An 85,123-nucleotide genomic window follows, 5' to 3' on the forward strand; every position below is an offset into this window, starting at 1 on the left:
ACACAGGCGTTGGTAATACTGGCCCGCAAGCTTGCTCGGGTGGTGTTCGCTCTGCTGAAAGGGCAAAGCGAATATCAACCAAAAGTTGGTTGAGGGTTGCCCCTCAACCATAGAATCTCCCACAGGGGTTCTGTGTAGACCTTTAGAACGCGTCGCCGGGGATGCGCACGTAGCCTTCCATCAACACCCGCGCACTGCGGCTCATGATGGCTTTCTTTACCACCCATTCACCGTCCACCTGGCTGGCCTCGGCCCCCACACGCAAGGTGCCGGACGGGTGCCCGAAGCGCACGGCATTGCGCTCTACGCCGCCCGCCGCCAGGTTGACCAAGGTGCCGGAAATCGCCGCGGCGGTGCCAATCGCCACCGCCGCGGTGCCCATCATCGCGTGGTGCAGTTTGCCCATCGACAAGGCGCGCACCAGCAGGTCCACATCGCCGGCCTTGATCGCCTTGCCGCTGGAGGCCACGTAATCGGCAGGCTTGGCGACGAACGCCACCTTGGGCGTGTGCTGGCGCTGGGCGGCTTCGTCCAGGTGTTGGATCAGGCCCATGCGCAACGCGCCATACGCTCGCACGGTCTCGAACATCGCCAGGGCCTTGGGGTCGCTGTTGATCGCGCTTTGCAGCTCGGTACCGGTGTAGCCCAGGTCTTGGGCATTGATGAAAATCGTCGGGATACCGGCGTTGATCAAGGTGGCCTTGAAGGTACCGACGCCGGGCACCTCCAGGTTGTCGACGAGGTTGCCGGTGGGGAACATCGAACCACCACCGCCCTCTTCTTCCGCCGCCGGGTCCATGAATTCCAACTGCACTTCGGCGGCCGGGAAGGTCACGCCGTCCAGTTCAAAGTCGCCGGTTTCCTGCACCGCGCCGTCAGTGATCGGCACGTGCGCGATGATGGTCTTGCCGATATTGGCCTGCCACACCCGCACCACGGCCACGCCGTTATGGGGTACGCGGGCTGCATCGACCAGGCCGGCACTGATGGCGAACGAACCCACCGCCGCCGACAGGTTGCCGCAGTTGCCGCTCCAATCGACAAATGGCTTGTCGATGGAGACCTGGCCGAACAGGTAATCCACGTCGTGATCGGCGCGGCTGCTTTTGGCCAGGATCACGGTCTTGCTGGTGCTCGAGGTAGCCCCACCCATGCCGTCGATCTGCTTGTCATAGGGGTCGGGGCTGCCAATCACCCGCAGCAACAAGGCGTCGCGTGCCGGGCCCGGCACCTGCGCCGCTGCGGGCAGGTCCTTAAGGCTGAAGAACACGCCCTTGCTGGTGCCGCCACGCATGTAGGTGGCGGGGATCTTGATTTGCGCTACGTGTGCCATGGTTATCCTCTTCAGGCGGTCGCCTTTGATTCCAGAAAGTCCTGGGCGAAACGTTGCAACACGCCACCGGCCTCGTAGATCGACACTTCTTCGGCGGTGTCCAGGCGGCAGGTCACTGGCACCTCGACACGTTCGCCATTCTTGCGGTTGATCACCAGGGTCAGTTGCGCACGCGGGGTGCGCTCGCCGACCACGTCATAGGTTTCACTGCCGTCGATTTGCAGGGTGTGGCGGTCGGTGCCCGGCAGGAACTCCAGGGGCAACACGCCCATGCCCACCAGGTTGGTGCGGTGGATGCGCTCGAAGCCTTCGGCGGCAATCGCTTCCACACCGGCCAGGCGTACGCCCTTGGCCGCCCAGTCACGGGACGAACCTTGGCCATAGTCGGCACCGGCGATGATGATCAGCGGTTGCTTGCGCTCCATGTAAGTCTCGATGGCTTCCCACATCCGCGTGACCTTGCCTTCCGGCTCGATACGCGCAAGAGAGCCCTGCTTGACCTTGCCGTTTTCCTGCACCATTTCGTTGAACAGTTTCGGGTTGGCGAAGGTGGCGCGCTGCGCCGTCAAATGGTCGCCCCTGTGGGTCGCGTAGGAGTTGAAGTCGACTTCCGGCAAGCCCATTTTCGCCAGGTATTCACCCGCGGCACTGTCAAGCATGATCGCGTTGGACGGCGACAGGTGGTCCGTGGTGATGTTGTCTGGCAGCACCGCCAGCGGGCGCATGCCTTTGAGCGGCCGTGCACCGGCCAGCGCGCCTTCCCAGTACGGCGGGCGGCGGATATAGGTGCTTTGTGGGCGCCAGTCGTACAGCGGCGTGACCTTGGGCCCGGTGTCTTCGTGGATGGCGAACATCGGGATATACACCGCACGGAACTGCTCGGGTTTCACCGAAGCCTTGACCACCGCATCGATCTCTTCATCGCTCGGCCAGATGTCTTGCAGGCGGATTTCCTTGCCGTCGGCGTCCAGGCCGAGCACGTCCTTTTCGATGTCGAAACGGATGGTACCGGCAATCGCATAGGCCACCACCAGCGGCGGCGACGCCAGGAACGCTTGCTTGGCGTAAGGGTGAATGCGCCCGTCAAAGTTGCGGTTACCCGACAACACTGCGGTGGCGTACAGGTCGCGGTCGATGATCTCTTGCTGGATCACCGGGTCGAGCGCGCCGGACATGCCGTTGCAGGTGGTGCAGGCAAAGGCCACCACGCCAAAGCCGAGCTTTTCCAGCTCATGGCCCAGTCCGGCTTCTTCCAGGTACATGGCCACGGTTTTCGAGCCCGGCGCCAGGGACGACTTGACCCACGGTTTGCGGGTCAGACCAAGCTTGTTGGCGTTGCGTGCCAACAGGCCGGCGGCGATCACGTTGCGCGGGTTGCTGGTATTGGTGCAACTGGTGATGGCGGCGATGATCACTGCGCCGTCGGGCATTTGCCCCGGCACGTCATCCCATTGGCCGGCAATGCCTTTTGACGCCAGGTCGCGGGTGGCCAGGCGGGCATGGGGGTTGCTCGGGCCGGCCATGTTGCGCACGACGCTGGAGAGGTCGAAGCTCAGGCTGCGCTCGTACTGCGCGCCTTTCAGGTCGTCTGCCCACAGGCCAGTGTGGCGTGCATATTGCTCGACCAGGGCGACTTGTTCGTCTTCGCGCCCGGTGAGTTTGAGGTAGGCAATGGTTTGCGCGTCGATGTAGAACATCGCGGCGGTGGCGCCGTACTCCGGGGCCATGTTGGAGATGGTGGCACGGTCACCCAAGGTCAGTGCCGAAGCCCCTTCGCCGAAGAACTCCAGCCAGGCGCCGACCACCTTTTGCTGGCGCAGGAATTCGGTGAGCGCCAGCACCATATCGGTGGCGGTGATGCCCGGTTGCAGCTTGCCGGTCAATTCCACGCCAACGCTTTCCGGCAGGCGCATCCACGACGCACGGCCGAGCATCACGCTCTCGGCTTCCAGGCCACCGACGCCGATGGCGATCACACCCAGGGCGTCTACGTGAGGCGTATGGCTGTCGGTGCCGACACAGGTATCCGGGAAGGCCACACCGTCACGCACTTGAATCACCGGAGACATTTTCTCCAGATTGATCTGGTGCATGATGCCGTTGCCCGGCGGGATCACATCGACGTTCTTGAAGGCCTTTTTGGTCCACTCGATAAAGTGGAAACGGTCTTCGTTGCGACGGTCTTCAATGGCGCGGTTTTTTTCGAAGGCTTGCGGGTCAAAACCACCGGCCTCGACGGCCAGGGAGTGGTCGACGATCAGTTGGGTGGGCACCACCGGGTTGACCTGCGCCGGGTCGCCGCCTTGCTGGGCGATGGCATCGCGCAGGCCGGCGAGGTCGACCAGAGCGGTCTGGCCGAGGATGTCATGGCACACCACGCGGGCCGGGAACCACGGGAAGTCGAGGTCACGCTTGCGCTCGATCAGTTGGCTCAGGGACGCGTCGAGGGTGGCCGGGTCGCAACGGCGCACCAGGTTCTCGGCGAGCACGCGCGAGGTGTAGGGCAGCGTGGCGTAGGCGCCGGGGGTGATTGCCTCGACAGCCGCACGGGCGTCGAAGAAATCCAGGCGGCTGCCGGGGAGCGGTTTGCGAAATTCAGTGTTCATCGTCAGGACTCGGTCACGGTAAGTTCGAAAGGTGAACTGTCGACACTGGCTTTGTTTCCTGTGGGAACCGGCTTACCTGCGATGGCATCACCTCGGTGTACCTGTCACACCACAGTGATGCCATCGCAGGCAAGCCAGCTCCCACAAAAAAGCACATGAGCCAGCGGGCACAGCCCATCCCATTCAGCGGCGTTCGATTGGCACGAACTTGCGCTGCTCAACGCCGGTGTACTCGGCGCTTGGACGGATGATGCGGTTGTTGGCGCGCTGCTCGAACACATGCGCAGCCCAGCCGGTCAGGCGCGAGCATACGAAGATCGGCGTGAACAACTTGGTCGGGATGCCCATGAAGTGGTACGCCGAGGCATGGTAGAAATCGGCGTTGGGAAACAGCTTCTTCTGTTCCCACATGGTCTTGTCGATGGCTTCGGAGACCGGGAACAACACGGTGTCGCCCACTTCGTCAGCGAGTTTTTTCGACCAGCCCTTGATCACCTCATTGCGCGGATCGCTGTCTTTATAGATCGCATGGCCAAAGCCCATGATCTTGTCTTTGCGCGCCAACATACCAAGGGTGCCTTCAACCGCTTCCTGGGCCGAGGAGAAACGCTCGATCATTTCCATCGCCGCTTCGTTGGCACCGCCATGCAGCGGGCCGCGCAGGGAGCCGATGGCAGCGGTGACGCAGGAATACAGGTCGGACAATGTCGATGCACACACCCGTGCGGTGAAGGTCGAAGCGTTGAATTCGTGTTCGGCGTAGAGGATCAGTGACACGTTCATCACTTTGACGTGCAGCTCGCTCGGCTTCTTGCCATGCAGCAGGTGCAGGAAGTGGCCACCGATGCTCGGCTCGTCGGTCACGCAGTCGATGCGCTGGCCCTCGTGGCTGAAGCGATACCAGTAGCACATGATCGCCGGGAACGCGGCGAGCAGGCGGTCGGTGACATCGCGCTGCACGCTGAAGTCTTTCTCCGGCTCGATATTGCCCAGGAACGAGCACCCGGTGCGCATCACGTCCATCGGGTGGGCGTCGGCGGGGATGCGTTCGAGCACTTCTTTCAGGGCCTGGGGCAAGTCACGCAGTTTGCTCAGCTTGTTGCTGTACGCGGCCAGTTCTGCCTGGGTTGGCAACTCACCGTACAGCAGCAGGTAGGCGACTTCTTCAAACTGGGCGTCAGCGGCCAGTTCGCGTACGTCGTAGCCACGGTAGGTCAGGCCGGCGCCGGCCTGGCCCACGGTGGACAGTGCAGTCTGCCCGGCGACCTGGCCACGCAGGCCAGCACCACTCAATACTTTTGCTTCAGCCATGTTCGTTCTCCAATTTTGTAGTTGTTCAGGGAACCACAGGGTTTATTTTTTCGCGGCAAACAGCGCGTCGAGCTTCTGCTCGAAGGTGTGGTAGTCGATGCGATCGTAAAGCTCCATGCGCGTTTGCATGGTGTCGATCACGTTCTGCTGGGTACCGTCGCGACGAATCGCGGTGTAGACATTCTCGGCGGCCTTGTTCATGGCACGGAAGGCCGAGAGCGGGTACAGCACAATGGAAACATCCGCAGATTTCAACTGTTCGGTGGTGTACAGCGGTGTCGCGCCGAACTCGGTGATGTTCGCCAGGATCGGCGCCTTCACGCGGGAGGCGAACAACTTGTACATCTCCAGTTCAGTGATGGCTTCCGGGAATACCATGTCGGCACCGGCCTCGATGCACGCGGCTGCACGCTCCAGCGCGGACTCCAGGCCCTCGACTGCCAGGGCGTCGGTACGCGCCATGATCACGAAGCTGTCATCGGTGCGCGCATCCACGGCGGCCTTGATGCGGTCGACCATTTCCTGCTGGGACACGATTTCTTTGTTGGGGCGATGACCGCAGCGCTTGGCGCCCACCTGGTCTTCGATATGGATGGCGGCGGCACCGAACTTGATCATCGACTTGACGGTACGCGCCACGTTGAACGCCGAGGAGCCGAAACCGGTGTCCACGTCCACCAGCAGCGGCAGGTCGCACACGTCGGTAATGCGGCGCACGTCGGTGAGCACGTCATCCAGGCCGGTGATACCCAGGTCCGGCACGCCGAGGGAGCCGGCGGCTACACCGCCACCTGACAGATAAATCGCCTTGAAGCCGGCGCGCTTGGCCAACAGCGCATGGTTGGCGTTGATGGCGCCCACCACTTGCAAGGGCTGTTCACTGGCGACGGCGTCACGGAAACGCTGGCCGGGAGTGCTGTTGTTTTTGGAACTCATGACTCACCTCGTGATGAAGGCGCACCGTCCGGAAAGTGACGGGCAATGTTGCGTTTGGAGGCGCCGATATGCCGGCGCATCAACAGTTCGGCCAGTTCACCGTCGCGATCGGCAATCGCGTCCAGAATGCGGTGATGCTCGGCAAAGGCCTGGCGTGGACGATTGGGGGTGGCGGAAAACTGGATGCGGTACATGCGCACCAGTTGATACAGCTCGCCGCAGAGCATTTGGGTGAGGGTGCGGTTACCGGCACCTTGAATGATGCGGTAGTGAAAATCGAAGTCGCCTTCCTGCTGGTAATAGCCGACACCGGCCTGGAACGCCGCATCCCGTTCGTGAGTGTGCAACACCTGGCGCAGCTCCTCGATCTCTGCGTCAGTCATGCGCTCGGCGGCCAGGCGACAGGCCATGCCCTCCAGGGACTCGCGAATCTCATACAGTTCGACCAGCTCGGCGTGACTCAAAGACACCACGCGTGCGCCGACATGAGGCACCCGCACCAGCAGGCGCTGGCCTTCCAGTCGATGGATCGCTTCGCGCAGCGGGCCGCGACTGATGCCGTAGGTGCGCGCCAGCTCCGGCTCGGAAATCTTGCTGCCGGGGGCGATTTCGCCTTTGACGATGGCGGCCTGGATACGCCGGAAGACGTTCTCTGACATGGTCTGGGAATCGTCTGGTGCCACCGCTGGTTTTTCCAGTTGCTCCAGCATATTGTCGACACCTTTAAAATCAATGCCGCAAAAACTAGCCAATACGCCTCTAACAGTCAAAGAATAAATACACATTGTCGACAATCGTCTAATAACTCCCTCATTCGCTTGCCAAGGCATGGCCGCCTGCCAGCGCTGGCGCCAAAAAAGCATCATGTTAGAATGCCCGCCGCTTTTGCCTGACATCAAATGATGAAAGGGCGCACCCGAGATTGCGCAGCAATGCCAGTCCCCATGAAATGAACAGTGCACTGCCCTGCCTCAGGATTTATGAGACTCAAGCCTTACCTACTAGTGATGTGCCTGCTGTGCATACCGAGCCTTGGCGCTGGCGCCGAGAAGACCGTGTACGGCCTGAATGAATACGCCAAGCTTGCGGGTATCGACCTGGAAGTGGCGGCCAAACTCGACACCGGCGCCAAGACCGCCTCGTTGAGTGCCCGCGATATCAAGCGCTTCAAGCGCAATGGCGAATCCTGGGTACGCTTCTACCTGGCCATCGACACCGCCCATTCCCACCCCATCGAACTGCCCCTGGCGCGCGTCAGCAAGATCAAGCGCCGCGCCGGCGACTACGACCCCGATGAGGACAAGAACTACACCGCCCGCCCAGTGATTGCGCTGGATATCTGCATGGGCAGTGCTTTACGCAGCATCGAAGTGAACTTGACTGACCGCAGCGCATTCCAATACCCGCTGCTGATTGGCTCCGAAGCCTTGAAACGCTTTGATGCGCTGGTCGACCCCAGTCTTAAATATGCAGCAGGCAAACCCGCCTGCGCCGCCGACGCTTAATACCGCCGAGTAAACCGAATGCGCTCTCTGACCCTGCACCTGAAAATCCTGATCACCTTGCTGGTGGTGCTGGGCATTTCGGTCACCGCTTATCAGATCTTCGTGCTGGGAATTCCCGTCACCGAAGATGCCACCGACGACTTGTGGAACATCGACGCCAAAGTCGAGTTCGTCGCCAACCCGAAAGACCCGGTCAAGATCCAGATGTTCGTGCCGCCCTTGAGCCGCGACTTCGTCAGCCTCAATGAGAGCTTTATCTCGAACAACTACGGGGTGAGCGTCAACCGCATCGACGGCAACCGCAAGGTCACCTGGTCGGCGCGTCGGGCCAAGGGCAACCAGACCCTCTATTACCGCCTGGTGCTGACCAAGCGCTACAGCGGCGAAAAGGTCAAGATCAAAGGCCCGACCTTCCGCGACAGCATGCCCGTGGAAGGCCCCGAGAAGATCGCCGCCGAAGCCTTGCTGGCCCCGATCCGCCAGCACTCGGCCGACGTCGAGACCTTTATCAGTGAAGCCATCAAGCGCACCAACAACCTCAACGACGACAATGTGAAGTTACTGCTGGCCGGCGACCCCTCGACGCCGCACAAAGCCAAGATCGTCGAACTGCTGCTGTCTATCGCCCACGTGCCGGTAGAGAAAGTCCACACCATCCGCCTGGTGGCCGACCAGCCGCAAACCCCGGAACTATGGCTGCGCAGTTTCAACGGCAACGACTGGCTGTACTTCAACCCGGAGACTGGTGAACAGGGCCTGCCCGCCGACCGCCTGCTGTGGTGGACCGGCGATGAAAACCTGATCACCGTCGATGGCGGCAAGAAAGCCATGGTGACCTTCAGCCTGAACAACAGCGAGATGAACGCCATCCGCCTGGCCAAGCTGACGGACGAAAACACCGACGCCAACTTCCTCGAATACTCGCTGTACGGCCTGCCGCTGCAAACCCAGCAGACCTTCATGATCATGGTGATGATCCCGATAGGCGTGCTGGTGATCTTGATCCTGCGCAACCTGATCGGCCTGCAGACCCTGGGCACCTTCACCCCCGTACTGATCGCCCTGGCATTCCGCGAGACCCAGCTGGGCTTCGGGATTGTGCTGTTCACGATCATCACGGCACTGGGCCTGTCGCTCCGGTCGTACCTTGAACACCTTAAACTGCAGATGCTGCCGAGGCTGTCGGTGGTGCTGACCTTCGTGGTGGTGCTGATTGCCGCCATCAGCCTGTTCAGCCACAAGCTGGGGCTGGAACGCGGCTTGTCGGTGGCGCTGTTCCCGATGGTGATCCTGACCATGACCATCGAACGCCTGTCGATCACCTGGGAGGAGCGTGGCGCCAACCATGCGCTGAAAGTGGCGATTGGCACGCTGTTCGCTGCGTCCCTGGCGCACCTGATCATGAGCGTGCCGGAGTTGGTCTACTTCGTATTCACCTTCCCGGCGATCCTGTTGATTCTGGTGGGCTTCATGCTGGCCATGGGTCGCTACCGCGGCTATCGCCTCACCGAGCTGGTGCGTTTCAAGGCGTTCCTGAAGGCTGACTCTTGATGTTCGGCTTCTGGAAGACCTGGAAGGCCCTGGAAGCGCGGGGGATCATGGGCATTAACCGGCGTAATGCCGACTACGTGCTCAAGTACAACAAGCGCAGCCTGTACCCCATCGTGGATGACAAGATCATCACCAAGGAACGGGCCCTGGCGGCCGGCATCCACGTGCCGGAAATGTACGGGGTGATCTCCACCGAAAAGGAGATCGACAAGCTCGACGAGATTATCGGTGGGCGCAGCGACTTCGTGATCAAGCCCGCCCAGGGTGCCGGCGGCGACGGCATCCTGGTGGTGGCCGACCGGTTTGAAGGGCGCTATCGCACGGTGTCCGGCAAAATCATCAGCCATGAGGAGATCGAGCACCAGATTTCCAGCATCCTCACCGGCCTGTATTCCCTCGGCGGCCACCGCGACCGCGCGTTGATCGAGTACCGCGTGGTGCCCGACCAGATCTTCAAGAGCATCAGCTATGAAGGCGTGCCGGACATCCGCATCATCGTGCTGATGGGCTACCCGGTGATGGCGATGCTGCGCTTGCCCACCCGCCAGTCCGGCGGCAAGGCCAACCTGCACCAGGGCGCGATCGGCGTGGGTGTAGACCTGGCCACCGGCCTGACCCTGCGCGGCACCTGGCTGAACAACATCATCACCAAGCACCCCGACACCACCAACGCCGTCGATGGCGTGCAACTGCCCAACTGGGACGGTTTCATGAAGCTCGCCGCCGGCTGCTATGAGCTGTGCGGGCTGGGTTATATCGGCGTGGACATGGTGCTGGACCAGGAAAAAGGCCCATTGATCCTCGAGCTGAACGCTCGGCCTGGGCTGAACATCCAGATTGCCAACGATTGCGGCCTGACTTTGCGCACCCATGCGGTGGAGGCACGGCTTGAAGAGCTCAAGGCGGCCGGGGTGACAGAAACCCCCGAGGAACGGGTGAAGTTCGTGCAGGAGATGTTCGGGCATATTCCGCCGGTTGAAGGCTAAGCAGCGCATCGCAGGCAAGCCCGGGCTCGATAGGTGGGGGCTGGCTTGCCTGCGATAGCTTTCTGACAAGCCATTTGCCCCTCAGGCTATACCCTCTATCGAGCTATCACCGACATCCCCTCTAGGAGCAAGTCCTACAGAGGACTACAATCCCCTCCCCCCCGCCACTGGCTGATTCACCCTCGCATGTCGACCTGCTCCGTTTACCCCTTACCCTACCGGGCCAACCCCGCCGAGTACTTTGCGGCTATTCGCCATGCGCCTGGCGCGGTGCTGCTCGACAGCGGCCGCCCGGCTGCCGAGCGGGGGCGTTATGACCTGCTCAGCGCCTGGCCCGAAGCGACCTTGACGGTTGGGCCGGATGAACGCGGCAGCGATTTCCTGCAACGCCTGCGCGAGAACCTGGCGCAGTTGGGTGAGGCGGCCCTGCCTGCTGGCGTTGAATTGCCATTTGCCGGCGGTTTGATCGGTTACTTGAGCTATGACTTCGGCCGGCACTTGGAACAGGTCTCGCGCCTGGCCGTGGACGACCTGCATCTGCCGGATGCGCGCCTGGGGCTGTATGCCTGGGCACTGGTCAGCGATCACCTGGCGCGCACCAGCCAACTGGTGTTTCACCCAGTGCTGGCCGATAGCGAGCGGCAACGTCTGATCGCCCTGTTCAGTCATGCAACAGGTGACACCCCCACCACCTTCAAGCTCCAGGGCACCATGGCGCCGGACCTCAGCGTGGATGCGTACCAGCAGGCCATCCTGCGTATCCAGGATTACATCCAGGCCGGCGACTGCTACCAGGTCAACTTTGCCCAACGCTTTCGTGCGCCGTACATCGGCGATCCATGGGCAGCCTACTGCGCGCTGCGCGAAGCCTGCCCGACGCCGTTTTCCGGGTTCCAGAGTTTGCCCGATGACGGCGCGGTGCTGAGCCTGTCGCCGGAGCGCTTCGTGCGCATCAGCGAAGGCCAGGTCGAAACCCGCCCGATCAAGGGCACACGGCCTCGCGGTTTAACACCGGAAGAGGACGCTGCCAACGCCGCTGAGCTGCTCGCCAGCCCCAAGGACCGCGCAGAAAACCTGATGATCGTTGACCTGCTGCGCAACGACCTCGGCCGCAGTTGCCGAATCGGCTCAGTGAAAGTGCCGGAGCTGTTCAGCCTGGAAAGCTACCCCAACGTGCACCACCTGGTGAGCAGTGTCACTGGCATATTGGCCGACGACAAAGACGCCCTCGACCTGATCGCCGGCAGCTTCCCTGGCGGCTCCATTACCGGCGCGCCAAAGATTCGCGCCATGCAGATCATCGATGAGCTGGAGCCCACCCGCCGCGGGTTGTATTGCGGCTCGCTGGTGTACCTGGACGTGCGCGGCGAGATGGACAGCTCCATCGCGATTCGCAGCTTGCTGGTCAAGGATGGGCAGGTGTGTTGCTGGGGTGGCGGCGGGATTGTGGCGGATTCGCAGTGGCAGGCGGAGTATCAGGAGTCGCTGACGAAGGTGCGTGTGTTGTTACAAACGTTGGAAAATCTGTAGGGCACAGCCCCTTCCTAGCGTTCGAGTAGAACGCCATGCGATAGAAAAAGCCTGAATCAGAACCGCTGTGGACGGGATAGACGCTTGCAGATAGCGTCCGGAACGACCGTCCACCCGCCACCTGTGAAGGATCACATGAAGCGACTACCTCCTCGTCTGGAAATATTTCCGAGATTGCCTATCCACGCAATCGCACCTATGATCTCCCAAAACGGGAGGTTGAAGCGATGCGGATAATCGCTCTATCTACCCTACGAATATTCTGGGAAAGCCATTCAGCTTATAGCGACGCCAGAACACCGCTGGTCGAGTTGTATCGGCACATGGAAAAGGCCAATTATCCAACACCGCAAGCACTCAAGGCCGAACTCAGAACAGCGAGCATTCTTAAGGGTGGCAGGGTCGTGTTCAACGTTGGCGGCAACAAGTATCGAGTGATCATGACGATCGACTACCAGCGACAACTAGGGTTTATACGGTTCGTGGGGACCCACGCTCAGTACGACCAGATCAACGCGGAGACTGCGTGATGAACATCAAACCTATTCACTCCCAGGAAGACCTGACTGCGGCACTCGTACGAGTCGAGCAGATATGGGGAGCACCACCCGGCTCGCCTGAAGGTGATGAGCTGGAAATCCTGGCAGTCCTCATCGAGAAGTACGAAGCCGAGCATTACCCCATGCCCCCTTCGGATCCGGTAGAGGCTATCAAGTTTCGCATGGAGCAATTGGGCATGACCGCACGCGATCTGGAGCCGTTTATCGGCACCAGTGGGCGGGTGTCAGAGGTGCTGAACCACAAGCGCAAGCTGAGCCTGTCGATGATCAAGCGTCTGCATGAAGGCTTGCGTATTCCTTATGAGCGCTTGCTGGCCGAGGGTAAGGCGTGACGGCGCCGACGCCATCGCAGGCAAGCCCGACTCCCATAGTTGACCGCGTCGTTTGACGTTACATGGTCAAAGGTGGGAGCTGGCTTGCCTGCGATGGGGCAATCAGCCGCGCCGCATAACTTACAGGCTCAACTGCCGATTCGACGCCTTGATAAACTCTTTCTTCAGGTCTTCAAACGTATGCACCGCCGGGAACTGCGGGAATTCGCGAATCACATTGTCCGGCGCATGGAACAGAATCCCACGGTCAGCTTCACCCAGCATGCTGGTGTCGTTGTAGGAATCACCGGCAGCGATCACGCGGTAGTAGAGGGTCTTGAATGCCAGCACCGATTGGCGCTTGGGGTCTTTCTGGCGCAGTTGGTAGCTCACCACCCGATCGTTTTCATCGGTGATCAAGCGGTGGCAAAGCAAGGTCGGGAAACCCAGCTGACGCATCAGCGGCTGGGAGAACTCATAGAAGGTGTCGGACAGGATCACCACCTGGAAGCGCTCGCGCAGCCAATTGACGAACTCAATGGCGCCGTCCAGCGGCTTGAGCGTGGCGATAACGGCCTGGATATCGGCCAGCTTGAGCCCATGCTCGTCGAGGATGCGCAGGCGCTGTTGCATCAGCACGTCGTAGTCGGGGATGTCACGGGTGGTGGCCCGCAGGGACTCAATGCCGGTTTTCTCGGCAAAGGCGATCCAGATTTCCGGAACCAGTACCCCTTCCAGGTCAAGGCAGGCAATTTCCACACGACACTCCTGTTAGATGTTGTTAGTTGAGCGAGCAAAAGGACTGCCGAACTCTAGCGACTCAAGCCCGCCGCCGCAACGCGGGACAGTTTTTGATACCATCGCCCTCCTAGAGAGCGCTCAGCGCCACTGACCTGTAGGAACCGTCCTGATGAACCAAGCCTTCGACGTCGTTGAACTCGCCGCGACTTATGCCAACAAGTCTGCCCAGGACATTCTCAAGCTGGCGTTCAGCCAGTTCGGTGATGACCTGTGGATTTCCTTCAGCGGTGCCGAGGATGTGGTGCTGGTGGACATGGCCTGGAAGCTGAACAAGAACGTCAAAGTGTTCAGCCTCGACACCGGCCGCTTGCATCCGGAGACCTACCGGTTTATCGAGCAGGTGCGTGAGTTCTACAAGATCGACATCGAGCTGATCTCGCCAGACCCGAGCAAGCTGGAGCCCTTCGTCAAAGAGAAAGGCCTGTTCAGCTTCTATAAGGACGGCCATGGCGAATGCTGCGGCATCCGCAAGATCGAACCGCTGCGCCGCAAACTCGCAGGTGTCAGCGCCTGGGCCACCGGCCAGCGCCGCGACCAGAGCCCCGGCACCCGCAGCCAGGTGGCGGCGCTGGAAATCGACACGGCGTTCTCCACCCCGGAACGTACCCTGTACAAGTTCAACCCGCTGGCGCAGATGACCAGCGAAGAGGTGTGGGGTTATATCCGCATGTTGGAGTTGCCTTACAACAGCCTGCATGAGCGTGGGTTTATCAGCATCGGCTGCGAGCCCTGCACCCGCCCGGTATTGCCGAACCAGCATGAGCGCGAAGGCCGCTGGTGGTGGGAAGAAGCCACGCAGAAAGAATGCGGACTGCATGCGGGGAATATCATCAGCAAGGCTTGAGCCTCTGATGCCACCGCCACTGTAGGAGCGAGCAAGCTCGCTCCTACAGAATGCGATATCTGCTTTTGGGCGGGATAAATCTTGTACACAACCTTGTAACCATAAGTGCCATTTTTATGTGCAACTTAATGTACAACGCACCAAAACGTAACATCTCCCTGCGCCAATGGCGCTGTCTATAAATAGCCCTGCAATTAACAAACAAATAAATACCTGTTCAAACGGTCAATTTATAACGTTTGTAATTCAGTAAGTTATTCGCAACCTATATAAAAACGAAATTATCCAAGCTTTTCATATATCCAGAATTGGCACGCATATGGCTTAGGCAGAAGTACGCTTTGTATACAATCAATACAAAACCTACATACACTTTGCCGTCCGCCGCTTTGCCGCGGATGTGCTGGAGCCTGCCGAATGCGTACAAGTCTTTCGAGCAATATCGCGCTGGATCTGCCCTCCTCTACCCTCCACCCCAAGGCTGCATGCCCCGGCCCGCTGGTACTCAGCCCACGCCTGCACAACAAGGACCTGGCCCCCACCAAAATCGAGGGCAGACGCTGGGGGCGCTACAGCATTTTTGCGTTGTGGACCAATGACGTGCACAACATCGCCAACTATTCATTTGCCATCGGTTTATACGCATTGGGTTTGGGCGGCTGGCAAATATTGTTGTCTCTGGGGATCGGCGCAGCACTGGTGTACTTCTTCATGAACCTCTCGGGGTATATGGGGCAGAAGACCGGTGTGCCGTTTCCGGTTATCAGCCGCATCAGTTTCGGCATTCACGGTGCGCAGATTCCAGCCTTGATCCGAGCGGTGATTGCGATTGCCTGGTTTGGGATCCAGACCTACCTGGCCTCGGTAGTTTTCCGCGTGCTGCTGACGGCCATTCACCCAGGGTTTGCCGATTATGACCACGACTCGATTCTCGGCCTGTCGACCCTGGGTTGGGCGTGCTTTGTGGCGATTTGGCTGGTGCAGTTGGTGATCCTCGCCTACGGCATGGAAATGGTACGTCGCTATGAAGGCTTCGCCGGGCCGGTGATACTGCTGACCGTGGCCGCACTGGCCGGCTGGATGTACTTCCAGGCGAACGGGCAGATTGCCTGGTCGATCCGCGAGCCCCTGAGTGGCGGCGAGATGTGGCGCAATATCTTTGCCGGCGGCGCGCTGTGGCTGGCCATCTACGGCACCCTGATCCTCAATTTCTGCGACTTCGCCCGCTCTTCGCCGTGCCGCAAGACCATCCAGGTCGGGAACTTCTGGGGGCTGCCGGTCAATATCCTGGTGTTCGCCGCGATTACCGTGCTGCTGTGCGGCGGACAGTTCCAACTCAATGGCCGGGTGATCGAAAGCCCGACCGAAATCATCGCGGCGATCCCCAACACCTTCTTTCTCGTGCTCGGCTGCCTGGCCTTCCTGATCGTCACCGTGGCGGTGAACATCATGGCCAACTTCGTCGCCCCGGCCTTTGTACTGAGCAACCTGGCGCCCAAGTACCTGAACTTCCGGCGCGCCGGGCTGATCAGCGCCTTCGTTGCCGTGCTGATCCTGCCGTGGAACCTCTATAACAGCCCACTGGTGATCGTGTACTTCCTCTCTGGCCTCGGCGCGCTGCTGGGGCCGTTGTACGGCGTGATCATGGTCGATTACTGGCTGATCCGTAAAAGCCAGGTGGATGTACCGCAGCTGTACAGCGAAGACCCCCAAGGCATTTATTACTACAGCCGAGGCGTGAATATGCGCGCCGTGGCGGCGTTTATTCCTGCGGCGGTGATCGCCATCTTACTGGCGCTGCTGCCGGGGTTTGCCAGCGTCTCGCCGTTTTCCTGGTTGTTTGGCGCCGGCATTGCCGGGTTGCTGTACCTGCTGATTGCCAAGCGTCAGCCGCACTACGCCGATGTCAGCGGCGAAAGCATCGCCGTCGATAACGTCAGTCATTAAACAAGGACTTTCCATGCGTATCCTCGTGGTCAACGTCAACACCACCGAATCCATCACCGACACCATCGCCCAGCAAGCACGGGCCGTGGCTTCACCGGGCACCGAGATTGTCGGGCTCACCCCGTACTTCGGCGCAGAATCGGTGGAAGGCAACTTTGAAAGTTATCTGGCAGCCATCGCCGTGATGGATCGGGTAATGGCCTACGACCAGCCCTTTGATGCGGTGATCCAGGCCGGCTATGGCGAACATGGCCGTGAAGGCTTGCAGGAACTGCTCAATGTACCGGTGGTGGATATCACCGAAGCGGCGGCCAGCACCGCGATGTTCCTGGGGCACGCCTACTCGGTGGTGACCACCTTGGACCGCACGGTGCCGCTGATTGAAGACCGGCTGAAACTCGCCGGCCTCTACCAGCGTTGCGCTTCGGTGCGCGCCAGCGGCATGGCGGTGCTGGAGCTGGAAGAAGACCCGTTGGCAGCCATGGAGGCCATCGTGCACCAGGCGGAACTGGCCATCCGCGACGACAAGGCCGAAGTGATCTGCCTGGGCTGCGGCGGCATGGCCGGGCTGGACGAGCAGATTCGCCAGCGCACCGGGGTGCCGGTGGTGGACGGGGTGACGGCGGCGGTGATGGTGGCCGAGTCGTTGGTGCGGTTGGGGTTGTCGACCTCGAAGGTCAGGACTTATGCGACACCGAGGCCGAAGAAGGTCATCGGCTGGCCGGGCAAGTTCGGACGGTAGACCGATGCGCCTGCATCGCGGGCAAGCCCGGCTCCCACATTGGATTGCGATCACTGTGGGAGCCGGGCTTGCCCGCGACGGCCACGACTCGATGTAAAGCCGTGCTCAGATAGCACTGAACCGTTGAGCCAGTTTCTGCTCGGCAAACTGCTCAATAATGAAATCCACAAACGCCCGCGTCTTGCCCGGCAGCAATTTATGCTCGGCGTAGTAGATGGAAATATTGCCGTCGTCCACATACCAATCGGGTAACACTCGCACCAACGCACCGCTGTCCAGGAACGGCACCGCCATCGGCATGCTCACCAGCGCGATGCCAAGGCCCTGGGCACTGGCGCAGCAAGCGGCTTCGGAGTCGCTCATGGTCATCGCTGGTTTCAGCACTAGAGGGCTGTGCTCGCGCTCACGATGGGTCAGTTGCCATGAACGCACCCGGCCTGTCTGCGGCGAGCGAATCAAGATGCCAAGGCAGTGCGACAGGTCGTCGGGCGCCCGTACCGGCAAGCGCCGCGCCAGGTAATCCGGCGACGCCACCAGCACCCGGTGCGCCGGGGTCAACTTGCGCGCCACCACGCCTTGGGGCAGCTCAAACCCGCCGCCAATGGCCGCATCGAAGCCTTGCCCGATCAGCTCGACCTGGCGGTTATCGAAATGCCAGTCCGGGCTGATATCCGGACAACGCCGCATAAATTCGCCCAGCAACGGCACCACGTACCGGTTACCGAACACTGGCCCCATGCTGACCTTGAGCGTGCCCACCGGCCGCCCTTCGGCACTGGCCAGGTTGGCGACCGCATTTTGGATGGTGGTGAGGCTGCCGCTGACTTCCGCCAGGAACATCTTGCCGGCTTCGGTCAGCGCCAGACGCCGAGTGCTGCGCTGAAACAGCCGCACACCGAGGCGCGCCTCCAACTTGGCAACGCTTTTACCCACCGCAGCCGGGGTCAGGCTCAGGTGCCGAGCAGCCTCGGCAAAGCTGCCACCCTCGGCGCTGCGCACAAAGCATTCGATACTGCCAAAGCTTTCCATATCGCCCCACTCTAAACTTTTGGTTTACACAGACTATAGCAACCACGGGCTACCGAGCTGCGCGGGTGAGGCCGATACTCGCTCCATCAACTACCTCGGAGATCGACATGACCACACACAACCTCACCGGCAAAGTCGCCTTGATTCAAGGCGGTTCCCGCGGCATCGGCGCCGCCATCGTCAAGCGCCTCGCCGCCCAGGGGGCAGCGGTTGCCTTTACCTACGTCAGCTCGGCCGCCAAGGCTGAAACACTGCAGAACGAGGTGATCAGCGCAGGGGGTCAGGCTCTGGCGATTCACGCCGACAGCGCCGATGCCACGGCGATTCGCGCTGCGGTCAACGCCACGGTCGAGGCGTTTGGACGCCTGGATATCCTGGTAAATAACGCTGGCGTGCTGGCCATCGCGCCGCTGGAAGAATTCAAGCTGGAAGACTTCGACCAGACCTTGGCGATCAACGTACGCAGCGTGTTTATCGCCACCCAGGAAGCCGCCAAGCATATGGGCGAAGGTGGCCGCGTGATCAATATCGGCAGCACCAACGCCGAACGCATGCCCTTTGGCGGTGGCGGGCCCTACGCCATGAGCAAGGCGGCGCTGGTGGGGTTGACCAAGGGATTGGCGCGGGACCTGGGGCCACGGGGCATCACCATCAACAACGTGCAGCCTGGGCCGGTGGACACCGATATGAACCCGGCGAACAGTGATTTTGCCGAAAGTCTGATCGGGTTAATGGCGGTAGGTCGGTATGGGCATGTGGAGGAGATTGCCAGTTTTGTGGCCTATCTGGCCGGGCCGGAAGCCGGCTATATCACGGGCGCCAGCCTGACCATCGATGGTGGTTTCAGCGCCTGATTTTTGCAGAACCGCAACCCAAATGTGGGAGCTGGCTTGCTCGCGAATACGGTGAGTCAGTTGATAAATCTACTGACTGACACCCTGCATTCGCGAGCAAGCCAGCTCCCACATTTTTGACCGCGCGGGGTCAGGCCATGGGGGGCAAGCCGTAGGCGGCCAAATCAAAGTCGGCGAGCTTGCGAATAATCTGGTCAGCATGCTGGTACTTGCTGTCAGCCATCGCCTCATCGGGCACCGCAATAGCGGTCATGTGCGCAGCCTTCGCGGCCGTCACGCCGAACGGCGAATCTTCGAACACCAGACAATCCTCAGGCGCTACACCCAACCGGCGCGCAGCGGTAAGGAAGATATCCGGCGCGGGCTTGGCAGCACCGACTTCCGGGTCGTCAGCGGTGACGATGGTGTCGAACAGGCCAAACCATTCACGGTGCAGGGTGGTCTTGTGGCCAAACGAGTTACGCGATGAACTGGTGCCCACCGCAATCAGAATATTGTGCGCCTTCAAGTGCCGCACCAACGCCTCGGCCCCGGGCATGCCCAGGGCCTTGGGAAAGCGCTCGCTCATCAGCGGTTCGCGTATTTCCAGAAACTCGGCGGGCGTGATCGGCAGGTCCAGTGCCTTGACCACGTAATCGGCCAAATCCTGGGCACCCCGCCCGATGATGTGCTGCTTGATGCCCCAGTCGTAGGTACGGCCATAGCGTTCGGCAATGATCTGCGTGACTTCGGTGTAGATGCCTTCGGTATCCAGCAACAACCCGTCCATATCGAAAATCACGGCCTTGATCGGGACAGCGTTACGCGGTGCATTCATCACAACACAACCTTGGGGCGAGGACTAAAAGGATTCAGCACAATAACGGCCCTCATTGCCTGCAAGCAACCTTCGTGGACCACGACCGTTGATTCATACCACGCAACAGTTTTACCCGTCGGCGCTGACGGCGGCCGTCTAGGGTTTGAGAGGAAAACGTCATGACCCGTTGACGCGGATCTGAAAATACCGATTGCAAACCTTATAAAAGACTTATTAACCTCCCATGAATTCAATCCAATGGACGCGAAAAGCCGTCAAACAATTGCTTCGGTTGCATTCGTATCATCAGCAACAGGTACGCGATGCCGTGTCCGCTCTTGAACACATGCCCGATGCAATCAACGTCAAGGCGCTGGTTAACCATCCTCACAGCTATCGCTTGCGGGTAGGTCATTACCGGGTCCTTTTCGACTGGGACGGCAGCATCCAGGTCGTCAGTATCCAAGAGGTTAAAAAACGTGACGAGCGAACCTACTGCCGTACAGATCATCCACAATACGCAGGGCAAGCCAGCCTATGTGGTGATTCCCTATGAACACTATGTGGCGCAGCAAAACGATCCAAACCTGATCCCCCATGCGGTAGTCAGCCGCCTGGTGGATGGCGCAACACCTATTCGCGCGTGGCGCGAGCACCTGAGCTTGACCCAGGAAGAAGTCGCCAGACGCCTGGGTATTTCACAATCGGCATTTGCCCAGCAGGAAGCGGTCAGCAAACCCCGCCGCACCACGCGAGAAAAGATAGCCAAGGCGTTCGGTATCAATGCCAGTCAACTGGAGCTATAACGGCACGCTGCAAAAATTCACGTATCCCTTCACCTCACATCGAGCTCAAACATGCTCTACCGCCTAGCCGCCGACGGCCTCGTGCTGTTCCACCTGGCCTTTATCCTGTTCGTGCTGTTCGGCGGCCTGCTCACCCTGAAGTGGCCCCGGATAATGTGGCTGCACCTGCCCGCCGTTGCCTGGGGCATCGCGGTAGAGGTGCTGCACCTGCCCTGCCCGCTTACCCGTTGGGAAAACCTGTTTCGCCACTTGGCCGGGCAGGATGGTTATGGCGGTGGGTTTATCGAGCACTACATCCTGACGCTGATCTACCCCGCCGGGCTGACTGCCAATATCCAACTGCTGCTGGGAGCTGTGGTGGTGGTGATCAACCTCGCGGTGTATGGGCGGGTTGTACGCCGTTACGTACAGGCTTGAGACAGCTGCGCTGGTGAAAAATCAGCGCACCTCATTCCGTCGTGGTTGCATCTATGACACGCCGAAGAGCAAATGTGGGAGCTGTCGAGCCCCAGCGAGGCTGTGATGGGATCACCGCAGAGCACGCGCCAGACTGAGTCATCTGCATCACAGCCTCGCTGATTGATTTTAATCTGCCAACTGAGCGCTTAGAGTGTCGCCCCCCGAGAATTGAATCTCGAGATTGAACCTATGGAGTTATGAGTGAAATACGTCAGTAAAGTCGTTGCAGCAGCCGTACTTGGTTTCACCCTGGCAGGCTGCACCGGCACCGCCATGAAAACCCAGCAATACGACGCCAGCCAATACACCGTGCTGGGCCACAGCGAAGCCAGCGCCACCGGCATCATGCTGCTGGGCGTCATCCCGATAGGCCAGAACAACCGCTTCGTGCGCGCCCAGGATGCAGCCATCAAGGCCAAGGGCGGCGACGCGTTGATCAACACGCAAGTGCAAGAGAAGTGGTTCTGGGCCTGGGTATTGAACGGCTACACCACCAAAATATCCGGTGATGTGATCAAGCTGAAAACCGCGCAATAAAGTACGAAATTGCCAGGGCGCTGACCCCGGTAAGCGACGTATCATGGGCCTGACTTTCGAGGATGGCCCATGAACCTCAGCATCATTTACGCCCTCGCGGCCGCCGCCCTGTTCGGCGCCAGCACCCCACTGGCCAAAAGCCTTGGCCTGAGCCTCTCGCCCATCCTGCTCGCCGGCCTGCTCTACCTCGGCAGCGGCATCGGCCTTGCCGGTGTGCGCTTGATCCGTGATCGCGGCTGGAAACCTACCGGGCTAACCCCATCGGAATGGCCCTGGCTACTCGGCGCCATCGCCTTCGGCGGCATCCTCGGCCCCGTTGCATTGATGTTCGGTCTGACCCGCACCACCAGCGCCAGCGCCTCGCTAATGCTCAACCTTGAGTCGGTACTGACCGCCGTGATCGCCTGGGTCGTGTTCCGCGAAAACGCCGACCGACGCATCGTCCTCGGCATGCTCGCCATTGTGCTGGGCGGCGTGGTGTTGTCAGGGTCCGGTGCCGACGGCAGCCGCCAGGACTGGTCCGGACCGCTTGCCGTTGCGCTGGCGTGTTTGTGCTGGGGGATCGATAACAACCTCACGCGCAAAGTGTCCGCGTCTGACGCATTGTTTATCGCAGGTGCCAAAGGCTTGATTGCGGGGCTGGTCAATTGCAGCCTGGCACTTTACCTCGGGGCGCAGATTCCCGGCATGGCGCAATTGGCGCCGATTCTACTGGTAGGTTTCCTCGGCTATGGCATCAGCCTGGTGATGTTCGTGCTGGCCCTCCGCGGGCTGGGCAGCGCGCGCACCGGCGCTTACTTCTCCACGGCACCCTTTCTCGGTGCCGCAGTGGCGTTGCTGGTATTTGACGAGTCGGTGACCGCGGCCTTCTGGATTGCCTCGGCGCTGATGGCCGTAGGCGTGTGGCTGCACCTGACGGAGCGGCATGCCCATGAGCATGTGCATGAGGCAACGGAACATGGGCATTGGCATGTGCATGATGAGCATCATCAGCATGAGCATGGGTTTGAGTGGGACTCGAAGGTGCCTCATAGCCATGTGCATGCACATGGAGTGATGAGGCATAGCCATGCGCACTTTCCGGATGTGCATCATCGGCATAGGCATTGAGGTCGGGCTTAGGCATAGGGTGTGACGTCATAGGGCGGCAGACTGAAAGGCCAGACAACTGAGCTGATAGAAGTTGTACTTTTCAAACCCCAGAAATCACAAAACCCCTGGTTTCTTTCGAAACCAGGGGTTTTGTTTACATCGAATTTGGCGGTGAAGGAGAGATTCGAACTCTCGATACAATTTCTTGTATACACACTTTCCAGGCGTGCTCCTTAAGCCACTCGGACACTTCACCGTATCTCGTCAAACCAGTTCAGTCTGTCGAGGCGCGCTAATGTATTCGAAAGCCTTTCTGATGGCAAAGGTTTTTTTCAGAATTTTCATGCGGTTAGACCGTTATGCCATTCACCGTCCGGCAAGGGGTGGTGATTGTGCCATTCTCAGGCATCGGCGGCACGCGTCTGGAGTGCTTGCTGTGCCCTGCTCCGGGGCGTCTACGCTTGGGGATGCAGGAAAAGCCTGACTGGGTAGTCAGTCACGGCGCTTTACCCGCACGGGCGTGGTGAGTAACGTCTGCGCATCTATCTCTATAACAAGCCCTACAAGGAATCGCGTCATGAGTGAGTTGATTGCCTACCACTTCGAAGACGGTATCGCGACCCTGACCCTGAGCAACGGCAAGGTGAATGCCATTTCTCCGGCGGTGGTCAGTGAGTTTAATGCGGCGCTGGATCAGGCCGAGAAGGATCGGGCGGTGGTGATCATCACGGGCACGCCGGGGATTTTGTCGGGTGGTTATGATTTGAAGGTGATGACGGCCGGCCCTAAAGAGGCAATCAGCCTGGTGACCTCGGGTTCGACCCTGGCGCGGCGGATGTTGGCGCATCCGTTCCCAGTGATCGTGGCCTGCCCTGGCCATGCGGTGGCCAAGGGCGCGTTCCTGTTGTTGTCGGCCGATTATCGGATTGGCGTCGAAGGCCCGTTCAGCATTGGCCTGAATGAAGTGGCGATTGGCATGACCATGCACCACGCCGGTATCGAGTTGGCGCGGGATCGCCTGCGTAAGTCGGCGTTTCAGCGTTCGGTGATCAATGCCGAGATGTTTGATCCGCAAGGCGCCCTGCACGCCGGTTTCCTCGACAAGGTGGTGGCACCCGAAGAACTGCACGCTGCAGCACTGGAAGCAGCGCGGCAGCTGAAGAAGATCAATATGAACGCCCACAAGCACACCAAGCTAAAAGTGCGCCGCGCACTGCTTGAAGCCCTGGACGATGCAATCATCCAGGATCAGGGCCATAGCCTGAGCTAAGCCCTACCCCTGCTGCACCAGAGCCCGACCTTGAGTCGGGCTTTTTCTTACCTATAAATGTGAAACGTCCGTAGCCGCTCTAGCTAGCCGTTATCGGCCCATGTGGAAACATGCGCTTAAACATCGGCTATCTCCTACGTCTGTAGGGGCAATTGCCGAATACAGTGCACATCCGTACACTGCGCCACCTTTTGTCCCGATGGGCCGTGTCGATGCTTTTTCTGTTGCGTATGTTGTTGATGAGCCTGCATTTTATGATCGCTGGCGTGCTGGGTGTGCTGGTCGGTGTGTGCCGGCCGTTCAACCCGGACAACAGCCGTCTCTGCGCTCGCCTCTATGCGTTGCCGGCCATGCGGATCTTGGGCTTGAACGTGAAGACCGACGTCGACTCGCTGCGCGACAAGCCCGGTACCTGCGTGGTGATCGCCAACCATCAGTCCAATTACGATTTGTTTGTGTTCGGCAATGTAGTGCCCCACCGCACGGTCTGCATCGCCAAGAAAAGCCTGAAATGGGTACCACTGTTCGGCCAGTTGTTCTGGCTGGCGGGCAATGTGCTGATCGACCGTGGCAATGCGCACAAGGCCCGGCGTGCGATGCTGACGACCACGCATACCTTGCAGCATGAGGACACGTCAATCTGGGTGTTCCCGGAAGGTACGCGCAACCTGGGCAAGGGGTTGTTGCCGTTCAAGAAAGGCGCGTTCCATATGGCGATTGCGGCCGGTGTGCCTATCGTGCAGGTGTGTGTCAGCAATTACGTGACGCAGATGAAGCTCAATCGTTGGGACAGCGGCAGTGTGCTGATACGCTCGTTGCCGCCGATTCCTACCTGTGGGTTGACGGTGGATGACATCCCTCAGTTGCTGCTGACGTGTCAGACGCAGATGGATGAATGCATTGCACAGATGGACCGTGAGCTTGTAGGAGCGAGCTTGCTCGCGAAAAACGTATAAGCGACGACGGTCCCATCTGATGGCGCCGCCTTATCGTTGACGATTGTCGCGGGCAAGCCCGCTCCCACAGGGGAACGGGTATATCGGTGAGCAACAACGGAACGCCATTCAGGCTAAGCTGCCCAACATCTGTCCTATTGATAAGAAGTGATCAGCACCATGGGTAGAGTTGTTGCGGCTGCCGTCTACAGCGCCGGTAAGAAAGTCTCGGATATCACTCTCGATGAAGGCGCGGCCTGGGCCGCCAAACCTGGGCACTTTGTGTGGATCGGCCTGGAAGAACCCAGCGCCCAGGAACTGAACAACCTGCAACGCCAGTTCAACCTGCACGAGCTGGCGATTGAAGACGCCATGGAAAAACACAGCCGCCCGAAGCTGGAAACCTTCGGCGACGCGCTGTTTATCGTCACCTACTCACCGGTGCGCGAGAACGGCAAGCTGGAGTTTATCGAAACCCATATCTTTGCCGGCAACGGCTACATCATCACCGCACGCAACGGCCACTCGGCGTCCTACGGTTTTGTGCGCCAGCGTTGTGAGGCGCGCCCGTTGTTGCTGGAGCATGGGGAAGATTTCGTACTCTATGCGTTGCTGGATTTTGTCACCGAAAACTATCAGCCGGTGAGCGAGGCGATCCACGCCGAGATTGATGAGCTGGAGCGTAACGTGCTGTGTAGTTCGCTCAACGAGCGCGATATCCAGCACCTCCACGGCCTGCGCCGCGATGTGTTGCGGCTCAAGCGGCACGTGGCGCCGATGGTGGAGATCAGCCAGGAGTTGCAGAAGCTCAGCTTCCCGTTTATCGACAAGAACATGCGCCCGTATTTTCGTGATGTTCAAATCCACGTTACGCGACAGATGGAAGACCTCACCACCCTGCGCGACATTGCCAGCCAGACCATCGAGATCGGTGTGTTGCTGGAGGCTTCGCGCCAGAGCGTGGTGCAGCGCAAGTTCGCCGCGTGGGCGGCGATCCTGGCGTTCCCCACGGCGGTGGCGGGGATTTACGGGATGAACTTCCAGAACATGCCCGAGCTGCAATGGCACTACGGCTATTTTGGGGTGCTCGGTTTTATTACCTTGGGCTGTACCGGTTTATGGGCCAGCTTCAAGCGTTCGGGCTGGCTTTAAGCCTTGGCTTCAGGCTGGTGCGCCACAAAGCGCATCATCCACTCCGCCACGGTCACGCCGTGGTGGTCGCGCTCCAGGCTGGCCACGCCGTTGCTGTAGACCTTTTCACCCAGGGTTGTCTGAAGTATTTCCAGCAACTCACGGGAATAGTCGTGAACAAACTCCGGATGGCCCTGGAAGCACAGCACCTGGTCGCCAATGTGATACGCGGCAAACGGGCAGAATTCGCTGGAGGCGATCACGGTGGCGTTTTCCGGCAAGGTGGTGACTTGGTCCTGGTGGCTGATCAATAGCGTCAGCTCCGGCACCTCGGGGCTCATCCATGGCGTCTTGGCATCCAGTTTGTAGGCGTGGGTGCCCATCCCCCAGCCCTGGCTGGCACGTTCGGCCTTGCCGCCCAGCAGCAGCGCGAGTAACTGATGGCCGAAGCACACGCCCAGCAGCTTGTCGCCGCGCTCATAACGCGTGAGCAGGTAGGTCTTGAGCGTCTGGATCCAGGGGGCGGTACCGAAGGAATCGGCCTTGCTGCCGGTGATCAGGTACGCGTCAAACACTTCGTCATCCGGCGGGTACTCGCCTTGCACCACGTTGTAGACCACAAACTCGGCGGCTATCGGTTGCTTGGCGAACAGGCGCTTGAACATCTGCCCATAGCCTTGGTACTCATCGATCAAAGCGGGACGCAGAATATCGGTTTCCAGGATGCAGACGCGTAGCGACATAAAAAATACCTGACACGGCGATGGGAATATTGCACACCCCAGAGCCTGCCTTGAAATACACCTTCAAAGCAAGCTCCCCTCCTACATTTTGATTACCGGAACACTTCACCCTGCGCGGCCTTTTCCAGCAACAACGCCGGCGGCGAGAAGCGCTCCCCGTACTCCTCGGCGAGGTAGCGGGCGCGGGCGATGAAGTCGTTCAGCCCGTACTGGTTGATAAACTGCAACGCGCCGCCACTCCAAGCGGCAAAACCGATGCCGAAGATTGAACCAACGTTGGCATCCGCCGTGGACATCAACACGCCCTCCTCCACACAGCGCACGGTTTCGATGGCTTGGATAAACAGCAAGCGGTCACGCACATCCTGGGGGGAGATTTGCTTGCCGGGCTGTTCGAACCGGTTTTTCAGCTCAGGCCACAGGTGCTTCTGGCCGCCAGCGGGATAGTCGTAAAAACCACCGCCGGCCGCCTTGCCCGTGCGCTTGTATTCGTTCACCAACAGATCGATCACCGCCGTCGCCGGATGGTTCGGCATAGCCTTGCCTTCGGCCTGCAGGTCCTTGGCCGTTTGCTGTCGGATATGGCTCATCAGGCTGAGGGACACTTCATCGGACACCGCCAACGGCCCCACTGGCATGCCGGCCTTGCGCGCTTCGGTCTCGATCATCGGCGCAGCCACGCCTTCGCCGAGCATGGCGATGCCTTCGTTGGTAAAGGTGCCGAATACCCGCGAGGTAAAGAAACCGCGACTGTCGTTGACCACAATCGGGGTTTTCTTGATTTGCAGTACGAAGTCAAAACCTCGGGCCAGGGTTTCGTCGCTGGTGCGCGCCCCCTTGATGATTTCCACCAAGGGCATCTTGTCCACGGGGCTGAAGAAGTGCAGGCCGATAAACTTGGCTTGATCGGGCACCGCCGCGGCCAGGCCGCTGATGGGCAAGGTGGAGGTGTTGGAGGCGATCACCGCGTCGGTCCCCACCACCCTTTGCGCCGCGGCTGAAACCTTGGCCTTGAGTGCGCGGTCTTCGAATACGGCCTCGATGATCAGGTCGCAGCCGGCCAGGTCGGCGTCATCCAGCGTAGGATGAATGCGCGCCAGGGTGGTTTCGCGCTGTTCGGCGGTCAATTGCCCACGGCTGAGTTTCTTGTCCAGCAATGCGGCCGAATGGGCTTTGCCTTTTTCGGCGGCGGCCAGGGTGATGTCTTTGAGCACCACCTCGATACCCGCACAGGCACTGACATAGGCGATGCCCGCGCCCATCATCCCGGCGCCAAGCACGCCGACTTTGCGCGTTACATAAGGCGCAAAACCCTGCGGTCGCGAGCTGCCGGCATTGATTTGATTGAGCTGGAACCAGAAGGTGCCGATCATGTTCTTCGCTACTTGCCCGGTCACCAGTTCGGTGAAGTAACGGGTTTCGATCAGGTGTGCGGTGTCGAAGTCCACCTGGGCGCCCTCGACTGCAGCACAGAGGATTTTCTCCGGCGCGGGGAAGCAGCCCTGGGTCTTGCTACGCAAAATCGACGGCGCAATGGCGAGCATCTGCGCGACTTTAGGGTGGGACGGCGTGCCGCCGGGAATCGCGTAGCCCTTGGTGTCCCAGGGTTGCCTGGCCTGCGGATTAGCCAGAATCCAGGCACGGGCTTGGGCCAGCAATGCCTCGCGATCCGCCGCCAACTCATCAATCAAACCCGCTTGCAGGGCCTGGGCGGGCCGCACCTTTTTGCCTTCGAGCAAATACGGCAAGGCTTTTTCCAGGCCAAGCATGCGCACCATACGCACCACGCCGCCGCCCCCGGGCAACAGGCCGAGGGTGACTTCCGGCAAACCCAGTTGCACGGACTTGTCGTCCAGCGCGACCCGGTGATGGCAGGCCAGGCAAATTTCCCAACCACCGCCCAGGGCCGCGCCATTGATCGCGGCGACCACCGGTTTGCCGAGGGTTTCCAGGCGGCGCAATTGCGCTTTCAATACCAAGACACTGTCGTAGAACGCCTTGGCCTGGGCTTTATCGACCTTGATCAGCTCATTGAGGTCGCCCCCGGCAAAAAAGGTTTTCTTGGCCGAGGTGATCACCACTCCGGCGATCTCGTCCTTTTCCGCTTCCAGGCGCGCGAGGGTAGCCGCCATGGCTTCGCGGTAGGCGGCGTTCATGGTGTTGGCGCTCTGGCCGGGCATGTCCAGGGTCAGTACCACGATCTGGTCCTGGCCTTTTTCGTAACGAATGGCATCGGTCATGACAAATTCCTTAGGCTCAGAGGCGTTCGATAATGGTGGCGATCCCCATGCCACCGCCGACACACAAGGTGGCCAGGCCGTAGCGTTGCTGGCGCACCTCGAGCTCGTCGAGCAAGGTGCCGAGAATCGCGCAGCCGGTGGCGCCCAAGGGGTGGCCCATGGCGATGGAGCCGCCGTTGACATTGACCCGTGCGGCGTCGATGCCCATGTCCTTGATGAACTTGAGCACGACCGAAGCAAAGGCTTCGTTGACTTCGAACAGGTCGATGTCTTCAACCCGCAGGCCGGCTTTGGCCAGTGCTTTGCGAGTGGCCGGCGCGGGGCCGGTGAGCATGATGGTCGGGTCGGTACTGGTCACCGCCGTGGCGACAATACGCGCCCGCGGTTGCAGGCCCAGTTCACGGCCTTTGGCCTCGGAACCGATCAGCATCAGCGCGGCGCCATCCACAATGCCGGAACTGTTGCCCGGCGTGTGCACATGGTGGATGCGCTCCACGTGGCTATAGACCCGCAACGCGGTGGCGTCGAAGCCCATCTGCCCCATCATTTCGAAGCTCGGCTTGAGCTTGCCCAAGCCCTCGAGGGTTGAGTCGCCGCGGATAAATTCGTCATGATCCAGCAGCACGATGCCGTTCTGGTCGTGCACCGCGATTAGCGACTTATTGAAGGAACCGTCTGCCCGCGCCCTGGCGGCTTTCTGCTGGGACTGTAGGGCAAAGGTGTCAACATCCTGGCGCGTGAAGCCTTCCAGGGTGGCGATCAGGTCGGCACCAATGCCTTGGGGCGTGAAGTGGCTGTGCATATTGGTTTGCGGGTCGAGCACCCAGGCGCCGCCATCGCTGCCCATGGGCACGCGGGACATGGATTCGACGCCGCCGACAACCACCAGGTCGTCGAAGCCGGAGCGCACCTTCATCGCCCCCAGGTTCACCGCTTCCAGGCCTGAAGCGCAGAAACGATTGACCTGCACACCGGCAACACTGACATCCCAGTCGGCCACCAGCGCGGCGGTCTTGGCGATATCGGCGCCCTGGTCGCCCACGGGGGTGACGCAGCCTAGGACGATATCATCCACTTGGCGGGTGTCGAGGTCGCTGCGCTGCGCCAGCGCCGTGAGCAAGCCGGCCACCAGGTTTACCGGCTTGACGCTGTGCAGGGCACCGTCGGCCTTGCCTTTTCCCCGGGGCGTGCGTATCGCATCAAAGATCAAAGCTTGGGTCATGACATCCTCGAACCGCTATGGGTGTGTGCCCCTACCTTAGGCCCGATTGACACGGTTTCAATGACGGATGCGCTCATTGCTTTTGACCCCCTCGCTCGGACGAACGGTAGGTACCTACGGGAAATGCCTGATTAATCGTTTTAGCTGTCTAGCCCTAGGGCTGGCGCCAAGATGGCAATAAGCCTCATGCCGTTTTTAGCGCAAATACTTCTTAGCTGATATGAAATGAGTCTAAGCCAGAAAGAACGGGCGCTCTAAGGTTGAATCTGTAAGACGCTGCTGCCGGGTTTTGCTGGAGCAGCTGTAAGAAAAGTGCAACGTCACCTCGCGATACTGACTTCAACGGCACGCATTTGACGCTCAGGAATAACAACAAAAGAAAAGGCAGTCAGCCATGTTCAAACAATCGAAAGTACGTCAGGCGGGACTTATCCTGTTCGCCACCACCTTGATTCTGATCTTGCCCAATTTAACCAAGGTTATTGGGTGACACTCCCAGCTTCCGTGCACACACCGCACCAGGCCTGCAGCTTTTGGCAGCACCTGCCAGGACATTGCGCTTAGCGCTCCTGTTGCAGGGGCTGTCTTTTTACCTGCCGTTTTCCGTTATCGTGTGCGCCCTCACTCTCTCGCAACGGGCCTGTGCCTTGAAACCGATCCTCGCCCTTTTTGCCCTGCTGCTGAGCCTGCCTGCGGCGGCGGCACAGTTGACCATCGAGTTGGACCACACCCACAAAACCTGGGAGACCGCCGAGCTGCTCAAGCATCCCGACGCTCAGACGGTGCAAATCGTTGATGATGTGTCCTACAAGCGCAACATGACCTATCGTGCGGTGCCTCTCGCGGTGCTCTTGCCGGGCCTTAAATCTGCGAACCACCTGCAAGCCGTTGCCCTTGATGGTTTTGCCGCCGAACTTGCCGCCGCGCCGTTGCTGGAAAAAAACGGCGCCCGCGCCTGGCTGGCCGTGGAAGACCCGGCCCATCCATGGCCACCGCTGGCACAGGGCAAGCCCAGCGCCGGACCGTTCTATCTGGTCTGGACCAACCCTCAAGCTGGGCATATCAGCCCGGAACAGTGGCCGTTCCAGGTCTCCAGGTTCAAACAGTTGCAGACGGTTGGCGAGCGTTTCCCGGCGTTATTGCCCGACCCGAAGCTGGCGGCGAACGACCCGATCAACCAAGGCTTCGCGTTGTTCCAGAAGAACTGCCTGGCGTGCCATCGCCTCAATGGCGGCGGTGATGCCCAGATGGGGCCGGACCTGAATGTGCCCTACAACCCCACCGAGTATTTCAGCGGCGATTTTCTCAAGCGTTACATCCGCGACCCGCAAAGCCTGAGGCATTGGCCACAGGCGAAGATGCCGGCGTTTACAGCCAGTGTATTGCCAGACAATGAGTTGGATTTGCTGGTGGGGTATCTGCGGCATATGGCGGGCCGCAAATTGTAGGAGCGAGCTTGCTCGCTCCTACAGTTATCAGTTATCGATCATTGCTGCGGCGCCACAAATACCTTGGCATGCATCTGCTCATGCCCACCGCCACGGCGCATGCCGCGTACCGGGCAGGCGTCGAGGTAGTCCAGGCCGATGGCCAGCTTCAAGTGCCGCTCCGGCCGCGCCAGTTGGTTGGTCACGTCAAAGCTGTACCAGGCGTCATCCAGCCAGGCTTCGGCCCAGGCATGGCTGGCCAGGTGCGCGCTGTCTTCGGTGTACAAATACCCCGACACATACCGCGCCGGGATCCCCAGGCTGCGTGCGCAGGCCAGGAACGCATGGGTATGGTCCTGGCACACCCCAGCGCCCCCTGCGAACGCTTGGGCGGCGCAGGTATCGACGTCGGTCGCGCCGGGGGTGTAGACCATGGTGTGGTTGAGCGCCTGCATCAAGTCGATAAGCGCCGTGCGGTCGCGACGCTGATGGCAGTTTTGCTCGGCAAACCCGCGCAGGGCGTCGTCGGGCTCGGTGAGGCGCGTGGAGCGCAGGAACGGAAAGGCAGACTGGCTTTCGTGTTCGGCCTCGCGTAATTCATCGATCTCCACCACGCCCCGGGCGCCAATGATGATGGCGTCATGGGGCTCGTCCAGGGTGAGCACATGCAGGATGTTGCCGAACGGGTCCACCTGCGCCCGCACCGGGCGCGGCAGGTCGAGTTGCCAGCTCAGCACGTGCTGGCGCTCGCTGTCATGGGGGGTCAGGCGCAGGTACTGGATGCTGGCGCGCACCTGGTCTTCGTAGTGGTAGGTGGTGTCGTGGCTGATGGAGAGTCTCATGCCGCCTCCAGGTAGGAACTGTAGATGGCGTCGCCCAACTGGCGGACCAAGGGGATAAAGTCGGTCAGCCAGGCATGCAGGCCTTCCTCGAGGATTTCGTCGATGGCGGTAAAGCGCAGGCGCGCATCCATCTCGGCGGCCAGGCGCTGGGCCGGGCGACCATTGAGGCCTGGCAGGCTCGCGAGGATCTGGTCGATCTCTTCGCTGCAAGCACGCAGCGAACGCGGCACATCCGCGCGTAACAGCAGCAGCTCGGCCACTTGCCGAGCGCCTGGCGCATCGCGATAAATCTCGGTGTACGCCTCGAACGACGACAGGGCGCGCAGCAACGCACTCCATTGGTAATACGCGTGAGCCGTACCATCGCTGACCGCAGCCGCCTGTTCGCCGGCCATTTCATAGCGGGCATCCAGCAGGCGCAAGGTGTTATCGGCGCGCTCGATAAAGGTGCCCAGGCGGATAAAGCGGAAGGCATCGTTGCGCATGATGGTGCCGTACGTGGCGCCCCGAAACAGATGGGAACGCTCCTTGACCCACTCACAAAACCGGCTCATGCCGTAATGGCTGAGCCCCTGCTGGGCGATATCGCGAATGTCCAGCCAGGTGGCGTTGATGTTTTCCCACATGTCGGCGGTGATCCGCCCACGTACCGCATGGGCGCTGGCCCGCGCCGCGCCCAGACAGCTGTAGATGCTCGCCGGGTTGGCCGCGTCCAGGGCAAAAAAATGCAGCAAGCGTTCAGCGTGCAGTGGGCCATGGCGCTCGTGGTAATCGTCCAGAGTGCCGGTGATCAACAGCGGCATGGCTAATTCATGCAGGCCATCGCCGCGCCCGTCCTGGGGCATCAGCGATAGCGAATAGCTGACATCGAGCATGCGCGCGAGGTTTTCGGCACGCTCCAGGTAGCGCGACATCCAGTACAAATCCGAGGCAGTTCTACTCAACATGGCATCAGTCCTCGACCACCCAGGTGTCTTTGGTTCCGCCGCCCTGGGACGAGTTGACCACCAGCGAGCCTTCGCGCAGCGCCACACGCGTCAGGCCACCCGGCACCACGCGGGTGTCCTTGCCGGACAACACGAAGGGGCGCAGGTCGATATGGCGCGGGGCGATGCCGTTTTCGACAAAGGTCGGGCAGGTGGACAAGCACAGGGTCGGCTGCGCGATATAGGCGTGTGGCTTGGCCTTGATACGCGCCCGGAACGCTTCGATTTCTGCGGTTGTAGACGCCGGGCCAACCAGCATGCCGTAACCACCGGAGCCCTGGGTTTCCTTGACCACCAGGTCGGGCAGGTTGGCCAGCACGTGGGACAACTCGTCAGGCTTACGGCATTGAAAAGTCGGAACGTTCTGCAGGATCGGCTCTTCATCGAGGTAGAAGCGGATCATCTCGGTGACGAACGGGTAAACCGATTTGTCGTCCGCGACTCCGGTGCCAATGGCGTTGGCCAGCACCACATTGCCGCAACGGTAGGCGGCGAGCAGGCCGGGTACACCAAGCATCGAGTCGGGGTTGAATGCCAAGGGATCTAGAAATGCATCATCGAGGCGACGGTAGATCACATCGACAGCCTTGGGTCCATCGGTGGTGCGCATGAACACACGGTCATCGCGCACGAACAAATCCGCGCCTTCCACCAACTCCACACCCATTTCCCGAGCCAGGAAGGCATGTTCGAAGAACGCGCTGTTGAAACGCCCGGGCGTCAGTACCACCACACTGGGGTTATCCAGGGGGCTGGCGCTTTTGAGGGTGTCGAGCAGCAGGTTGGGGTAATGGTCGATGGGCGCGATGCGCTGGGCCGCGAACAACTCGGGGAACAGACGCATCATCATCTTGCGGTCTTCGAGCATGTAGCTGACACCGCTGGGCGTACGCAGGTTGTCTTCGAGCACGTAGTACGTGCCGTCGCCATCGCGTACGAGGTCCACCCCGGAGATGTGCGAATAGATATCGCGGTGCAAATCCAGGCCCTGCATTGCCAGTTGGTATTGCTCGTTGGCCAATACCTGCTCGGCGGGGATGATGCCGGCCTTGATGATGCGTTGGTCGTGGTACAGGTCGGTGAGAAACAGGTTCAGCGCCTTGACCCGCTGGATGCAACCGCGTTCGACAACCCGCCATTCACTCGCCGGAATGCTGCGGGGGATGGTATCGAAGGGGATCAGGCGCTCGGTGCCTTGTTCGTCCCCGTAGAGGGTGAAGGTGATGCCGGCGCGGTGGAACAGCAAATCGGCTTCACGCCGGCGCTGGGCCAGCAGTTCGGCAGGGGTGTCGGCCAACCAACGGGCGAACTCGCGATAATGGGGGCGAACCTGCCCTGCCCCATCGTACATTTCATCGTAATAAGTGCGGATCATGCCGTACTCCTTGTCACCCGGACGCAAGAACCTTCGCAAGGCCCGTGCCAGCGGCATAAACACTTGATAATCAAACAGTTGCATAATCCGAAGGGATTTGCCGCACCGTCCTGGTGCGCGCAATTGCCGGGGCCACACCGTACGCTCCGTTGCAATGCGGCGTTTGGCTATCAACAGCATAGTCAGAGTTGATTTCACTGCCCGCCTGCACATGCGGATAATCGCCCACATCGGTTGAACAGGACGTGTCCTACAGCTAAACCCTTTGCATATTCAGTAACGTAACGACTCGTGTACTGATGACTCCTCGGTCTTCCCTTTCCGCCACCCTATTCGGGTGGCTTTTTTTTGCGCCTGAAACGGCAGTTTCCGTTGCGACGGTAGCCCAAACAAAATCGGCCGACCCAAAGGTCAGCCGATACGCTGTGCTGCTCATAAATACCAACTACATGGGTAACCCACGCACCTCCTGCTTGACGCCCCATCCTTCGATGATCCCTCCCAGGGGCTCGACCACCGCTTCAAAGTCTTGCTCGAAGTCTCCTATGCCGTCGTAGGTTGCGAACATGATTTTGCTCAGTTCCAGGTACCAGGCGCCATCGTCGCGCGCGCTGACCTGGGCGTTGAGGGACTCCCCACGAAATCGACCCGCAGCCCTGCGCGCCCGTTCCTCATCCGGGAAAATGGCGTAGAACTCGATGGGGTGAAAACGCGAGAAATCAAAGCCGCCTTCTTTCATGCGGCGCAGTACGTTGGTGCTGATGTCTTCTTGATAGGCTGTGCTCATGAAACGTCCTCCTCACACCGATGGATAGACTTTCCGTGCTTCCTGAAGCCCCGCGCCCTGCTGACGCGGGCACCACGGCATAACAACACCGCAGGAAAACAAGCATGTAGCTGACAAGACCAGACCTTAGCGATTCATTCGCTGATCTCGATTGCAGAGTAGCGTGAAGCTATCACCGCCACCAGAGGTGCTCGTGTGGCGAGTGAAAAATGTTTAGACGGAGGGAGAAATATCGAGAATCTGGATACTGTTCTGGTCTTTGAGAATCTTGACCGTCGGCTCGGGTTTACGGCCTTCCAGGTCATTGAGATCGAGTTCGGCAGCAATCGGCACCAGCTTCGCACGAATCATATGCGCAGCGTCTTCGAGGCTGGGCTTTTGCTCGCAGGTGAACTGCTGCACGGACGTTTCACCGTGATCATCAACGAAGGTAATTTGCCACGTTTGCATCGGTGCCTCCTCGATAAAACCCATAGGTGGGCTTACTTCTATCTGGACCGTGAGGGCTCGCCAAACGTTCCACTCAAGGCCGGAGGCACCGGATCAACTGCACTTATTTTTCAGCGTGTTCTTTCAAGGCTTTCAAGGTGTTGAACGGCGCGTCCACCACAAACTTGTTGGCCAGCCACGACGGCACGCTGCCACCTGGCTCGGTGTGTACCTGGTAGGTGACTTCGGTCTGGTTATCGCCCTTTGGCACCAGTTTCCAGAAACCCTCCACCTGGGCGACCCGCACGTAGCCTTTTGCTTCAGGCTTGTAGGTCGGCACGCCTTCCAGCTTGCGCGTGACGGTGCCGTCAGCGGCTTTGGTGGTGGTGACGTGGATGTACGAGTCGCGGTCCGTCACAGGGAACGGGGCCTTGAACTGGGTGTAGGTCCAGGCTTCGTCGCCTTTCTTGTCGACGAGCTTCTGGGATTTGCATTCATGGATCCATGCGCAAGCACCGACCACATCTTCCTGCAGCGCCTGGACCTTGGCCAAAGGCGCTTTGATCACGGTCACGCCGCGATAGGCCTTGTACTTGGAACCGGCAATCTCGCTCAACGACACCTTGATACCGTCTTCGTCCTTGGCGACTTGCCAATCCTCAGCCTGGGCAGTGGCCGCAAACAACAGCGTAAAACCGCACAGCACAGCCACTCGTTTCAGCGAACCCATCGTTGTATTCCTTATTGTTGAAGTTCCGATAGTAAAGCCCATCAAGCCGCCGTCATCTGCTCCCACCAGCCGATCAGGCGGATGGCATCGGCCTGGTCGTTGCCGCACACCTCAATATCGGCCTTGAAATCACTGCACACGGCTGGCCGCTGCGGTTGACCGAACAACTGGCACAGTTGTTCCACCGACAGGTGTACGCAGCGAACGCCAGCGGGTTTGCCCTGAGGCATTCCCGGTAATGGCGAACTGATGGAGGGGGCAATGCAGCAGGCGCCACAGCCTTCACGGCATTTCATGACCAGCAGGTCCTCGACGACTCAATAGGGATGGCCGGGCTAGAGTACGCCCTTAAACAGCCGTTTTAAAATGGGCCAACAGGAGTTTTTCGCACAAAACAAAAATGACCAACCAGTCTGCGACAGATGGTCGGCAACCTGGGTCACCTGTAGCCCGAAGTTTATTGCTTGAATTCGAAATCCAGCGCAGCGCCTTCAACATCACGGCGCTCTTCGTTACGCAGTTGCAGCTTCATCTCATTGCTGAGCAAGCGGCCGTTGATCTGGAATGCACTATTGTCGGTTGGCTTTTCGCCAAACATCGGCGGCAACAGAGGCACGCTCTTGGGCTTGGGCATGGTGCCGATGGGTTGCAAGTGCCTGACCATGTCCGAAGGCAGGGACAGGTCCAACTGTGCCGGTGGCAGTTTGGTCTGGGCGACCTCATGGGCCGACTTGGACTTGCTCGCCACGGGTGCACGCTTTTTGGTCGAAGCGGCTTTCTTTTGCGCGGCAGGGGATTTTTTCGCAGGCGTTGGCTGCTTGGCTGAGGTCTTTTGCTCGGCACCGACAACAGGCTTGCCTTCAGCCACCGGTGCTGCAGCCAGCACGCTACCGGCATTGCACAGGCTCAGCAGACCAAGCATCAACGTAACGCGAAAAATAGAAGTCATATCGCCAACAGCATTAACGGCAGAAGGCCATATGCTCGCTTGTTGTGCGCGGCATGACAAGGGCACAGATCAGTCTTGTCCCCTTTGCTCGCCTCAAAAACCCGCTGCGGCCTCTTGGCACAGCTGGCTGGCAAGCATTCCCAGGGTCATCAACGCCCTCTCCGCCTCGCGGTTCCACGGCGTGCCGCAATTGAGGCGAATACAGTGGTTGAACTGTTCGGTATTACTGAAAATCAGCCCTGGCGCAATGCTGATGCCTTGTTGCAGGGCACGCACATGCAGTTCCTGAGTATTGACCCGCCCCGGCAAACTGACCCACAGGATAAAGCCGCCGGTCGGGCGGGTCATCTGGGTGCCCTCGGGGAAATACTGCTGCACCGCCAATTGGAAGGCGCTGAGGTTCTTGCGGTATTCCTGGCGGATGTAGCGCAAATGACGGTCGTAGCCACCGTTTTCCAGATAGGCCGCGACGCCCATCTGGGTGACGCTGCATGCCGAATGCGTGCTGAACATCTGCAGGCGCTGGATTTCCTGCTGGTATTTACCGGCAATCATCCAGCCAATGCGTACGCCCGGCGACAAGGTCTTGGAAAAACTTGAGCAATAGATCACCCGGTCGAGGCGGTCGTAGGCCTTGAGGGCTTTGGTGCGGCCGAGTTCGAACATCAACTCGCCGTAAATATCATCTTCGACGATCTGGATATCGAAGTCCGACGCCAGGCGCAGCAACTGTTTCTGCCGCTCCTCTGGCATGGTGCCGCCCAGCGGGTTACTCAAGCGCGTGGTCAGCACCAGCGCCTTGATCGACCATTGGTTGGCGGCCAGTTGCAGGGCTTCCAGGCTCATGCCCGTGGCAGGGTCACTGGGGATCTCGATCACCTTGAGGCCCAGCAGGTCAGCCAATTGCAGCAAGCCGTAATAGGTCGGCGACTCAGCCGCGATCAGGTCGCCAGGGCGCGTCAGCACGCGCAGCGACATTTGCAAGGCGTCGACACAGCCGTGGGTGATCACCACTTCGGAAGGGTCCACTACCACCCCGGCATCGCGCATGCGGATCGCCACCTGGCGCCGCAGGGGTTCAAAGCCAGGGCTGAACATGTAGCTGAAGGCCCGTGGGCTCTGGAAACGCGTGACCTTGGCCAACTGCTGATGCAGTGCCCGCACTGGCAGGTAGTCGACACTCGGCACCGCCGCGCCCAAGGGAAACACCCCTTCACGGCGCGACTCGACCAGCACCTGCTGGATGATACTGCTACGGGTGACCAACCCTGGGCGCTCGACCCGTGCGATATCAGGCGTAGGCGCCGTGAGTGCTGGCGTCTGGTGCACGTAGTAGCCCGACTGCGGCCGCGCCCGGATCAGCCCCTGGTCTTCCAGGTTGGCATAGGCCTGCAGCACCGTGGCATGGCTTACATTGAGCTGGGAACTCATCTTGCGCACCGACGGCACGCGCTCCCCCGGTTGGTAGACACCGCGGCGGATGTCCTCAGCCAGTTGCTGGGCAATACGTTGGTAAAGCAACAGATTGGTCATGACGCAGCACTCGATTTCACGGGCATTTTATTTTTGTGTGAAACATACCGGCACAGTTTAGAAGTGTACGGGGACAGTTGCCACAATAGTCGAGCGTGGGCGGGAGTGACAGTAAAAACTGCCGGGGGAGCTGGGGTGGGCATCGCCGAAACGAAATGTGGGAGCGGGCTTGCTCGCGAAGGCGGTGTGTCAGTCAGCACATCCAGTACTGAGCCACCGCATTCGCGAGCAAGCCCGCTCCCACAATTTGGATCTGCGTCAGCTATTAGCGCGCTGCGCCCAATTGGCCCTTCTCGTCAGAGAACACAATTTCCACCCGACGATTCTGTGCACGACCACGCTCGGAGGCATTGGCTTCCACCGGGTATTGGTCGCCATACCCCTCGACCTCAATGCGTTTGTCATCGATACCCAGGTCCATCAACAGGTCGGCCACCGATTGAGCCCGGTCGCGGGACAGTTTCAGGTTTTCCTGCTCGCCACCAGTGTTGTCGGTGTAGCCCTCGATGCGCACCCGACGCTTGGGGTTCAGTTGCAGGAATTGCACGATCTTGAGCACCGTGCGGTTGGCCGAGTTCTGCAGCTCCGCTTCGCCGGTGTCGAACAGTACGTCGCCCAGGGTCATCACCAGGCCACGGTCGGTCTGGGTGGTGAGGCTGGCGATTTGCGCTTCAACCCACTTGCCCTGCTGTTGCACGCTGGCCAGCTTGTTTTCGCGCAAGGCCAGTTGCAGGCGCTGACGTTCCAATTCCAGTTGGGTACCGCGCTCGGCATTCAGGCCTTGCTGGGTGTGCTCTCGAGCGATGGCGCTATACCGCTGGCTCAGGTAGGCGTAATGCACCACATCGGACCCACTGCCCCAGTAGCTGGACAGGCGATCGGCGCGGGCCAGGGACTCTCCGGCGCGGATCACGTCCTTGGGCGCGAAGCGCAGCACGTTGGCGTCTTCCTTGACCTTTTGGAAGTCATCGCCGGCCTGCTGCAACGCCTGCTCACTCGTGGGTTGGTTCGCACAGCCGCCCAAGGCCACGCTGCCCAGCAGCAGTACACAGCTCAGACTACGGATCATCGGGCTCATTGTGCTTCTCCCAACTGCAGCTGCTTACGCAGGCGAGTGATACGGGTATTGAGCACGTTCAATTGTTCCTGGCTCTTGCCGGTCAGCACTTTGGCTTCGGCCAGGCGTGCGTCCAGCTCAGCCTGCTCGGCGCGCATACGCGCTCGCTTGTAGGATTGGTCGGCCATGTTGCCCTTGGCCCGGGCGAATTTTTCTTCGGCCAGCTTCAGTTCGGGGGATTCATCGGTGTTGGCCCCGACCGCGGTGGCTTGTTCCAAGGCTTGCTGGGTCAGGCGCATTTGTTCGATCGGCGCAGGATCGGTTGCGCATCCCGCCAGCGCGACAACGGCAAGGGCCGCGAAAAGAGCTCGAAAAATCACTGTAAATCCCTACTTTGTTGGGGTGCCGACAGGTTGTTGCAGTTGCGCTTTCCAACGCTCCAGATTGCGCTGCAGCGCGGCTTGAGCGGCACCGGAGGCAGGCAATTCTGTCATCTTTTTCGTCAGCTGTCCGCGAAGCCAAGGATCATTGCAGGCCGAGTTGTGGGAAATCGCCAGGTACAGGCCAGGCTGATCGACAGGCACCTCATGGGCCACCAGGTCATTACTCATGCCCAGGGTCTGGGCCATGGCCATGCCGGAATAGCGCCCAGCCAGCACGTAGTCCACCTCACCGAGCAACAGCTTCTGGAAAGCCGGCGTCAAATTGGGCAGGCGTTGCAGGTTGAGTTGCTGGCTGGCGAAGGTTTCGAACTCCGCGCTCAAGCGCGCACGTTCCGAGACTGCGCCTTTGTGGCCGTGCAAATCGGCGGCGGTGGAATAGACCACGGCTGAATCCTTAAGCGTCCATACCAGGTAGTCGGTCTGCATCAGCGCCGGATGGATGTAGTCGAAGTGGTCCAGCTCACCCAGATTCAGCGGTGCGTCGGCGAGAATGTCCATGCGCCCGCTACGCGCTTCCTCCAGGGCCAGGGAGCGTTTGCCGCCGTAGAGCAGGTCGATTTTCAGCCCGAGCTCCTTGCCCACTTGTTGCAGCACGTCAGCGGTCGCGCCGATCAGATGCGTAGGGTCCTGGGGGTCGCGCCAGAGTAATGGCGGTGCGTCCGGGCTGCCGGTGATCACCAGGCGCTCGCACTTGCCGGCGGCGAGCGTCAGGCTCGGCAGCAGCGTAAGGCCCAGCAGTAAGGCCCAGGGGCGCAGTTCCATGGCAAGACTCTCCCGATCAGTAAAAAAAAACCCGGTCATAAGACCGGGCTCTTTATAAGTGAAGCGGCTGGATTAGACCAGCTTCTCCAATTCAGGTACGGCTTCGAACAAGTCCGCCACCAGGCCATAATCGGCAACCTGGAAGATCGGCGCTTCTTCGTCCTTGTTGATCGCAACGATCACTTTGGAGTCTTTCATACCGGCCAAGTGCTGGATCGCGCCGGAGATACCGACGGCGATGTACAGCTGTGGCGCAACGATCTTGCCGGTCTGGCCGACCTGCATGTCGTTGGGTACGAAACCTGCGTCAACGGCTGCGCGGGAAGCGCCGACCGCAGCACCCAGCTTGTCGGCCAGGGCGTACAGGTGTTTGAAGTTGTCACCGTTCTGCATGCCACGCCCGCCGGAAACGACGATCTTGGCAGCGGTCAGTTCAGGACGGTCCGACTTGGCCAGCTCTTCGCCGACGAAGCTGGAAGTGCCCGCGTCGTGGGCAGCGGAGACGGCTTCAACGGCAGCCGAGCCACCTTCGGCGGCAACCGGGTCGAAACCGGTGGCACGCACGGTGATGACCTTGACCGAGGCGTTGGACTGCACGGTAGCGATGGCGTTACCGGCGTAGATCGGGCGCTTGAAGGTGTCGGCGCTTTCTACCGAGATGATCTCGGAGATCTGGTCAACGTCCAGCTGCGCGGCAACGCGTGGCAGGATGTTTTTGCCGTTGGAGGTAGCGGCGGCCAGGATGTGGCTGTAGCCAGCGCCAAGCTCGGCGACCAGCGGCGCAACGTTTTCCGGCAGCTGATGCGCATAAGCGGCATTGTCAGCGTTCAGGACTTTGCTCACGCCTGCGATTTTTGCAGCCGCTTCAGCCACGGCGCCAGCGCCCTGACCAGCAACCAGCACGTGGATGTCCCCACCGATTTTAGCGGCAGCGGCCACGGTGTTCAGGGTGGCCGGGGCCAGTACCTTGTTGTCGTGTTCAGCGATTACCAAGATAGTCATGATTAGATTACCTTCGCTTCGTTTTTCAGTTTCTCGACCAGTTCAGCCACCGACTTGACCTTGATGCCCGCGCTGCGTGCAGCCGGCGCTTCGACTTTGACGGTCTTGTTGGTAGAGGCGGTGGAAACGCCCAAAGCGTCCGGAGTCAGCGTCTCCAGAGGCTTCTTCTTGGCTTTCATGATGTTTGGCAGGGACGCATAACGCGGCTCGTTCAAACGCAGGTCGGTGGTGACGATGGCCGGCAGTTTCAGGGAAACCGTCTGCGCGCCGCCGTCGATTTCACGGGTGACTGCAACGCTGTCGCCGCTCACTTCGACTTTCGAAGCGAAGGTGCCCTGGCCGTAACCGGTCAGTGCAGCCAACATCTGGCCAGTCTGGTTGTTGTCGCTGTCGATGGCTTGTTTGCCCAGGATCACCAGTTGTGGCTGCTCCTTGTCGACAACGGCCTTGAGCAGCTTGGCAACGGCCAGGGAGGTCAGCTCTTCAGCGGACTCCACCAGAATGGCGCGGTCGGCGCCCAGGGCCAAAGCGGTACGCAACTGCTCTTGGGCAGTGGTCGGCCCGATGGACACCACGACGATTTCCGTCGCCACGCCTTTCTCTTTCAGGCGTACGGCTTCTTCCACAGCGATTTCGCAGAAAGGGTTCATCGACATCTTGACGTTAGCAAGGTCGACGCCGGAATTGTCCGCCTTGACGCGAACTTTCACGTTGTAATCGACAACGCGTTTGACAGCTACAAGAACCTTCATGGATTCCTCGTTACTCTCCGGTGAAAAGAAAGTCGCCTAGGCGAACCTGGCGGTTGATGCTCATCGGCACACAAGGGCACCTCCAAAGACCTCGGCAGTGGCCTTGCACACGGGAAATGACGACCGTTCGTCAGTGGTGACTGAGAGGTCATTCTTTATCGCGGCGTGTAAACTGCGCTCCAACGTTTGGGGGCGCATCACCTTTATTGCCTTCGGCCTGTCTTTGGACGTGCTCTTGAAACCTGCAGTCTGCCTACGGGAAGCGCAAAACCGACCGTATCTTGACCGGAACGCCTATTCTGGTCAATACGGCAAAATGGTCAGTCATAAGCCCCGTTGCTTTGATTTATCTAGGCTGCAGGCAATTCAAACAAACGTTTGTATTGGACGCTGTCAGTGGTCTATATATAATGCGCCACCTAGAGAGACAGGTGGGTGCTGCCTTCGCGCAGAACCACACCGAACCTCCACCCATTAGAAAAAAAAGCCTGTTGAGCCTTGAGTAGGAGATAGCCTGTGGAACGCGAATACATGGAATTCGACGTGGTCATCGTCGGCGCTGGCCCGGCTGGCCTGTCTGCCGCCTGCCGACTGAAGCAGAAGGCCGCCGAAGCCGGTAAGGAAATCAGCGTCTGCGTGGTCGAGAAAGGCTCCGAAGTCGGCGCCCATATCCTCTCCGGTGCCGTGTTTGAACCACGTGCCCTGAACGAGCTGTTCCCGGACTGGAAAGCACTCGGCGCCCCGCTCAACACGCCCGTGGTGCGCGATGACATCTATGTACTGCGCAGCCCGGAAGCCTCCACCAAGGTGCCCGACTTCTTTGTGCCCAAGACCATGCACAACGAAGGCAACTACATCATTTCCCTGGGCAACCTGTGCCGCTGGCTGGCCCAGCAGGCCGAGAACCTCGGAGTGGAAATCTACCCAGGCTTCGCCGCCCAGGAAGCGCTGCTCGACGAGAACGGCGTGGTACGCGGCATCATCACCGGCGACCTCGGCGTCGACCGTGAAGGCAAGCCAAAAGACGGCCTGTACACCCCGGGCATGGAACTGCGTGGCAAGTACACGCTGTTCGCCGAAGGTTGCCGTGGCCACATCGGCAAGCAACTGATCCAGCGCTTCAACCTGGACAGCGACGCCGACGCCCAGCACTACGGCATTGGCCTGAAGGAAATCTGGGAAATCGACCCAGCCAAGCATCAGCCGGGCCTGGTGGTGCACACCGCCGGTTGGCCGCTGGACATCATGGGTAAAGAGAACACCGGTGGCTCGTTCCTTTATCACCTGGAAAACAATCAAGTCGTGGTCGGGCTGATCGTCGACCTGTCCTACAGCAACACCTTCCTGTCGCCGTTCGATGAATTCCAGCGCCTCAAGCACCACCCGGTGCTGGCCCAGTACCTGGAAGGCGGCAAGCGGGTCAGCTACGGCGCCCGCGCGATCTGCAAAGGTGGCCTGAATTCGCTGCCGAAAATGGTCTTCAAGGGCGGCGCGCTGATCGGTTGCGATCTGGGCACCCTGAACTTCGCCAAGATCAAAGGCAGTCACACCGCGATGAAGTCCGGCATGCTCGCCGCCGACGCCGTGGCCGACCGCCTGTTTGCCGAATCCGAGGGCGGTGATGAGCTGACCACATATGTCGACAGCTTCAAAGCCAGCTGGCTGTACGAAGAACTGTTCGCCAGCCGTAATTTCGGCCCGGCCGTGCACAAGTTCGGCGCAATCATCGGCGGCGGTTTCAACTGGCTCGACCAGAACATTTTCGGCGGCAAGATCCCTTTCACCCTGCACGACACCAAGCCGGACTACGCCTGCCTGAAGCTGGCCAAAGACAGCCAGAAGATCGACTACCCCAAACCCGACGGCAAGCTGAGCTTCGACAAACTGAGCTCGGTGTTCATCTCCGGCACCAACCATGAAGAAGAGCAGCCGTGCCACTTGAAGCTCAAAGACCCAAGCATCCCGATCGGCACCAACCTTCCGCTCTACGATGAACCGGCGCAGCGCTACTGCCCGGCTGGCGTGTATGAAGTGGTGACCAAGGAAGACGGCGAGAAACGCTTCCAGATCAACGCCCAGAACTGCGTGCACTGCAAGACCTGTGACATCAAGGACCCTTCGCAGAACATCACCTGGGTGACGCCGGAAGGTGCGGGTGGGCCGACTTACCCGAATATGTAAGTCGTTCGCTTAACCAGAAAAGGCTCCCGAGATGGGAGCCTTTTTTGTGGGCGGCATCGATCAAAATGTGGGAGCTGGCTTGCCTGCGATGGCGGTCTTCAGGTGCCAAATGTATAGCTGACCCACCGTTATCGCAGGCAAGCCAGCTCCCACAATGACCTCGTGGTGTCAGGCGGCCCGCTCTTCCCCCGGGTTGCGCAGGAAATAGCGCTTGTACTCCCGACTGAACTGCGACGTGCTCTGGTACCCCACCTTGTGCGCCGCCTGCGCCACGCTCATGCCTTCCACCAGCAGCAACTGCTGGGCCTTCAATAACCGCAGGCGCTTGAGGTACTGCACTGGCGATAACAAGGTGCAGCGCTTGAAATGCTCATGAAAGGTCGACGCACTCATGTGCGCATACCCGGCCAACGTCTCGATATTAAGCGGCTCGGCGTAATGGGCATGCAGGTGATTCAATGAGGTGGCGATGCGCGAAAACTGCCCCTGTTGTTCCACCAGCGCACGCAACACATCCGCCTGTGGCCCGCGCAAGGCGGTGAACAACAATTCGCGCACCCGCGCAGGCCCCATGATCCGGCTTTCCAGCGGATCGTGCAGGCACTGCAACAACCGCTCGACGCAGCCGCGCATGGCATCATCGAGCACCACCGAACTCATCGACTCCAAGGTCTGCGCGGTCGGCGGCGGCCCGGCCTGCATACCCATGGCAATCACCAACTCGCCCAACACCACGCGGTCGATGCCTACCGTAACGCCATACAGGGGCGCCTCGGGGGCCATGGCAAAGGTCTCGCATTCGAACGGCACCGGCATCGCCTGGATCAGGTAATGTCCGGCGCCATACTCCAACGTGCGCGGGCCGAGGTAGGCGACCTTGCTGCCCTGGGCCACGAACATCAGGCTTGGTTCATAGATCTGCGGCCCACGCGCCACATCGCAACTGGCACGCAGCACCTGCACACCGGGCAGGTGAGTCGGGGAAAAACCATCGCGGGGCGTGAGCCCTTCGATCAAGGAAACCAGCGTGGCATTGGCGTCCAAATGGCGGGTCAACAGCATGGCAAAAAACTTCGCGAATAAGGGATGACACCATCATCGCAGGTCTGGCGGCCAATATATCCAAAGCTCTGGCACTGCCGGACGAATAGGCATGAGACTCGGAGCAATTGCCATGTTCGCGCCAGGGGCCGGCGCGCAGAATTTGCCGCCTCTGCAGTCCAAGTTTTTGTGAGGTTTACTATGTACACCGCCATCGGTTACGCCGCCCAGTCGGCCACCACGCCCCTCGCCCCGATGTCATTTGAACGCCGCAGCCCGCGCGTCGATGACGTGGCCATCGAGATTCTTTACTGCGGCGTGTGCCACTCCGACATCCACCAGGCGCGCAACGAATGGGGCATCGCCGTGTACCCGCTGATGCCGGGCCACGAGATTGTCGGCAAAGTCACCGCGGTCGGCACCAACGTGACCGCCCATAAAGTTGGCGACCTGGTGGGCGTAGGCTGCATGGTGGACTCGTGCCGTCACTGCGAAGCCTGCCAATCAGACCTTGAGCAATACTGCCTCGAAGGCCCGACCATGACCTACGCCACGCCGGACCGCGTGGATGGCAGCAACACCATGGGCGGCTACTCCGATAGCATCGTGGTCAGCGAGCATTTCGTGGTGAAGATCCCGGCCAAGCTCGACCTGGCCAGCGCTGCGCCGATCCTGTGCGCAGGCATCACCACCTACTCGCCCCTCAAGCACTACGGCGTAAAGGCCGGCGATAAAGTCGGGATTCTCGGCATGGGTGGCCTGGGCCACATGGGCATCAAGTTCGCCAAGGCCATGGGCGCCGAAGTCACCTTGTTCACACGCTCGGCCAGCAAGGCCGAGGAAGGCCGTCGCCAGGGCGCCGACCATGTGATCGTGTCCACGGATGCCGAGCAGATGAAAGCCGCTGCCGGGCACTTCGATTTCCTGCTGGACACCATCCCGGTGCAGCACGACCTGAACCCCTACCTCGATGTGCTGCGCTTTGACGGCGTGCATATCCTGGTCGGCCTGATCGAGCCGGTGGACCCACCCGTCAACGCTGCCAAGCTGGTGCTGGGTCGTAAAGTCTTGGCCGGCTCGCTGATCGGCGGCATTGCCGAAACCCAGGAAGTCCTGGATTTCTGCGCCGAGCATGGCATTACCTGCGACATCGAGATGCTCGACATTCGCCAGATCAACGAAGCTTATGCGCGCATGATTGCCGGTGATGTGAAGTACCGCTTTGTCATCGACATGGCGAGCCTGAAAGCCTGATCAGGCCTTGGCGCCCAACTCCGCTGACAGCCGGGCTGCGACCTGTTTGATCACAGGGATCAGTTCGGCCATTTTCTCCAGCGGCATGTAGGGCACCGTACTGGCAATGCTGATGCCGGCGACAATGCGCCCGCTGGCATCGCGCACCGGTGCGGCCACGCAGCGGATCGAAGGCTCGTTGTCTTCGAGGTCAAACGCGTAGCCACCCTCGACATACTCATGCATGCGCTGTTCGAACTGCGCCCAGGATTGCTCCGGGTGCTGCGGCCATTGCAGGCTCTTGCCCACCGCCGGCAAGCTCGCCTCGTACAAGCGCTGCCACTCCTGCGGCGAATCATCCAGCATCAACGCCTTGCCGATACCGGTGCGCGCCAGCGGCATGCGATGGCCGACCCGCGAGCGCATTTCCGGCCCATTGCGGCCGGGGTTCTTGTGCAGGTAAAGCACCTCGTCGTACTCACGAATCGCCAGGTGAATGGTGTCGCCGGTCAGCGCCGACAACTCATCCAGGTAGGGCACCGCCAGGTTCACCAGGGGCAACTCTTCACGGGCCTGGAACCCCAACTCGATCAGCTTGGGCCCCAGCAGATAACCGACCTGGGGCACCACGCGCAGGTAACGCTCGTCCACCAGGCAACTGGCCAGGCGGTGCGTCGTGCTGCGCGTGGTGCCGATGCGCCGGGCGATCTCCTTGAGATCCCGCGCACCAGCCGCCACCGCTTGCACCACGCCCAGGCCGCGCAACAGGGTCTGGGTGCCGGTGGGGGCGGCGTCTTTGACGGGGGTGTGGGCGTTTTCCTGCATATCGGGCCTATAAGTATGAAAGCGGGGGCATTATGGCAAATACCGCCTTCCTGAACACAGGAGATCCAAAGTGGGAGCTGGCTTGCTGTGGCGAGGGAGCTTGCTCCCGTTCGACAGCGCAGCTGGAGCCGGCTTTTGGGGGCGCTTCGCACCCCAGCGCAAGCAAGCTTGCTCGCCACAGCAAGCCAGCTCCCACAGTTTGATCTTCACAGGGCGAACATTAACGTTGTTTCATGCGGTCGATTATCACCGCCAGCAACAGGATCGAGCCACGAATCACATATTGGTAAAAGGTATCGATGTTCTTCAGGTTCATCGCATTCTCGATGATCGCCAGAATCAACACCCCGGCAATCACATGGCGGATCATGCCGATGCCGCCGCTCAACGACACCCCGCCCAGCACACAAGCCGAGATCACGGTCAGTTCGAACCCCTGGCCAATCATCGGCTGGCCCGAGGTCATGCGTGACGCGAGGATCACCCCGGCCAATGCGCCGATCAAACCATGCACGGCAAAAATGATGATCTTGGTGCGATCGACATTGACCCCGGCGAGCAACGCGGCTTCCTGGTTGCCGCCAATGGCCATGGTGTTGCGCCCATAGGTGGTGTAATTGAGCAGCCAGCCAAAGAACACAAAGCACAGGACGGTGATGATGATCGGCACCGGCACGCCCAGTAGTTGGCCGTTGCCGAACACGAAGAACCCTTCATTCATCACCCCCACCGCCTTGCCGTTGGAGAAGATGTAGGCCAGGCCGCGCACGATCTGCATGGTCGCCAGGGTGGCAATCAACGCATTGATGCGCAGCTTGGCGATCACGATGCCGTTGATCAGCCCTACCACCAGGCCCATGGCCAAGGCCGCCGACACGCCGAGTACCACGCTGTCGGTGTCGCGCATCACGATGCCCGCCACCACCCCGGCGCAGGCGATCACCGAGCCTACCGACAAGTCGAAGTGCCCTGAGGCCAGGCAGAACAACATGGTGCACGCAGCAATACCGACAGTCGAAATCGCCAGGCCCAGACCGCGCATGTTCAGCGGCGAGAGGAAGTTATCGATGAACACCGCGCTGAGCACAAAAATGCCCAGTGCCGCCAGCAGCATCACCCAGTCATCGAGAAATTTGCGCTGATTGAAACCCGGCCAGAAACCCTTTGCAGTTTTTACCTCAGACATAGCCAAACCCTCTTGTTCTTGTTCAAGCCCGCGACTGTGGTAGCGCCAGTTGCAGCAGGCGCGCTTCATCCGCTTGGGCGCGGGGCAACTCACCGGTCAAGGCGCCCTCACTCATCACCAGGATGCGGTCGGAGATGCCCATCACCTCCATCAGGTCGCTGGACACCACGATCACCGCTATGCCGCTGGCCGCCAGGTTATGGATGATCTGGTAGATCTCCGACTTGGCGCCAATGTCGATACCCCGGGTGGGTTCGTCCAGCAGCAGGACCTTCATGGGCATCGACAGCCAGCGGCCAAGAATGGCCTTTTGTTGATTGCCGCCAGACAGGTACAGGATTTTCTGCTCGGCATTCGGCGTCTTGACCTTCATCGCCTGGATCTGCCGCTCGGCGTTGCCCCTCTCCCAACCATCGCGCAGCAGCCAGCCGAACGAGGCATGGGCACTACGGGCGCTGATGTTGATATTTTCCGCCACGCTGGACAGCGGGATGATGCCTTCCTTTTTGCGGTCTTCCGGGCACAGCAGCACGCCAGCGGCGATGGCGTCGCGGGGAGAGCGCAACTGCAACGGCTCACCGCAGAGTGCCAGGCTGCCGGCGCTGGCGCGTTCAAGGCCGCTGAGCAGGCGCAAAAGCTCTGTGCGCCCTGCCCCCACCAGCCCGAACAGGCCCAGGATCTCGCCTTTGCGTACCTGGAAACTCACGGGTTCACGCAGGCCGGGGCCGAGCAAGCCCTCGACCTTGAGCGCCACCTCGCCCTGCTCACGCGGTCGGTAATCGTAGATATCCTGGATATCGCGACCGACCATGCAGGTCACCAGCTGATCGTGGGTCAGCGTGTTCATGTCCTCGAACGTGCGCACGTAGCGACCGTCCTTGAACACCGTCACTGCGTCGCAGATACGGAACACTTCTTCCATACGGTGCGACACGTAGAGCACCACTTTGCCCTCCTCGCGCAGGCGCGTGATGATCGCCATCAAGCGCTCGATTTCCCGCGCCGAGAGGCTACTGGTCGGCTCGTCAAAGGCGATCACATGGGCGCCACGGGACAGCGCCTTGGCGATTTCCACCAACTGGCGCTGGCCCAGGGACAGGCGCCCGAGTTTCTCGTCGGGGTCGATTTCATCGGCCAGGCCCTTGAGGCAGGCCAGGGCCTGCTTGCGCAGCAGGCTCCGGTTGACCACGCCAAAGCGCGTGGGCAAATGCCCGAGGAACAGGTTCTCGGCCACGCTCATTTCCGGCACCAGGTGCAGCTCCTGGTGAATCACCGCCACACCGCAGGCGATGCTGTCGGCGGCGCATTTGAAGGCCATGGTCTGCGCGCCGATCTGCACCGTACCGCTGGACGGAATGTAGGCGCCGCCGAGGATTTTCAGCAGGGTCGACTTGCCGGCGCCGTTCTCGCCCATCAGCGCGTGCACCGAATGCGGCCGCGCTTCAAAGCTGATCTGCGCCAGGGCTTTCACACCGGGAAACTCCTTGCCGATGCCATTGAAACGCAGGGCCGCGCCGCTCATTTCCACAGGCCGATCTTGGTCAGTTCTTCCTGGAAATTGGCGCGGGTGATCAAGGTCACTTCGTCCATGGCGGTGTATTTGGCCGGTTCCTTGCCGGTGGTGACCCACTCGTACATCGCCAGCGCGGTGTTGTAGCCCTCGATATGCGGGCTGGGCAGCATGGAGCCGAAGAAGCCGCTGTCGGCTTTCTTCAATTCGCCAATGGCGTCGGTGCCATTGATGCCGATGCCGATGACGTTGGCGGCCTTGAAGCCGGCACTTTCGGTGGCGCGCACGCCCCCGAGCACGGTGTTGTCGTTCATGCCGCCGATGATCAGGTTCTTCGCTCCGCTCGGCAGCTTGACCAAGGCCGAGTTGGTGGCGTCCATGCTGCCGGGGACGTCGAGGGTTTTCAGCGCAGCAGTGAGGATGTGGTCCTTGGGAATACCGGCCTCCTCGAGGGATTTGATCGAGCCGTCTGTACGTTTCTTGCCGGTGTCGAGTTCGTTGAAGGTATTGATCACCGCATAGGTGTCCTTCCAGTCCCACCCGCGTTTTTTCGCTTCGGCGGCCATGGCGGCGCCCTGCTTCTGGCCCACCTCAAACGCGGCCATGCCCAGGTACGGCACGTCTTCCATGAAGTTGCCCTTGGCATCGACAAAGCGATCATCCACGGCCATCACTTTCAAACCGTTGACCTTGGCCTTGGCAACGATGGCCGGGCCCAGGGACACGTCTGGCGGGCAGATCACAAAACCCTTGGCGCCATTCGCGGCCAGGCTGTCGATGGCCGACAAGGTCTTTTCCCCATCGGGCACGGCGATCTTGATCACAGTAAAACCATGCTCCTTGCCGGCTTTTTCCGCGAATGCCCACTCCGTTTGAAACCAGGGTTCCTCGGCCTGCTTGACCAGGAAACCGATCTTCACTTCTTCAGCCGATACCCAGCCGCAGAACGCCATTGCCAGTGCCACGGCACCGAGTGTTTGCTTGAACATGGACCACCTCCTTCTTGTTATTGGAAAACGCTTTAGTCGTGGTACATCACAGACCGCCCGCCATCGATCATCAGGCAAGTGGCGTTGATAAAGGGCGCCTCGTCGGTCGCCAGGAACAGTGCTGTCATGGCCACTTCGATGGGCTGGCCAATGCGTTTGGGCGGGTGCAGGTCGAACGCACGCTGGCGTTCGGCGTGGGGGTCTGGGAAACCGTTCCAGTAATCGACGTTGAGCTGGGTTTCGATATAGCCGGGGGCGATGGCATTCACGCGGATGCCCTTGGGCGCGTACTCGATGCCCAGTGCACGGGTGAGGCCGAGCAGGCCGTGCTTGGCCACAGGGTAAGGAAAGCAACCGGGAATGATGTGGCTGGAATGGGTGGACGCGATATTGATGATGTTGCCGATGCCCTGCTCGATCATGTGCGGCAATACCGAACGGCAGCCGTACCAGGCGCCGTCGAGGTCGATGGCGAAACAGCGGCGCCAGTCCTCTTCGCTCATCTCCAGTGGGTCACGGAACACGTTGACTCCGGCACAGTTGACCAGCACATCCACGCGGCCAAAGCGCTCGATGGCCAGGTTGACCAATGCCTGCCACTGATCCTTGGAAGTGATATCAACCGGTTGAGCGTAAACCTGCGCACCGTGTTCGCGCCAATGAGCGGCGATTTTCTCGACTTTGTCACCCTGGATATCGGCAATGATCAACCGCGCCTGCTGGGCCTGGAAACACGCAACGATGGCTTCGCCAATGCCTTGGGCGCCGCCGGTGACGATCACCACCTTGTTCTTCAGCCGCTCGCCGTAAGTCGGCTCGGGCACGGCGGGTAGGGACAACGGTTGCGCCTGCATCGCTTCACCTTTTTATTTTTTGTAGTGAGTGCTGATGCTGGCGACTATAAACCCATCGCCCGAAATATCTCAATATATAAATTAAGATCCCATATATTGAGAAAAAACAAAAAATGTTCGAGCGGGTTAGCCGTGGCGAGGGAGCTTGCTCCCGCTGTCTGCGCAGCAGACTCCCGCTTTTGGGGGGCGCTTCGCACCCCAGCGCAAGCAAGCTTGCTCGCCACAGGAAAGCTCACATTCTGGTTTTAGTGTTTACATAAACGAGGCTTCAGCCTTGGGCGAAGTCGCGCAGGGCATCGCCTTCCATGCGATAACGCACCCATTCTTCCTGAGGCTGGGCGCCTATGGATTTGTAGAAGGCAATCGCTGGCTCGTTCCAGTCCAGCACGCTCCATTCAAAGCGCCCGCAACCGTTGTCACACGCGATCTTGGCCAAGTGGCGCAGCAACTTCTTGCCGGCCCCGCCGCCGCGTTGTTCCGGGTTGATGTACAGATCTTCCAGGTACAGGCAGTTACTGCCCAGCCACGTCGAGTAACTGAAAAAGAACACCGCAAAGCCAATCGGCAAGCCGTCGCGCAAGCAGATCAAGCCGTGGGCCGTGGCGCCTTCGCTGAACAGGCTGCGTTCGATATCCACCACGCTGGCGATCACTTCATGCCGGGCTTTCTCGTACTCGGCAAGTTCAGTGATAAAGGTCAGGATCTGCGCAGCATCGCTGGGCACGGCGGGGCGAATCTCGATGGTCATGGGCGAGCCTTGGGCAAATTCAAAGGCCACATACTAAGACGGTTTGATGGCCGTTTGCAGTGCAATTGCCCTTACCGACACACAAAATCTTACAGGCACAGCAGTACCGTTCGTCGCCATCCCGGCACGATCGTCAAATGCGGGCAGACCAATACAGGGTAAGGACATTAATCATATGGAGACACCCTGATGAAAAATTCCAAATTTGCTGCCCTCGCCCTCACCGGCCTGTTGTCTGCCGCGTCCTTGAGCGCCTTCGCGGCTAGCTCGACCACTGGCCCCACCGATCCAACGCCGGACGCCACTACCGAGTCGCAAAAATCCATGGGCACCGGCCTGGACACCAACGGTGGCGCGATCATCGACAACAGCGCCGACCCACGCACCAAAGGCAACGACACCCAGCGCCAAGCACCGCCTGCCGTAGGCAACGGCAAGATGGGCCCTGGCACGAGCAACAATGAGCCGAAGATCAACAAAGGCGACGACTCGAACATCCCCGGCGCACAGAAACAACCAGCGCCTTGATGCACCCTTGGTACGACCAACACCCGACCATTTCCCAGTGAAGAGGTACGCATGAACGTCGATAGAAACCTTGAAAAAGAAGTCCTCACCCGCCTGCTGCACGCCCATCCGCAAGGCTTGGGCAAGGAGGTGCTGGACAATTACCGCGGTGAAAAAGAGGTCGCCAGTGTCTTGGCGTTCCTGCAGGACCGCGGGCTGATCAAGGATGGGCATGTGACCACCGACGACGCCGGCGAATACGCGTTGAACCTGCCGATCAAGCTCACCGCTTCTGGTGTGGATGAGGCGCGCAAGCTCGACGCGCAAAGTACTCAGTAATCCATTTCTGGCCTGGCCCCGCGACTGGGGCCAGAGGGAGTTTTAGCGATGCCTCGTGGAAGCAAAGCCAAATACACCGACGAACAGAAACGCAAGGCCGCTCATATCGAAGACAGTTATGAGCATAAGGGGTTGCCCAAGGACGAAGCCGAAGCCCGTGCCTGGGCGACTGTGAACAAACAGTCCGGCGGTGGTGAAAAAGCCGGCGGATCAGGCCGACGCAAGGCGCCAGCCAAGAAGACCCAGGACCGGCAGGAATCGGCCAAGCGTGCCGCTGCCAGCCGTGAAGGCCACCCGCGCAGCAGTGGGGCTTCGCTGGGTACGCAGACCAAGGAAAGTTTGATGAAAGAGGCGCGGGCCAAGGATATTCCTGGGCGCTCAACCATGCGCAAAGATGAGTTGATTCAAGCGCTGAAAAAAGCAGGGTAGACGCAGAACCCGTTGTGGGAGCGGGCTTGCTCCCACTGGATTGTGCGTATTTATTCAGCCAGCAATGCGTCGACTTCGGTGACGCCAGGTGAAGTGGCCGGCCCCCAACGCGTCACCGCCAATGCCGCCGCTGCGTTCGCTCGACGCGCCGCCTCAACCGGTTTCAAACCCTTCGCCAACCCGGCAATGAATACCCCTGCATGCGCATCCCCCGCACCATTGCTGTCTACCGCCTGCACCTTGAAGCCAGGTACATGCTCAGTCTCTGCCCCACGCCCTACCCAGCAACCATTTGGTCCATCACGCACAACCAGCAGTGCCTGCAAGTGCTGATTCAGCACGGGCAGCGCCTGACTCATATCCGTCGCCCCGGTAAACGCGAGGGCTTCAGGGCCATTGCTGGTCCAGATGTCGATACGCGGCAACAAGGCACGCATCAACGCCGAGTCCGGCGCCTTGACCAGCGGGCCTGGGTCGAATACCACCACGATCTCTCGCGGCAGCGCCAGCAGCCAGTCAAGCAACGGCTGCGCCTTACCTTCAAGCAGCAAGCTGTAGCCACTGACGTACACGTAATCATCGATACGCGGGACGATCTGAGCCAAGTCGTCGGCGCTCAGCTCACCCTCGGCGCCGAGATGGGAGATGAAGGTGCGTTCGGTGCTCGCTTCAGTCAGCGACACGCACAACCCGGTATCTTTGCCAGCGCTGGCCGCCAAGGCCATTTCAACACCTTCGGCCTGCATCGCGGCACGCGCCAGCTCGCCAAAGCGCCCATCGCCATGGCGGCCCAGATAAACCACCGGCAACCCATTGCGCCGTGCCGCAGCCATTACGTTGAAACCGCCACCGACTTGGAAACTGGCGGAGTTGGCCAGCACGTCACCGCCGCTTGCCGGCAGGGTGTCGAGGCCCATGACCAAGTCGACAATGACCTGGCCGGTGTGCAGCAATCTAGACATTGGCGCTCTCTGCTAAAGCCGGACGACGGTCAGACGCTCCGCCCAAGACTGCATATATTCCGCCAGCCACCACGAAGGTCACGATCCAGCCCAGCCCGTTGTGGCCCAGCCAGGAGTCGAACAGCGGCCCGGCAAACCAGATGTTTTCGGCGGTGGTGCCGATGGTGGTGAAGCTGAACCCCAGCACAATGGCCACGGCCCAGGCACCAAATGCACGCCACTCCACGCCGCCGCGATACCAGTAGGCACTGCTGGGGCTGACGTCCAGCAGGTCGGTGGGGCTGTAGTAATGACGGTGAATCAGGTCGACCACGAAGATCCCGACCCACGCCGTGATCGGCACCGCCAGCAGCGAAATGAAGGTAATGAACGGGCCGTAGAAGCTTTCGGCGATCAGCATGAAGTAGATGGAGCCGGCAAAAATCGCCACGATATCGACGATCACTGCATGCACGCGCTTGACCTTCAAGCCCAGGGTCAGGGTAGTGAGGCCGGCCGAGTACACCGACAGGTTGTTCGACAGCAACAGGCCGCCGAACGCGGTGATCAGGTACGGCACGGCCATCCAGGTCGGCAGCATGTCGCGGATCGCGATGATGGGGTCGGTGGCCGATGCCAGGTCATTGTTACCCACCGACAACAGGCCGCCCAGGGTGATCAGTAGCACCAGCGGGATACCTGCACCAAACGCGGCGGAGGCCACCAGGCGCACGGCCTTGACGCTGCGGTGCTGGTAACGCGACATGTCTGCACCGGCGTTGGCCCAACCGATACCGGTACCGGCCGCCATGGTGCCTACGCCAATGATCATCGCGCTCAACGGCGCCGGGGTGGCGTTGAACACCGCGCTCCAGTCGATGGTGGCACACAGAAAGCCGCCCACCAGAATGTTCAGGCCGCCGAATACGTAGGTGGCCCACTTCTGGATCACCAGCAACGTGGCGTGGCCCAGGCCCGATACGGCCAGGGTCAACAGCACGAAGATGGCAATGAAGATCAGGGTGAGCACCGGCGCGCTCTTGGCCTCCACTGCCGAGCCGAACAGAATGGAGCTCAACGACAACAATACGAAGGCTGCGGTGGTGGTGTTGACGGTTTCCCAACCCAGGCGGGACATCAGCGACACCAATGTCGGGCCGATATTGCCGCGCACACCGAAAATGGCGCGGGACAAGGTCAGGCTGGGCGCACGACCACGGCGACCGGCGATGGAGATGATGCCCACTACGGCAAAGGAGCCCGCGGCGCCAAGAATCGCGACGATGATCGCCTGCCAGATGGCCAGGCCACGAAACGCCACCAGCGTTGCACCAAGGGGCAAACCGAGGATGCTGATATTGGCCGCGAACCACACCCAGAACAGTTGCAGCGGATGACCGTTGCACTCGCCTTCCGGGACCGGCTCGATGCCGCGTGTTTCCAGTTGCCCGGCGGTTTGGCCGGAAGAGGGGCTGCTCATTAAGGGGGGCTCCTGTTGCCTGTATTGTTGTTGTGGTTGTGGCAGCGAGTCGAATCTTTATCCGGTCTTCCTGACCCAACGCTTTTGAATGTGGGAGCTGGCTTGCCTGCTCCTACATTTAGTTCCGTGTTTATCGCAAGGCCAATAACCCTTGAGCCAGCGGCTGCAAGTCCAGGCCATTGACCCGCTTGACCTGTTCAACCAACGCCTCAGGCCAGCACTGCATACCCAGGCACGCCCCCAGCATGGCGCCGAGGATCGCGGCAATGGTGTCGGTGTCGCCGCCCAGGCTGGCCGCCAGGCACAGGGCTTCGAAGGCATTCATATCACCCGACGCCACTTGCTGGGCCAAGGCAAACGAGACCACCACCGATTCCTGGGAAGCCACCGAAGTACCGATCAACTCGTAAAGCAGGTCGGCAAACAACGCTTTATCGCCGCTGCCGACGCTCAGGGTGCGAGCCCAACTGATGCGGGTAGAAATGCGTCCGCCAGCGATCCAGTGACCATGGCTTTCGGCCTGTCGGGCAATCTGGGTCCCGATATTCAGGGCTTCCCCCAGGTCCACGCCATTGATGCCAGCCGAGACCACCGCCGCCACGGCCGCAGCGCTGGAAATACCCAGGCTGGTGTTATGGGTGACCTGGCACGCCTGGATCACCGCCTGGATAAACCGCGCCGGGTCGCTGACATCGGCGGCGATGCCCACCGGGGTGATGCGCATGGCAGCACCATTGGTGGTGCCGTAGCGCCCGGACTCCTCCGGAGTATGACCGGCGAGGATCATGTCGATCGCGCGTTTGGTGGACGGCCCGAGCAAGTCCTGGGAACCCTTGGCGCGCATCCCCGCTTCCCAGTCGATCAGGCGCTGGGCAAGCACGGTGGGCTCGATCTTGCCCTGGCCTTGCACCAGTAACTCGGCAACCAGGATGGCTTGTTCGGTGTCATCGGTGATGGAACCGGCAGGCATGTTGGGCGCAATGGGCTGGTCCGCGTCGGCGTCTTCCAAGGCGGTGATGGCACCGAAGCGCTTTTGTACCTGCTCGCGGCTCAAGGATTGGGTGGGCATGCCTAAGGCATCGCCCAGGGCCAGACCATAAAAGGCGCCAAGTGCGCGATTTTCTCGGCTCATTTCGACGCTCCAAACTGCAGATGCAGGCGAAAGTGCAACGGGTCAAGCAGGCTTTCGACATGCTCCATGAAACGCTCGCGACGATCATAGGTGGTGCGCGACGCCTTGAGAAATACCGTACCGCTGGGGCGCCCGAGTAATTCGGCATCTTTATCGCTCAGGGGTTCGGCACCGATCCACTGGTCGCCGTCGGCCCCGACGTAGCCGTAGGCGGCCAGAGTGATGGTCAGGGAATTATCGATCAGCCCAATGTGGGGCAGGTTTTCCAGATCGCCAACGGCCGGCATCAACGAGCGTTCCAGCGACACCGCTGTACCGTCAGCCGTGCGCCGGAGGCGGTCGAGGGTAATGAACTGGTCGGTGCCGAAACGGCTGAACAGATCCGGGCGCGTCACGGCTTCGAAACGCAGGACGTCGGTGCTTACTTGGGCGCCCGTATCGGCCAAGGCCTGGGCCCAACCGCTGCGTTGGTCCAACACCATGCCGTCAAAGGTGACAATCGAACCGACACCGCTCTGGGTGGCGATGTAGTTGCGACGCTTGAGCTCGGCCAGCGCCTCGCGCAGCGTGCCCCGGCTGACCGCAAACTCCTCGGCCAGTTGGTGCTCGCCAGGCAACAGGAAACCGTCGGCCATGACACCCCCCTCGATACGGCGGATGAGCTCATCGACGACGCGTTTTTTCTTATCAAATCGAACATGTCTAATCATGTACAAATTGATAACCGAAAGCCCGTGTTTACCGCAAGAGGATTATTTCAGGCTGAAGGCAAAAACCGCCTCAGGGCTCCAGGCCGATGGGGAAAAACTCCCCGTTGCTCCAGACGCCAAGCCAGTTCTGACCGTTGATCGGACGGCTCACCGCCAACTCCACCAACTGGTAAAAAACGTTGCGATGCACCAGGGCTTCGAGGTTGGTGCGAACGCGCACATAGGGGGCGGGTTCCTGGGTGATGGGGTCGGTGACCACCCGCAGCGGGTGTTCGAGGCCTGCCTCGACCTGTTCGTCGACGTTGGTGGTAAAACGCAATACCTGGCTTTCGCCCTGCCCTTGCACTTCCACTGTCACTGCAACAAAGGGTGCGTCATCGACACGGATGCCGACCTTCTCCACGGGCGTCACCAGGAAATAATCGTCGCCATCGCGGCGGATGATGTTGGAGAACAACTTGACCATCGGCTTTCGCCCGATAGGTGTGCCCTGGTAGAACCAGGTGCCATCGCGGGCGATGCGCATGTCGATGTTGCCGCAGAAATCCGGGTTCCACAGATGCACCGGTGCCGGCCCCTTGCCCTTGGGCAGTTGGGCCAATAAATCATTGGCCTTGGCGGAATCGGTCATGGCGGGCTCCTCTGTCTTACTGATCACTCATACCCAGCAAACCGCGGGCATATTGCGCCAGGGGGCGAGCGATCAAATCTTGTGGCGATGTGTCGTGGAACGTCAGTAAACCGCCACGACTGCGAATACGTGCAGTATCAATCAAATACTGGGTGCTGGTCTCGATCAACATGACTTGGATCACCCCGCTGTCCAGGCCAAGGCGGTCCAGGGCTTGCTGGTCGGTCCACTCGTCGGCGTTGCCGATACGGTCATCGGCTGCCGCAAAACGGCAATACAGCAGGTAGTGAGCACCGACGGCACGGGCTTCGGCCATGGCCTGTTCAAGACCTTCGGGTTGGCGGGCGCGACGCACCATAGGGAAATATTCAACGAAGCCATTGAATGCTTCCTCGGCCACCACATTGGGCCGCGGGTAGGCGCTGCCCGGCGGCACGAAGGCGCCTTGGGCAATAAACACAAAGGAGTCCGGCTGTATGCGCACCGAGGCGGTACGCCGCGTATCGCTGTGATCGAGCAGCCCGGCATCGCTCATCTGATAGCGGGTGCCTTCGGCCATATCACTGACGGTCATGCAACCGCCCAAGGCCAATGACGCCAGCAGCAAAACCAGACTACGCATCCTAATCCTCCAGAGGCCGGTGACAGGAAACCGGCGAATGGGGCGTGGGATGCAGAATCCGCGCCATTCAGCTGCGCCACAAATCAAATGTGTGAACCCGCAATATCTAGCTTAGCCACCAATGATCTTCATGATCGTGGCACCGCCGGAGAACGCCACTTCCTGCTTGTCAGCCAAGGCCTTCATCAACAAGCCCTGCAACGCTGGCAACGCCTGGTGACGCGGTTGATCGAGCAAGTCACCGACATAATGGCGATTGCTGGAGGACAGGCACCCATGCAGCCAGCCGGTGGAGGACAACCGCAACCTCGAACAGGTGCGGCAGAACGGTACGCTCTCGTTGGCGATCACACCGAAGAAGCCTTTGCCCGGCACTTCGTAGCGTACCGCCGTCGCATCGACGGGGGCGTTGGCTTGCAGGTATTCATGTTGCTCGCCGATCAAGCTGAGCAGCTGTTGCAAGCTGACGAACTGTTGCAGGAACGCGTTGGAGTCTTTGGCCAGGTGCCCCATGCGCATCAGTTCGATAAAGCGCAGCTCGTAGCCACGCGCCAGGCAGTAATCGAGCAACGGCATCACCTGGTCCAGGTTCTGGCCGCGCAACGGCACCATGTTGACCTTGATCTTGATTCCGGCAGCACTGGCCTGGTCCATGCCATCGAGCACGGTGGCCAGGTCGCCGCCACGGGCGATGCTGCGGAAAGCGTCGGCATCCAGCGTGTCGAGGGAGACATTGATGCGCCGAATACCGGCTGCCACCAGCAACGGCAGTTTACGCGCCAGCAGTTGGCCGTTGGTGGTCAGGCTGATGTCGCTCAGGCCCATCTGCCCTACCGCCCCCATGAAGGCTTCCAACTTGGGGCTGACCAACGGCTCACCGCCGGTAATGCGCAAGCGCTCGATACCCGCCGCTTCGATCAGATAAGCCACGCCTCGGGCCATGGCCTCGGCCGACAGTTCATCCTGGGCAGCCACCAGCCGCTTGCCGTCAGGCACGCAATAGGTACACGCATAATTGCAGGCTGAAGTCAGGCTGATCCGCAAATTGCGAAAACGCCTGCCTTGACGATCAACGATCATGGATCACTCCGGCAGAGGATAATTCGGGCGCGCTAAAAGCTGACTCATAACTCAGCTTTTAGCAAGGTCCTTGCCTGAGTATATTCCTGGGTTACTGCGCCTGGCAGTAAATCGTTGTGCCATCACTGTGGCGAATGACTTACGTGGCAGGGGTGTCGCCGCTCTTCTCGGCGCCCGGCAGTTCCGGGCTGTGCTTGCGCTTGTTGCCCATGCGCACGCCGATGTCCATCAGGAATTGGAAGAATCCTTCCTGGTCTTCCAGCACATTGCTCCAGAACGGCGAGTGGTACAGCGCCACAGCGCCATGCACCAAGGCCCAGGCGGCGCAGTAGTGGAAATACGGTGGCACGTCTTCAAGCTTGCCTTCGCTGATACGGCCCTTGATCAGCAGGGTCAGGCGTTCGAAGTTCGAGGCGCGGATCTTGTGCAGCTCCTCGACCATCTCCGGCACCTGGTGACCTTTGACCACCTTCTCTTCCAGGCGGTCGAACAGGCGGTAGCGCTGTGGGTCACGCATGCGGAACTCGAAGTAAGCGCGGGAGAGGGCTTCCTTGTCTTTGTCGACATCCGCCGAGTGCAGCAACTCGTTCAAATCGCGCTCGTAGTCAAGCATCAGGCGCAGGTAGATTTCGGCCTTGGACTTGAAGTGTTTGTAGATCGTGCCTTTGCCGATACCCACGGCATCCGCAATCATCTCGACGGTGACGCTGTCTTCACCTTGTTCGAGGAACAGCTTGAGCGCGGTGTCGAGAATTTCCTGCTCACGGCGGCGAAATTCACGGACCTTACGGGGTTCTTTGTGCATGAGGAAGAGTCTGCAAAGGTCGGAAATAGGGAGGGTTGCGCAGGGCCATGGATACGTGGCGATACGATTTACCCGGTGCGAGGGATTATCCCGACTGAACGGTCGTTGGGCAATGTCTATGTGAACCCGTCAGGCACATAACTTTCAATGCGCCAACGATTTCGCCGTTATCAGTCAGAAATAATACGCAACACCTGAACCTGCCCATCAGCGCAATGAGAACTCAAGCGAAGGCCGCGTATTCCAAATCTGTTTAAAAAACGATCAATCACGACTGGACTGAATGGGATAGTGGTCAATACTTCAACTGTCGGCGCGACATCTCCCCCAAGTGACGCGTCGACCTGGGTACCGACGGACTGCGTGCCCTTGTTTTACTCCTAATGGTCTTAGCCCGGATTCACCCCCCAGAACCCGGGTTTTTTTTGCCTGGGATTCGGCCGCCCTAACCGGCCACGTGGGCCAGCGGGAACAGGCGCTTGAAGTTCTCGGTAGTCTGCTCGGCAAAGCGTTCGTACGACTCGCCGCGCAGCATCGCCAGGTAATCAGCCACGTCACGTACATATTCGGGCAAGTTCGGTTTGCCACGATGGGGGATGGGCGCCAGGTACGGCGAGTCGGTTTCCACCAGCAGGCGGTCGGCGGGCACCTGGCGGGCCACATCGCGCAGCGCGTCGGCATTGCGGAAGGTGACGATGCCCGACAGGGAAATATAGAACCCCAGGTCCAGGGCCGCCTTGGCCATGTCCCAGTCTTCGGTAAAGCAATGCAACACGCCAGCCTGCGGCAACGCGGCTTCACGCAGCAAAGCCAGGGTATCGGCACGGGCGCCTCGGGTGTGGACGATCACCGGCTTGCCCGTCTGCTGGGCGGCTTGCAGGTGCAGGCGGAACGAGGCCTGCTGCAACTCGGCAGCTTCAGGCTCGTAGTGATAGTCCAGGCCGGTTTCGCCAATGGCCACCACTCGCGGATGGTTGAGTTCGCCCAGTAGCCAGTCCAGAGCCGGCGCTTCGCCTGGCTTGAGGTCAAGCGGGTGAATGCCCACCGAGCAATCGACGTCGGCGTAGCGATCAGCCAGGGCTTTGACGTCGGCGGCGTTGTCGGCGCTGACGCCAATGCACAGGAAGTGCCCTACCCCACGCTGGCGGGCAGCTTCAAGGGCGACGTCGAGGGAACCGCCGTGCTGGGCAAGGTCGAGGCGATCAAGGTGGCAATGGGAATCTACGAGCATAGGAATCTGAGCTTAAGTCACAAAAGAGGTAGGGCCAACGATACACCCGTCAGCCACGGAATTTAACGGCGCCCGAGCAGGCCGACCCACTGCACCAGCAACGCCTCGAGCAGCAGCACGCGGTTGAGGTTGGCCTTGCCGAGGACTTTCTGGCGCTGGGCGAGGATCCAGTCCTGGATGTTCAGCACTTTGTCCTGGGCACTTTTTTGCGCCAGGTATTGCACGACCTTGCGCATATCCGCCAAGCCCAGGCCGTTCTCATCCTGGGTGAGCTGGTAGCGCAGAATCAGGCTGGACCAGTCGCAGAACCAGTCGAACAACAGCAACAGCGGAATATCCTTCCAGGCGCTTTCGGCCAGTTGCGTGGCGGACAATTCCTGCTTGAGCAGTTTCTTCACGCCTTCCACGACCAGTGCACGCTGTTCGCGCACGCCCTGAGCCTGCAGCTTCACTGCCGCCAAAGGCGAGCCGGCCGCCAGGGTCAGCAACTCGCCTCGTTCTTCTGCGCTGCATTCCGGCAACGCCTGCGCCAGCCATTGCAGGCTCATGGCCTCGCTGGGCAACGGGCAAGCCTGCTGCACGCAACGGCTGCGAATGGTCGGCAACAAGCGGCTGGACTGGTGGCTCACCAGCAACAGCACGGTATCGCCGGACGGCTCTTCAAGGCTTTTGAGCAAGGCGTTGGCCGCGTTGATGTTCATCGCCTCAACCGGCTCAATCAGCACCACTTTGCGCCCGCCCATCTGCGCGGTCTGCACCACGAAGCTCACCAGGTCGCGCACCTGGTCGACCTTGATGGCCTTGTCCGCTTCCTCGGGCTCCAGCACATAGTTGTCCGGGTGACTGCCAGCCTTGAGCAACAGGCAGGACTTGCACTCGCCACATGCCTCCAGATTGACCGGGCGTTGGCACAACAGGCTGCCCATCAGGCGTTCGGCGAGGTGGCGTTTACCGATGCCCACCGGCCCATGCAGCAGATAGGCGTGGGCGTGCTGGGCGCGCCCCGCCAGTTGCTGCCAGAGGCCGTCCTGCCACGGGTAGGACTCAGCCACGGCTACGCTCCAACAGAGTGGGCAGCAGCGCGTCGATAGCCTGTTGCACGCGGCTCAGCGGCTGGGCGGCGTCCAACAGGTAATAACGTGCGGGCTCAGCCTTGGCGCGCTGCAGGAAAGCGCTGCGCACCGCATCAAAAAAGGCCTGGCCTTCCAACTCGAAGCGATCCAGACGACCTCGCGCACTGGCGCGGGCCATGCCCACTTCCACCGGCAGGTCGAACAACAGGGTCAGGTCGGGGCGCAGATCGCCTTGCACGAAGGTTTCCAGGGTGGTGATGCGCTCCATGGACAACCCCCGGCCCCCACCCTGGTAGGCGTAGGTGGAATCGGTAAACCGGTCGCAGATCACCACGGCACCCCGCACCAGGGCCGGGCGAATCACTTCGGCCAGGTGCTGGGCACGGGCGGCAAACACCAGGAGCAACTCGGTGTCCGGATTCATCGGCTCGTCACCTGGGGTCAGCAGGACGTCGCGAATGCGCTCGGCCAACGGCGTACCACCCGGCTCACGGGTCAGCACCACCTCGATGCCCTGCGCACGCAGGCGCTCGGCCAGGTAGTCACGGTTAGTGCTTTTGCCGGCGCCTTCCGGGCCTTCCAGGGTAATAAACAAGCCAGTCACAGGCAGTCCTTAGTCAGAGTCATTGCGGGCTTTGCGGCGCGGTAGTGTCCGGCGCGGGCTCGATCGGAGCGTCGGGGGTAGGCGCATCGCTGGAAGGTGCCGAATCTTCCAGCGGTTTCACCACCGGTGCCGGGCTGGAACGGTAATCGGCACGGCGCTTGAGTTGGAACTCACGCACAGCGGCATTATGCGCATCCAGGTTATCCGAGAATATATGGCTACCATCGCCACGGGCGACGAAGTACAGGCTGCTGCCCGGTACCGGGTTCAGCGCTGCGTGGATGGCCTCGCGGCCGACCATCGCGATGGGCGTGGGCGGCAGGCCGGCGACCATGTAGGTGTTGTAGGGGTTGGCTTCCTTGAGGTGGGCGCGGGTCAATTTACCGTTGTAGCGCTCACCCAGGCCGTAGATCACGGTGGGGTCGGTCTGCAGCAGCATGCCGATCTTCAGGCGACGCACAAACACACCGGCAATCTGCCCGCGCTCCTGAGGCACCCCGGTCTCCTTTTCCACCAGCGACGCCATGATCAGTGCTTGGTAAGGGTCGGTGTAGGGCGCCTCGGCGGCACGCTTGCTCCACTCTTGGGCGAGTACATCGTCCAGGCGGTTGTAGGCTTTTTTCAGGAACTCGACATCAGTCATGCCGCGGACAAAACGGTAGGTGTCGGGGAAGAACCGCCCTTCAGGAAACACACCTGGGTGGCCAAGCTTATCCATCACTTCGCTGTCAGTCAGGCCCGCGAGGGTCTGCACGATCTTTTCATGCTTGGCCAGGGCGGTGCGCACCTGACGGAAATTCCAGCCCTCCACCAAGGTCAGGCTGTACTGCACCACTTCGCCGCGCTGCCACAGGCCGATCAAACCCTCGGCGGTAAGTCCCGGGCTCATGCGGTACTCGCCGCTGTGCAGTGGCTGGCCTTCGAGGTTGAAGCGCCAGTACAGACGCAACCAGAATGCATCGTCGAGCACGCCGTCGGCTTCCAGACGATTGAAGGTGCCCGTCGGCGTAGCGCCAGCAGGTACATCGAGCAACTGCTCCTGAGGCAGCTTCAGGGGCTGCTTGAGGGCAGAGTCGAGTTTCCAGGCAGAAAAGCCCACGAGCAACGCCGCCGAGATCAGGCTGATCTGCAGCAGTAACACCAGTTTTCGTATCAACTCAAATATCCAATAGCGCGCGAACAATGCCCTGCAGTTTACGGGTGAGCGGCCCAACCGGCCAGCTCATCGCAGCGCAGCCTCGCACCGGCCAAATGCCATAAACGCTGTTGCAGACGAAGACTTCATCGGCCTGTTGCAACTGCTCCACACTGATGTCGGCCACGGCCACCGGGACGCCCAGCGCTTGTGCCTGGGCCAGCACCTCGGCGCGCATTACGCCCGCAACGCCACAACGGCTCAGATCAGCGGTTAGTAACAAGCCGTTGCTCACCAGGAAAAGATTGCTGAATATGCCTTCGATCACCCGGCCAGACATATCCAGCATCAGACCTTCGGCATGTTCGGCATCTTGCCATTCGGCACGCGCGATCACCTGCTCCAGGCGATTGAGGTGCTTGATACCGGCCAGCAACGGCTGCTGCGCCAAGCGCGTGGCACACGCGAACAGGCGCACGCCTTCGACTTTATGGGTAGATGGGTAAACAGCGGGCGCGCTGCCCTGCAAGATGCGGCGCACCGGGGCGCCAGGGTTGATGCCGTAACCGCGCAAGCTGTCGCCACGGGTGAGGATCAATTTGAGAATACCGTCGCCAAGGATGGCGGCGAAGCTCAGTACTTCGTGGCGAATCAACCCGTGATCCACCACCAATGCCAAACGCCGGCACCCCTCTTCCAGGCGTTGCAGGTGACGGTCGAGCAGCAACGGCTGCCCGGCCTTGACGGCGATGGTCTCGAACACCCCATCGCCATATGCCAGGCCGCGATCTTTCAGGGGCACGCTGTCCGCTGGCTGACCGTCGACCCAGCTGTGCATCACTCGGCGAACCGGCGGAACACCAGGGAACCGTTGGTGCCACCGAAACCGAACGAGTTGGAAATCGCCACGTCGATCGGCATGGGCTGCGCTTCGTGGGGCACGAAGTTCAGGTCGCAGCCTTCGTCCGGCTCATCAAGGTTGATAGTCGGCGGAGCGACCTGATCCCTGATTGCCATCACACTGAAGATCGCCTCGACCGCGCCCGCCGCACCCAACAGGTGGCCGGTCATGGACTTGGTGGAGCTGACCGCCAGCTTATAGGCGTGCTCGCCGAACACCGACTTGATGGCCTCTGCTTCCGCCAGGTCGCCGGTCGGGGTCGAAGTGCCATGGGCGTTGATGTACTGCACCTGGTTGGGGTTGACCTTCGCATCGCGCAGGGCATTGGTGATGCAACGCGCAGCACCCGCACCATCGGACGGCGGCGAGGTCATGTGGTAAGCATCGCCGCTCATGCCAAACCCGATCAATTCGGCGTAGATAGTGGCGCCACGCGCCTTGGCGTGCTCCAGCTCTTCTAGCACCAGCGCACCGGCACCATCGGAGAGCACAAAGCCGTCACGGCCCTTGTCCCACGGACGGCTGGCACGGGTCGGCTCGTCGTTGCGGGTCGACAGCGCACGGGACGCGCCGAAGCCGCCCATGCCCAGGCCGCACGCGGCCATTTCGGCGCCGCCGGCGATCATCACGTCGGCTTCGTCGTAGGCAATGTTGCGTGCCGCCATGCCAATGCAGTGGGTACCTGTGGTACACGCCGTGGCGATTGCGTAGTTCGGTCCCTGTGCACCCAGATGAATGGACAGGAAGCCGGAAATCATATTGATGATCGAGCCCGGTACGAAGAACGGTGAAATTCGACGTGGGCCAGTCTCATGCAAGGTGCGGCTGGTTTCTTCGATATTGGTCAGACCGCCAATACCTGAACCCATGGCCACGCCGATGCGGTCACGGTTGGCGTCGGTGACTTCCAGGCCGGCGTTACGCACAGCCTGAAACCCGGCAGCCAGGCCGTACTGAATGAACAGGTCGAGCTTGCGGGATTCTTTGATCGAGAGATATTCCTCGACATTGAAGCCCTTTACCGAGCCGCCAAAACGGGTGGAATAGGCAGAAAGGTCCGTGTGTTCGATCAGACCAATACCACTGCGGCCAGCCAGAATGCCCTGCCAACTGCTCGGCACATCCGTACCCAGTGGCGACAACATACCCATACCGGTGACTACGACGCGTCTACGCGACACAGCACTCTCCTTTTTCTAATGACGACACTTTTCATCGCCGCTAAAGAAAAAACCGCACGCCTTTACAGCAGTGCGGTTTTTCCCTGACAGCAAGCGACGACTACAAACTATTACGCCTGGTGGCTAGTAACGTAGTCGATGGCAGCTTGAACAGTAGTGATTTTTTCAGCTTCTTCGTCCGGGATTTCGGTCTCGAATTCCTCTTCCAGAGCCATCACCAGCTCAACGGTGTCAAGGGAATCGGCACCCAGGTCTTCTACGAAGGAAGCAGTGTTGACCACTTCTTCTTCCTTAACGCCCAGTTGCTCGGCGACGATTTTCTTGACGCGCTCTTCGATGGTGCTCATACCTTGTTTAACTCCTAATGGACAAATTCAGGCAGCTGGCCAGTGGGTAAGTGTATAGAAAGCCATTTCAGCTTTTCAACTGAAAGCTTCACCCTGTACCCGGTCGGCCACCTGCCTATAAATTAAGTTGCAGCTTTATAACGGATTTTAGACAGCTCGTATGACATTTTTTTGAAGCGATCCGTCACAATTTAACTCATGTACATCCCGCCGTTAACCGGGATTGTAGCCCCAGTCACGTATGCCGCACCGTCAGATGCCAGGAAAGTGACCACATTCGCGATCTCTTGGGCCTGGCCCAGACGGCCCAGCGGAATCTGCGTCAGCAAGGCTTCGCGCTGTGCTTCCGGCAGTTCGCGGGTCATATCGGTGTCGATGAACCCAGGGGCCACCGAGTTGACCGTAATCGACCGCGAGCCGACTTCACGCGCCAGTGCGCGGCTGAAACCTTCCAGGCCGGCCTTGGCAGAGGCATAGTTTACTTGGCCTGCGTTGCCCATGGCACCCACTACGGAGCCAATATTGATAATTCGGCCCCAACGCGCCTTGGTCATGCCGCGCAAAACGCCCTTGGACAGGCGAAACAGACTGTTCAGGTTGGTATCGACCACGTCGTACCACTCGTCGTCTTTCATGCGCATCATCAGGTTGTCACGGGTGATCCCGGCGTTGTTCACCAGGATAGCCGGTGCGCCGAACTGAGCAGTGATCTGGGCCAGTACGGCAGCCACGGACTCATCGCTGGTCACATTCAGCTCAAGACCGGTACCTTGCACGCCGTTTTCCTTCAGGGTCGCGGCGATACGCTCGGCGCCCGAGGCGGAGGTGGCGGTGCCGATCACAACGGCGCCCTGACGGCCCAGCTCCAGGGCGATCGCCTGGCCAATGCCACGGCTTGCGCCGGTAACCAGTGCAACTTTACCTTGCAGACTCATGCAGGCTTCTCCTAAGTAAGGGATTCAGGCCAGTGCCGCGCGAGCGGCAGCGAAGGCTTCTGGGGTATTGAGGTTGACGGTCGACACACCGTCGGCGCAGCGCTTGTTCAAGCCGGCCAGGACTTTGCCCGGGCCGCACTCGACCAGTTCGGTGGCACCGTTGGCGGCCAGGGTCTGGACCGATTCAACCCAGCGAACTGGCTTGTACAGTTGCTCCAGCAGGTCGCGCTTGAGGGTGTCGAGGTCGGCGGCCACGGCCGCGCTGACGTTCTGCACCAGTGGGATCTGCGGCGCCTGCCAGTTGATGGCAGCGATAGACTCGGCAAAGCGCTCGGCCGCCGGGCGCATCAGTTCGCAGTGGGACGGTACGCTCACCGGCAATGGCAACGCTCGCTTGGCGCCACGGGCCTTGCAACCCTCGATGGCACGCTCGACGGCCGCCTTGGCACCGGCGATCACCACCTGACCTGGGGAGTTGAAGTTCACCGCGCTGACCACTTCGCCTTGCGCCGCTTCGGCGCAGGCCTCGATCACCACCGCGTCGTCCAGGCCCAGGATAGCGGCCATGCCGCCCTGCCCGGCCGGAACGGCTTCTTGCATCAGTTGACCACGACGCTCGACCAGCTTGACCGCTTCAGCCAAGGTCAGGCTGCCCGCGGCCACCAGGGCGCTGTATTCGCCCAGGCTGTGACCCGCGACGAAGGCAGGGCGTGCGCCGCCTTCTGCCAGCCACAAGCGCCACAGGGCGATCGAGGCGGTCAGGATGGCCGGCTGAGTTCTATCGGTTTGGTTGAGCAATGCTTCCGGCCCTTGCTGGGTCAGTGCCCACAGGTCATAACCCAGGGCGTCGGAAGCTTCCTTGAAGGTGTCCAGGATCAGCGGGTATTGCGCGCCCAGCTCGGCCAACATGCCGAGGGACTGCGAACCCTGCCCTGGAAAGACGAATGCGAGGGATGTAGACATGTAACAAGCCCCTAATGATCTGGTCGTCAAAAATGCTCGCGCCTACGGTGGGCGCGAACGAAACTGACTGATTGGATGGTCAATTGAACTGGCCGGTCACATTTAAGCATTCCCGGGCCAATTCGCCTAAGGCAACAGATCCTCGAGACGGCCGTGCAAGCGTTGCGGCAGGTTCTCCTGAATCTCGATCAAGGCCCGTGCAATTGCACTTTGAAAGCCCAGCACACCGGCCGAGCCATGGCTTTTTACCACAATGCCCTGCAAGCCAAGAAAGCTTGCACCGTTGTGCCGTGCTGGCGCCAGGTCAGCCTGCAAGCGTCGCATCAGGGGCAACGCCAAAGCCCCCACCATACGTGACGCCAGGCTGCGCTTGAACAAAGCTTCAATACGCGTGGCAATCATGGTTGCCAGGCCTTCGCTGGACTTGAGCAGGATATTACCGACAAAGCCGTCGCACACCACCACATCAGCTTCACCACGGTACAAACCATCACCTTCAACAAAGCCGATGTAGTTCAAGCCCCGCGCGCTTTGTAGCAAGGTGGCGGCAAGCTTGACTTGCTGGTTGCCCTTGATGTCCTCGGTACCGATATTCAGCAGGGCAACCCTGGGCCGGGCCACGCCCAGCGCTTCGGCGGCCACCGAGCCCATTACGGCGAACTGCAGCAGGTGCTCGGCGCTGCAATCAACATTGGCGCCCAGGTCCAGCAGTTGGCAATAGCCTTTCTGCGTCGGGATCGCCGCCACCATCGCCGGCCGATCAATACCCGGAAGGGTTTTGAGCACATGCCGCGACAAGGCCATCAACGCGCCGGTATTACCGGCACTGACACAGGCTTGCACCTTGCCATCACGCAATAGCTCAAGGGCCACCCGCATTGAAGAATCGGGTTTGCCACGCAGGGCAACCGCCGGCTTTTCATCCATGCTGATGGTTTCGCTGGCTGGCGTAATCGCCAGGCGCGCGCGATCCACCGCCGGATGGCTGGCAATCAGTTCTTCAAGTAGGGAGGGTTGACCGACGAGGGTCAGGTGCAGCGAGGGCGTGGCAGACAGGCTGGCAATGCAGGCCTGAACAATGCTGCGGGGACCGAAGTCCCCGCCCATTGCGTCAATCGCGATGACTTGAGCAGACAAGTGATTACTCGTCAGCGCCCTTGTCGATCACTTTACGGCCACGGTATACGCCTTCTGGCGATACGTGGTGACGCAGGTGAACTTCACCAGTGGTCTTTTCCACGGACAGGGTGCTAGCCTCGAGAGCGTCGTGCGAACGGCGCATGTCACGGGCGGAGCGGGATTTTTTGTTCTGCTGAACAGCCATAATTGATTAACTCCTAAACGTTTGGGTCACGCTTTAACTGCGCCAATACACTGAACGGGTTGGACCGCGTTACCTCGTCCTCGCTCGGCTCGGCCTCGTCATCGAGACCCTCCGGCTGCTGGCATTCTTCCGGATGATGAGCAGGCACAATGGGCAAGGCGAGCAAAAGCTCCTCCTCGATCAGTGCATGCAGATCCAATGGATCTTCGCCCAGTTCCAGCACGTCATAACCTTTCGGCAACGACTGGGTATTCGCACCCTCTTTCACCACAGCATAACTGCATTCGCTGTGGATCGGCAGGGTGACCAGCTCAAGACAACGCTGGCAAACCATTTTGACTTCGGTGTCGATAACGCTGTGGATTACCACAGATTTACGTTCATCTCGTTCAAAAACGAATTTCGCCTGCACCGTACCGACAGTGTCGGAAAGCGGGTCGCAGAGTCTCTCCAAATCGGCCAGCAGCACTTCACCTTGAAGGGTGGTGCCACGATCAGCCAATTTGCGCGGGTCAACGTGAGGTGGAATCGGGTCATTCAACATAGGCGCAGCATTATAGGGATGCACCCGGCCATGTCAAAGGAAATTCAGCCCTGTGCGTCAGCCGGTCACGTCGCTAGAATCGGCGACTGCCTTGAGGAGACGTATATGCTGCCTTTATTACTCGCGTCCAGCTCGGTTTATCGCCGGGAATTACTGAGTCGCCTGCACCTGCCGTTCACCTGCAGCTCGCCGGATATCGACGAAAGCCACCGTCCGGATGAATCCGCCATCGAACTGGTCAAGCGCCTGGCCGAACAAAAGGCCCGCGCCCTCGCCGCCAGCCATCCTGGGCATTTAATCATTGGCTCGGATCAGGTCGCCGCACTGGAAGGCCGGATCATCGGCAAGCCGCACACTTTCGAAAATGCCCGCGAGCAATTACTGGCTGCCAGCGGCAAGCGTGTGAGCTTTCTTACCGGGCTGGCACTGCTCAACAGCGAGACAGGACGCTGCCAGGTGGACTGCGTGCCGTTTACCGTACACATGCGTGAACTGGATGCAGAGCGTATTGAGCGCTATCTGCGAATTGAACAGCCGTATGACTGCGCAGGCAGCTTCAAGGCCGAGGGACTTGGCGTGAGCCTGTTCCAGAGCACGGAAGGGCCTGATGCGACTAGCCTTATCGGCCTTCCGCTCATCAGGCTGGTGGACATGCTGCTGACCGAAGACGTGAAAATCCCTTAAGAACACTGCAAAACCAAATGTGGGAGCGGGCTTGCTCGCGAAAGCGGAGTGTCAGTCGATACAAGTGCGACTGATCCACCGTCTTCGCGGGCAAGCCCGCTCCCACATTTTGAGCTATATCAGCCTTGAGATTTTAGCGCAGGGATGGCCCCTCGAAGCCCATGTACAGCGCCAACTTCTCCGCCACACTGGCACCGAGTTTCTTGGAGAAGCGATCAAACGGCGATTCCTCGACCGTAAAATCCACCAACTCCTTCTCACCCACTACATCCCGCGCCACCGAGCTGGCGCTGCCCAAGCCGTCAATCAAGCCCAGCGGCAATGCCTGCTCGCCCGACCATACCAGGCCGGAGAACAGCTCCGGATGCTCTTTATCTTTCAAGCGATCCCCACGCCCCTGCTTGACGCTGGCGATGAACTGACGATGGGTAGTGTCGAGCACGCCCTGCCAGAACGCGGTTTCATCCGCCTTCTGCGGCTGGAAAGGATCGAGGAACGACTTGTGCTCACCCGAGGTATAGGTGCGACGCTCGACCCCCAGCTTCTCCATGGCACCGACAAAACCGTAACCGGCCGCTGTCACACCGATAGAACCCACCAGGCTGGCCTTGTCGGCATAGATCTGGTCTGCGGCACTGGCAATGTAATAGGCGCCCGAGGCTCCCAGGTCGGAGATTACGGCATAGAGCTTGGTATCCGGATGCAAGGCGCGCAGACGACGAATCTCGTCATACACATAACCCGACTGCACTGGGCTGCCACCTGGGCTGTTGATGCGCAGGATAACGCCCTTGACCTTGGCATCCTCAAAAGCCGCGCGCAGGCTGGTGACAATATTGTCGGCACTGGCGGGCTCCTTGTCGGCAATCACGCCGCGCACTTCGATCAAGGCAGTGTAGTGACTGCCACGGGTGGCGCTCTTTTCCATGTCCATCAGCGGACTGAACAGCGCCAGCATCCCAAGCAGGTACACAAAGGTCAGCAGCTTGAAAAAAATCCCCCAGCGCCGCGAACGCCGCTGTTCCTGGACGCTGGCCAGGAGGGTCTTCTCCAACAGCTTCCAGCTTTTATCATCACTGCTCTCGGCCTTTTCAGGCGCCTTCCACTCGTCACTCATGCCATCAACCCCAGCAAAGACTTATCGGGCCCGGCTGAGCCAGGCCTGCAGTTCGGAAAAATGATCAATCGTCAGCCTCGGCTCGTACTGCTGCAACGCCTCGGCAGACTGGGCGCCGTAGCTGACGGCGACACTATCCATGCCCGCATTGCGGGCCATCATCAGGTCGAAAGACGCATCACCCACCATCAATGCCTCGCGTGGCGTAACGCCACAGTGCGCAAGGATCTGCTCCAGCATCAAGGGATGAGGCTTGCTGGCGGTTTCATCCGCAGCCCGGGTGATATCAAAGTAATCTTCCCAGCCGTGAGCCTTGAGCACACGGTCCAGGCCGCGACGAGCCTTGCCGGTGGCGACCGCCAGGTGATAGCCCTCGGCACGAAACGCTTGCAGCGATTGCACCACGCCTTCAAACAGCGGCGAAGGGGTAGCTTCCAGCGCAATGTAGTGGTCGGCGTAGTGCTCGCGAAACGCTACCAACTCGGCGTCGCTGATGTCGGGGTACAGGGTGCGAATGGCTTCAGGCAAACCCAGGCCGATAATGCCCTTGACCGCCAGGTCCGTGCACAACTCAAAACCCGTGCGGGTCGACGCCATGTGCATGGACTCGACGATGCGGCCAATGGAATTGGCCAGCGTTCCGTCCCAATCGAAGATCAGCAACTTGTAGTCAAGGTGCGACACTCAAACGCTCCACGGTCTTGGCCCACATTTCATCGACCGGCGCCTGCAATTTCAGCTCGCCGCCATCGGGTAGCGGCACGGTGAGCATGTAGGCATGCAGGAACAGGCGCTTGCCGCCCAGGTCGCGAATTTCCTTGGAGAAATCTTCGTCGCCGTACTTGGTGTCGCCCGCAATGCAGTGGCCCGCATGCAGGGTATGCACACGAATCTGGTGAGTGCGGCCAGTGACCGGCTTGGCCTCGACCATCGTGGCGAAGTCACCGAAGCGACGCAGCACCTTGAACAGTGTCAGAGCCTCTTTGCCCTCCTCGTCCACTTCGACCATGCGCTCGCCGGAGCGCAGGTTGCTCTTCTGCAGCGGCGCACGCACGCTCTTGATCGAGCTGGCCCAGTTGCCGCGCACCAGCGCCATGTAGCGTTTGTCCACGCCGTCGCCACGCAGGGCGGTGTGCAAGTGGCGCAACATGCTGCGCTTCTTGGCGATCATCAACAGGCCGGAGGTGTCACGGTCCAGGCGGTGCACCAGTTCCAGCTCCTTGGCATCCGGGCGCAACTGACGAAAGGCTTCGATCACGCCGAAGTTCAAGCCACTGCCGCCGTGAACCGCAATACCACAGGGCTTGTTGATCACGATCAGCTTGTTGTCTTCGAACACAATCGACGCTTCCAGGCGCTGCAACAGGCCTTGGGCCAGCGGCACCGGCTCGTCGCGCTCAGGCACGCGCACGGGCGGCACACGGACGATATCGCCCGCCTGCAGCTTGTACTCAGGCTTGATGCGCCCCTTGTTCACGCGCACTTCGCCTTTACGCAAAATGCGATAAATCAAGGTCTTGGGCACGCCTTTGAGCCTGGCCAAAAGAAAGTTGTCGATGCGTTGGCCGGCATATTCCGGCGAGACCTCAAGCAGCTGGACGCTGGGGGTCGGGGGGGTGGTAGTCGTCATGGCGGCGATGATAACAATTTTTTATGGAATTGAAGCACTTAATCATTACTGCTATAGTCGCGAACGCCGCCAAAAGCGGCCTGGACAGAGGACATGCGGCAAACTGCCGGCCCTGACCATCGCAATTCATCAGGACGCGAGGCCGTCCTACGGGGCTTTCGCCACCCAGGAAGGCTCAAGATTGTAACAAGCGCAGGTGACATGAGGCCTGAAGCGAGTGCAGAAAGCAGAGTGAATACTCGCCTTTTGCGCCGATATTTACGGCCAGTTCACAAAGTGCAGTCAGTTTTGAGCCAGACCATGGCGAATGCTTCGGAAACAACGCCTGTTAAGAGCTGAGTGAGAGCGCAACCGCCCACACCTAGTCTTGTTTAGCCATGAGCGTGAACTCCCCATTGGAGAACACGGTAAATGCCAACCCGCTGCGGATTCTGCGCGCGGCAGCACCCGAATTATCAGGGATACGTGTAGGGTGGAGATGCACAACCGTCGGACTGTGTAGCACTAGGCTTGTTTTAGACGCTTCATCTCGTCCACAGTCGCCGGTTGATTCCTCCTCCTGACCTTAGCTTTTGTTGAAGTGGTGCCTTTGTCACCACCGCTAACGAGCAGGACGCGTCCGTCGCGATACCGGCCCAATTGGCCGATTTTGCTGGACACTGGAGTGGCCAACCACTCTTGACGCACCTGACACCGACCGTGAGAAGTCGTGTGTGCCGAACGCCGTTTCCGGCAGCCCGGAAACCGACGGTACAACATGAAAAGAATGCTGATTAACGCAACTCAACCCGAAGAGTTGCGTGTTGCACTGGTAGATGGCCAACGCCTCTACGACCTGGACATCGAATCCGGTGCACGCGAGCAGAAAAAGGCCAACATCTATAAAGGCCGTATCACTCGCATCGAACCAAGCCTTGAGGCTGCCTTTGTCGATTTCGGCTCCGAGCGCCACGGCTTCCTGCCCCTCAAAGAAATCTCCCGCGAATACTTCAAGAAAGCCCCTGAAGGCCGCGTGAACATCAAGGACGTCCTGAGCGAAGGCCAGGAAGTCATCGTCCAGGTCGAAAAAGAAGAACGTGGCAACAAGGGCGCAGCCCTGACCACCTTCATCAGCCTCGCCGGTCGTTACCTGGTGCTGATGCCGAACAACCCACGTGCCGGCGGTATTTCCCGTCGCATCGAAGGCGAAGAGCGTAACGAACTGCGTGAAGCGCTGAACGGCCTGATCGCACCGGCCGACATGGGTCTGATCGTGCGCACTGCCGGCCTTGGCCGCAGCAGCGAAGAAATGCAGTGGGACCTCGACTACCTGCTGCAACTGTGGACCGCTATCAAAGAAGCGTCCCTGGATCGTTCCGCGCCGTTCCTGATCTACCAGGAAAGCAACGTGATCATCCGCGCCATCCGCGACTACCTGCGCCAGGACATCGGCGAAGTGCTGATCGACAGCGTTGAAGCCCAGGACGAAGCCCTGACTTTCATTCGCCAGGTGATGCCGCAGTACGCCAGCAAGATCAAGCTGTACGAAGACAGCGTGCCGCTGTTCAACCGTTTCCAGATCGAAAGCCAGATCGAGACCGCCTTCCAGCGCGTGGTCGAACTGCCTTCCGGCGGATCCATCGTGATCGACCCGACCGAAGCCCTGGTGTCCATCGACATCAACTCGGCACGTGCGACCAAAGGCAGCGACATCGAAGAAACCGCCCTGCAGACCAACCTGGAAGCGGCTGAAGAAATCGCCCGCCAGCTGCGCCTGCGTGACATCGGCGGCCTGATCGTGATCGACTTCATCGACATGACCCCTGCCAAGAACCAGCGCGCCGTGGAAGAGAAAGTCCGCGAATGCCTGGAAGCTGACCGCGCTCGCGTGCAAGTCGGCCGCATCTCGCGCTTCGGCCTGCTGGAAATGTCCCGTCAGCGCCTGCGCCCATCCCTGGGCGAGAGCAGCGGCATCGTCTGCCCGCGTTGCAACGGCACCGGCATCATCCGTGACGTTGAATCGCTGTCCCTGGCGATCCTGCGCCTGATCGAAGAAGAAGCCCTGAAAGACCGCACCGCCGAAGTTCGCGCACAAGTGCCGATTCCGGTTGCCGCCTTCCTGCTCAATGAAAAACGCAACTCGATCACCAAGATCGAACTGCGCACCCGTGCCCGTATCGTCATCTTGCCGAACGATCACCTCGAGACGCCGCACTTCGAAGTCCAGCGCTTGCGTGACGACAGCCCGGAAGCCCATAGCGGGCAGTCCAGCTATGAAATCGCCGCGGCTGCCGCCGAAGTCGAAGAAGTCCAGCCAGCCGCTGCGACCCGCACCCTGGTTCGCCAGGAAGCCGCGGTGAAGACTGCACCGGCCCGTGCCAACGCACCGGTACCGACCGAAGCTGCCGCCCCGGTTGCCGCGCCGGCCGCCCTGCCTGAGCCAAGCCTGTTCAAGGGCCTGGTGAAGTCGCTGGTCAGCCTGTTCGCCACCAAGGAAGAGCCTGCTGCCCCCGTTGTGGTTGAAAAGCCTGCCACCGAGCGCCCAGCACGCAATGAAGAGCGTCGCAACGGTCGCCAGCAGAGCCGTAACCGCAATGGCCGCCGTGACGAAGAGCGCAAGCCTCGCGAAGAACGTGCCCCGCGTGAAGAACGCGCACCACGTGAAGAGCGTGCGCCTCGCGAAGCCCGTGAAGACACCCCGACCGTACGTGAAGAACGTGCACCGCGTGAAGAGCGCGCCCCACGTACCCCACGCGCTCCACGTGAAGATCGCAAGCCGCGTGGCGAGCGTGAAGAACGCGTGCGTGAACTGCGTGAGCCTCTGGACGCGGCACCTGCCGTTGCCGCTGCCGCAGCCGTTAGCACTGAAGAACGCCCGGCCCGCCAGCCGCGTGAAGAACGCGCACCACGCGAAGAGCGCCAACCGCGCCCGCCACGTGAAGAGCGTCAACCACGCGCCGAGCAAGCCGCTGCTGCCAGCGAAGAAGAAGTACTGACCGGCGAAGAGCAGTTGCAGGAAGACGGCCAGGACAACGCCGAAGGCGATCGTCCACGCCGCCGCTCCCGTGGCCAGCGTCGTCGCAGCAACCGTCGTGAGCGTCAGCGTGATGCAAACGGCAACGTAATCGAAGGTTCGGAAGAAACCGGCGAGAACCCAGAAGCTGCCAACAACGAGCCAACAGGCGCCGAACTGGCTGCCGGCTTGGCCGTTACCGCTGCCGTTGCCAGCTCAGTCATCAGCGCACCTGCTGAAGCCCAGGCTCACGAGCAAGCCGAACGCGCTACCGCTGCCGTCGAAGACACTGTTGCCGTAGACGCGCCAGCCGCCGAAACCCCAGCGGTTGAAGTGCCGGTTGTTGAAGCGCCAGTCGTTGAAGCCACGACCCCTGTCGAAGCCCCAGTGGTTCCGGAAGTGGAAGTTGCCCCGGTTCGCGATGCACAGCCAGAAACCGACGTGGTTGCCGTTGAACCAGCTCCACCGGTTGAGCCTCAGCCAGTAGTCGAAGCGGCTGTAGAAGCTCCGGTGGTCGAAGAAGCTGCCCCGGCTGTGCGTGAAGTTCGCGAAGAACAGACCGCCTTCCAGTGGACCGCCGAACCGGCTGCACCGGCTGAAGCGCCAGCGCCTGCCCCAGTGGTAGAAGAAGCACCGGCACCGGTTGCTGAAGTCGTCGTCGAGCCAGCCCCAGTGGTTGAGCCTACGCCGGTTGCTGAGCCTGCGCCCGTGGTTGAAGTTGAAGCCCCGGTGGTTGCCGAAGTGGCCGCCCCTGTGGTTGAAGCTGCACCTGCAAGCGCCCTCACCGAAAACGGCCGTGCGCCGAACGACCCGCGTGAAGTGCGTCGTCGCCGCAAGGAAGCCGAAGCTGCTGCAGCCGCAGCCAAGGCGTTAGAGCACGAGGCCCAGGAAGCAGAGCACGAGCCTAAACCCCTCGTCTGATTCCATAAGCCACTAAAAAGCCCCGCCTGAATGATCAGGCGGGGCTTTTTTATGGCTGATTATCTCGACCTGGAATGCGATCACTGTGGGAGCTGGCTTGCCTGCGATAGCGTCGATTCAGCCAGCGTGGCGGTGACTGACACACCGCTATCGCAGCAGAGGTATCTACACAACTTTGTGGGCTGTAACGGCAGACGGTAACCACGATGCGAAGCGAGTCGCTCTTGATCTGCTTTTGATCTTAGGCGCCCCGTCAAACCACGCTGGCCGGAATTCGACAGGGATTTGGAGGGTAAACCGGCAGGGATGCCGGTTTAGCCGCCGTCAGGGCGGAACCCTAAGTGGCCGTTACCGCAGGAATGGATATGTACACAATCCAACTGTGTTGACTGTCAGGCCGCTATCGCAGGCAAGCCAGCTCCCACATTGGACGGTGGTGCGTCAGGTAGATAAGCGCCGGCTATCAGGCCGTTACGGGAGCAAGCTCCCTCGCCACAGGTCCAACGTCGGCTCTAAGTAGATACCTATGGCTATCACAGGCAAGCCAACTGCCACACTTAACCTGCAGTAAAACTCAACCGTTGCGGCACATCCACATCCCAAAGCACACCAGGATCATCTACCTGCACCTCTCGCACCTGTGTTTGTGCAAATAAAGGCCTGGCCCCACGATCCCCACTCAGCGCCATCAGCGCCGGCCCAAACCTGTGATGGAAAGCCACCGGGTGCCCGTACTGCCCGGCAGATACCGGTACAGTGACGCCCTCCACGCAGGCAATCACCCGTTCGATACTCGATGACTGAATAAACGGCATATCCCCCAACACTACCAGCCATCCATCCGCTGCACCGCTGGCCTTGACCGCCGCCGCAATGCTGTCGCCCATACCGCTCGAATCCAGCAGTACAACCTGACAGCCATAAGCCTCTGCCAGGCGGATAACCTCCCCGCGCTCCGGCGACGTCACCAGCCAGCGCGTTACAACACGCTCAGGCAAGTTGCGCAGCACCTGCTCGATGACCGGCCGGCTAACGCCATCCAGCCCCACACACGCGGCGAGCAATTTGTCTTGATCCGCTCCGGCTTCAGCGCGAAAACGACTGCCCTGCCCCGCCGCCAGCACAATCGCCGTCACCGTCACTCGGCCACCACTGCCATCGGTTTTTTCTGCATCGGTGCCACCCCGTTTTTGATCGCAACAATTTCCGCCATCAGCGACAGCGCAATTTCCGCCGGCGTATGGCTGCCGATGTGCAGGCCAATCGGCCCGTGCAAACGTGCGATGGCGTCCGCCGACAGGCCCAGCGCGGCCAGGTTCTCCCGACGCTTCTGGGTATTGACCCGCGAACCGAGGGCGCCGATATAGAAGGCCGCGGAGTTCAGCGCCGTCAGCAACGCCATGTCATCCAGACGTGGATCGTGGGTCAGGCAGACAATGGCCGTGCGCTCATCGGTATGGATATTCAACACCGCCTCGTCGGGCATGCCCGGCACAAAGCGGCCATGCTGGTCTTCCCAGCCGTAGACGAACTCTTCGCGGGGGTCGCAGATCAGCACTTCGAAATCCAGCAGGCGTGCCATTTCCGCTACGTAGCGCGACAGCTGCCCGGCGCCGATCAACAGCAGGCGCCAGCGCGGGCCATAGATGGCGCGCAAGCGTTCGCCGTCGAAGCTCACCACGTCGGTCTTGCTGGCGGCGCTCAACGTCACCTCGCCGGTGGCCAGGTTCAGCTCGCGAGCGACGATCTGATGATCTTCACAACGCGCCAGCAGCGCTTCGACCCAACCCCACTCTTCCACGCGCTCCTCGGTAAGCCGCAGGGTGCCGCCGCAGGGCAGGCCAAAACGCGCCGCCTCGTCGCGGGTGACGCCGTAGGTCACCAACTGCACGGGCGGGCCGTCAGCGGGTAAGCGGCCGTCCTGCAGGCGCGCGATCAAGTCATCCTCGATGCAACCGCCCGACACCGAACCAATCACCACGCCATCACCGCGCAGGGCCAGCATCGCCCCCGGCGGGCGCGGCGCGCTGCCCCAGGTTTGCACCACGCTGTACAACATCACGCGCTGCCCGGCGCGGCGCCATTGCAGCACGCTGCGCAGGACGTTCAGATCCACACTGTCCATCAGGCCTCCGGTAAGTACTGTCGCGCTCACTGTAAACCAAAAATATCGGTTGTATCCCGCCAGAAACGCAAACGCCCCGAACCAGTCGGGGCGTTTGCGGATAGCGTTGGCGTCAGTTCACGCCAGCAGCCACTTACTTGACGACAGGCGCCGGGCCTTCAGCCACGCCCAGGTCATCGAGCTCGCGGGTTTCGGAGATACCGGTACCGCCAGACGCCAACTCGCTTTGCAGCTTGTCGGTGTCCAGTTCCTTGACCCACTTGGCCACAACGATGGTGGCAACTGCGTTACCCACCAGGTTGGTCAGCGCACGGGCTTCGGACATGAAACGGTCGATACCCAGGATCAGCGCCAGGCCGGCAACCGGCAGGTGACCAACGGCCGACAGGGTGGCGGCCAGTACGATGAAGCCCGAACCGGTCACGCCAGCAGCGCCTTTGGACGACAGCAGCAGCACCAGCAGCAGGGTGATCTGGTGAGTGATATCCATGTGGGTGTCGGTCGCCTGGGCGATGAACACGGCCGCCATGGTCAGGTAGATCGACGTACCGTCGAGGTTGAAGGAGTAACCGGTTGGAATCACCAGGCCGACCACGGACTTCTTCGCGCCCAGGCGTTCCATCTTGATCAGCATGCGTGGCAGTGCGGATTCCGACGACGAGGTGCCCAGTACGATCAGCAGTTCTTCACGGATGTAGCGGATCAGCTTCAACACGCTGAAACCGTGAGCGCGGCAGATAGCGCCCAGCACCAGCACCACGAACAGAATGCAGGTGATGTAGAAGCAGATCATCAACTGGCCCAACTGCACCAGGGAACCGACACCGTAGGCGCCGATGGTGAACGCCATGGCACCCAGGGCACCGATTGGCGCGAGCTTCATGATCATGTTGATGATATTGAACATCACATGGGCGAAGCGATCGATGAAGTCCAGCACCGGCTTGCCGTAGGCACCCAGGCGGTGCAGGGCGAAACCGAAGATCACCGAGAACATCAGCACTTGCAGGATGTCGCCGTTGGCGAAGGCGCCCACGATGGTGTTCGGGATGACGTTGAGGATAAAGCCGACGATGCTCTGGTCTTTACCGGCGGTGACGTAGGCCGCCACTTTGGAAGCATCCAGGGTCGCGACGTCGATGTGCATGCCGGCGCCCGGCTGCACCACGTTGACCACGACCAAGCCAATCAGCAGGGCGATGGTGGAAACGATTTCGAAGTACAGCAGTGCATAGCCGCCGGTCTTGCCCACCGACTTCATGCTTTGCATGCCAGCGATGCCGCTGACCACGGTACAGAAGATGATCGGGGCGATGACCATTTTGATCAGCTTGATAAAGCCGTCACCCAGTGGCTTGAGGGCCACGCCGGTCTGCGGGTAGAAGTGGCCGAGCAAAATACCGATAACGATTGCAACGATCACCTGGAAATACAGGGATTTGTAGATTGGCTGACGAGTCGTCATTGCAAAGTTCCTCAATCGTCCCGTGTGGCAAATATCCGCCATTGCCCACGGCACTTGAATTGCGAACCCTCCTGCACTGGAGGGATTTGTTGTTTGCGAAGCCTGTAGGAGCAAGCCTGCGCTGTAATCCCTATCGCAAACAGCGTGCCACTTTGCTTAAACGCGCTGAAGGCCTTTAGACATCAGGGCTTGGGGTTCACGGGCGACTCCGGAGAGTGCAACACAGTGGCGGATTTCCGCCCACTCATCCTGTCTCGTCCTACAATTTGGCGGATATCCGCCTTGTCGCCCCACCGGGTGATGGCTACCATCCGCCACTCCATGGATGAGGCCCTTGCATGCGTGAACGTACCATCGCCAGCCATTACGCCCGAGCGGCACTCGGCGGTGCGCGCCGGGTCGGTTTTGACTACTCGGGGGTGTTGCAGCAGGTGGGCATCACCCCGGAACTGCTGACCGAACCCCGCGCCCGCATCGCTCCAGAGCAATTTACGCGCTTGCTGCAAATGCTCTGGCTGGGGTTGGATGACGAATACCTCGGATTTGCCGAAGGGCCGAGCAAACGCGGCACTTTCGCCATGATGTGCCACGCGCTGATCCATTGCCGCACGCTGGAGAAGGCGCTGGAGCGCGGCTTATTGTTCTATAGCCTGTTCCCCCAAGGCCCACGCTGGCAGCTGACCAAAGAAGGCGACATGGCGCGCCTGAGCCTGGACGACTCACAGCTATGGGACCCGGACCACTTCCTCAGTGAATGCCTGCTGGTGATCTGGCATCGCCTGGGCAGTTGGTTGATCGGCCAGCGTATCCGGCTGCAGCAGGCCACCTTCAGTTACCCGATGCCAGCCCATGCCGGTGAATACGACCTGCTGTTCCCCTGCCCTCAGGTGTTCGGTGCGCCGAACAGCAGCCTGGTGTTTCCCAGCCGCTACCTGAGCCTGCCGCTGTTGCAGGATGAACGCACCCTCAAGCACTTCTTGCAGCGCTCCCCTGCCGACTTGTTGTCCCGGCCGGATGAAGGCGACAGCCTGAGCAGCCAGTTGCGCCGCCTGCTGAGCCGCGACCGCACGCCCTGGCCAGACCTGGAAGCCGTTGCCCAGCACCTGCACATCAGCCCACAGACCCTGCGCCGCCACCTGCGCGAAGAAGGCACGAGCTTTCAGGCATTGAAAGATGAGTTACGCCGGGATATCGCCATTTACCACCTGGGGCGGGCGGATTTGTCTTTGCAGGAGATCGCCGAGCAGTTGGGGTTTTCCGAACCGTCGGCGTTTCATCGGGCGTTCAAGAAGTGGACGGGGTTGACGCCGGGGGCCTACAGAGCGCAGGAGAGTTAGAGGTGTATCGGCTGGGAGGGCCTCATCGCAGGCAAGCCAGCTCCCACAGTTGATCGGGTTTATAAATTTTGATGTGTGAATACATTCAAGTGTGGGAGCTGGCTTGCCTGCGATGAGCATAGGTATCTACACAACTTCGGCACGACGCTAAATCTGTGGCGAGGGAGCTTGCTCCCGTGACGGCCTGGCAGCCGACACAGATATAACTGATGCCCCG

At 60.3% G+C, this 85,123-nt stretch carries 84 protein-coding genes, 1 tRNA gene and 1 pseudogene; 27 read left to right on the forward strand and 59 right to left on the reverse strand.

Features of this window, described 5'->3' with window-relative positions; translation table 11 throughout:
* Window positions 1–142: 142 nt before the first annotated feature.
* The 5 genes from prpF to JJD66_RS17510 form a co-directional block, all read right to left on the reverse strand.
* Window positions 143–1,333, reverse strand: a complete 1,191-nt coding sequence (gene prpF / locus JJD66_RS17490; RefSeq protein ID WP_200648660.1) for a 2-methylaconitate cis-trans isomerase PrpF — start codon at window positions 1,331–1,333, stop codon at window positions 143–145.
* A gap of 11 nt (window positions 1,334–1,344) precedes the next feature.
* Window positions 1,345–3,939 carry a Fe/S-dependent 2-methylisocitrate dehydratase AcnD gene (acnD, locus tag JJD66_RS17495; RefSeq protein ID WP_019820558.1) on the reverse strand — a complete coding sequence of 865 codons (2,595 nt, stop codon included), beginning with the start codon at window positions 3,937–3,939 and terminating at the stop codon, window positions 1,345–1,347.
* 183 nt (window positions 3,940–4,122) lie between these two features.
* A complete protein-coding gene (gene prpC, locus JJD66_RS17500) occupies window positions 4,123–5,250 on the reverse strand; it encodes a bifunctional 2-methylcitrate synthase/citrate synthase (protein ID WP_096143556.1) in 1,128 nt (375 codons plus the stop codon).
* Between the two features lie 42 nt (window positions 5,251–5,292).
* The gene (gene prpB / locus JJD66_RS17505; RefSeq protein WP_034128348.1) at window positions 5,293–6,186 is read right to left on the reverse strand and encodes a methylisocitrate lyase; all 894 of its coding nucleotides are present in this window, start codon (window positions 6,184–6,186) and stop codon (window positions 5,293–5,295) included.
* The gene (locus JJD66_RS17510; protein WP_003193321.1) at window positions 6,183–6,896 is read right to left on the reverse strand and encodes a GntR family transcriptional regulator; all 714 of its coding nucleotides are present in this window, start codon (window positions 6,894–6,896) and stop codon (window positions 6,183–6,185) included. The genes prpB and JJD66_RS17510 overlap by 4 nt, the downstream gene beginning before the upstream one ends.
* Window positions 6,897–7,166: 270 nt before the next feature.
* Between JJD66_RS17510 and rloA the strand changes: the two genes are divergently transcribed.
* The 6 genes from rloA to JJD66_RS17540 all read left to right on the forward strand — a co-directional run bounded on the left by rloA (window position 7,167) and on the right by JJD66_RS17540 (window position 12,650).
* On the forward strand, window positions 7,167–7,691 hold the full coding sequence (rloA, locus tag JJD66_RS17515) for a retropepsin-like aspartic peptidase RloA (RefSeq protein WP_014719501.1): 525 nt from the start codon (window positions 7,167–7,169) through the stop codon (window positions 7,689–7,691).
* 18 nt (window positions 7,692–7,709) lie between these two features.
* Window positions 7,710–9,242 (forward strand): osmotic stress tolerance membrane protein RloB, encoded by a 1,533-nt coding sequence (rloB, locus tag JJD66_RS17520; RefSeq protein WP_105227806.1) that lies wholly within the window; start codon window positions 7,710–7,712, stop codon window positions 9,240–9,242.
* Window positions 9,242–10,228 (forward strand): alpha-L-glutamate ligase-like protein, encoded by a 987-nt coding sequence (locus JJD66_RS17525; RefSeq protein ID WP_003193326.1) that lies wholly within the window; start codon window positions 9,242–9,244, stop codon window positions 10,226–10,228. The genes rloB and JJD66_RS17525 overlap by 1 nt, the downstream gene beginning before the upstream one ends.
* Before the next feature lie 186 nt (window positions 10,229–10,414).
* Entirely contained in the window at window positions 10,415–11,758 is a 1,344-nt protein-coding gene (gene pabB / locus JJD66_RS17530; protein ID WP_200648661.1) for an aminodeoxychorismate synthase component I, read from the forward strand.
* A 227-nt stretch (window positions 11,759–11,985) separates the two neighbouring features.
* Complete coding sequence (locus JJD66_RS17535; protein ID WP_105227810.1) at window positions 11,986–12,288, forward strand: type II toxin-antitoxin system HigB family toxin; 303 nt, start codon at window positions 11,986–11,988, stop codon at window positions 12,286–12,288.
* A complete protein-coding gene (locus JJD66_RS17540) occupies window positions 12,288–12,650 on the forward strand; it encodes a helix-turn-helix domain-containing protein (protein ID WP_105227812.1) in 363 nt (120 codons plus the stop codon). The genes JJD66_RS17535 and JJD66_RS17540 overlap by 1 nt, the downstream gene beginning before the upstream one ends.
* Window positions 12,651–12,770: 120 nt before the next feature.
* Here JJD66_RS17540 and thrH read toward each other — a convergent pair whose 3' ends face one another.
* Window positions 12,771–13,388, reverse strand: a complete 618-nt coding sequence (gene thrH / locus JJD66_RS17545) for a bifunctional phosphoserine phosphatase/homoserine phosphotransferase ThrH (RefSeq protein ID WP_014719505.1) — start codon at window positions 13,386–13,388, stop codon at window positions 12,771–12,773.
* A gap of 151 nt (window positions 13,389–13,539) precedes the next feature.
* Between thrH and JJD66_RS17550 the strand changes: the two genes are divergently transcribed.
* The 3 genes from JJD66_RS17550 to JJD66_RS17560 all read left to right on the forward strand — a co-directional run bounded on the left by JJD66_RS17550 (window position 13,540) and on the right by JJD66_RS17560 (window position 16,963).
* A complete protein-coding gene (locus JJD66_RS17550) occupies window positions 13,540–14,274 on the forward strand; it encodes a phosphoadenylyl-sulfate reductase (RefSeq protein ID WP_198714505.1) in 735 nt (244 codons plus the stop codon).
* Between the two features lie 417 nt (window positions 14,275–14,691).
* Window positions 14,692–16,221 (forward strand): NCS1 family nucleobase:cation symporter-1, encoded by a 1,530-nt coding sequence (locus tag JJD66_RS17555; protein WP_198714504.1) that lies wholly within the window; start codon window positions 14,692–14,694, stop codon window positions 16,219–16,221.
* Window positions 16,222–16,234: 13 nt separating this feature from the next.
* Window positions 16,235–16,963 (forward strand): aspartate/glutamate racemase family protein, encoded by a 729-nt coding sequence (locus JJD66_RS17560; RefSeq protein ID WP_057701053.1) that lies wholly within the window; start codon window positions 16,235–16,237, stop codon window positions 16,961–16,963.
* A 105-nt stretch (window positions 16,964–17,068) separates the two neighbouring features.
* On the opposite strand, the gene JJD66_RS17565 is transcribed toward JJD66_RS17560, so the two are convergent.
* Window positions 17,069–17,992 carry a LysR family transcriptional regulator gene (locus JJD66_RS17565; RefSeq protein WP_198714503.1) on the reverse strand — a complete coding sequence of 308 codons (924 nt, stop codon included), beginning with the start codon at window positions 17,990–17,992 and terminating at the stop codon, window positions 17,069–17,071.
* Window positions 17,993–18,099: 107 nt separating this feature from the next.
* Here JJD66_RS17565 and JJD66_RS17570 point away from each other — a divergent pair, with 107 nt between their 5' ends.
* Entirely contained in the window at window positions 18,100–18,846 is a 747-nt protein-coding gene (locus JJD66_RS17570; protein ID WP_198848439.1) for a 3-oxoacyl-ACP reductase family protein, read from the forward strand.
* Window positions 18,847–18,976: 130 nt separating this feature from the next.
* On the opposite strand, the gene JJD66_RS17575 is transcribed toward JJD66_RS17570, so the two are convergent.
* Window positions 18,977–19,663, reverse strand: a complete 687-nt coding sequence (locus JJD66_RS17575; protein WP_198714502.1) for an HAD-IA family hydrolase — start codon at window positions 19,661–19,663, stop codon at window positions 18,977–18,979.
* 226 nt (window positions 19,664–19,889) lie between these two features.
* Here JJD66_RS17575 and JJD66_RS17580 point away from each other — a divergent pair.
* The 5 genes and pseudogenes from JJD66_RS17580 to JJD66_RS17600 form a co-directional block, all read left to right on the forward strand.
* Window positions 19,890–20,141: pseudogene (locus tag JJD66_RS17580) on the forward strand (type II toxin-antitoxin system RelE family toxin); the annotation flags it as partial.
* Window positions 20,125–20,451: a helix-turn-helix domain-containing protein gene (locus tag JJD66_RS17585; protein WP_047711582.1), complete on the forward strand. Its 327-nt coding sequence runs from the start codon at window positions 20,125–20,127 to the stop codon at window positions 20,449–20,451. The pseudogene JJD66_RS17580 and the gene JJD66_RS17585, both read left to right, overlap by 17 nt.
* Window positions 20,452–20,502: 51 nt before the next feature.
* Window positions 20,503–20,868 carry a DUF2784 domain-containing protein gene (locus JJD66_RS17590; protein WP_198714501.1) on the forward strand — a complete coding sequence of 122 codons (366 nt, stop codon included), beginning with the start codon at window positions 20,503–20,505 and terminating at the stop codon, window positions 20,866–20,868.
* Window positions 20,869–21,111: 243 nt separating this feature from the next.
* Entirely contained in the window at window positions 21,112–21,447 is a 336-nt protein-coding gene (locus JJD66_RS17595; RefSeq protein ID WP_003193349.1) for a hypothetical protein, read from the forward strand.
* Between the two features lie 69 nt (window positions 21,448–21,516).
* Window positions 21,517–22,557, forward strand: a complete 1,041-nt coding sequence (locus JJD66_RS17600) for a DMT family transporter (RefSeq protein WP_200648662.1) — start codon at window positions 21,517–21,519, stop codon at window positions 22,555–22,557.
* 148 nt (window positions 22,558–22,705) lie between these two features.
* On the opposite strand, the gene JJD66_RS17605 is transcribed toward JJD66_RS17600, so the two are convergent.
* Window positions 22,706–22,795 (reverse strand) — tRNA-Ser (locus JJD66_RS17605).
* Window positions 22,796–23,116: 321 nt separating this feature from the next.
* On the opposite strand from JJD66_RS17605, the gene JJD66_RS17610 reads away from it, so the two are divergent.
* The 3 genes from JJD66_RS17610 to JJD66_RS17620 all read left to right on the forward strand — a co-directional run bounded on the left by JJD66_RS17610 (window position 23,117) and on the right by JJD66_RS17620 (window position 25,896).
* Window positions 23,117–23,809: a crotonase/enoyl-CoA hydratase family protein gene (locus JJD66_RS17610; RefSeq protein ID WP_014719521.1), complete on the forward strand. Its 693-nt coding sequence runs from the start codon at window positions 23,117–23,119 to the stop codon at window positions 23,807–23,809.
* Between the two features lie 212 nt (window positions 23,810–24,021).
* A complete protein-coding gene (locus JJD66_RS17615) occupies window positions 24,022–24,765 on the forward strand; it encodes a 1-acylglycerol-3-phosphate O-acyltransferase (RefSeq protein WP_198714497.1) in 744 nt (247 codons plus the stop codon).
* Window positions 24,766–24,924: 159 nt separating this feature from the next.
* Entirely contained in the window at window positions 24,925–25,896 is a 972-nt protein-coding gene (locus tag JJD66_RS17620) for a magnesium and cobalt transport protein CorA (RefSeq protein WP_034127041.1), read from the forward strand.
* On the opposite strand, the gene JJD66_RS17625 is transcribed toward JJD66_RS17620, so the two are convergent.
* The 3 genes from JJD66_RS17625 to JJD66_RS17635 form a co-directional block, all read right to left on the reverse strand.
* Complete coding sequence (locus JJD66_RS17625; protein WP_200648663.1) at window positions 25,893–26,618, reverse strand: amidotransferase; 726 nt, start codon at window positions 26,616–26,618, stop codon at window positions 25,893–25,895. The two genes, JJD66_RS17620 and JJD66_RS17625, sit on opposite strands and share 4 nt — an antisense overlap.
* A gap of 92 nt (window positions 26,619–26,710) precedes the next feature.
* A complete protein-coding gene (locus JJD66_RS17630; RefSeq protein ID WP_200648664.1) occupies window positions 26,711–28,858 on the reverse strand; it encodes a 3-hydroxyacyl-CoA dehydrogenase NAD-binding domain-containing protein in 2,148 nt (715 codons plus the stop codon).
* 16 nt (window positions 28,859–28,874) lie between these two features.
* Window positions 28,875–30,080 (reverse strand): acetyl-CoA C-acetyltransferase, encoded by a 1,206-nt coding sequence (locus JJD66_RS17635; protein WP_200648665.1) that lies wholly within the window; start codon window positions 30,078–30,080, stop codon window positions 28,875–28,877.
* Window positions 30,081–30,727: 647 nt separating this feature from the next.
* On the opposite strand from JJD66_RS17635, the gene JJD66_RS17640 reads away from it, so the two are divergent.
* Entirely contained in the window at window positions 30,728–31,528 is an 801-nt protein-coding gene (locus JJD66_RS17640) for a c-type cytochrome (RefSeq protein WP_200648666.1), read from the forward strand.
* A 38-nt stretch (window positions 31,529–31,566) separates the two neighbouring features.
* On the opposite strand, the gene JJD66_RS17645 is transcribed toward JJD66_RS17640, so the two are convergent.
* The 14 genes from JJD66_RS17645 to JJD66_RS17710 form a co-directional block, all read right to left on the reverse strand.
* Window positions 31,567–32,349 (reverse strand): transglutaminase family protein, encoded by a 783-nt coding sequence (locus JJD66_RS17645; RefSeq protein ID WP_200648667.1) that lies wholly within the window; start codon window positions 32,347–32,349, stop codon window positions 31,567–31,569.
* Window positions 32,346–33,296 carry an alpha-E domain-containing protein gene (locus tag JJD66_RS17650; RefSeq protein ID WP_034126756.1) on the reverse strand — a complete coding sequence of 317 codons (951 nt, stop codon included), beginning with the start codon at window positions 33,294–33,296 and terminating at the stop codon, window positions 32,346–32,348. The genes JJD66_RS17645 and JJD66_RS17650 overlap by 4 nt, the downstream gene beginning before the upstream one ends.
* A 4-nt stretch (window positions 33,297–33,300) precedes the next feature.
* Window positions 33,301–34,710 carry a circularly permuted type 2 ATP-grasp protein gene (locus JJD66_RS17655; protein ID WP_034127039.1) on the reverse strand — a complete coding sequence of 470 codons (1,410 nt, stop codon included), beginning with the start codon at window positions 34,708–34,710 and terminating at the stop codon, window positions 33,301–33,303.
* A gap of 445 nt (window positions 34,711–35,155) precedes the next feature.
* The gene (locus tag JJD66_RS17660) at window positions 35,156–35,497 is read right to left on the reverse strand and encodes a ribonuclease E inhibitor RraB (RefSeq protein ID WP_003193463.1); all 342 of its coding nucleotides are present in this window, start codon (window positions 35,495–35,497) and stop codon (window positions 35,156–35,158) included.
* 213 nt (window positions 35,498–35,710) lie between these two features.
* Entirely contained in the window at window positions 35,711–35,947 is a 237-nt protein-coding gene (locus JJD66_RS17665) for a hypothetical protein (protein ID WP_116667114.1), read from the reverse strand.
* Window positions 35,948–36,050: 103 nt separating this feature from the next.
* Window positions 36,051–36,656: an START domain-containing protein gene (locus tag JJD66_RS17670; protein ID WP_034126754.1), complete on the reverse strand. Its 606-nt coding sequence runs from the start codon at window positions 36,654–36,656 to the stop codon at window positions 36,051–36,053.
* A gap of 41 nt (window positions 36,657–36,697) precedes the next feature.
* Window positions 36,698–36,952, reverse strand: a complete 255-nt coding sequence (locus tag JJD66_RS17675) for a YkgJ family cysteine cluster protein (RefSeq protein ID WP_034126753.1) — start codon at window positions 36,950–36,952, stop codon at window positions 36,698–36,700.
* 161 nt (window positions 36,953–37,113) lie between these two features.
* Window positions 37,114–37,605: a hypothetical protein gene (locus tag JJD66_RS17680; RefSeq protein WP_034126752.1), complete on the reverse strand. Its 492-nt coding sequence runs from the start codon at window positions 37,603–37,605 to the stop codon at window positions 37,114–37,116.
* Window positions 37,606–37,698: 93 nt separating this feature from the next.
* Window positions 37,699–39,138 carry an aminotransferase-like domain-containing protein gene (locus JJD66_RS17685; RefSeq protein WP_003193472.1) on the reverse strand — a complete coding sequence of 480 codons (1,440 nt, stop codon included), beginning with the start codon at window positions 39,136–39,138 and terminating at the stop codon, window positions 37,699–37,701.
* A gap of 265 nt (window positions 39,139–39,403) precedes the next feature.
* The gene (locus JJD66_RS17690; protein WP_200648668.1) at window positions 39,404–40,216 is read right to left on the reverse strand and encodes an OmpA family protein; all 813 of its coding nucleotides are present in this window, start codon (window positions 40,214–40,216) and stop codon (window positions 39,404–39,406) included.
* The gene (locus tag JJD66_RS17695) at window positions 40,213–40,575 is read right to left on the reverse strand and encodes a DUF4398 domain-containing protein (RefSeq protein WP_003193475.1); all 363 of its coding nucleotides are present in this window, start codon (window positions 40,573–40,575) and stop codon (window positions 40,213–40,215) included. Before JJD66_RS17695 ends, JJD66_RS17690 begins: the two co-directional genes overlap by 4 nt.
* Before the next feature lie 9 nt (window positions 40,576–40,584).
* Window positions 40,585–41,400, reverse strand: coding sequence for a substrate-binding periplasmic protein (locus tag JJD66_RS17700; protein WP_200648669.1), 816 nt, complete (start codon window positions 41,398–41,400; stop codon window positions 40,585–40,587).
* A 72-nt stretch (window positions 41,401–41,472) separates the two neighbouring features.
* The gene (locus JJD66_RS17705; RefSeq protein WP_034120769.1) at window positions 41,473–42,402 is read right to left on the reverse strand and encodes an electron transfer flavoprotein subunit alpha/FixB family protein; all 930 of its coding nucleotides are present in this window, start codon (window positions 42,400–42,402) and stop codon (window positions 41,473–41,475) included.
* Window positions 42,403–42,404: 2 nt separating this feature from the next.
* Window positions 42,405–43,154, reverse strand: coding sequence for an electron transfer flavoprotein subunit beta/FixA family protein (locus tag JJD66_RS17710; protein ID WP_014719538.1), 750 nt, complete (start codon window positions 43,152–43,154; stop codon window positions 42,405–42,407).
* Window positions 43,155–43,670: 516 nt separating this feature from the next.
* Here JJD66_RS17710 and JJD66_RS17715 point away from each other — a divergent pair.
* Window positions 43,671–45,335: an electron transfer flavoprotein-ubiquinone oxidoreductase gene (locus JJD66_RS17715; protein WP_200648670.1), complete on the forward strand. Its 1,665-nt coding sequence runs from the start codon at window positions 43,671–43,673 to the stop codon at window positions 45,333–45,335.
* Between the two features lie 168 nt (window positions 45,336–45,503).
* Here the strand turns inward: JJD66_RS17715 and JJD66_RS17720 are convergent, their stop codons facing one another.
* Window positions 45,504–46,397, reverse strand: coding sequence for an AraC family transcriptional regulator (locus tag JJD66_RS17720; protein ID WP_105227918.1), 894 nt, complete (start codon window positions 46,395–46,397; stop codon window positions 45,504–45,506).
* 180 nt (window positions 46,398–46,577) lie between these two features.
* On the opposite strand from JJD66_RS17720, the gene JJD66_RS17725 reads away from it, so the two are divergent.
* Window positions 46,578–47,630: an NAD(P)-dependent alcohol dehydrogenase gene (locus JJD66_RS17725; RefSeq protein WP_200648671.1), complete on the forward strand. Its 1,053-nt coding sequence runs from the start codon at window positions 46,578–46,580 to the stop codon at window positions 47,628–47,630.
* Here JJD66_RS17725 and JJD66_RS17730 read toward each other — a convergent pair whose 3' ends face one another.
* The 6 genes from JJD66_RS17730 to JJD66_RS17755 form a co-directional block, all read right to left on the reverse strand.
* Window positions 47,631–48,434, reverse strand: coding sequence for an IclR family transcriptional regulator (locus JJD66_RS17730; protein WP_034126746.1), 804 nt, complete (start codon window positions 48,432–48,434; stop codon window positions 47,631–47,633).
* Window positions 48,435–48,654: 220 nt separating this feature from the next.
* Window positions 48,655–49,620 (reverse strand): L-arabinose ABC transporter permease AraH, encoded by a 966-nt coding sequence (araH, locus tag JJD66_RS17735; protein WP_034126745.1) that lies wholly within the window; start codon window positions 49,618–49,620, stop codon window positions 48,655–48,657.
* 22 nt (window positions 49,621–49,642) lie between these two features.
* Window positions 49,643–51,142: an L-arabinose ABC transporter ATP-binding protein AraG gene (araG, locus tag JJD66_RS17740; RefSeq protein WP_200648684.1), complete on the reverse strand. Its 1,500-nt coding sequence runs from the start codon at window positions 51,140–51,142 to the stop codon at window positions 49,643–49,645.
* Window positions 51,139–52,119, reverse strand: coding sequence for a substrate-binding domain-containing protein (locus JJD66_RS17745; RefSeq protein WP_014719544.1), 981 nt, complete (start codon window positions 52,117–52,119; stop codon window positions 51,139–51,141). Before JJD66_RS17745 ends, araG begins: the two co-directional genes overlap by 4 nt.
* Before the next feature lie 32 nt (window positions 52,120–52,151).
* Complete coding sequence (locus JJD66_RS17750; protein WP_200648672.1) at window positions 52,152–52,973, reverse strand: SDR family oxidoreductase; 822 nt, start codon at window positions 52,971–52,973, stop codon at window positions 52,152–52,154.
* A 268-nt stretch (window positions 52,974–53,241) separates the two neighbouring features.
* A complete protein-coding gene (locus tag JJD66_RS17755) occupies window positions 53,242–53,721 on the reverse strand; it encodes a GNAT family N-acetyltransferase (protein WP_034128422.1) in 480 nt (159 codons plus the stop codon).
* Window positions 53,722–53,910: 189 nt separating this feature from the next.
* Between JJD66_RS17755 and JJD66_RS17760 the strand changes: the two genes are divergently transcribed.
* Genes JJD66_RS17760 through JJD66_RS17770 form a run of 3 tightly spaced genes read left to right on the forward strand, consistent with a single transcriptional unit; the run spans window position 53,911 to window position 54,996 of the window.
* Window positions 53,911–54,249, forward strand: a complete 339-nt coding sequence (locus JJD66_RS17760; protein ID WP_034128424.1) for a hypothetical protein — start codon at window positions 53,911–53,913, stop codon at window positions 54,247–54,249.
* Window positions 54,250–54,300: 51 nt separating this feature from the next.
* The gene (locus JJD66_RS17765) at window positions 54,301–54,567 is read left to right on the forward strand and encodes a hypothetical protein (RefSeq protein ID WP_032895690.1); all 267 of its coding nucleotides are present in this window, start codon (window positions 54,301–54,303) and stop codon (window positions 54,565–54,567) included.
* A 48-nt stretch (window positions 54,568–54,615) separates the two neighbouring features.
* Complete coding sequence (locus JJD66_RS17770) at window positions 54,616–54,996, forward strand: hypothetical protein (protein ID WP_034128425.1); 381 nt, start codon at window positions 54,616–54,618, stop codon at window positions 54,994–54,996.
* Window positions 54,997–55,046: 50 nt separating this feature from the next.
* Here the strand turns inward: JJD66_RS17770 and JJD66_RS17775 are convergent, their stop codons facing one another.
* The 20 genes from JJD66_RS17775 to JJD66_RS17870 form a co-directional block, all read right to left on the reverse strand.
* Entirely contained in the window at window positions 55,047–55,958 is a 912-nt protein-coding gene (locus JJD66_RS17775; RefSeq protein ID WP_105227926.1) for a PfkB family carbohydrate kinase, read from the reverse strand.
* Window positions 55,951–57,417, reverse strand: coding sequence for a purine-cytosine permease family protein (locus JJD66_RS17780; protein WP_200648673.1), 1,467 nt, complete (start codon window positions 57,415–57,417; stop codon window positions 55,951–55,953). Before JJD66_RS17780 ends, JJD66_RS17775 begins: the two co-directional genes overlap by 8 nt.
* 130 nt (window positions 57,418–57,547) lie before the next feature.
* Window positions 57,548–58,549, reverse strand: a complete 1,002-nt coding sequence (locus JJD66_RS17785) for an ADP-ribosylglycohydrolase family protein (RefSeq protein ID WP_200648674.1) — start codon at window positions 58,547–58,549, stop codon at window positions 57,548–57,550.
* Entirely contained in the window at window positions 58,546–59,259 is a 714-nt protein-coding gene (locus JJD66_RS17790) for a GntR family transcriptional regulator (protein WP_200648675.1), read from the reverse strand. Before JJD66_RS17790 ends, JJD66_RS17785 begins: the two co-directional genes overlap by 4 nt.
* 70 nt (window positions 59,260–59,329) lie before the next feature.
* Entirely contained in the window at window positions 59,330–59,890 is a 561-nt protein-coding gene (locus JJD66_RS17795; RefSeq protein ID WP_105227932.1) for a DUF1285 domain-containing protein, read from the reverse strand.
* Window positions 59,891–59,906: 16 nt separating this feature from the next.
* Window positions 59,907–60,512, reverse strand: coding sequence for a DUF4823 domain-containing protein (locus JJD66_RS17800; protein WP_034128431.1), 606 nt, complete (start codon window positions 60,510–60,512; stop codon window positions 59,907–59,909).
* Between the two features lie 111 nt (window positions 60,513–60,623).
* A complete protein-coding gene (locus tag JJD66_RS17805) occupies window positions 60,624–61,592 on the reverse strand; it encodes a GTP 3',8-cyclase MoaA (protein ID WP_019817203.1) in 969 nt (322 codons plus the stop codon).
* 139 nt (window positions 61,593–61,731) lie between these two features.
* Entirely contained in the window at window positions 61,732–62,397 is a 666-nt protein-coding gene (locus tag JJD66_RS17810) for a TetR/AcrR family transcriptional regulator (protein ID WP_034128432.1), read from the reverse strand.
* A 445-nt stretch (window positions 62,398–62,842) separates the two neighbouring features.
* Window positions 62,843–63,628, reverse strand: a complete 786-nt coding sequence (locus JJD66_RS17815; protein ID WP_054922130.1) for a TatD family hydrolase — start codon at window positions 63,626–63,628, stop codon at window positions 62,843–62,845.
* A gap of 62 nt (window positions 63,629–63,690) precedes the next feature.
* Entirely contained in the window at window positions 63,691–64,680 is a 990-nt protein-coding gene (locus JJD66_RS17820; RefSeq protein ID WP_200648676.1) for a DNA polymerase III subunit delta', read from the reverse strand.
* Window positions 64,673–65,305, reverse strand: coding sequence for a dTMP kinase (gene tmk, locus JJD66_RS17825; RefSeq protein WP_198716412.1), 633 nt, complete (start codon window positions 65,303–65,305; stop codon window positions 64,673–64,675). The genes JJD66_RS17820 and tmk overlap by 8 nt, the downstream gene beginning before the upstream one ends.
* Window positions 65,306–65,324: 19 nt before the next feature.
* A complete protein-coding gene (gene mltG / locus JJD66_RS17830; RefSeq protein ID WP_200648677.1) occupies window positions 65,325–66,461 on the reverse strand; it encodes an endolytic transglycosylase MltG in 1,137 nt (378 codons plus the stop codon).
* A gap of 1 nt (window position 66,462) precedes the next feature.
* A complete protein-coding gene (gene pabC / locus JJD66_RS17835; protein ID WP_200648678.1) occupies window positions 66,463–67,278 on the reverse strand; it encodes an aminodeoxychorismate lyase in 816 nt (271 codons plus the stop codon).
* On the reverse strand, window positions 67,278–68,522 hold the full coding sequence (gene fabF, locus JJD66_RS17840) for a beta-ketoacyl-ACP synthase II (RefSeq protein WP_034128438.1): 1,245 nt from the start codon (window positions 68,520–68,522) through the stop codon (window positions 67,278–67,280). Before fabF ends, pabC begins: the two co-directional genes overlap by 1 nt.
* Window positions 68,523–68,632: 110 nt before the next feature.
* Window positions 68,633–68,869 carry an acyl carrier protein gene (gene acpP, locus JJD66_RS17845; RefSeq protein WP_003175607.1) on the reverse strand — a complete coding sequence of 79 codons (237 nt, stop codon included), beginning with the start codon at window positions 68,867–68,869 and terminating at the stop codon, window positions 68,633–68,635.
* A 191-nt stretch (window positions 68,870–69,060) separates the two neighbouring features.
* A complete protein-coding gene (gene fabG, locus JJD66_RS17850; RefSeq protein WP_003189275.1) occupies window positions 69,061–69,804 on the reverse strand; it encodes a 3-oxoacyl-ACP reductase FabG in 744 nt (247 codons plus the stop codon).
* A 24-nt stretch (window positions 69,805–69,828) separates the two neighbouring features.
* Window positions 69,829–70,767, reverse strand: coding sequence for an ACP S-malonyltransferase (fabD, locus tag JJD66_RS17855; protein ID WP_200648679.1), 939 nt, complete (start codon window positions 70,765–70,767; stop codon window positions 69,829–69,831).
* Window positions 70,768–70,893: 126 nt separating this feature from the next.
* Window positions 70,894–71,904 (reverse strand): phosphate acyltransferase PlsX, encoded by a 1,011-nt coding sequence (gene plsX / locus JJD66_RS17860; RefSeq protein WP_200648680.1) that lies wholly within the window; start codon window positions 71,902–71,904, stop codon window positions 70,894–70,896.
* A 4-nt stretch (window positions 71,905–71,908) separates the two neighbouring features.
* Window positions 71,909–72,091: a 50S ribosomal protein L32 gene (gene rpmF, locus JJD66_RS17865; protein WP_003179396.1), complete on the reverse strand. Its 183-nt coding sequence runs from the start codon at window positions 72,089–72,091 to the stop codon at window positions 71,909–71,911.
* 13 nt (window positions 72,092–72,104) lie between these two features.
* Window positions 72,105–72,635: a YceD family protein gene (locus tag JJD66_RS17870; protein ID WP_003175611.1), complete on the reverse strand. Its 531-nt coding sequence runs from the start codon at window positions 72,633–72,635 to the stop codon at window positions 72,105–72,107.
* A gap of 105 nt (window positions 72,636–72,740) precedes the next feature.
* On the opposite strand from JJD66_RS17870, the gene JJD66_RS17875 reads away from it, so the two are divergent.
* Window positions 72,741–73,319, forward strand: coding sequence for a Maf family protein (locus tag JJD66_RS17875; RefSeq protein WP_054922142.1), 579 nt, complete (start codon window positions 72,741–72,743; stop codon window positions 73,317–73,319).
* A 133-nt stretch (window positions 73,320–73,452) separates the two neighbouring features.
* Here JJD66_RS17875 and JJD66_RS17880 read toward each other — a convergent pair whose 3' ends face one another.
* Genes JJD66_RS17880 through rluC form a run of 3 tightly spaced genes read right to left on the reverse strand, consistent with a single transcriptional unit; the run spans window position 73,453 to window position 76,066 of the window.
* Window positions 73,453–74,436, reverse strand: coding sequence for a S49 family peptidase (locus JJD66_RS17880; RefSeq protein WP_200648681.1), 984 nt, complete (start codon window positions 74,434–74,436; stop codon window positions 73,453–73,455).
* A gap of 21 nt (window positions 74,437–74,457) precedes the next feature.
* Window positions 74,458–75,120 carry an HAD-IA family hydrolase gene (locus JJD66_RS17885; protein WP_200648682.1) on the reverse strand — a complete coding sequence of 221 codons (663 nt, stop codon included), beginning with the start codon at window positions 75,118–75,120 and terminating at the stop codon, window positions 74,458–74,460.
* Complete coding sequence (gene rluC, locus JJD66_RS17890) at window positions 75,107–76,066, reverse strand: 23S rRNA pseudouridine(955/2504/2580) synthase RluC (protein WP_034128444.1); 960 nt, start codon at window positions 76,064–76,066, stop codon at window positions 75,107–75,109. The genes JJD66_RS17885 and rluC overlap by 14 nt, the downstream gene beginning before the upstream one ends.
* A gap of 757 nt (window positions 76,067–76,823) precedes the next feature.
* Here rluC and rne point away from each other — a divergent pair.
* Window positions 76,824–79,979, forward strand: a complete 3,156-nt coding sequence (gene rne, locus JJD66_RS17895; RefSeq protein ID WP_442800178.1) for a ribonuclease E — start codon at window positions 76,824–76,826, stop codon at window positions 79,977–79,979.
* A gap of 557 nt (window positions 79,980–80,536) precedes the next feature.
* Here the strand turns inward: rne and JJD66_RS17900 are convergent.
* The 3 genes from JJD66_RS17900 to JJD66_RS17910 form a co-directional block, all read right to left on the reverse strand.
* Window positions 80,537–81,121, reverse strand: a complete 585-nt coding sequence (locus tag JJD66_RS17900; RefSeq protein WP_198716419.1) for a nucleotidyltransferase family protein — start codon at window positions 81,119–81,121, stop codon at window positions 80,537–80,539.
* Window positions 81,118–82,104 (reverse strand): XdhC family protein, encoded by a 987-nt coding sequence (locus JJD66_RS17905; RefSeq protein ID WP_198716420.1) that lies wholly within the window; start codon window positions 82,102–82,104, stop codon window positions 81,118–81,120. Before JJD66_RS17905 ends, JJD66_RS17900 begins: the two co-directional genes overlap by 4 nt.
* A 133-nt stretch (window positions 82,105–82,237) precedes the next feature.
* On the reverse strand, window positions 82,238–83,569 hold the full coding sequence (locus tag JJD66_RS17910; protein WP_003189258.1) for a dicarboxylate/amino acid:cation symporter: 1,332 nt from the start codon (window positions 83,567–83,569) through the stop codon (window positions 82,238–82,240).
* 338 nt (window positions 83,570–83,907) lie between these two features.
* Here JJD66_RS17910 and JJD66_RS17915 point away from each other — a divergent pair, with 338 nt between their 5' ends.
* A complete protein-coding gene (locus JJD66_RS17915) occupies window positions 83,908–84,906 on the forward strand; it encodes an AraC family transcriptional regulator (protein ID WP_105227952.1) in 999 nt (332 codons plus the stop codon).
* Window positions 84,907–85,123: the final 217 nt, after the last annotated feature.

Origin of the sequence: Pseudomonas sp. MF6751 (assembly GCF_016613265.1) — a bacterium.
Taxonomy (GTDB): Bacteria; Pseudomonadota; Gammaproteobacteria; order Pseudomonadales; family Pseudomonadaceae; genus Aquipseudomonas; species Aquipseudomonas fluorescens_BV.

What these genes read in the sequence shown, in the direction of transcription:
- prpF (WP_200648660.1), bottom strand. Translation starts at nt 1,333, where the DNA reads ATGGCACACGTAGCGCAAATCAAGATCCCCGCCACCTACATGCGTGGC.
- acnD (WP_019820558.1), bottom strand. Translation starts at nt 3,939, where the DNA reads ATGAACACTGAATTTCGCAAACCGCTCCCCGGCAGCCGCCTGGATTTC.
- prpC (WP_096143556.1), bottom strand. Translation starts at nt 5,250, where the DNA reads ATGGCTGAAGCAAAAGTATTGAGTGGTGCTGGCCTGCGTGGCCAGGTC.
- prpB (WP_034128348.1), bottom strand. Translation starts at nt 6,186, where the DNA reads ATGAGTTCCAAAAACAACAGCACTCCCGGCCAGCGTTTCCGTGACGCC.
- JJD66_RS17510 (WP_003193321.1), bottom strand. Translation starts at nt 6,896, where the DNA reads ATGCTGGAGCAACTGGAAAAACCAGCGGTGGCACCAGACGATTCCCAG.
- rloA (WP_014719501.1), top strand. Translation starts at nt 7,167, where the DNA reads ATGAGACTCAAGCCTTACCTACTAGTGATGTGCCTGCTGTGCATACCG.
- rloB (WP_105227806.1), top strand. Translation starts at nt 7,710, where the DNA reads ATGCGCTCTCTGACCCTGCACCTGAAAATCCTGATCACCTTGCTGGTG.
- JJD66_RS17525 (WP_003193326.1), top strand. Translation starts at nt 9,242, where the DNA reads ATGTTCGGCTTCTGGAAGACCTGGAAGGCCCTGGAAGCGCGGGGGATC.
- pabB (WP_200648661.1), top strand. Translation starts at nt 10,415, where the DNA reads ATGTCGACCTGCTCCGTTTACCCCTTACCCTACCGGGCCAACCCCGCC.
- JJD66_RS17535 (WP_105227810.1), top strand. Translation starts at nt 11,986, where the DNA reads ATGCGGATAATCGCTCTATCTACCCTACGAATATTCTGGGAAAGCCAT.
- JJD66_RS17540 (WP_105227812.1), top strand. Translation starts at nt 12,288, where the DNA reads ATGAACATCAAACCTATTCACTCCCAGGAAGACCTGACTGCGGCACTC.
- JJD66_RS17550 (WP_198714505.1), top strand. Translation starts at nt 13,540, where the DNA reads ATGAACCAAGCCTTCGACGTCGTTGAACTCGCCGCGACTTATGCCAAC.
- JJD66_RS17555 (WP_198714504.1), top strand. Translation starts at nt 14,692, where the DNA reads ATGCGTACAAGTCTTTCGAGCAATATCGCGCTGGATCTGCCCTCCTCT.
- JJD66_RS17560 (WP_057701053.1), top strand. Translation starts at nt 16,235, where the DNA reads ATGCGTATCCTCGTGGTCAACGTCAACACCACCGAATCCATCACCGAC.
- JJD66_RS17565 (WP_198714503.1), bottom strand. Translation starts at nt 17,992, where the DNA reads ATGGAAAGCTTTGGCAGTATCGAATGCTTTGTGCGCAGCGCCGAGGGT.
- JJD66_RS17570 (WP_198848439.1), top strand. Translation starts at nt 18,100, where the DNA reads ATGACCACACACAACCTCACCGGCAAAGTCGCCTTGATTCAAGGCGGT.
- JJD66_RS17575 (WP_198714502.1), bottom strand. Translation starts at nt 19,663, where the DNA reads ATGAATGCACCGCGTAACGCTGTCCCGATCAAGGCCGTGATTTTCGAT.
- JJD66_RS17590 (WP_198714501.1), top strand. Translation starts at nt 20,503, where the DNA reads ATGCTCTACCGCCTAGCCGCCGACGGCCTCGTGCTGTTCCACCTGGCC.
- JJD66_RS17600 (WP_200648662.1), top strand. Translation starts at nt 21,517, where the DNA reads ATGAACCTCAGCATCATTTACGCCCTCGCGGCCGCCGCCCTGTTCGGC.
- JJD66_RS17610 (WP_014719521.1), top strand. Translation starts at nt 23,117, where the DNA reads ATGAGTGAGTTGATTGCCTACCACTTCGAAGACGGTATCGCGACCCTG.
- JJD66_RS17615 (WP_198714497.1), top strand. Translation starts at nt 24,022, where the DNA reads ATGCTTTTTCTGTTGCGTATGTTGTTGATGAGCCTGCATTTTATGATC.
- JJD66_RS17620 (WP_034127041.1), top strand. Translation starts at nt 24,925, where the DNA reads ATGGGTAGAGTTGTTGCGGCTGCCGTCTACAGCGCCGGTAAGAAAGTC.
- JJD66_RS17625 (WP_200648663.1), bottom strand. Translation starts at nt 26,618, where the DNA reads ATGTCGCTACGCGTCTGCATCCTGGAAACCGATATTCTGCGTCCCGCT.
- JJD66_RS17630 (WP_200648664.1), bottom strand. Translation starts at nt 28,858, where the DNA reads ATGACCGATGCCATTCGTTACGAAAAAGGCCAGGACCAGATCGTGGTA.
- JJD66_RS17635 (WP_200648665.1), bottom strand. Translation starts at nt 30,080, where the DNA reads ATGACCCAAGCTTTGATCTTTGATGCGATACGCACGCCCCGGGGAAAA.
- JJD66_RS17645 (WP_200648667.1), bottom strand. Translation starts at nt 32,349, where the DNA reads ATGAGACTCTCCATCAGCCACGACACCACCTACCACTACGAAGACCAG.
- JJD66_RS17650 (WP_034126756.1), bottom strand. Translation starts at nt 33,296, where the DNA reads ATGTTGAGTAGAACTGCCTCGGATTTGTACTGGATGTCGCGCTACCTG.
- JJD66_RS17655 (WP_034127039.1), bottom strand. Translation starts at nt 34,710, where the DNA reads ATGATCCGCACTTATTACGATGAAATGTACGATGGGGCAGGGCAGGTT.
- JJD66_RS17660 (WP_003193463.1), bottom strand. Translation starts at nt 35,497, where the DNA reads ATGAGCACAGCCTATCAAGAAGACATCAGCACCAACGTACTGCGCCGC.
- JJD66_RS17665 (WP_116667114.1), bottom strand. Translation starts at nt 35,947, where the DNA reads ATGCAAACGTGGCAAATTACCTTCGTTGATGATCACGGTGAAACGTCC.
- JJD66_RS17670 (WP_034126754.1), bottom strand. Translation starts at nt 36,656, where the DNA reads ATGGGTTCGCTGAAACGAGTGGCTGTGCTGTGCGGTTTTACGCTGTTG.
- JJD66_RS17675 (WP_034126753.1), bottom strand. Translation starts at nt 36,952, where the DNA reads ATGAAATGCCGTGAAGGCTGTGGCGCCTGCTGCATTGCCCCCTCCATC.
- JJD66_RS17680 (WP_034126752.1), bottom strand. Translation starts at nt 37,605, where the DNA reads ATGACTTCTATTTTTCGCGTTACGTTGATGCTTGGTCTGCTGAGCCTG.
- JJD66_RS17685 (WP_003193472.1), bottom strand. Translation starts at nt 39,138, where the DNA reads ATGACCAATCTGTTGCTTTACCAACGTATTGCCCAGCAACTGGCTGAG.
- JJD66_RS17690 (WP_200648668.1), bottom strand. Translation starts at nt 40,216, where the DNA reads ATGAGCCCGATGATCCGTAGTCTGAGCTGTGTACTGCTGCTGGGCAGC.
- JJD66_RS17700 (WP_200648669.1), bottom strand. Translation starts at nt 41,400, where the DNA reads ATGGAACTGCGCCCCTGGGCCTTACTGCTGGGCCTTACGCTGCTGCCG.
- JJD66_RS17705 (WP_034120769.1), bottom strand. Translation starts at nt 42,402, where the DNA reads ATGACTATCTTGGTAATCGCTGAACACGACAACAAGGTACTGGCCCCG.
- JJD66_RS17710 (WP_014719538.1), bottom strand. Translation starts at nt 43,154, where the DNA reads ATGAAGGTTCTTGTAGCTGTCAAACGCGTTGTCGATTACAACGTGAAA.
- JJD66_RS17720 (WP_105227918.1), bottom strand. Translation starts at nt 46,397, where the DNA reads ATGCTGTTGACCCGCCATTTGGACGCCAATGCCACGCTGGTTTCCTTG.
- JJD66_RS17725 (WP_200648671.1), top strand. Translation starts at nt 46,578, where the DNA reads ATGTACACCGCCATCGGTTACGCCGCCCAGTCGGCCACCACGCCCCTC.
- JJD66_RS17730 (WP_034126746.1), bottom strand. Translation starts at nt 48,434, where the DNA reads ATGCAGGAAAACGCCCACACCCCCGTCAAAGACGCCGCCCCCACCGGC.
- araH (WP_034126745.1), bottom strand. Translation starts at nt 49,620, where the DNA reads ATGTCTGAGGTAAAAACTGCAAAGGGTTTCTGGCCGGGTTTCAATCAG.
- araG (WP_200648684.1), bottom strand. Translation starts at nt 51,142, where the DNA reads ATGAGCGGCGCGGCCCTGCGTTTCAATGGCATCGGCAAGGAGTTTCCC.
- JJD66_RS17745 (WP_014719544.1), bottom strand. Translation starts at nt 52,119, where the DNA reads ATGTTCAAGCAAACACTCGGTGCCGTGGCACTGGCAATGGCGTTCTGC.
- JJD66_RS17750 (WP_200648672.1), bottom strand. Translation starts at nt 52,973, where the DNA reads ATGCAGGCGCAACCGTTGTCCCTACCCGCCGTGCCCGAGCCGACTTAC.
- JJD66_RS17755 (WP_034128422.1), bottom strand. Translation starts at nt 53,721, where the DNA reads ATGACCATCGAGATTCGCCCCGCCGTGCCCAGCGATGCTGCGCAGATC.
- JJD66_RS17760 (WP_034128424.1), top strand. Translation starts at nt 53,911, where the DNA reads ATGAAAAATTCCAAATTTGCTGCCCTCGCCCTCACCGGCCTGTTGTCT.
- JJD66_RS17765 (WP_032895690.1), top strand. Translation starts at nt 54,301, where the DNA reads ATGAACGTCGATAGAAACCTTGAAAAAGAAGTCCTCACCCGCCTGCTG.
- JJD66_RS17770 (WP_034128425.1), top strand. Translation starts at nt 54,616, where the DNA reads ATGCCTCGTGGAAGCAAAGCCAAATACACCGACGAACAGAAACGCAAG.
- JJD66_RS17775 (WP_105227926.1), bottom strand. Translation starts at nt 55,958, where the DNA reads ATGTCTAGATTGCTGCACACCGGCCAGGTCATTGTCGACTTGGTCATG.
- JJD66_RS17780 (WP_200648673.1), bottom strand. Translation starts at nt 57,417, where the DNA reads ATGAGCAGCCCCTCTTCCGGCCAAACCGCCGGGCAACTGGAAACACGC.
- JJD66_RS17785 (WP_200648674.1), bottom strand. Translation starts at nt 58,549, where the DNA reads ATGAGCCGAGAAAATCGCGCACTTGGCGCCTTTTATGGTCTGGCCCTG.
- JJD66_RS17790 (WP_200648675.1), bottom strand. Translation starts at nt 59,259, where the DNA reads ATGATTAGACATGTTCGATTTGATAAGAAAAAACGCGTCGTCGATGAG.
- JJD66_RS17795 (WP_105227932.1), bottom strand. Translation starts at nt 59,890, where the DNA reads ATGACCGATTCCGCCAAGGCCAATGATTTATTGGCCCAACTGCCCAAG.
- JJD66_RS17800 (WP_034128431.1), bottom strand. Translation starts at nt 60,512, where the DNA reads ATGCGTAGTCTGGTTTTGCTGCTGGCGTCATTGGCCTTGGGCGGTTGC.
- JJD66_RS17805 (WP_019817203.1), bottom strand. Translation starts at nt 61,592, where the DNA reads ATGATCGTTGATCGTCAAGGCAGGCGTTTTCGCAATTTGCGGATCAGC.
- JJD66_RS17810 (WP_034128432.1), bottom strand. Translation starts at nt 62,397, where the DNA reads ATGCACAAAGAACCCCGTAAGGTCCGTGAATTTCGCCGCCGTGAGCAG.
- JJD66_RS17815 (WP_054922130.1), bottom strand. Translation starts at nt 63,628, where the DNA reads ATGCTCGTAGATTCCCATTGCCACCTTGATCGCCTCGACCTTGCCCAG.
- pabC (WP_200648678.1), bottom strand. Translation starts at nt 67,278, where the DNA reads ATGCACAGCTGGGTCGACGGTCAGCCAGCGGACAGCGTGCCCCTGAAA.
- acpP (WP_003175607.1), bottom strand. Translation starts at nt 68,869, where the DNA reads ATGAGCACCATCGAAGAGCGCGTCAAGAAAATCGTCGCCGAGCAACTG.
- fabG (WP_003189275.1), bottom strand. Translation starts at nt 69,804, where the DNA reads ATGAGTCTGCAAGGTAAAGTTGCACTGGTTACCGGCGCAAGCCGTGGC.
- fabD (WP_200648679.1), bottom strand. Translation starts at nt 70,767, where the DNA reads ATGTCTACATCCCTCGCATTCGTCTTTCCAGGGCAGGGTTCGCAGTCC.
- rpmF (WP_003179396.1), bottom strand. Translation starts at nt 72,091, where the DNA reads ATGGCTGTTCAGCAGAACAAAAAATCCCGCTCCGCCCGTGACATGCGC.
- JJD66_RS17870 (WP_003175611.1), bottom strand. Translation starts at nt 72,635, where the DNA reads ATGTTGAATGACCCGATTCCACCTCACGTTGACCCGCGCAAATTGGCT.
- JJD66_RS17875 (WP_054922142.1), top strand. Translation starts at nt 72,741, where the DNA reads ATGCTGCCTTTATTACTCGCGTCCAGCTCGGTTTATCGCCGGGAATTA.
- JJD66_RS17880 (WP_200648681.1), bottom strand. Translation starts at nt 74,436, where the DNA reads ATGAGTGACGAGTGGAAGGCGCCTGAAAAGGCCGAGAGCAGTGATGAT.
- rluC (WP_034128444.1), bottom strand. Translation starts at nt 76,066, where the DNA reads ATGACGACTACCACCCCCCCGACCCCCAGCGTCCAGCTGCTTGAGGTC.
- rne (WP_442800178.1), top strand. Translation starts at nt 76,824, where the DNA reads ATGAAAAGAATGCTGATTAACGCAACTCAACCCGAAGAGTTGCGTGTT.
- JJD66_RS17905 (WP_198716420.1), bottom strand. Translation starts at nt 82,104, where the DNA reads ATGGACAGTGTGGATCTGAACGTCCTGCGCAGCGTGCTGCAATGGCGC.
- JJD66_RS17910 (WP_003189258.1), bottom strand. Translation starts at nt 83,569, where the DNA reads ATGACGACTCGTCAGCCAATCTACAAATCCCTGTATTTCCAGGTGATC.
- JJD66_RS17915 (WP_105227952.1), top strand. Translation starts at nt 83,908, where the DNA reads ATGCGTGAACGTACCATCGCCAGCCATTACGCCCGAGCGGCACTCGGC.